This is a genomic window from Pseudomonas sp. p1(2021b) (genome assembly GCF_020151015.1).
Taxonomy (GTDB): Bacteria; Pseudomonadota; Gammaproteobacteria; order Pseudomonadales; family Pseudomonadaceae; genus Aquipseudomonas; species Aquipseudomonas putida_K.
In genome coordinates, this window is the sequence record NZ_CP083746.1 from 3127931 (window position 1) to 3243273 (window position 115343).

General features: G+C 63.0%; 102 protein-coding genes and 2 pseudogenes (2 of these 104 running past the window's edge). 50 read left to right on the forward strand and 54 right to left on the reverse strand.

Annotation, left to right across the window (positions count from 1 at the left end; translation table 11 throughout):
- On the reverse strand, positions 1-1946 hold the 5' portion of the coding sequence (locus K8374_RS14515) for a fatty acid cis/trans isomerase (RefSeq protein WP_224459331.1). Its footprint begins 355 nt before the window's first position; 1946 of the gene's 2301 nt are visible here — the first part of the coding sequence; its start codon is at positions 1944-1946; its stop codon lies beyond the left edge, outside the window.
- A 175-nt stretch (positions 1947-2121) separates the two neighbouring features.
- Here K8374_RS14515 and metH point away from each other — a divergent pair, with 175 nt between their 5' ends.
- Positions 2122-5829 (forward strand): methionine synthase, encoded by a 3708-nt coding sequence (gene metH, locus K8374_RS14520; protein ID WP_224456142.1) that lies wholly within the window; start codon positions 2122-2124, stop codon positions 5827-5829.
- Between the two features lie 163 nt (positions 5830-5992).
- Entirely contained in the window at positions 5993-6211 is a 219-nt protein-coding gene (locus K8374_RS14525; protein WP_224456143.1) for a DUF2970 domain-containing protein, read from the forward strand.
- Positions 6212-6476: 265 nt separating this feature from the next.
- Here K8374_RS14525 and K8374_RS14530 read toward each other — a convergent pair whose 3' ends face one another.
- Positions 6477-7556 carry an ABC transporter substrate-binding protein gene (locus K8374_RS14530; RefSeq protein ID WP_224456144.1) on the reverse strand — a complete coding sequence of 360 codons (1080 nt, stop codon included), beginning with the start codon at positions 7554-7556 and terminating at the stop codon, positions 6477-6479.
- A gap of 216 nt (positions 7557-7772) precedes the next feature.
- Between K8374_RS14530 and K8374_RS14535 the strand changes: the two genes are divergently transcribed.
- The 6 genes from K8374_RS14535 (at position 7773) to K8374_RS14560 (ending at position 15158) form a co-directional block, all read left to right on the forward strand.
- Complete coding sequence (locus K8374_RS14535) at positions 7773-9425, forward strand: nitrite/sulfite reductase (protein WP_224456145.1); 1653 nt, start codon at positions 7773-7775, stop codon at positions 9423-9425.
- Positions 9409-9903 carry a DUF934 domain-containing protein gene (locus tag K8374_RS14540; RefSeq protein ID WP_224456146.1) on the forward strand — a complete coding sequence of 165 codons (495 nt, stop codon included), beginning with the start codon at positions 9409-9411 and terminating at the stop codon, positions 9901-9903. Before K8374_RS14535 ends, K8374_RS14540 begins: the two co-directional genes overlap by 17 nt.
- Before the next feature lie 381 nt (positions 9904-10284).
- Positions 10285-11088, forward strand: a complete 804-nt coding sequence (dkgB, locus tag K8374_RS14545) for a 2,5-didehydrogluconate reductase DkgB (RefSeq protein ID WP_224456147.1) — start codon at positions 10285-10287, stop codon at positions 11086-11088.
- Between the two features lie 432 nt (positions 11089-11520).
- Positions 11521-12519, forward strand: a complete 999-nt coding sequence (locus K8374_RS14550; protein ID WP_224456148.1) for a hypothetical protein — start codon at positions 11521-11523, stop codon at positions 12517-12519.
- 26 nt (positions 12520-12545) lie between these two features.
- Positions 12546-13250, forward strand: a complete 705-nt coding sequence (locus K8374_RS14555) for a hypothetical protein (protein ID WP_224456149.1) — start codon at positions 12546-12548, stop codon at positions 13248-13250.
- Positions 13251-13295: 45 nt separating this feature from the next.
- Positions 13296-15158 carry a type VI secretion system tip protein VgrG gene (locus K8374_RS14560; protein ID WP_224456150.1) on the forward strand — a complete coding sequence of 621 codons (1863 nt, stop codon included), beginning with the start codon at positions 13296-13298 and terminating at the stop codon, positions 15156-15158.
- 23 nt (positions 15159-15181) lie between these two features.
- Here K8374_RS14560 and K8374_RS14565 read toward each other — a convergent pair whose 3' ends face one another.
- Both K8374_RS14565 and K8374_RS14570 read right to left on the reverse strand, forming a co-directional pair.
- The gene (locus tag K8374_RS14565; RefSeq protein ID WP_224456151.1) at positions 15182-15850 is read right to left on the reverse strand and encodes a DUF3313 domain-containing protein; all 669 of its coding nucleotides are present in this window, start codon (positions 15848-15850) and stop codon (positions 15182-15184) included.
- A complete protein-coding gene (locus K8374_RS14570; protein WP_224456152.1) occupies positions 15850-16197 on the reverse strand; it encodes a hypothetical protein in 348 nt (115 codons plus the stop codon). Before K8374_RS14570 ends, K8374_RS14565 begins: the two co-directional genes overlap by 1 nt.
- Before the next feature lie 120 nt (positions 16198-16317).
- Between K8374_RS14570 and K8374_RS14575 the strand changes: the two genes are divergently transcribed.
- Positions 16318-17070: a response regulator gene (locus K8374_RS14575; RefSeq protein ID WP_224456153.1), complete on the forward strand. Its 753-nt coding sequence runs from the start codon at positions 16318-16320 to the stop codon at positions 17068-17070.
- Complete coding sequence (locus tag K8374_RS14580; RefSeq protein WP_224456154.1) at positions 17067-18401, forward strand: ATP-binding protein; 1335 nt, start codon at positions 17067-17069, stop codon at positions 18399-18401. The genes K8374_RS14575 and K8374_RS14580 overlap by 4 nt, the downstream gene beginning before the upstream one ends.
- Before the next feature lie 12 nt (positions 18402-18413).
- Here K8374_RS14580 and K8374_RS14585 read toward each other — a convergent pair whose 3' ends face one another.
- From K8374_RS14585 to K8374_RS14615, 7 genes are all read right to left on the reverse strand, one after another.
- On the reverse strand, positions 18414-19034 hold the full coding sequence (locus K8374_RS14585; protein ID WP_224456155.1) for a LysE family translocator: 621 nt from the start codon (positions 19032-19034) through the stop codon (positions 18414-18416).
- Positions 19035-19155: 121 nt separating this feature from the next.
- Positions 19156-19722 carry an NTP transferase domain-containing protein gene (locus K8374_RS14590; RefSeq protein WP_224456156.1) on the reverse strand — a complete coding sequence of 189 codons (567 nt, stop codon included), beginning with the start codon at positions 19720-19722 and terminating at the stop codon, positions 19156-19158.
- Positions 19719-20690 (reverse strand): XdhC family protein, encoded by a 972-nt coding sequence (locus K8374_RS14595; protein WP_224456157.1) that lies wholly within the window; start codon positions 20688-20690, stop codon positions 19719-19721. The genes K8374_RS14590 and K8374_RS14595 overlap by 4 nt, the downstream gene beginning before the upstream one ends.
- Before the next feature lie 3 nt (positions 20691-20693).
- Positions 20694-21905: a cytochrome c gene (locus tag K8374_RS14600; protein ID WP_224456158.1), complete on the reverse strand. Its 1212-nt coding sequence runs from the start codon at positions 21903-21905 to the stop codon at positions 20694-20696.
- A gap of 2 nt (positions 21906-21907) precedes the next feature.
- Positions 21908-22447, reverse strand: a complete 540-nt coding sequence (locus K8374_RS14605; RefSeq protein WP_084858839.1) for a (2Fe-2S)-binding protein — start codon at positions 22445-22447, stop codon at positions 21908-21910.
- Entirely contained in the window at positions 22440-25271 is a 2832-nt protein-coding gene (locus K8374_RS14610) for a xanthine dehydrogenase family protein molybdopterin-binding subunit (protein ID WP_224456159.1), read from the reverse strand. Before K8374_RS14610 ends, K8374_RS14605 begins: the two co-directional genes overlap by 8 nt.
- 219 nt (positions 25272-25490) lie before the next feature.
- Entirely contained in the window at positions 25491-25790 is a 300-nt protein-coding gene (locus K8374_RS14615; protein ID WP_084858841.1) for a hypothetical protein, read from the reverse strand.
- A 323-nt stretch (positions 25791-26113) separates the two neighbouring features.
- Between K8374_RS14615 and K8374_RS14620 the strand changes: the two genes are divergently transcribed.
- Entirely contained in the window at positions 26114-28087 is a 1974-nt protein-coding gene (locus tag K8374_RS14620; protein WP_224456160.1) for a BCCT family transporter, read from the forward strand.
- A gap of 41 nt (positions 28088-28128) precedes the next feature.
- Here K8374_RS14620 and K8374_RS14625 read toward each other — a convergent pair whose 3' ends face one another.
- Complete coding sequence (locus K8374_RS14625) at positions 28129-28896, reverse strand: AraC family transcriptional regulator (protein WP_224456161.1); 768 nt, start codon at positions 28894-28896, stop codon at positions 28129-28131.
- A 168-nt stretch (positions 28897-29064) separates the two neighbouring features.
- Between K8374_RS14625 and K8374_RS14630 the strand changes: the two genes are divergently transcribed.
- Both K8374_RS14630 and K8374_RS14635 read left to right on the forward strand, forming a co-directional pair.
- Positions 29065-29976 carry an ATP-binding protein gene (locus tag K8374_RS14630; protein ID WP_224456162.1) on the forward strand — a complete coding sequence of 304 codons (912 nt, stop codon included), beginning with the start codon at positions 29065-29067 and terminating at the stop codon, positions 29974-29976.
- Between the two features lie 33 nt (positions 29977-30009).
- Positions 30010-30546 (forward strand): AAA family ATPase, encoded by a 537-nt coding sequence (locus K8374_RS14635; protein WP_224456163.1) that lies wholly within the window; start codon positions 30010-30012, stop codon positions 30544-30546.
- Between the two features lie 24 nt (positions 30547-30570).
- On the opposite strand, the gene K8374_RS14640 is transcribed toward K8374_RS14635, so the two are convergent.
- On the reverse strand, positions 30571-32472 hold the full coding sequence (locus K8374_RS14640; RefSeq protein ID WP_224456164.1) for a potassium transporter Kup: 1902 nt from the start codon (positions 32470-32472) through the stop codon (positions 30571-30573).
- Between the two features lie 89 nt (positions 32473-32561).
- A complete protein-coding gene (locus tag K8374_RS26330) occupies positions 32562-33425 on the reverse strand; it encodes a sensor domain-containing diguanylate cyclase (RefSeq protein WP_318010851.1) in 864 nt (287 codons plus the stop codon).
- 244 nt (positions 33426-33669) lie between these two features.
- On the opposite strand from K8374_RS26330, the gene K8374_RS14655 reads away from it, so the two are divergent.
- Positions 33670-35049: a DUF1329 domain-containing protein gene (locus K8374_RS14655; RefSeq protein ID WP_224456165.1), complete on the forward strand. Its 1380-nt coding sequence runs from the start codon at positions 33670-33672 to the stop codon at positions 35047-35049.
- Positions 35050-35126: 77 nt separating this feature from the next.
- Here the strand turns inward: K8374_RS14655 and K8374_RS14660 are convergent, their stop codons facing one another.
- The 3 genes from K8374_RS14660 to K8374_RS14670 all read right to left on the reverse strand — a co-directional run bounded on the left by K8374_RS14660 (position 35127) and on the right by K8374_RS14670 (position 37200).
- Entirely contained in the window at positions 35127-36107 is a 981-nt protein-coding gene (locus K8374_RS14660) for a zinc-binding alcohol dehydrogenase family protein (protein WP_224456166.1), read from the reverse strand.
- Between the two features lie 114 nt (positions 36108-36221).
- Entirely contained in the window at positions 36222-36866 is a 645-nt protein-coding gene (locus tag K8374_RS14665; RefSeq protein WP_224456167.1) for a Dabb family protein, read from the reverse strand.
- Entirely contained in the window at positions 36856-37200 is a 345-nt protein-coding gene (locus K8374_RS14670) for a hypothetical protein (protein ID WP_224456168.1), read from the reverse strand. The genes K8374_RS14665 and K8374_RS14670 overlap by 11 nt, the downstream gene beginning before the upstream one ends.
- Positions 37201-37408: 208 nt before the next feature.
- Between K8374_RS14670 and K8374_RS14675 the strand changes: the two genes are divergently transcribed.
- Both K8374_RS14675 and K8374_RS14680 read left to right on the forward strand, forming a co-directional pair.
- On the forward strand, positions 37409-38413 hold the full coding sequence (locus K8374_RS14675) for an AraC family transcriptional regulator (protein WP_224456169.1): 1005 nt from the start codon (positions 37409-37411) through the stop codon (positions 38411-38413).
- 156 nt (positions 38414-38569) lie between these two features.
- The gene (locus tag K8374_RS14680) at positions 38570-39691 is read left to right on the forward strand and encodes a sensor histidine kinase (protein WP_224456170.1); all 1122 of its coding nucleotides are present in this window, start codon (positions 38570-38572) and stop codon (positions 39689-39691) included.
- A gap of 219 nt (positions 39692-39910) precedes the next feature.
- Here the strand turns inward: K8374_RS14680 and K8374_RS14685 are convergent, their stop codons facing one another.
- The 5 genes from K8374_RS14685 to K8374_RS14705 all read right to left on the reverse strand — a co-directional run bounded on the left by K8374_RS14685 (position 39911) and on the right by K8374_RS14705 (position 46616).
- The gene (locus K8374_RS14685; RefSeq protein ID WP_224456171.1) at positions 39911-42115 is read right to left on the reverse strand and encodes an OsmC domain/YcaO domain-containing protein; all 2205 of its coding nucleotides are present in this window, start codon (positions 42113-42115) and stop codon (positions 39911-39913) included.
- Between the two features lie 114 nt (positions 42116-42229).
- Positions 42230-43579, reverse strand: a complete 1350-nt coding sequence (locus tag K8374_RS14690; RefSeq protein WP_224456172.1) for a hypothetical protein — start codon at positions 43577-43579, stop codon at positions 42230-42232.
- A 348-nt stretch (positions 43580-43927) separates the two neighbouring features.
- The gene (locus tag K8374_RS14695) at positions 43928-44647 is read right to left on the reverse strand and encodes a TorF family putative porin (protein WP_224456173.1); all 720 of its coding nucleotides are present in this window, start codon (positions 44645-44647) and stop codon (positions 43928-43930) included.
- A gap of 136 nt (positions 44648-44783) precedes the next feature.
- Positions 44784-46010, reverse strand: coding sequence for an NADH:flavin oxidoreductase/NADH oxidase family protein (locus tag K8374_RS14700; RefSeq protein WP_224456174.1), 1227 nt, complete (start codon positions 46008-46010; stop codon positions 44784-44786).
- 138 nt (positions 46011-46148) lie between these two features.
- Positions 46149-46616 carry a MerR family transcriptional regulator gene (locus tag K8374_RS14705; protein WP_224459333.1) on the reverse strand — a complete coding sequence of 156 codons (468 nt, stop codon included), beginning with the start codon at positions 46614-46616 and terminating at the stop codon, positions 46149-46151.
- A gap of 117 nt (positions 46617-46733) precedes the next feature.
- Here K8374_RS14705 and K8374_RS14710 point away from each other — a divergent pair, with 117 nt between their 5' ends.
- Positions 46734-47564, forward strand: coding sequence for an alpha/beta fold hydrolase (locus K8374_RS14710; protein WP_224456175.1), 831 nt, complete (start codon positions 46734-46736; stop codon positions 47562-47564).
- A gap of 209 nt (positions 47565-47773) precedes the next feature.
- Here K8374_RS14710 and K8374_RS14715 read toward each other — a convergent pair whose 3' ends face one another.
- Entirely contained in the window at positions 47774-49153 is a 1380-nt protein-coding gene (locus K8374_RS14715) for a purine-cytosine permease family protein (protein WP_224456176.1), read from the reverse strand.
- Between the two features lie 268 nt (positions 49154-49421).
- Between K8374_RS14715 and K8374_RS14720 the strand changes: the two genes are divergently transcribed.
- Complete coding sequence (locus tag K8374_RS14720; RefSeq protein WP_224456177.1) at positions 49422-50123, forward strand: EthD domain-containing protein; 702 nt, start codon at positions 49422-49424, stop codon at positions 50121-50123.
- Between the two features lie 42 nt (positions 50124-50165).
- On the opposite strand, the gene K8374_RS14725 is transcribed toward K8374_RS14720, so the two are convergent.
- Positions 50166-51011 (reverse strand): EamA family transporter, encoded by an 846-nt coding sequence (locus K8374_RS14725; RefSeq protein WP_224456178.1) that lies wholly within the window; start codon positions 51009-51011, stop codon positions 50166-50168.
- 107 nt (positions 51012-51118) lie between these two features.
- Here K8374_RS14725 and K8374_RS14730 point away from each other — a divergent pair, with 107 nt between their 5' ends.
- From K8374_RS14730 to K8374_RS14750, 5 genes are all read left to right on the forward strand, one after another.
- Complete coding sequence (locus tag K8374_RS14730) at positions 51119-51595, forward strand: Lrp/AsnC family transcriptional regulator (protein WP_224456179.1); 477 nt, start codon at positions 51119-51121, stop codon at positions 51593-51595.
- A 20-nt stretch (positions 51596-51615) separates the two neighbouring features.
- Positions 51616-52122: a GNAT family N-acetyltransferase gene (locus K8374_RS14735; protein ID WP_084858912.1), complete on the forward strand. Its 507-nt coding sequence runs from the start codon at positions 51616-51618 to the stop codon at positions 52120-52122.
- Positions 52123-52174: 52 nt separating this feature from the next.
- A complete protein-coding gene (locus tag K8374_RS14740) occupies positions 52175-52735 on the forward strand; it encodes a dihydrofolate reductase family protein (protein WP_224456180.1) in 561 nt (186 codons plus the stop codon).
- Between the two features lie 103 nt (positions 52736-52838).
- Positions 52839-53393: a GNAT family N-acetyltransferase gene (locus tag K8374_RS14745; RefSeq protein ID WP_224456181.1), complete on the forward strand. Its 555-nt coding sequence runs from the start codon at positions 52839-52841 to the stop codon at positions 53391-53393.
- Positions 53394-53613: 220 nt separating this feature from the next.
- Positions 53614-54414 (forward strand): aminoglycoside phosphotransferase family protein, encoded by an 801-nt coding sequence (locus tag K8374_RS14750; protein ID WP_411969644.1) that lies wholly within the window; start codon positions 53614-53616, stop codon positions 54412-54414.
- Positions 54415-54671: 257 nt separating this feature from the next.
- On the opposite strand, the gene K8374_RS14755 is transcribed toward K8374_RS14750, so the two are convergent.
- Complete coding sequence (locus tag K8374_RS14755) at positions 54672-55367, reverse strand: tetratricopeptide repeat protein (RefSeq protein WP_224456183.1); 696 nt, start codon at positions 55365-55367, stop codon at positions 54672-54674.
- Between the two features lie 5 nt (positions 55368-55372).
- Positions 55373-56044: a hypothetical protein gene (locus tag K8374_RS14760; RefSeq protein ID WP_224456184.1), complete on the reverse strand. Its 672-nt coding sequence runs from the start codon at positions 56042-56044 to the stop codon at positions 55373-55375.
- Positions 56045-56411: 367 nt separating this feature from the next.
- Between K8374_RS14760 and gstA the strand changes: the two genes are divergently transcribed.
- The gene (gene gstA, locus K8374_RS14765) at positions 56412-57017 is read left to right on the forward strand and encodes a glutathione transferase GstA (RefSeq protein ID WP_224456185.1); all 606 of its coding nucleotides are present in this window, start codon (positions 56412-56414) and stop codon (positions 57015-57017) included.
- A gap of 163 nt (positions 57018-57180) precedes the next feature.
- Here gstA and K8374_RS14770 read toward each other — a convergent pair whose 3' ends face one another.
- The 4 genes from K8374_RS14770 to K8374_RS14785 form a co-directional block, all read right to left on the reverse strand.
- On the reverse strand, positions 57181-58434 hold the full coding sequence (locus K8374_RS14770; protein WP_224456186.1) for an OprD family porin: 1254 nt from the start codon (positions 58432-58434) through the stop codon (positions 57181-57183).
- 59 nt (positions 58435-58493) lie between these two features.
- Positions 58494-59798 (reverse strand): CitMHS family transporter, encoded by a 1305-nt coding sequence (locus tag K8374_RS14775; protein ID WP_224456187.1) that lies wholly within the window; start codon positions 59796-59798, stop codon positions 58494-58496.
- Between the two features lie 122 nt (positions 59799-59920).
- Complete coding sequence (locus K8374_RS14780) at positions 59921-61234, reverse strand: dicarboxylate/amino acid:cation symporter (protein ID WP_224456188.1); 1314 nt, start codon at positions 61232-61234, stop codon at positions 59921-59923.
- A 63-nt stretch (positions 61235-61297) separates the two neighbouring features.
- Positions 61298-62377 (reverse strand): 4-oxalomesaconate tautomerase, encoded by a 1080-nt coding sequence (locus K8374_RS14785; RefSeq protein ID WP_084858876.1) that lies wholly within the window; start codon positions 62375-62377, stop codon positions 61298-61300.
- A gap of 147 nt (positions 62378-62524) precedes the next feature.
- On the opposite strand from K8374_RS14785, the gene K8374_RS14790 reads away from it, so the two are divergent.
- Positions 62525-63418 (forward strand): LysR family transcriptional regulator, encoded by an 894-nt coding sequence (locus tag K8374_RS14790; protein WP_084858877.1) that lies wholly within the window; start codon positions 62525-62527, stop codon positions 63416-63418.
- A gap of 48 nt (positions 63419-63466) precedes the next feature.
- On the opposite strand, the gene tcuB is transcribed toward K8374_RS14790, so the two are convergent.
- The 4 genes from tcuB to K8374_RS14810 form a co-directional block, all read right to left on the reverse strand.
- A complete protein-coding gene (tcuB, locus tag K8374_RS14795) occupies positions 63467-64648 on the reverse strand; it encodes a tricarballylate utilization 4Fe-4S protein TcuB (protein ID WP_224456189.1) in 1182 nt (393 codons plus the stop codon).
- Complete coding sequence (gene tcuA / locus K8374_RS14800) at positions 64629-66083, reverse strand: FAD-dependent tricarballylate dehydrogenase TcuA (RefSeq protein ID WP_224456190.1); 1455 nt, start codon at positions 66081-66083, stop codon at positions 64629-64631. The genes tcuB and tcuA overlap by 20 nt, the downstream gene beginning before the upstream one ends.
- Positions 66084-66231: 148 nt before the next feature.
- The gene (locus tag K8374_RS14805) at positions 66232-67152 is read right to left on the reverse strand and encodes a LysR substrate-binding domain-containing protein (RefSeq protein ID WP_224456191.1); all 921 of its coding nucleotides are present in this window, start codon (positions 67150-67152) and stop codon (positions 66232-66234) included.
- A 79-nt stretch (positions 67153-67231) separates the two neighbouring features.
- Entirely contained in the window at positions 67232-68287 is a 1056-nt protein-coding gene (locus tag K8374_RS14810) for an SDR family oxidoreductase (RefSeq protein ID WP_224456192.1), read from the reverse strand.
- Between the two features lie 73 nt (positions 68288-68360).
- On the opposite strand from K8374_RS14810, the gene K8374_RS14815 reads away from it, so the two are divergent.
- Positions 68361-68732 carry a MerR family transcriptional regulator gene (locus tag K8374_RS14815; RefSeq protein WP_224456193.1) on the forward strand — a complete coding sequence of 124 codons (372 nt, stop codon included), beginning with the start codon at positions 68361-68363 and terminating at the stop codon, positions 68730-68732.
- Positions 68733-68832: 100 nt separating this feature from the next.
- Here the strand turns inward: K8374_RS14815 and K8374_RS14820 are convergent, their stop codons facing one another.
- Positions 68833-69729, reverse strand: a complete 897-nt coding sequence (locus tag K8374_RS14820) for a LysR family transcriptional regulator (RefSeq protein ID WP_224456194.1) — start codon at positions 69727-69729, stop codon at positions 68833-68835.
- Between the two features lie 114 nt (positions 69730-69843).
- Here K8374_RS14820 and K8374_RS14825 point away from each other — a divergent pair, with 114 nt between their 5' ends.
- Positions 69844-70590 carry a sulfite exporter TauE/SafE family protein gene (locus K8374_RS14825; RefSeq protein ID WP_224456195.1) on the forward strand — a complete coding sequence of 249 codons (747 nt, stop codon included), beginning with the start codon at positions 69844-69846 and terminating at the stop codon, positions 70588-70590.
- On the opposite strand, the gene K8374_RS14830 is transcribed toward K8374_RS14825, so the two are convergent.
- Complete coding sequence (locus K8374_RS14830; RefSeq protein ID WP_224456196.1) at positions 70535-71449, reverse strand: AraC family transcriptional regulator; 915 nt, start codon at positions 71447-71449, stop codon at positions 70535-70537. The genes K8374_RS14825 and K8374_RS14830 overlap by 56 nt on opposite strands.
- Positions 71450-71633: 184 nt before the next feature.
- Here K8374_RS14830 and K8374_RS14835 point away from each other — a divergent pair, with 184 nt between their 5' ends.
- Positions 71634-72140 (forward strand): YkgB family protein, encoded by a 507-nt coding sequence (locus K8374_RS14835; RefSeq protein ID WP_224456197.1) that lies wholly within the window; start codon positions 71634-71636, stop codon positions 72138-72140.
- A 61-nt stretch (positions 72141-72201) separates the two neighbouring features.
- On the opposite strand, the gene K8374_RS14840 is transcribed toward K8374_RS14835, so the two are convergent.
- Positions 72202-72933, reverse strand: coding sequence for a FadR/GntR family transcriptional regulator (locus K8374_RS14840; protein ID WP_224456198.1), 732 nt, complete (start codon positions 72931-72933; stop codon positions 72202-72204).
- Positions 72934-73238: 305 nt separating this feature from the next.
- On the opposite strand from K8374_RS14840, the gene kdgD reads away from it, so the two are divergent.
- From kdgD to K8374_RS14860, 4 genes are all read left to right on the forward strand, one after another.
- Complete coding sequence (gene kdgD / locus K8374_RS14845) at positions 73239-74150, forward strand: 5-dehydro-4-deoxyglucarate dehydratase (RefSeq protein WP_224456199.1); 912 nt, start codon at positions 73239-73241, stop codon at positions 74148-74150.
- Positions 74151-74262: 112 nt separating this feature from the next.
- A complete protein-coding gene (locus K8374_RS14850) occupies positions 74263-75609 on the forward strand; it encodes an MFS transporter (RefSeq protein WP_224456200.1) in 1347 nt (448 codons plus the stop codon).
- A gap of 18 nt (positions 75610-75627) precedes the next feature.
- Entirely contained in the window at positions 75628-77007 is a 1380-nt protein-coding gene (gene gudD, locus K8374_RS14855) for a glucarate dehydratase (protein ID WP_224456201.1), read from the forward strand.
- Positions 77008-77083: 76 nt separating this feature from the next.
- A complete protein-coding gene (locus K8374_RS14860; protein ID WP_224456202.1) occupies positions 77084-78661 on the forward strand; it encodes an aldehyde dehydrogenase (NADP(+)) in 1578 nt (525 codons plus the stop codon).
- Between the two features lie 91 nt (positions 78662-78752).
- Here K8374_RS14860 and K8374_RS14865 read toward each other — a convergent pair whose 3' ends face one another.
- From K8374_RS14865 to K8374_RS14875, 3 genes are all read right to left on the reverse strand, one after another.
- A complete protein-coding gene (locus tag K8374_RS14865; protein ID WP_224456203.1) occupies positions 78753-79370 on the reverse strand; it encodes a nitroreductase family protein in 618 nt (205 codons plus the stop codon).
- A 142-nt stretch (positions 79371-79512) separates the two neighbouring features.
- Positions 79513-80058, reverse strand: coding sequence for a carboxymuconolactone decarboxylase family protein (locus tag K8374_RS14870; RefSeq protein WP_224456204.1), 546 nt, complete (start codon positions 80056-80058; stop codon positions 79513-79515).
- Between the two features lie 179 nt (positions 80059-80237).
- The gene (locus K8374_RS14875; RefSeq protein WP_224456205.1) at positions 80238-81212 is read right to left on the reverse strand and encodes a cupin domain-containing protein; all 975 of its coding nucleotides are present in this window, start codon (positions 81210-81212) and stop codon (positions 80238-80240) included.
- 292 nt (positions 81213-81504) lie between these two features.
- Between K8374_RS14875 and K8374_RS14880 the strand changes: the two are divergent.
- The 4 genes and pseudogenes from K8374_RS14880 to K8374_RS14895 all read left to right on the forward strand — a co-directional run.
- Positions 81505-81699: pseudogene (locus K8374_RS14880) on the forward strand (TonB-dependent siderophore receptor); the annotation flags it as partial.
- A gap of 242 nt (positions 81700-81941) precedes the next feature.
- Positions 81942-82835 (forward strand): LysR substrate-binding domain-containing protein, encoded by an 894-nt coding sequence (locus K8374_RS14885; protein WP_224456206.1) that lies wholly within the window; start codon positions 81942-81944, stop codon positions 82833-82835.
- Positions 82836-82935: 100 nt separating this feature from the next.
- The gene (locus tag K8374_RS14890; RefSeq protein WP_224456207.1) at positions 82936-83640 is read left to right on the forward strand and encodes an SDR family oxidoreductase; all 705 of its coding nucleotides are present in this window, start codon (positions 82936-82938) and stop codon (positions 83638-83640) included.
- 175 nt (positions 83641-83815) lie between these two features.
- Positions 83816-84124, forward strand: a complete 309-nt coding sequence (locus K8374_RS14895) for a hypothetical protein (RefSeq protein WP_224456208.1) — start codon at positions 83816-83818, stop codon at positions 84122-84124.
- A 225-nt stretch (positions 84125-84349) separates the two neighbouring features.
- On the opposite strand, the gene K8374_RS14900 is transcribed toward K8374_RS14895, so the two are convergent.
- From K8374_RS14900 to K8374_RS14910, 3 genes are all read right to left on the reverse strand, one after another.
- Positions 84350-84775, reverse strand: coding sequence for a DUF2628 domain-containing protein (locus K8374_RS14900; protein WP_224456209.1), 426 nt, complete (start codon positions 84773-84775; stop codon positions 84350-84352).
- A 197-nt stretch (positions 84776-84972) separates the two neighbouring features.
- A complete protein-coding gene (locus tag K8374_RS14905; protein ID WP_263498536.1) occupies positions 84973-85629 on the reverse strand; it encodes a conjugal transfer protein TraX in 657 nt (218 codons plus the stop codon).
- A 207-nt stretch (positions 85630-85836) separates the two neighbouring features.
- A complete protein-coding gene (locus K8374_RS14910; protein WP_224456211.1) occupies positions 85837-87015 on the reverse strand; it encodes a helix-turn-helix transcriptional regulator in 1179 nt (392 codons plus the stop codon).
- A 154-nt stretch (positions 87016-87169) separates the two neighbouring features.
- Here K8374_RS14910 and K8374_RS14915 point away from each other — a divergent pair, with 154 nt between their 5' ends.
- Both K8374_RS14915 and K8374_RS14920 read left to right on the forward strand, forming a co-directional pair.
- Positions 87170-87469 (forward strand): hypothetical protein, encoded by a 300-nt coding sequence (locus K8374_RS14915; RefSeq protein ID WP_224456212.1) that lies wholly within the window; start codon positions 87170-87172, stop codon positions 87467-87469.
- A gap of 101 nt (positions 87470-87570) precedes the next feature.
- Positions 87571-87975 (forward strand): hypothetical protein, encoded by a 405-nt coding sequence (locus K8374_RS14920; RefSeq protein WP_224456213.1) that lies wholly within the window; start codon positions 87571-87573, stop codon positions 87973-87975.
- A 45-nt stretch (positions 87976-88020) separates the two neighbouring features.
- Here the strand turns inward: K8374_RS14920 and K8374_RS14925 are convergent.
- Both K8374_RS14925 and proP read right to left on the reverse strand, forming a co-directional pair.
- Positions 88021-88518, reverse strand: a pseudogene (locus K8374_RS14925) (SDR family oxidoreductase); the annotation flags it as partial.
- Between the two features lie 59 nt (positions 88519-88577).
- Positions 88578-90080 (reverse strand): glycine betaine/L-proline transporter ProP, encoded by a 1503-nt coding sequence (gene proP / locus K8374_RS14930; RefSeq protein WP_224456214.1) that lies wholly within the window; start codon positions 90078-90080, stop codon positions 88578-88580.
- A 174-nt stretch (positions 90081-90254) separates the two neighbouring features.
- Between proP and K8374_RS14935 the strand changes: the two genes are divergently transcribed.
- Positions 90255-90821, forward strand: a complete 567-nt coding sequence (locus K8374_RS14935; protein WP_224456215.1) for a hypothetical protein — start codon at positions 90255-90257, stop codon at positions 90819-90821.
- A 426-nt stretch (positions 90822-91247) separates the two neighbouring features.
- On the opposite strand, the gene K8374_RS14940 is transcribed toward K8374_RS14935, so the two are convergent.
- On the reverse strand, positions 91248-92135 hold the full coding sequence (locus K8374_RS14940) for a LysR family transcriptional regulator (RefSeq protein WP_224456216.1): 888 nt from the start codon (positions 92133-92135) through the stop codon (positions 91248-91250).
- Positions 92136-92230: 95 nt separating this feature from the next.
- Between K8374_RS14940 and K8374_RS14945 the strand changes: the two genes are divergently transcribed.
- The 7 genes from K8374_RS14945 (at position 92231) to K8374_RS14975 (ending at position 101265) form a co-directional block, all read left to right on the forward strand.
- A complete protein-coding gene (locus K8374_RS14945) occupies positions 92231-93673 on the forward strand; it encodes an aldehyde dehydrogenase family protein (RefSeq protein ID WP_224456217.1) in 1443 nt (480 codons plus the stop codon).
- A 14-nt stretch (positions 93674-93687) separates the two neighbouring features.
- Positions 93688-94674, forward strand: a complete 987-nt coding sequence (locus K8374_RS14950; protein WP_224456218.1) for a dipeptidase — start codon at positions 93688-93690, stop codon at positions 94672-94674.
- Positions 94675-94729: 55 nt separating this feature from the next.
- Entirely contained in the window at positions 94730-96280 is a 1551-nt protein-coding gene (locus K8374_RS14955) for a BCCT family transporter (RefSeq protein WP_224456219.1), read from the forward strand.
- A gap of 26 nt (positions 96281-96306) precedes the next feature.
- Positions 96307-98001 (forward strand): hypothetical protein, encoded by a 1695-nt coding sequence (locus K8374_RS14960; RefSeq protein WP_224456220.1) that lies wholly within the window; start codon positions 96307-96309, stop codon positions 97999-98001.
- A 2-nt stretch (positions 98002-98003) separates the two neighbouring features.
- Complete coding sequence (locus K8374_RS14965; protein WP_224456221.1) at positions 98004-98696, forward strand: DUF3726 domain-containing protein; 693 nt, start codon at positions 98004-98006, stop codon at positions 98694-98696.
- Between the two features lie 30 nt (positions 98697-98726).
- Positions 98727-99098: a RidA family protein gene (locus K8374_RS14970; protein WP_224456222.1), complete on the forward strand. Its 372-nt coding sequence runs from the start codon at positions 98727-98729 to the stop codon at positions 99096-99098.
- A gap of 250 nt (positions 99099-99348) precedes the next feature.
- Positions 99349-101265, forward strand: coding sequence for a tyrosine-protein phosphatase (locus tag K8374_RS14975; protein WP_224456223.1), 1917 nt, complete (start codon positions 99349-99351; stop codon positions 101263-101265).
- Between the two features lie 32 nt (positions 101266-101297).
- Here K8374_RS14975 and K8374_RS14980 read toward each other — a convergent pair whose 3' ends face one another.
- Complete coding sequence (locus K8374_RS14980) at positions 101298-102272, reverse strand: AraC family transcriptional regulator (protein ID WP_224456224.1); 975 nt, start codon at positions 102270-102272, stop codon at positions 101298-101300.
- 433 nt (positions 102273-102705) lie between these two features.
- On the opposite strand from K8374_RS14980, the gene nhaA reads away from it, so the two are divergent.
- Both nhaA and K8374_RS14990 read left to right on the forward strand, forming a co-directional pair.
- The gene (nhaA, locus tag K8374_RS14985; RefSeq protein ID WP_224456225.1) at positions 102706-103908 is read left to right on the forward strand and encodes a Na+/H+ antiporter NhaA; all 1203 of its coding nucleotides are present in this window, start codon (positions 102706-102708) and stop codon (positions 103906-103908) included.
- Positions 103909-104161: 253 nt separating this feature from the next.
- Positions 104162-105283 (forward strand): mechanosensitive ion channel family protein, encoded by a 1122-nt coding sequence (locus K8374_RS14990; protein WP_224456226.1) that lies wholly within the window; start codon positions 104162-104164, stop codon positions 105281-105283.
- Here K8374_RS14990 and K8374_RS14995 read toward each other — a convergent pair whose 3' ends face one another.
- Positions 105284-105727: a nuclear transport factor 2 family protein gene (locus K8374_RS14995; protein ID WP_224456227.1), complete on the reverse strand. Its 444-nt coding sequence runs from the start codon at positions 105725-105727 to the stop codon at positions 105284-105286.
- Between the two features lie 245 nt (positions 105728-105972).
- Between K8374_RS14995 and K8374_RS15000 the strand changes: the two genes are divergently transcribed.
- Positions 105973-108093 carry a TonB-dependent receptor gene (locus tag K8374_RS15000; protein WP_224456228.1) on the forward strand — a complete coding sequence of 707 codons (2121 nt, stop codon included), beginning with the start codon at positions 105973-105975 and terminating at the stop codon, positions 108091-108093.
- Between the two features lie 241 nt (positions 108094-108334).
- Positions 108335-108982: a YceH family protein gene (locus K8374_RS15005; protein ID WP_224456229.1), complete on the forward strand. Its 648-nt coding sequence runs from the start codon at positions 108335-108337 to the stop codon at positions 108980-108982.
- A gap of 1 nt (position 108983) precedes the next feature.
- Here K8374_RS15005 and K8374_RS15010 read toward each other — a convergent pair whose 3' ends face one another.
- The 6 genes from K8374_RS15010 to K8374_RS15035 form a co-directional block, all read right to left on the reverse strand.
- Positions 108984-109175: a hypothetical protein gene (locus tag K8374_RS15010; RefSeq protein WP_224456230.1), complete on the reverse strand. Its 192-nt coding sequence runs from the start codon at positions 109173-109175 to the stop codon at positions 108984-108986.
- 136 nt (positions 109176-109311) lie between these two features.
- Entirely contained in the window at positions 109312-110874 is a 1563-nt protein-coding gene (ahpF, locus tag K8374_RS15015) for an alkyl hydroperoxide reductase subunit F (protein ID WP_224456231.1), read from the reverse strand.
- A gap of 124 nt (positions 110875-110998) precedes the next feature.
- Positions 110999-111562 carry an alkyl hydroperoxide reductase subunit C gene (gene ahpC, locus K8374_RS15020; RefSeq protein WP_043211767.1) on the reverse strand — a complete coding sequence of 188 codons (564 nt, stop codon included), beginning with the start codon at positions 111560-111562 and terminating at the stop codon, positions 110999-111001.
- 366 nt (positions 111563-111928) lie between these two features.
- Complete coding sequence (gene gorA, locus K8374_RS15025; RefSeq protein WP_224456232.1) at positions 111929-113284, reverse strand: glutathione-disulfide reductase; 1356 nt, start codon at positions 113282-113284, stop codon at positions 111929-111931.
- Positions 113285-113493: 209 nt separating this feature from the next.
- Complete coding sequence (gene galU / locus K8374_RS15030) at positions 113494-114333, reverse strand: UTP--glucose-1-phosphate uridylyltransferase GalU (RefSeq protein WP_084859143.1); 840 nt, start codon at positions 114331-114333, stop codon at positions 113494-113496.
- A 48-nt stretch (positions 114334-114381) separates the two neighbouring features.
- Positions 114382-115343, reverse strand: the 3' portion of a protein-coding gene (locus tag K8374_RS15035) for a UDP-glucose dehydrogenase family protein (RefSeq protein ID WP_224456233.1). Its footprint extends 400 nt past the window's final position; the window shows 962 of its 1362 coding nt (coding positions 401-1362); the start codon falls outside the window, past its right edge — the gene reads right to left on this strand; its stop codon occupies positions 114382-114384.

Genomic DNA, 115343 nt, shown 5'->3' on the forward strand with positions numbered 1-115343 from the left:
TGGCCGCCCTGCCCTTCGATGCGCAGCATGGTCGCCTCGGGCAACTGGCCGATCACCTTGAGCCCAGCGGCCGGGCGCGATACCAGGCGGCTGAGGCTTTGCTCGGCGTCCTGGAACTCGGTGCTCATCTGCGCGCGCGAGCAATGGGCGCCCTGGCAGCGGTTGATCGGGTCAGGGGCGGCATTGAGGCTGCCGGTGCGCTGCAACAGCTTCAGGCCAAAGTCACGCTTGGGGTTCTTGGTATCGAGCACCAGGCCGCTCGGGGTGCTGGTGTCGATGTCCTCGTAGTCCAGCCACATCTTCACCTTGCCACTGTTCTGGTACCAGTCGCCGAGGATCGCGCCACGTTGGTCGGCCGGCATCAGGCGCAGGAAGTTGACCTCGGCGCCGTTGCGGATCAGGTCGAAGTACAGGCGCGTCTGCAACTGGTGCGAAACGTTACCGAATACGTCGAAGTTCACCGCCAGCTGGTAATAGGTACGCTCGAACAACGGGTAGTCGAACAGCCAGATGGTCAGCGGCACGTCACCGATCAGGCCCTTGCTCACTGCCGCGCTGTCGAAGTGGCGGAAGATGGTCAGCAACGCGTTGTCGTTGCCGGCCCACAAGGTAGACCAGCTCGGTGCCGGCATGTCGGCATAGGCCTTGCGGCGCAGCTTCTCGTACTCGTTGCGCTTGTCGCGGTAGGCGTGCCAGAGGCTCAGTACGCTGCCCACATCGTCGATCTGCCCGGGCATCGCCAGCAATGGCGTGGCCTCGCCGCGGTACTGGGCATCGGTGACATAGCGGTCGTGCGCCGGCTCCTGGAACAGCGCCCAGAAGTTGTCGCGGATCACATCGGTGGCGATCTGCCCACGGCACACCGGGCCGCGGATGAAGGTGCGCACGAAGTACTCGGCGTTATCCAGCATGAACTGGTAGCGCGCCACCGCCGGGATCGCTTCGAAGGTCTCGAACGGGTTGGAGCGGTGGCGCGGGCCGTAACCGGGCAAGGCGGTGGCGTGCCAGTCGCCGCTGTAGAACAGCTGCTTGACCCGCTTTAGCTTCTGCGGGCCCATCGGGTAGGTGATGTGGGTCTTGTGCACGATCACGCCCTGCACCGGAACCAGGCGATAGTAGAAATCGGTGCCCGGCGGGTCGTTGGGGCGGCGCGTGGCGATCAGGTCGACCGGCTGGCCGCTGGGCGTGCGCGAACGCACCCACTGGAAGAAGTGGCCCGGCTCACCGCCAACGAAATGGATGTGCGCCAGGAACAGGTGCTCGTACAGCCAACGGCCGACCAGCGCCTCGGTGGAGCCGGGGCGGTTGAACAGCTCTTCCCATTCGGCGATCTGCCTGGCCTCGGCCGGGCTTGGCTGGATCGGCTGGTATTCGACCGGCGCACCGGCAGCCAGCCAGCGTTGCATCGTGTGGTACTCGGTATCGCTCAGGCCGGTGACTGCCAGCGGCATGCCCTCCTTCGGGTGGGCACCGGCGTAGGCATCGAACTCGTGGGGCAAGGGGCACATGTTGTTGCGGTTCAGGCCCAGCACGATCTCCTCGGGCAGCTTGGCATTGGGCGTGAGCGGTGTACGGTGGCCCAGCTCGAGCATGCGCGCCATCAAGGCCGCCTGGCTGCCCTGGTTGTCGAGTACCGAATAGAAACCCTTCTTGCGCCAGGCCTCCTCGCTGTGGGCATCGTAGAACAGGCGCGTGGTCGGCACGGCCTTGCTGCGCTCGCCTTGGTACACCGGCGTCTTGGACGCACCGCGCACCGCGCCTTCGGGGCTTTCCAGCTTGAGCTGGCAGGCCGCGTCGTTGCAGGCATGGCAGGCCACGCATTTCTCGGTGAAGATCGGTTGGATGTCCCGGGTGTACGAAATCGCCGAGCTCGATTGGGGGGCTTGCCCGGCCGCCACGCCGCTGATGAGCAGGGCGAAGGCGCCAGCAAGTAAACGATGCACCATGTGCCGAATGTCCTGGTTCTTGAAAGCCATCACGATTTGCCTGTCCGGTCCCTGGGTGCTTGCTACGTGCCCGTCAACATGAAGCAAATTCATGCAAATGGCCAACACGTCTAAAATCCGTGCAGCTTTGTTATTATTCAGCACCTTCCGAAATTTGCCCGACCAGGTAGTTCCTATGTCCGACCGCAGCGCTCGTTTCCAAGCACTCCAGCACGCACTCAAGGAGCGCATACTGATCCTCGACGGCGGCATGGGTACTATGATCCAAAGCTACCGTCTGGAGGAACACGACTATCGTGGCACGCGCTTCGCCGATTGGCCAAGCGACGTCAAGGGCAACAACGATTTGCTGTTGCTCACCCGCCCCGATGTCATCGCCTCGATCGAGAAGGCCTACCTCGACGCCGGCGCCGATATCCTCGAGACCAACACCTTCAACGCCACGCAAATTTCCCAGGCCGACTATGGCATGGAAGCGCTGGTGTACGAACTGAACGTCGAAGGTGCGCGCATCGCCCGCCAGGTCGCCGACGCCAAGACCCTGGAAACCCCGGACAAGCCCCGTTTCGTCGCCGGCGTGCTCGGCCCGACCAGCCGCACCTGCTCGATCTCGCCGGACGTCAACGACCCAGGCTACCGCAACGTCACCTTCGACGAGCTGGTGAAGAACTACACCGAGGCCACCCGTGGCCTGATCGAGGGCGGCGCCGACCTGCTGCTGATCGAGACCATTTTCGACACCCTCAACGCCAAGGCAGCGATCTTCGCCGTGCAGCAGGTGTTCGAGGAAGACGGCGTCGAGCTGCCGATCATGATCTCCGGCACCATCACCGACGCCTCCGGTCGCACCCTGTCCGGGCAGACCACCGAAGCGTTCTGGAACTCGGTGCGCCACGCCAAGCCGATCTCGGTGGGCCTGAACTGCGCCCTGGGCGCCAAGGACCTGCGCCCGTACCTGGAAGAGCTGGCCACCAAAGCCGACACCCACGTCTCGGCCCACCCCAACGCTGGCCTGCCCAACGCCTTCGGCGAATACGACGAAACCCCGGCGGAAATGGCCGCGGTGGTCGAGGAGTTCGCCGCCAGCGGCTTCCTCAATATCATCGGCGGCTGCTGCGGCACCACCCCACCGCACATCCAGGCCATCGCCGAGGCCGTGGCCAAGTACAAGCCCCGTCAGATCCCGGACATCCCCAAGGCCTGCCGCCTGTCGGGCCTGGAGCCGTTCACCATCGATCGCCAGTCGCTGTTCGTCAACGTCGGCGAGCGCACCAACATCACCGGCTCCGCCAAGTTCGCCCGGCTGATCCGCGAGGAGAACTACACCGAAGCCCTGGAAGTCGCCCTGCAGCAGGTCGAGGCCGGCGCCCAGGTGATCGACATCAACATGGACGAAGGCATGCTCGATTCGAAGGCTGCCATGGTCCGCTTCCTCAACCTGATCGCCGGCGAGCCGGACATCTCCCGGGTGCCGATCATGATCGACTCCTCCAAGTGGGAGGTGATCGAGGCGGGTCTCAAGTGCATCCAGGGCAAGGGCATCGTCAACTCGATCTCGATGAAGGAAGGCGTCGAGCAGTTCAAGCATCACGCCCGCCTGTGCAAGCGCTATGGCGCCGCGGTGGTGGTGATGGCGTTCGACGAGGTCGGCCAGGCCGATACCGCCGCGCGCAAGAAGGAAATCTGCCAGCGCAGCTACGGCATCCTGGTCAATGAAGTGGGCTTCCCACCGGAAGACATCATCTTCGACCCGAACATCTTCGCCGTGGCCACCGGGATCGAGGAACACAACAACTACGCGGTGGACTTCATCGAGGCCTGCGCCTACATCCGCGATCATCTGCCGTTCGCCCTGTCGAGCGGCGGTGTGTCCAACGTGTCGTTCTCCTTCCGCGGCAACAACCCGGTGCGCGAGGCGATCCACTCGGTATTCCTCTACCACGCCATCAAGAACGGCCTGACCATGGGCATCGTCAACGCCGGCCAGCTGGAGATCTACGACGAGATCCCCGCCGCGCTGCGCGAGAAGGTCGAGGACGTGGTGCTCAACCGCACCCCGCACGGCACCGACGCCCTACTGGCCATCGCCGACGACTACAAGGGCGGCGGCGCGGCCAAGGAAGTGGAAAACGAAGAATGGCGCACGCTGCCGGTGGAAAAGCGTCTTGAGCACGCGTTGGTCAAGGGCATCACCGCCTTCATCGTCGAGGACACCGAGGAGTGCCGCCTGCAATGCGCGCGCCCCATCGAGGTCATCGAGGGCCCGCTGATGAGCGGTATGAACGTGGTCGGCGACCTGTTCGGCGCCGGCAAGATGTTCCTGCCCCAGGTGGTCAAGTCCGCCCGGGTGATGAAGCAGGCCGTGGCCCACCTGATCCCCTTCATCGAAGCCGAGAAAGGCGACACCCCCGAGGCCAAGGGCAAGATCCTCATGGCCACGGTCAAGGGCGATGTGCACGACATCGGCAAGAACATCGTCGGCGTGGTGCTCGGTTGCAACGGCTACGACATCGTCGACCTGGGCGTGATGGTGCCGGCGGAGAAGATCCTGCAGACCGCCCGCGAGCAGAACTGCGACATCATCGGCCTCTCCGGCCTGATCACCCCATCGCTGGACGAGATGGTCCATGTCGCCCGCGAGATGCAGCGCCAAGGCTTCGACCTGCCGCTGATGATCGGCGGCGCCACCACATCCAAGGCACACACTGCCGTCAAGATCGAGCCCAAGTACAGCAATGACGCCGTGGTCTACGTCACCGACGCCTCGCGCGCGGTGGGCGTGGCTACCCAGCTGTTGTCCAAGGAGCTCAAGCCCGCCTTCGTCGAGAAGACCCGCCAGGAATACATCGAGGTGCGCGAGCGCACCGCCAACCGCAGCGCCCGCACCGAGCGCCTGGGCTACGACCAGGCCATCGCCGCCAAGCCGCAATACGACTGGTCCGGCTATACCCCGGCGGTGCCCTCCTTCACCGGCGTCAAGGTGCTGGAAGACATCGACCTGCGCGTGCTGGCCGAATACATCGACTGGACGCCGTTCTTCATCTCCTGGGACCTGGCCGGCAAGTTCCCGCGCATCCTCACCGACGAAGTGGTCGGCGAGGCCGCCACGGCGCTGTACAAGGACGCCCGCGAGATGCTCGACAAGCTGATCGACGAGAAGCTGATCAGCGCCCGTGCGGTGTTCGGCTTCTGGCCGGCCAACCAGGTCGCCCATGACGACATCGAGGTATACGGCGACAACGGCGAGAAACTGGCCACCCTGCACCACCTGCGCCAGCAGACCATCAAGCCGGACGGCAAGCCCAACTTCTCCCTGGCCGACTTCGTCGCGCCCAAGGACAGCGGCCTGACCGACTACGTCGGCGGCTTCATCACCACCGCCGGCATCGGTGCCGAGGAGGTGGCCAAGGCCTACCAGGACAAGGGCGACGACTACAACTCGATCATGGTCAAGGCCCTGGCCGACCGCCTCGCAGAGGCCTGCGCCGAATGGCTGCACGAGCAGGTGCGCAAGCAGTACTGGGGCTATGCCAAGGACGAGCAGTTGGACAACGAGGCGCTGATCAAGGAGCAGTACAGCGGCATCCGCCCTGCCCCGGGGTATCCGGCCTGCCCGGACCATACCGAGAAGGCCACGCTGTTCCGCCTGCTCGATGGCACCGCCATCGGCCAGACCGGCCCGAGCGGCGTGTACCTGACCGAGCACTTCGCCATGTTCCCGGCGGCAGCGGTGAGCGGCTGGTACTTTGCCCATCCTCAGGCCCAGTATTTCGCCGTGGGCAAGGTCGACAAGGACCAGATCGAGCGCTACAGCGCGCGCAAGGGACAGGATGTCAGCGTGAGCGAGCGCTGGCTGGCGCCTAACCTGGGCTACGACAGCTGATCGTGCATGGGGCCGCTTTGCGGCCCTTTCGCGGCACAAGGCCGCTCCTACAGGATGATGCGCCAGCCCTGTAGGAGCGGCCTTGTGCCGCGAAAGGGCTGCAAGGCAGCCCCATACAGCTGTCTACACTGTCCCTGATTGCCTCTGTTTCAAGGAGCCCTTCATGGACGACAACGACCCAGGCAAAGCCCCTACCTTCTGGCAGATGCTGCAAAGCATCCTCGCCGCCGCCTTCGGCGTGCAAAGCGGCAAGAACCGCGCCCGAGACTTCACCCACGGCAAGGCCAGCCACTTCATCGTGCTGGGCACCTTGTTCACCCTGGTTTTCATCCTCGTGCTGGTGGGCCTGGTGCAACTGGCCCTGCACCTGACCGCTCGCTAGAACGCATGCCGCCCGCAGATATCCCTTCCGCGGGCGGTTCTGGTTTTGCTCATGGTCTTAGGTTCGGCGTTACTGGTGGCTGACCCAATACACGGCGGCCACGACGACGAGGATGATCAGGCAGAGGATCGCCCAGGCGTCGACACTGCTGTCAGCTTTGCGCAACTTGGTCGAATTTCCCATTGCATTGCCTCTTGTAGTGGTTATGGGAATGCACTTCAACCAGCAGTTAAGACCAGCAATGCCCTTCCCTCAAGCAGGGTTTTCAATACTCGACGGGCGACGTCAGGAAAGGGTAATGAAAGTCGAGCGAACGGCCCTGGGCGCTGTAACGGCGAAAATCGACACCCAGGTCGTCCCGCTGTAGCAGGTCGAGCCAACGCCGCGCCTTGGCCTGGTCGATCAACTGCAGCACCGGAATGTGGTGCTCGGCCAGCCCGTCACGGTTGATCGCCAGCCCCTGAGCGTCATCGTGAAGCATCACCATGGCCCAGCCGCCCAAGGTGAAATGCCCGCCCATCAGCACCCCCAGGCGCCCTTCGATACGCGCACGCAGGGCCTCGGGCGAGCTGTTGATTGCACTGAAGATCACGTCCCGGCCAGGCTTGCGCCCCGCCTCCTCGAAGGCCTGCATGGCCCCGAAGGCCATCTCGTCGTTGGCCGACCACACCAGTTGCGTGTGCGGGTAACGCGCTTGCAACACCTGGGCCTGCTCGTAGGCACGCTGGCGGCTCCAACCGCCGTAGACCACCTGGCGCAGGCGCACCTGGGGAAGGTCGGCCAGGGCGCGGCGCATGCCTTGCTCGCGCAGCTGCGACGCCGGCGTGGTCTTGACCCCAGCGAATGCCACCAGGTCCACCGGGCCGGCGCCTGGCGGCAACAGCGCGACCATTTCACGCAGCATCTGGTACCCGGCCTGTTCATCATTGCCGGTCAGGGTGCCGAGCAAGGGCGCATACTTGCCCGGCTGGGCCTGGACGCTCTGCGCCTGGGCCTCGGTCAACCCGTTGTTGACCAGGAACAGCTTGACCCCAAGGCCTCGGGACAGACGGATGATTTCAGGGGCCAGGTACTGTTCGTTGACCAGCACCAAGTAATCCGGCCGCCGGGGACCGGCCAGCACGGCCTTGGCCTGGGTCAGGGCGAGGTCCGTACGCCGCTCGCTGTATTCGATCTGAAGGTCCATGCCCAACTCATCGGCCGCCGCCTGCATGAAGCGTGAATAACCCACCCAGAACGTATCGTTGGAATAGCCCGGGTTGAGGAACACTACGGAGGCGGCCTGTGCGCTCGCCGCTGCCAGGGGCAGGCTCAGGCACAGGCCCCGGCACAAGGCCTTGAGCATGCGAATACATCCCTGCGAAGCAAACCCGGGATTATAAACAGACCCAGCGATTGCGCGAGCAAATGGCAGTCAGTCTCACTTAGTCCAATTGGTTCTTTTCATATGCAAAAACATCACTTTAGCGCATAAACACAACCTGATATCGTGCCTCGGCTCCGATGCGGAGTGCGCGGCCGTGCGCGCGAATTGCTGCCTGCAGCCTGAGACAGGACTTATATGTACGTATACGACGAGTACGACCAGCGGATCATCGAGGACCGCGTCAAGCAGTTCCGGGATCAGACCCGCCGCTACCTGGCCGGTGAGCTGAGCGAAGAAGAATTCCGCCCTCTGCGCCTGCAGAACGGCCTTTATATCCAGCGTTTCGCCCCGATGCTGCGGGTCGCCGTGCCGTATGGCCAGCTCAACGCCCGTCAGGTCCGCGTGCTGGCCAAGATCGCCCGCGACTACGACAAGGGCTACGCCCACATCAGTACCCGCCAGAACGTGCAGTACAACTGGCCGGCGCTGGAAGACATCCCGGATATCCTGGCCGAGCTGGCCACTGTGCAGATGCACGCGATCCAGACCAGCGGCAACTGCCTGCGCAACACCACCACCGACCAGTTCGCCGGTGTCGCCGCCGACGAGGTGATCGACCCGCGCCCGTGGTGCGAGATCGTCCGCCAGTGGACCACCTTCCACCCGGAATTCGCCTACCTGCCGCGCAAGTTCAAGATCGCCATCAACGGCTCGAAGGAAGACCGCGCGGCCATCGAAGTACACGACATCGGCCTGGAGCCTGTGTACAACGAGGCCGGCGAACTGGGCTTCCGCGTCCTGGTCGGCGGCGGCCTGGGCCGTACCCCGGTGGTGGGCTCGTTCATCAATGAGTTCCTGCCCTGGCAGGACCTGATCAGCTACCTGGATGCCATCCTGCGCGTGTACAACCGTTACGGTCGCCGTGACAACAAGTACAAGGCGCGGATCAAGATCCTGGTCAAGGCCCTGACGCCTGAAGTGTTCGCCGAGAAGGTCGAAGCCGAGATGGTCCACCTGCGCGGCGGCCCGACCACCCTGACCGAAGCGGAACTGCAGCGTGTCTCACGCCACTTCGTCGACCCGGCCTACCTGGCCCTGGACAACGTTGATTACTCCTCGCTGGACCAGGACTACCCAGGCTTCGCCCGCTGGCGTGCGCGCAACACCCGCGCCCACAAGAAACCTGGCTATGTGGCCGTCACCCTGTCGCTCAAGCCCACCGGCGTCGCCCCGGGCGACATCAGCGACAAGCAGCTCGACGCCGTGGCCGACCTCGCCGAGCGCTACAGCTTCGGCTTCCTGCGTACGTCCCACGAGCAGAACATCATCCTCGCCGATGTCGAGCAGCGCCAGCTGCACGCCCTGTGGCTGGAACTGCGCGAGCTGGGCTTCGCCACGCCGAACGTTGGCCTGTTGACCGACATCATCTGCTGCCCGGGCGGCGACTACTGCTCCCTGGCCAATGCCAAATCGATCCCGATCGCCGAGTCCATCCAGCGCCGCTTCGACGACCTGGACTACCTGTTCGACATCGGCGAGATCGACCTGAACATCTCCGGTTGCATGAACGCCTGCGGCCACCACCACGTCGGCCACATCGGCATCCTCGGCGTGGACAAGAAGGGCGAGGAGTTCTACCAGGTTTCCCTGGGCGGCAATGCCGCGCGCGATGCCAGCCTGGGCAAGATCCTCGGTCCGTCCTTCGCCCAGGACGAAATGGCCGACGTGATCGAGAAGCTGATCGACGTGTACGTGGAACAACGTACCGAGGAAGAACGCTTCATCGACACCTACCAGCGCATCGGTATCGACCCTTTCAAGGAACGCGTCTATGCAGCGAATCATTAAGAACAACCAACTGGTCGACGAAACCTGGCACCTGTTGCCCAAGGAAACCTCGTTCGACGAGTTGACCAACTGCGACGACTACATCGTCCCTCTGCAGATGTGGCGCGACCATGCCCATGCCCTCAAGGCCCGCGACGGCGGCCTGGGCGTGTGGCTGGACAGCGACGAGGAAGCCGAGGAAATCGGTGACGACGTGCAGCACTTCCAGGTCATCGCCCTGAACTTCCCGGCGTTCACAGACGGGCGCAACTATTCCAATGCGCGCCTGCTGCGTGACCGCTACAAGTTCAAGGGCGAGTTACGCGCCATCGGCGACGTGCTGCGCGACCAGCTGTTCTACATGGCCCGCTGCGGCTTCGACGCCTTCGCCATCCGCGCCGACAAGGACCCGGAAGACGCGCTGCAAGGTCTGAAGGACTTCTCGGTGACCTACCAGGGCGCCACCGACGAGCCGCTGCCGCTGTTCCGTCGTCGCTGATCGTCGCCTGCGATGCCAGACGGCCCGCCTCCATGGCGGGCCGTTTCGTTTTCTGTGTCGGTCCTTTCGCGGGTAAACCCGCTTCCACAGGTACAGCGTCGTCGGTCCTTTTGCGGTAACAGCTACTGTATTGTTCTTGGGCGTAACGCGATCCTTGTGGGAGCGGGTTTACCCGCGAAGAGGCCGGCACTGGATAAGCCGATTTCCCCGCAACAAAATCACGACTTGATTGTTGATTCTTGATCGTGAATCAAATGACCTTGGCCCTGCCCTGCCTTAATCTATCCCCCCGAAACCCGCACACTGCATCCCACACGAAGCGCGATCGAACCCCAGCGACCACGCTCGGTTCGGTTCCCCTCACTCACCAGGAGCAGATCCATGAGCATTCCATCCTTCGGCCTCGGCACCTTCCGCCTTACCGGCCAGGCCGTCATCGACTCGGTCAAGTCCGCACTGGAGCTGGGCTACCGCGTCATCGACACCGCGCAGATCTATGGCAACGAAGCCGACGTCGGCCAGGCCATCGCCGAAAGCGGCGTGCCCCGTAGCGAGCTGTTCATCACCACCAAGATCTGGGTCGACAACTACGCGGCCGACAAGCTGATCCCCAGCCTGCGCGAAAGCCTGGCCAAGCTCCGCACCGACTATGTCGACCTGCTGCTGATCCACTGGCCGGCCCCGGGTAATGGCGTCGAACTGGTCGAATACATGACCGCCCTGGCCGAAGCCAAGAAACAAGGCCTGACCCGCCAGATCGGCGTCTCCAACTTCAATATCGAGCTGACCCGTCAGGCCATCGACGTGGTTGGCGAAGGCGAGATCGCGACCAACCAGATCGAGCTCAGCCCGTACCTGCAGAATGCCAAGCTGACCGCCTTCCTGAAGGCGCAAGGCATTGCGGTGACTTCCTACATGACCCTGGCCTACGGCAAGGTGCTCAAGGACCCGCTGCTGGCCGAGATCGCCGCCAAGCACAAGGCCACCGTGGCACAAGTTGCTCTGGCCTGGGCCCTGCAATTGGGTTACGCGGTCATCCCATCCTCCACCAAGCCGGAGAACCTGGCCAGCAACCTGCTCGCCCGCGACCTGCGCCTGGACGACGAAGACATGGCACGTATCGCTACGCTCGAGCGCAATGGCCGTGAAGTCAGCCCCGACGGCCTGGCGCCGACCTGGGACTGACCACCACACAGCGTGGGGTCGCTTCGCGACCCATCGCGGCACAAGGCCGCTCCCACAACGGCCACGTCGTCCTGCACGCGCAGCGTAGCGTCACGATGGCCTTGCAGGAGCAGCCTTGTGCCGCGATGGGTCTGTGGAGCGGCCTTGCGCCGCGATGGGCTGCAAAGCAGCCCCTTATACCCCATCACCCCAACACTTCCCTTTTAAAAACGGCAAGCAACACGCGCAATAAAACCAACAACAAAGACCATTCCTACAACAAACCAATTAACTTCCTACATTTCGAAACACGCAATTAAAATTTACCCAGTCAAAAAACCTTGTAGTTCATTGACTGAAGTTCCTCGCTATTTTCTACTTCCCTGCACACCACTTACCCATTCCTGCAGGACGCAGGGCATGAATCAACATGCACAGTAAGGAATGCAGACCATGTACTACATCCCCCCGCTTTGCACACGCACCAATCCCTGGGGCGAAAACCCCCGCGGGCTGCTCGGCAAAGGTGAATTGCCCTGGCCTGAACTGGTCGCCGCTCGAGCCTTCCCGTCATTGATCGACATCGAAGGCTGGTATAACACCGACGACTACAGTGCAGCGATGTTCCTGGCCAATGAGCTAGCGATGCCCGACGCCGAGATGTCGGCAGACGAGGCCCAGGAGTCGCTTACCCTCCTGCTCAGCCTGTTCGCCAGGCTCGAAAACGTCGGCCGGAATACTGTCCAAGAGCTCGAAGCCTTGCGCGAACGCGCCGAGTCGATCCCGACCATAGGGCCGCTCTGGTTCTCCCCCGCCAGCCTCCCCAGCACGCTGGGCACTGTCATCCACCTGGTGTATGCGGCGTCGAACACCAAGCGCTTGATCGACCTGCTGGACCTGCCCGAACCTCTGAAGAAAGACCTCAAGGCCTGGGCCGCGGAGCGCGGGCATGCAGGCAGCCGCTCGGCCCGCAAGTCGTTTCGGCGCCGGATTAAATTGGTGCACGTGGGCGGTGCACTCAAGTTCCAGGTGCCGGTGATGAAGGGAGCGGCCCATTACAATTTTGGTGCGTTGCGGGTGGGGAACAATATCCATATGCCAGCTCATCAGGCTCAGCGATTGCTGAACAGTCGCGTGGGGCTTGATCCACGGACGTATGGTTCGAGGGGATTCGCGAAGATTATTTCGAGCAATGCGGTGGGGGCCCTATTGTCGTTCGGCCCACAAGCCGTTATCGATGCCAGGGCTTCCCAGTCATTAGGTGAGTTCTGGGAGCGGTCTGCGTATAGCCAACCCGCCAATTTAGCTGCCTTTGCGGGGGGGCGTATTGGCTACGGTTTTTCTTGCCTCATTGGGTGTCCCGTTAGTAATTGTAATCGGCATGTCTTTTATAGCCGGAACAATAGCGCAAAAAGAATTCATCGAGCGTGGACTAGACAAAAAATATGGTGATTGGCTAACAAGAGGCAGGATGTGAAATGCCATTCTCAGATGCCTATGCACTGTTCAAGGCAACTCGCTACGGCATGATATTTACGCTCATCTGTTTACTTATTGCCAGCCTAGAATCCGAGTGGATGTCTGCACCCGCATTAGTACTCTCCATCTTTATAGCCTGGGAAAGAAGTCAGTGCGCTTATGTCAGCAATAGCTATAGTCGCTTCTGCATACAGCTTATAACCTACCTGTTTTCCATGGATGTTTTCATATTTGGCGCACACACATACACCCTTGCCTCCGCAAAGTGGGGATGGATCCTAGGCACTTTAGTATTTTTCTCTGCACAGCTTCTGACCGGGATGACTTACGTCCTAGCCTCCCGTTTAAAATTGAAAACCTTGCCTTACGAGATACGCGATGGAAGAGTTCATGTCACTTCTCGCCGAAGCCGCTATGTTTCTCCAGTTTGGGTTGGCTTTTGTACTCTTGGCAGTGGCGCTGTTGGCCAATTGTTGACCGAATACCCCACCGCGACGCTTGTGATGTGCATAGTCCTACCTTCGATTGTGATCATAAGCATCTGGCGCACAGTCGCCGGCCTCGCTCACCTGCGCGCGGAAGAACGTCGCAAGGGCGTGCGCTACACCTTCTCCAACCTCGAAGAAATCCAAGCCATACGCGCCCGCTCTTGGGCCGCACGCCTGTTCATCGCCTTCAACAACCTCGTCAGCAGGCAACGATAGGTCAGTGCCTTCAATCGGCCCGCGCCGCTACTCAGGAGAAACGACATGCTAATGGAAGACATCGCCGCCCTCTTCGCCCCGCAGAACCGAAGGCTGATCAAACTGACCACGCCGCTCTCTGCCGACCAGGAACTGCTGGTCGATACCTTCGCCGGCAATGAAGGCCTTTCCACACTGTTCCACTACGACCTGTCGCTGATCAGCCAGGACGCGCATATCGAACTCAAGTCACTGATCGGCAAGCCGGCCCTGCTGGAGATCGAGCTGGCCGAGGGCGGCGCGCGGTTGATTCATGGCTATGTCAACGATTTCGCCAGCGGCGGCAGCGACGGGGGCCTGGCCTATTACTCGGCGACCCTCGTGCCCTGGCTCTGGATGCTCAGCCGGCGCTTCGATTCACGTATCTTCCAGGACCAGACCGTCGAGCAGGTGCTTACCCAGGTGTTCGCCGGCTACGGCTCCCTGCCCAGCGTCCAGTTCAACCTCACCCGGCCGCTCAAGACCCACAGCTACATCACCCAGTACCGCGAGAGCGACTTCAACTTCGTCCAGCGCCTGCTGGACCAGGAAGGCCTGTTCTACTATTTCGAGCACAGCCATGAACAGCACACGCTGGTGATAGGCGACAACTCCACCTTGCTCACCGCCTTGCCCGAACAGCCCAGGATTCGTTTCCACAGCACGTCGGTCACCGAGACCGCCGACGCCATCACCCACTGGAGCGGGTCACGCCAATTGCTGCCCAGTCGCATGGCCGTACAAACCTTCGACTACAAGCAACCGCGTAACGCGCTGCCCGTAGTCATGGACAGCCTCAACCAGCAAGGCGACGTGGGGCCTTTCGAGATCTTCGACTTCCCAGGCCAATACACCCATGGCGACTACGACACAGGCGAACGCCTGGTGCGCAACCGCCTGGAGGCCCTCGAAGTGCAGGCCAAGGTCTTCGCAGGCAGCAGCAACTGCCGCGCCATGCGCACAGGCCATACCTTCGAGCTGCAACACCATTACGAACACGACCAGGACAGCCCCGATGACCGGCGTTTCCTGCTCCTGGCGCTGCAACACGAAGGCGCCAACAACTACCGCCATGCCAAGAATGCCGGGGCCTACTACCTCAACCACTTCACCTGCGTCCGCAGCAAAATTCTCTACCGCCCCCAGCCCAGTACCGAGCGCCCATTACTGCATGGCCCACAGACCGCCATCGTGGTCGGCCCTCCCGGCGAGGAAATCTTCACCGACAGCCTCGGCCGGGTGAAGCTGCAGTTCCACTGGGACCGCTACGGCCAGCACGACGACAACAGCTCGTGCTGGGTGCGTGTCGCCCAGGCCTGGGCCAGTGGAGGCTTCGGCAGCATCCAGATCCCCAGGGTCGGTGACGAAGTCGTGGTCTCCTTTCTCGAAGGCAATCCCGACCGCCCCCTGGTCACAGGCAGCCTCTACAACAGCCAGAACATGCCACCGTGGTCGCTGCCTCAGAACAAGACCCAAAGCGGGTTCCTCACCCGCTCCACCAAGAGCGGCTCCGACGCGGCCAACTTCATCCGTTTCGACGACAAACAAGGCGCCGAGCAACTGCTCGTGCACGCCGAACGCAGCCTGGACACCGAGGTGGAAGTGGACGAGACCCATAGCGTCGGCAACAACCGCAGCATCGCCGTCGGAGGTAACCAGTACCAGACCGTCCAGCAGGATGCGCAGGTGACCATCATGCAAGGCGCCTATTCCCTGGCGGTCACGCAAAAGCATGTCGAGATCCAGGCCAACACCCATATCACCCTGCGCGTCGGCAACAGCAGCCTGACCCTTACACCCCAGGCCATCACGCTCAAGGCCGACGCCATCCATAGCCAGAGCACAGGGGAAACCCGCATCGAAGGGGAACCCATCAAGCTGAACCAATGACGCGCAGAACCGCCTTGCGTACGCTATCGACGATACGCCATGTAGGCCGTACGCAAATCACCGGCCCAGCCATCGAGCACAGCTTTGACGTTGTAGGCGGTCATTACCTGCTTGTCGTCCTCCAGCGGCACACCGGTGCCCATGCGCACCAGTTCGGCGACCACCGCGCCCGTCTCGCCGTCCTCGAACGACACCTCAGTGGCGATCTCGCTGTCTTGGTCGCGGATCCCCGTCGCCGTGCTCACGCCCGCAGCGACCAGGGTGACGGGCAGCCATTCATAGAAACGCAGCCCCTGGGTACGGGTGGCCACCCGGGTGATGGCAGGTCGTACCACCAGCGTGCCCGGGCCGGGCTTGGCCGCCAGGGGCACGACCTTTCCCAACTCCAGCCGCAGGGCAGCGTCGTAGTAGCCGGTCATGTTGATCAAGGTGCTGGGCGGAATGCGCTCGCTCGGCTCAGGCCACGGGTAGACCTGGCTGGGCTCCAGGTATACCTGCTTGTAGCCGCCCGCTTTCAACCCCGGGCTGACCCAGCCCAACACCGTCTGCCCGGACGGGGTCTTGCGCTCGGTCAGGATGCTGTAGTCCTGCAGGAACCCGGTGTACATCTGCGGCGAGACCTGCTTGCTGCTGCAACCAGGCAGGCTCAAGCCGGCCACCAGCAGCCAGGCCCATGAACGGTGACGGCCCATCAATGGGCTTCCTTCTTTTGCCAACCGTCCACGGCTTCGACCTTGGATGCGATATCCGGCGTATCGTCCGAGCAGGCCACCTGCAGCTGCCCGTGGGTCATGATCCACTGGATGAAATCGGCCGTCGGAATCGAATGCACATACTCGACCCAATGCCCACCCTCTGGGCTATAGCACTCGAAGTACCGCCGAAGAACGACCCGAGCCTGGTCCTGGGCCAAGCCCAGGCAGGACTGCTGGAAAAGAATCGGTGTGTCTGGCCCTTGCGCGCTGGTGCGTTGGGCCAGGATCAACGGGCACGCGCCGTCGCGTGTATCGTCGCTATACCGACTGTCCAGATAGCTCATGCAACCCCCTATGGAAATGAATGCGCGCAGGGTGCCGCAGGTTCTTTGCCAGAGGATGTCCGGCATATGTCACGCCCGATGAAATATTGCTCGGCTGAAATATATGACCTGGGCGCCGGAATGGTTTTAGATAGCGCTTTTCTACACCCGGACCCTGTGCACGTGAGCAGACTGCTGATCGTCGACGATGACATGGAAATCCTCGCGCTGTTGAAGAAGTTCTTCGTTCAGCACGCCTACGACGTGGACGTGGCGCCCGATGGCGAAGCCATGTGGGCGGCCATCGCGAGAAATCGGCCGGACACCATCATTCTCGACCTGATGCTACCCGGTGAAGGCGGCTTGAGCCTGTGCCAGAAGGTGCGCGCCCAGGGCGCGATCCCGATCATCATGCTCACCGCCATGGCCGAGCTGAGCGATCGCATCGTCGGCCTGGAACTGGGGGCCGATGACTACCTGACCAAGCCCTTCGCGCCCCGGGAACTGCTCGCCCGCGTGCGTGCCCTGCAGCGCCGCGCCGGCGAACAAGGCAGTCCGGCCAGAGAACCCTCCCGCCCGATCATCACGTTCGCCGGCTGGCACCTGGATATCACTTGCCGCGAACTACGTTCTCCCGAAGGCGTGATGATTCCGCTGTCCGGCGGCGAATTCGACCTGCTGGTGGTGTTTCTCGAGCACCCTCAGCGCATCCTCACCCGCGAGCAGTTGATTGACCTCGCCCATGGCCAGGGCCATGACGCGTATGATCGCAGCATCGATGTCCAGGTCAGCCGCCTGCGACGCAAGATCGAACCGGACAGCAAGCGCCCGGACCTGATCCGTACCGTGCGCAACGGCGGCTACATGTTCACCGCCAAGGTCACGCGCGCATGATCCATCGACTTTTGCGCCGCGACACCCTCAGGCGCCGGATTGCCCTGACCATCCTTGCGGCGATGCTCGCCTCGCTGGCCCTCAACGCCTTGTTCATCCAGGTGGCCGGCACCTGGGCACGCCCGCCCATCGAACGTACCGGCCTACTTGAGCAGATCGCCGCGACTGCGCGGGTGATCGAAGCCGCGCCTGCCGATCTGCGCCCACGGTTGGCGAGCGCGGCGAGCAACCCGACCCTGGGGGTGGCCTGGCAAGCCGAGCGCAGCCAGTTCAACCTGCCTACCCTGGGCATGCATATCGATACCGGCGAGGTTCCGGTGCTGCGCCGACTGCTGGGACCGGACAGGATCATGTATGCGTTCAACCCCGACGACTGGCCGGGCGCAAGTGCCCAGGGGCACTACATGGCGCTGGTGCAACTCGCCGATGGCAGCTGGTTGTCATTCACGCCCCCTGAGCGCAGCTGGGGCTTGGACGCAGGCGCGCGTATCGCCGTGATCATCGCCTTGGGGCTGGTCGCCACCTTGCTGGTCGCCTGGCTCGCCACCCGCCAGCTGGCCAACCCACTGCAGCGCTTCACCACTGCCGCGCGGCGCTTCGGCGACGATCTGCAGGCGCCGCCCATCGATGTCGAAGGCCCCGAGGAGATCCGCCAGGCCATTAGCGCCTTCAACACCATGCAGGCGCAGATCCAGCATTTCGTCGGCGAGCGCACACACATGCTCGCCGCGATTTCCCACGACCTGCGCGCCCCGTTGACGCGCATGCGGTTGCGCAGCGAGTTCATGGAGGACGAAGACCATCAGCGCAAGCTGGTTCGCGACGTGGATGAAATGCAATCGATGATCAACGCCGCCCTCGCCTTCTTCCGCGAGGACACGCACCGAGAGCAACCCACCGCGTTCGACCTTTCCGAGTTGCTGCAGACCATCGTCGACGATTACCGCGACCAGGACACCGCCATCGGCTTCGATGGGCCTGCGCACCTGGTCTACGATGGTCGCCCGCTGGGCATCAAGCGTGTGGTGGTGAACCTTCTGGAAAATGCAGTCAAGTACGGGCAGCATCCCAGCATCTCGCTCAGGCAAAACGGACACGGGGTACGTATCGACGTCAGCGACCAGGGGCCAGGTATCCCGCAGGAGGCCTTGCAGCGGGTATTCGACCCGTTCTTCCGCCTCGAGACCTCGCGCAACCGCGATACCGGTGGCGTCGGGTTGGGGCTGTCGGCGGCGAGAGCGATCGTGCGTGAACAGGGTGGCGAGCTGACGTTGAGCAATCGCGACGGCGGAGGGTTACTGGCGCGTGTCGAGCTGCCCCTGCGCAGCTGAAGTGGGCGCCGGTTAACGCCGACTCAGGGCCAGGCGGGCGGCAAATGCCACGAACACCACGCCGGTGGCACGGTCCATCCACTTGATCACCGGCCCACGACGCAGTGCAGCAGCCAGCGGCTGGGTCGCGGCGATCAGGACGACCGCCCAGAGCAGGCCGAGCAGGACATGAATGCCGACCAGGCCGAAGGTCCAGGCAACCAATGGCTGCCCGTGGGGAATGAACTGCGGCAGGAACGATACGTAGAAGATCCCGACCTTGGGATTGAGCAGGTTGCCCAGCATGCCCTTGAGGAACCAATTGGTACCGGGCCCTCCCTGCGCTCTGCCTGGTGACAACGCCTGACGCGGGCGCAGCAGCATGTTCAGGCCCAGGAATGCCAGGTAGGCGGCGCCGCAATACTTGAGCAGGTTGTAGGCCAGCTCCGAGACAGCAATCAGTGCCCCCAGGCCGAAAGCGACAGCCGCACCCCAGAGCAGGCAGCCGGCATTGATGCCCAATGCTGCGCGCAACGCCTGGGCTCTGTTCTCTACCGTGGCCGTTCTCAGGATAAGCGCGGTGTCCAGGCCTGGGGTCACGGTCAGCAGCGTGGCAGCGAACGTGAAGGCGATCAGGTTGTCTGCGATGGACATAGAAACGGGCCTCGACGGGGTCCTGCGCACGTTAGCAGGTCCACAGGTTGCTGTGAAAGTGCCTGTGCGCGCTGGATACACTTGGCGGCCCCCCGCGCCTACAAGGTCCTTGCCCTCGAAGTCAGTCCAGCAGCCCCTGCGGCGTGTCCACGTCGCGCAGCACGCCCGCATCCTCCACATCCACCCAAGCGCAATGTGCCCGGTGCGCCCGGACTACCGCCCGTGCGCCTTCGTCGCCCGTCAGCTGCATCAGCTGTGGCCAGAAGGCACGGCCAAACAATACCGGGTGCCCTGGCTGGCCCTGGTAACGGGGCAACAGGATGCTGTCCGCCGAGGCGGCATCGGCCAACTGGCGCAACGTCGAAGGGGCGATCCAAGGCATATCACCCAGCAGGATGGCAACCGCCTCTGCCGGGCTGTCGCCGAGCGAGGCAACCCCAGCCGCCAGGCTATGACCCATACCAAGGCTGGCATCAGGGCTGTGCACCACCTGGCAGGCAGCTGGCAGCCCCAGGTCTTGCGCCACCTCACCTGGCCGCAGCACCACCCTGACCTCACCGAACACCGCCAAAGCATGTTCGACGCTCTGCACCAGCACGCTGCTACCCTGCGCCAGGACAGCACGACGCTTGTCACCGCCAAAGCGCGCGCTACGCCCGGCCGCCAGGACCAACGCAACGACCGTCACAGCGCCTCGCGGGCGATGCCGCTACGGGTCCGCAGAATGTCGGCGAGCACCGCCAAGGCGATTTCCGCTGGTGTCTTGCTGCCCAGGTTCAACCCGATGGGCGCATGGATGCGGGCCAACTGCCCCTCGTCCAGGCCTCCGATGCGCTGCAGACGCTCACGGCGTTTGTCCGAGGTGGTGCGCGAGCCCATCACGCCGATATAGAACGCCTCGGTGCGCACGGCCTCGAGCATCGCCAGGTCATCGATCTTCGGGTCATGGGTCAGCGCCACCACCGCCGTGTCGCCATGGCAACCGCCATTGGCGATGAACACCGACGGCAGCTCGCGACGAACCTCGATGCCCTCGAGCACCACGCCTTCGAGCACCTCGTCACGGGGGTCGCAGAGGATGACCTCGAACCCCAACCCCTTACCAAATTCGGCACAGAAATGCGCAACACTGGAATACCCCGCCAACAGCAGGCGCTGGGCCGCACCTACCCGCAGGCGGACGGTATCGGTGTCGTAGGCCACCCTTGGCCCCTGGCTGTGGTCGTCGCTCAGGCGACGCTGGCCATCGTGCAGGTCCACTTCGCGGAGCAGCCGGCGCTGTCCAAGCAGCGCCGACTCCAACTCACGTAAATGCGCCTGTACCTGGCAATCGGCTGGCAGGTTCTCCACCAGTACATCCAACACGCCACCGCAGGGCAGGCGGATATTGGAACGTGTGTCACTGCCATCGCCATAGCGCACCACCGTGGCAGGCTCTGCGAACTCGCCTTCGGCGACCCGTGCGAGGAAATCCTCCTCGACACAGCCACCGGACAACGACCCCACCCATTGCCCTTGGTCGTTGACCGCCAGCAACGAGCCCGGCGCACGAGGCGCCGAGCCGTAGGTGAAGAGCACGCTGCACAGCCATACACGCTGGCCGGCGCCAGACCATTGCAAGGCCTGGCGCACCACTTGCAGGTCAAGATGCTGCACGGCTCACTCCGCGCTCAAGTGCGCAAGCTGCTGCGCACTGAGGTCGCCCGGCAAGCCACCCCAGGCCTCGCGCAGGTAGTTGACCAGGTCGGCGACCTGCTGGTCGTCGAGCTTGTCGGCAAAGCCCGGCATCGGCTGCATGCGCTCGAACCCGGTGAACTGCTGCTCACGGATGCCTTCGAGGATGACCTTGGCCAGGTTGCGCGAGTCGGCCTGGCGCAGCACGGTATTGCCCTGCATGGCCACCGCGATGTGTGGCTTGCCCTCGCCTTCGACGCCATGGCAGCCGGCGCAGACGTTGAGGTACTGCTGACGACCGCGCAGGGCGCTTTCGCCGAGCTTGTCCACCGGCACGGCCTGCACCACCTTGGCCGCGGGCGGCTGGTCACCCAGCAGGTAGGTGGCCATCGCGGCCAGGTCGGCATCCTCCAGGTGCTGGGTGCTGTGGTGCACCACCGGGAACATCTCGTTGAACATGCTGCCCTGGGCACTGATGCCGTGCTTGAGGAAGGTGGTCAGGTCCGGCTGGGTCCAGCCACGCTCGGCCAGGTCCTGGGCCAGCAGGCTGGGCGCCAGGTAGCCACCGAGCAGGCCACCGGTCAGGCGCTTGTCCTGCTCCAGGGCCCCGATGCTGTTGCGCGGAGTATGGCACTCGCCGCAGTGGCCAAGCACTTCCACCATGTACTGCCCGCGCTGCCAGGCCTCACTCTTGCCCTCGGCAGGCTGCAGCTGGACGCTCTTGCCATACAGCATGTTCCATCCGGCAAGGCCCATGCGCACGTTGAACGGGAAGCTCAGGCTGGTTTCGGGCGCCGGCCGGTTGATCGGCGGCACCGTCATCAGGTAGGCATGGATGGCATCGGCGTCTTCACGCTTGATCAGGTGGTAGGAGGTATAGGGCATGGCCGGGTACAGGTTGGCGCCGTCCTTGCGCTTGCCCTCGGTGAGGGCGGCGAAGAATTCGTCGCTGCTGTAGTCACCGATGCCGTACTGCTTGTCCGAGGTGATGTTGGTGCCGTAGATGGTGCCGAACGGCGAATGGATCGGCAGGCCACCGGCGAACGGCGCCCCACCTTCGGCAGTGTGGCAGGCCATGCAGTCGGCGGCGCGGGCCAGGTATTCGCCACGCTTGACCTGGGCCTGGTCGGCCGCCTGGGCCCCGAGCGACAACACCGCGCCCACGGCCAGGGCGAGGCCGGAAAGAACTCGCAGCATGCTCAACCCTCCTTGACCAGGCCGAGGTCGCTGAGCACCTCGCGGGTGGCGTCGTAGTAACGCACGTACCCGGTGCAGCGGCAGATGTGATGGCCGAGGCTGGCTTCGATGGCTCCCTCCAGCTCGCTTTTCTTCAGCGGTTGACGCTGGGCCTTCTCCACCAGCACGGTGGCGGCGTTGACGAAGCCCGGCGCGCAATAGCTGCACTGGAAGGCGAAGCGGTCGACGAACTTCTGCTGGATCGGGTTCAGTTCGCTGAGGTTGCCGGCCTCGTCATGCTTGGCATGGCCTTCGATGGTGCGCACTTTCTTGCCTTCGAAGTAGTGCGCGCCGGTGATGCAGGTGCGCACTTCCTCGCTGGTGCCGTCGGGGTTGTCGACGATCACCACGCAAGCGTGGCAGATGCCCTGGCCGCAGCCCAGGCGCGAGCCGGTGAGGTTCTGGTATTCGTGCAGGTAGTCGATCATCGCCAGGTCCTCGGGGACCTCGGCCGGACCGACGGGTTGACCGTTGAGGGTCATCTGGAGCGGACGGTTAGCCATTGAGGGCCTCCTTGACACGGGCTGGAGTGATGGGCAGGTCGCGAACACGCTTGCCGATGGCATGGGCCACGGCATTGCCGATGGCACCGACCACCGGGATCATCACCACTTCGGCGATACCCTTGGAGGGGTCGGTGGGTGACAACGGCGGCAGGATTTCGCTGGTCTGCTTCCACACCGCCACGTCCTTGGCCATCGGCAGGCGATAGCGGTTGAAGTTCCAGTTCCCCTCGCCCGGGCCGCCCTCGTACAGCGGCATCTCTTCGGTCAAGGCATGGCCGATGCCCATGGCGATACCGCCTTCGAGCTGGCCCTTGACCAGTTCCGGCACCAGCACCCGGCCGCACTCCACCCAACTGTGGTGGTTGAGCACCTGGACTTCGCCGCTGCCTTTGTTCACCTTCACTTCCACCAACGTCGCCACCGGGCTGTAGTAGGTCACCATGGCATTGTTCAGCTGAGTGGCCGGGTAGGCCGCGTTCTGCCGGTCCAGCAGGTGGTAGTTGGCGCTGTTCATCTGCGCCTTCTTCGCGTTCGGGGCACCGTCGCCGTACTTGACCGCCAGCGCATCGAGCGGCAGGCGCTCGCGCACGCCGTCGATGACGAAGTCGGCTTCAGCCCAGCTCCAGCGGTTGAATGCGTGCACACTGACGCCTGTGACCAGGCCCATCTCATGGGCCTTTTTCGCCAGTTCCGCAAATGGAATGGGCGACAGGCCGTTGCCGGTGAGCTCGCCGTTGACCCACACCGCATTCTCGCGACGCACCACCAGCGGGTTGGCCTGGCCGCCATACGGGCCCTGACGCCACAGCGAAAGCGCCGCTGGCCACAGACCATGGTTGAACAGCACACGCGCCGCTTCACGGGTGGCGTGGCTGAAATAGAAGGCCGAGTTGGTCGCCGAGGATGGCGAGGCCAGCTTGCCGACCCAGCGCGGATCGCGCAGCGCGGCATCCTGCTCGGCCTGGCTCATCAGGTAAGGGTTGCCGCTGGTGGCCAGTTTCAGCTCCGGCCATTCGGTTTCGGCAGTGGTCACCTCATCGGCCGGGCGCCCCAGGAAGTCGCTGACCACGAAGGCCTGGGAGGTCGACATGCCGGTGCCCAGCTCAGTGCCGATGTGGCGCAGGCTGATACGGCCATCGGCGGTGAACTCGATGCTGGCCATGGGCGCTTCGGCACCGGTGCCGAAATCCTTCTGGCAGATGGCGAAGCCGACGCCGTACCAATTGTGCGGGTCCTTGGCTTCCATCGCTTTCTTGTGCGCGTCGCGGTTCTTCCACACCTCGTGGGCGCTGGCCTTGTCGAGGATCTCGTGCAGGCGCAGGGCACCGGCAGGCACGGCGCCCTGGGTGTTCTTCATACCCGACTTGAGCGCATTCTTGCGGCGCAGCTCGATGGCGTCGACGCCGAGGCGGTTGGCGACCTCATCGACCATCATCTCGGTAGCCGCCATGCTCTGCAGCGTCCCGTAGCCACGCATGGAGCCGGCTTCGACACCTCGGGAGTGGTAGACGGTCACCGCCAGGTCGCTCTGTGGCATGTAGTAGATCGACTGCGCAGCAGTGGCCCCCACTGCAGCCACCGACGGGCTGTAGTTGATGCGCCCGCCGCCGTCGACACTCATGTCGGCGCGGAAGATCTTGAAACTCATGTCGTTCTTGTCCACGGCCAGCTGGTAGCGGATGTCGAACGGGTGGCGCTTGATGCCGCTCTGGAACTGCTCGTAGCGGTCGTTGGCCAGACGGATCGGCACACCGGCCCCATACAAGGCGGCGACGGCGGCATAGAACACGAAGATGTTGTTGTCCTTGGAGCCGTAGCCGACGGTGTAGCCGGGGTGCATGTTCAAGTTGTTCAGCGCGAAGCGCGACGGCTTGATCATGTGCACGCATTCCTGCGCCACTTCGAACGGGCATTGGGTGGCCACGACGAAATGCAGGGTGCCGGTGGCCGGGTCGTACCAGCCGTTGCCGTTGTCCGGCTCCAGCGCTGCGGGCTCGATCGATGGGGTCTTGTAGCGCTCGTCGAACAGCAACCAATCTTGCGGCGGCTGCTTGAGCTGTTCGTCCATGCGCTGGGCGTAGAACATCCCCTGCTCGGTCAAGGTGCCGTGTTGCTTGGGCTCAGCGGTCCACACCGGTTTGCGCGCAAGGATGGTGGGGAACAGCATGGAGTTCTTCAGGCTGGAGAACGTGTCCTCGTCGAACGGCGTCTGGCCGCCAACCCGCACGAAACGGAAGCTGCCATAGGGGTCACGCTGGTACAGCGGCGCCTGGGCGCCATAGCGGATCGCCTTGTCGTTGAACTGAAGCTTGAGCTTGGCCTGGCGGAAACGCTCGAAGTCGTGCCAGATCAGGATCGCCACGGGGTGGCCGATGAACATCGGCACCTTGCCAGGTGGCAGCAATGGGTCCGGCGAGTGGGCCTCGGGCCAGGCGATGCCGTCCTTTTCCAGGTCGGCCGCGGTGACGACACGGTCCGGCTGCAGGTCGGCGCCCAGCCACGCCAGGTCATGGCCTGCATAGATGCGGTCGGCCTTGGTGGTCTTGAGCAACAAAGCGTGGCCCTGCTGCTGGGGCCAGCCGGGCATGTCCTTGGCGCGGATGTCGCGGGCAAACACCTTGTTGCCGCACACCTTGGACAGCGCATCGTTGCGAAAGCGTGCCTTGCCATCATGGCTCATCCACTTCTGCGGCGAAGTGGTGACACTGTTTTCCATCAGGGCGGCGAACGCCTGGCTGCCGAGCGGCGCGAGGGTCACCCCCACGCCAGCGATCACGCCGCCTTGCAGGAAGGCGCGCCGGGAAATATCACGGTTGGTCATGCTTCATCCTCTGGGCAGAGCGCGCCTGCCCATGACGTATTCTGGTACTTGATAGCTCGGAGGGCGGAATCATTGACGTTCCGAAAGCAAGGTCGGAGTGGGGGACCACAAAAACTGACCTCGGCGTCAAGTTTAACGCACTCACCGCTCGCCTGGCAAAGTCAAGCGGGCAACTTGTCGCGCCTTTGCTGTCGCGCCGAGGCGCGGCGGGGCTAGCGGCTAGCGCTTGCACCGCGCCAATACCACTTGGCAGGTGTTGGGCGTACCGCCGGAACGGCCGGCGTAGCGGATGCAGTTGTTGAGGGATTTCTGCCGGGCGATGCCAAGGCTCGCGCCCCAGGCCAGGCCGCCCTCGCCTGCCGTCGGCAACGCCTTGGCGAAGCAGTTCGAACCTTGGGTGGCGGTGACGTAACGCGCAGTGCTCGCTTTTCGGGTGCAGCCGGCGGTGCTGACCAGGCTGATGACGAGCAAGGCACACAGGCCCCACGAGGCGACTTCAGAAGGTGTCTTGGCCCACATGCTGCTACTCCAGCGTTCAGAAACAGGGCGAGGCCGGGGCCCCCGGACAAGGCTTTCCGGCAGCCTCGATCACAAGCGAAGCCCGTTTGAAGTAAAGCAGGCACAGCCATCCCTGCAACGCCAAAATGGCCCCAGGGCAGCGGCGTCTTTCATCCTCCGAAGGGGAAAGGCATTTGAGAAATTTCGCCATGGAAGGTACGGTTTCTGCTTCCTTCGAGCTCGCCAGCCTCGGCAACGGCGTTCATTCAAGGTGCTAACCTTGGAAAATGCCTACGTGCCCAGGTGCGCGATGCTCACTGTTTTAAAAGGAGAAAACTGCCGCAATGACTGCAGCCGCCAAACCCAGGAGCACCCTCAACCCTCCCGTCTTCTACAGCAGCGCCATCCTCATCTTTCTGCTCGTCCTGTATGCCACGGCATTCCAGGAACATGCCCAAACACTGTTCGAACACGTCCAGGCCTGGATCGTCACCAATGCCAGCTGGTTCTACATCCTCACCGTGGCGCTGGTATTGATCAGCGTGGTGTTCCTCGCCGTCAGCCGCTATGGCGACATCAAGCTGGGCCCCGACCACAGCGAACCGGACTACCGCAAGAGCACCTGGTTCGCCATGCTCTTTTCCGCCGGCATGGGCATCGGCCTCATGTTCTTCGGCGTGGCCGAACCGGTCATGCATTTCACCAGCCCCCCGGTAGGTGACGCCGGTACCGTGGCCGCCGCGCGCGAAGCCATGAAGATCACCTTCTTCCACTGGGGGCTTCACGCCTGGGCGATCTATGCCATCGTCGCCCTGATCCTGGCCTACTTCAGCTTTCGCAACGGCCTGCCCCTGACCTTGCGCTCGGCCCTCTACCCGATGATCGGCGAGCGGATCCACGGGCCGATCGGCCATGCCGTGGATGTATTCGCCATCCTCGGCACTGTGTTCGGCGTAGCGACTTCGCTGGGCTATGGTGTGCTGCAGATCAACAGCGGTTTTCACCATGTGTTCGGCCTGCCGGTGAACCCGACGGTCCAGGTGATCCTGATCACCGCCACCTGCGCCCTGGCCACGCTGTCGGTGGCCAGCGGGCTGGACAAGGGCATCCGCATCCTCTCCGAGCTCAACTTGGGCCTGGCCGTGGTGCTGATGCTGTTCGTGCTGCTGCTCGGGCCTACCGTGTTCCTGCTGCAGACCTACGTCCAGAACACGGGGGCCTACCTCTCGGATATCGTCAACAAGACGTTCAACCTCTACGCCTACGAGCCCACCGACTGGATCGGCGGCTGGACCTTGCTGTATTGGGGCTGGTGGCTATCCTGGTCGCCCTTCGTCGGCCTGTTCATCGCACGCATTTCCCGCGGCCGGACCATCCGTGAGTTCGTCTGCGGCGTGTTGTTCGTGCCGGCCGGTTTCACCCTGCTGTGGATGACCGTATTTGGCGACTCGGCGATCCACATGATCCTCAACGACGGCGTGACGGCGCTGGCGACGGTGGTCGGCCAGGACAGCTCCCTGGCACTGTTCGTGTTCCTCGAGCGATTCCCGTTTTCCAGCATCGTTTCACTGATCGCCGTGCTGATGGTCGTGGTGTTCTTCGTCACATCGGCCGACTCCGGCGCGCTGGTCGTGGACATGCTGGCCTCCTCCGGGCAAGGCCATTCGCCGCTGTGGCAACGCATCTTCTGGTCGGTAAGCATCGGTGCGGTCGCCATCGCGCTGCTGCTGGCCAATGGGCTCAAGGCGCTGCAGACCGCGACCATCGCCAGTGCGCTGCCCTTCGCGGTCATCCTGCTGACCGCGATCTGGGGCTTGTTCAAAGCCTTGAACCTGGACGCCACACGCCGCGGCCTGCGCAACCAGGCGCTGCCTGCACCTCGACACACCCGTCAGCCTCACGGAGGTTGGCAACGACGCCTGCGCAACATCGCCATGATGCCGCGCCGGGCCCATGTCACCCGTTTCATCGCCGAGGTGGTCAAGCCCGCCTGCGAAGAGGTGGCCGTCGAGCTGCGCAAGCAAGGTTACGAAGTCACGGTGAACGAACGCGAAGACGGACGCGTGACCCTGGAGCTCTCCCATGCCGGCGAGGGGCGGTTCCTGTATGAAGTACGCCCGCGTGCCTTCAACACACCCAGCTTCGTCATGCGTGACACCGAGGACGCAACCGATGCGCGCAAGTACTTCCGCGCCGAAGTGCACCTGCGCGAAGGCGGCCAGGACTACGACATCATGGGTTGGGGCCGTGACGATGTGATCGGCGATATTCTCGACCAGTACGAGCGTCATCTGCATTACTTGCACGTGGTCAGGTGACACCCGCTTGCCGGGCCTGCGCCGCTGCCGCAGGTCCAGGCCTACCGACGCGGCGGCTGGAAGGCGCGCGGTGGCAGGCCGAACTCGCGCTTGAACATGGCGGTGAAGGCGCTGGGCGTCGAGTACCCGGCATCGAGCGAGACCTCGAGGATGTTATGGCCCTGGGCCAACCGGTCCAGGGCGATGAGCAGGCGTGCCTGCTTGCGCCAGGTACCGAAGCTCATCCCGACATCCTCATGGAACCAGCGCTGCACGGTCTTGATATTGATGCCAAGGAACTCGGCACACTCGGCCAGTCCCCAGTCGAGCATCCGGTTCTGCACCAGGTCCCGGCACAAGGCGTGCAGTCGCTGCCCCCTCGGGCGCGGCAGATAGATGGCCGAGACCCTCGCACCTGCCAGCTCTTCGAGCAGGAACTCGATCAAGCGGGCATTGCGACTTCCCTGCGCAATCTCCTCGTCGATGGCCGACGCCTCTATGATCAGCTCCCTCACCAGGTTGGAGATTCCGTATACCGTGCATTCGCCTGGCATGTCCGGGGTGCGCCATGGCGCGAAGTAGAGCGTGCGGATGCGGGTGGCGCCGAGGGTACGGGTCCAATGGGCGACCTCGGCCGGGATCCACAGGCCATGGTTGCACGGCACGACCCAGCAGCCCTGGTTGGTGTTGACCATCAGGGTGCCCTGGGTCGTGTAGAGTAGCTGCCCATGGGCGTGGCGATGGGTGTCGATGTGGGTGCCGTCGGCCAGGTCCAACGCCAGCGTGGCGATCTCCTGGTCAGGTGGCAGCAGATGTTGGGCAGCGATCATTGCCATGGGCCTGTAGGCATGGGGTCTGTTCGGACCGAAGGCGCGCGGCGATGGGCTGCGTGCAGCGATGTCCATGAATCGACGATCGGCGTCCATCAGTCGTTAGACGGGAATGGCCCAGCTTAGCATCATGGTTGTTCCACTTCTCGACCCGATGTGCCGCCCACCATGAACAGCTCGTTAGCCACCCCCACCGAACTCACCTTCGAAGCCGTTGCACAGCTCAAGCGTATCGCCGACTCGCTGGAGCGCGCGTTTCCACCGGCAACGGGGCCAGCCTTCGACGCCGAAGCGATCGCCTATCAATGGCAGTACCGAGCCAGCCAGGGCGGAATGCGTGCCCAACTGGTGCCGATCAAGCGCCCGATGCTCATCGCCTTCGAACAACTGCAGAATGTCGACCGCCAGAAGGCGCTGATTCGCCAGAATACCCAGCAGTTCCTGGAGGGCAAGCCGGCCAACAACGTGTTGCTGACCGGTGCCAGGGGTACGGGCAAGTCCTCCTTGGTCAAGGCATGCCTCAATGAGTTCCACCCCCAGGGCCTCAAGTTGGTCGAGATCGACAAGGAGCATATCGGCGACCTGCCCGAAGTCATCGAGCTGGTCAGCCAGCAGCCGGGGTATTTCATCCTGTTCTGCGACGACCTCTCGTTCGAAGAAGGCGACATCGGCTACAAGCGCCTGAAGACAGCCCTGGACGGCTCGGTGGCGGAGCACTCGTCGAACGTGCTGATCTATGCCACCTCCAACCGCCGGCACCTGATCGCCGAACGGGCCTCGGACAATCTGTCCATGACCCGCGGTGAAAACGGCGCCCTGCACCCCGGCGAGGAAGTGGAAGAAAAGGTGTCGTTGTCGGAACGATTCGGGCTGTGGATTTCGTTCTACGGCTTCTCGCCGGACGAGTACCTGAACGCGGTCAATCAATGGCTGGGCGTCTATGGCGTTCCGGAGCATGCACTGGAACAGGCCCACGTGCAGGCGACCCGCTGGGCTACCCAGCGCGGCTCGAGATCGGGGCGCATCGCCGCACAGTTCGCGCGGGACTACGCCGGCCGCTGGTGCCAGGACAAGGTGTAAGGTACGGTTCAGAGCCCCTGGAGTCTGTGGTCCATGGACAACTTCGTGATTATTTCCGGCTGCTCTGGCGGTGGTAAGTCCACGCTGCTGGCGCAGCTCAAGCGACGCGGCCATGCTGTGATCGAAGAGCCCGGACGGCGCGTGGTGCAGCAGCAAGTTCGCGACCAGGGCCAGGCGCTGCCCTGGCTCGACTTGGTCGGCTTCCTGCGCAGTGTCATGGACATGGCCCTGGCCGACTACAGGTCGGCTGTGCAGAACACTACGCAGTGGGTGTTCTTCGACCGTGGCGTGATCGATGCCGCCGCGGCCCTGGAGCGCCTTACGGGCGAGCCCGTGCTGGCGGCCGTGGCCGAGTCCTGCCGTTATCACCGGCAGGTATTCCTCACGCCGCCTTGGCCCGAGATCTATGTGCAGGATGCAGAGCGGCGCCACGGCATGCAGGCTGCGCTGGAGGAATACGAGCAGTTGCAGGGCGTCTATCCGGCCCTCGGCTACCAGGTATCGCTGCTGCCCAGAACCGCGGTCGACGAACGCGCCGACTTCCTACTGGAGCGCTTGGCAGAGAATTGATTCACCGCCCTGGCCAGCCGAACGTCACATTTCGACCTGGGTGCCCAATTCGATTACCCGGTTCAGCGGCAGTTGGAAATACTTCAGGTTGCTGTTGGCATTCTTCAGCAGGAACGCGAACAATTGCTCGCGCCACCGCGCCATGCCCATGCGCCGGGTGGCGATCACCGTCTCGCGGCTGAGGAAATAGGTCGTGCGCATCGGGCTGAAATCCAGGCCTTCGCGTTGGCACAAGCTCAAGGCCCGCGGTACGTCCGGCTCCTCGATGAAGCCGAAATGCAGCGTGACGCGGAAAAAGCCCTCGCCGAACGCCTCGATCTCGCAACGTTTGTCGACATTGACCCGAGGCTCATCCTCCGACACCACGGTAAGCACCACCACCTGCTCGTGAAGCACCTGGTTATGCAACAGGTTGTGCAGCAACGCATGGGGTACGGCATCGGTACGGGCACACAGGAACACGGCCGTGCCCTGCACACGATGGGGCGGTTGGGCCTGCAGGCTGGCGATGAACAAATCCAGCGGCAACGCCGCTTCGTCCAGACGCTCGACGATGATCTTGCGCCCGCGCTTCCAGGTGGTCATCAGGATGAACAGCGCTACCCCAGCGATTACAGGGAATGCACCGCCCTGCAGGATCTTCGGCGCATTGGCGGCAAAATACAGGCTGTCGACCAGCAGGAAGCCCAGCAGCATAGGGATGGCCAACCAGCGCGGGGTTTTCCAGGCCAGCAGCACCACCGCGGACGACAGCAGCGTGGTGATCAGCATGGTGCCCGTTACTGCCACACCGTAGGCCGCCGCCAGTGCGCCCGAGGACTCGAAGCCGATCACCAGCAGTACTACGCCGACCATCAACGCCCAGTTCACCGTACCGATGTAAATCTGCCCCTGCTCCTCGCTGGAGGTGTGCTGGATGAACATACGCGGCACATAGCCCAGCTGGATGGCCTGGCGCGTCAGCGAAAAGGCGCCGGAAATCACCGCCTGGGAGGCAATGATGGTGGCCAGCGTGGCCAGGGCGACCATCGGCAGCAACGCCCAGCCGGGGGCCAGCAGGTAGAACGGGTTGCGTACGGCCTCGGGGTTACCGAGAATCAGCGCGCCCTGCCCGAAATAGTTCAGCACCAACCCCGGCAGCACCAGCATGAACCACGCTCGGGCGATGGGCTTGCGGCCGAAATGTCCCATGTCTGCATACAGAGCCTCGGCGCCGGTCAGGGCCAGCACCACCGCCCCCAGGATGGCCACGCCCACGCCTGGGTGCAGGACGAAGAAACGCACCGCCCAGGCCGGGTTGAGCGCCTGCAGCACCTCGGGGCGTTGCACGATCCCATGCACCCCCAACGCCCCCAGCACGACGAACCACAGCACCATCACCGGCCCGAACAGGATGCCGATGCGCGCGGTCCCATGCTTCTGGATCAGGAACAGTGCCACCAGCACGATCAGCGAAAGCGGCACGACCCAATGCCCGATCCCGTCGAAGGCAAGCTCCAGCCCCTCCACAGCCGAAAGCACGGAGATGGCCGGGGTGATCATGCTGTCGCCATAGAACAGCGCCGCACCGAACAGGCCCAGCAGCACCAGCACTCGGCTCAGCTGCGGATAGGGCGCCGCGGCCCGCCGCGCCAGCGCGGTGAGGGCCATGATGCCGCCCTCGCCCTGGTTGCTGGCACGCAGGATGAACAGGACGTACTTGATCGACACAACCCAGATCAGCGACCAGAACACCAGCGACAAGACCCCGAGCACGCCTTCCGGGGTGGGCTGCACGCCGTAATGCCCGGCGAACACTTCCTTGAGCGTGTACAACGGGCTGGTGCCGATGTCGCCATAGACCACACCGACAGCGGCGACGAGCAGGCCAAGGCCTGTGGTTTTCGAAGAGGGGGAATGATTCGCAGCAGTCGCGGCTTCGCTCACGGATGACTTCTCTGGGCAGACGGTAAACCGCGCTCAGTATCGCTTCCCGCCATGAGCCTAGGCGTAAAAAGAGCGTAAAAAACGCGTGTTCATCCCGCTGCTGAACGGTACCGCTTCACCCGGTACATCTCGCCATCGGCATGGCTGAGCAAGGTATCGGCGTCCTCGCCATCGCCCGGGTAGCAGGCCACACCGATGCTGCAAGACGGCATCTTCAACCCGCCAAGCTCGCCGCCCGGCGGCTCGGCCATGGCGGCGAGGATCTGCTCGACCTTCTCGTAGACGGCGCCTGGGGCATCAAGGTCCGTCAACAACACGGTGAACTCGTCGCCGCCCATCCGCGCCACGGTATCGGTCTCGCGCACGCAGCCCTCCAGGCGCCGGGCGACCTCGCACAGCACCCGATCACCGGTGGCATGGCCGTGAACATCGTTGATGCCCTTGAAGTCGTCGATATCGAGGAACAGCAACGCCAGGGTGCTGCCGTGGCGGCGCGCCGCGCGCAGGGCTGCGTCCAGGCGCACATTGAACACCGAGCGGTTGGTCAGCTTCGTCAGTGGATCGTGGTGGGCCAGGAACCGCAGCTCCTCCTCGGCGTGGGTCAGGGCCGTCACGTTGCGCGCAACGCCGATCCGCGCCCCCACCTCCTCCGACCAGGAAGCCGCCCACAGGATGTGCACGATAGCGCCATCCTTGCGAATGTAACGGTTACGAAAATCGATGTGGGGGTGGCCGTTCATGATGCGGATGATCGACGCGCGGGTCGCCGCCAGGTCGTCCGGGTGCATGTATTGGGTGATGGGTGTACCGACCAGCTCCTCGGGCCGGTAGCCCAGCAGCGCCTGGCAGGCATCGCTGACGAACACGATCTGGTTGTCCCGATCGACCACGAAGACCGTATCCAGCATCAGGTGGATCAGCCGTGGGTACAGCGCTTGCAGGTCAACGGGCATAAGTCGGCGGAGTCCGGTTATACGGGCTTGAGCATAGCCCGACGGCGAGGGTGTTGTGTTTCTAGTGCATGTGCCAAGGCGACGTCAAGCCGATGCCAACGCCTGCAATCGGATGCCATGAGCGTTTCGGTGATGATGGCTGAGCGAAGCGGTGGCGGTGCCCCCTGAGGCCCTATGGCTCAATGGCGGCGAGCCTGCGCCCGGTGCAGGCCTTCGTGCCCCCAAAACAGACGAGAACAACAAAATGACTTGCACACCCCGCCTGCTGCCCCTTTTGCTCTCCATAGGCCTTGCCAGCGCAAGTGCCCCGGGCCTGGCCCAGGTCAGCGCCGACGAAGCCGCCCGCCTGGGTAACGACCTGACCCCGATGGGGGCCGAGAAAACAGGAAATGCCGACGGCAGCATCCCGGCCTGGACCGGCAAATGGCGCGGTACGCCGCCCCATGTCAGCTTCGCCGGCACCGGGCACAAGCGCCCCGACCCCTATGCCGGGGAAAAACCGCTGTTCACCATCACCGCGCAGAACATGGCCGAGCATGCCAGCCGCCTGTCCGACGGGCAGAAGGCCTTGTTCAAGCGCTACCCGCAAACCTATCGGATCGTCGTCTACCCTAGCCACCGGGATTTTCGCTATGCGCCGGAGGTGGAGCGCAACATCCGCTACAACGCCCTCAATGCGCAGCTGGTCAATGATGGTTACGGCGTGACCAACGCCTATGGCGCCTCGCCGTTCCCGATTCCGAAAAACGGCTATGAGCTGATCTGGAACCACAACCTGCCCAGCCGCGCCTGGAAAGAGGAAGCCACCTACCTGATGGCGCTGACCCTCTCCAACCAGAACCAGGTGTTCGAGAAGGTCCGCTACCAGATCCTCTCGCCCTGGGACAACCCCAGCGGCAAAGCCGAGACCTACGACGGCATACAGGCCTACGCGATGATCAGTACCCTGGAGCCGACCCGCAAGAAGGGCGAGATCATCCTCACCAACGAATTCAGCAACCCGGTCGCCCAGCCCCGCCAGAGCTGGCAGTACATCCCAGGTACCCGGCGCGTGCGCCGTGCGCCCACGGTCGGCTATGACACACCCTATGGCGTGGGAGGCTTCCGGGTGATGGACGAGGACCGCCTGTTCAACGGCGCCCCGGACCGCTACCAATGGAAGCTGGTAGGCAAGCAGGAGATGTACATCCCCTACAACAACTACACGCTCGACGACCCCGACCAGCCCCTGGACACGCTGCTCACCGAGCACGGCCACCTCAACCCCGATGCCGTGCGCTATGAGCTGCATCGTGTCTGGGTGCTGGAGGCCGAGCTGCGCCCCGGAAGCCGGCACACGTATGCCAAGCGCCGTCTGTACCTGGACGAGGACAGCTGGACCGCCGCCCTCGCCGACAACTACGACGCCAAGGGCCAGCTCTGGCGCACCAACGTACAGACGTCGGTCTACGCCTATGAAGTCCAGGCCTTCCACGCCCGGGTCGCGGTATTCCACGACCTGATCGCCGGGTCCTACCTGGTGGACCGCCTGGTCAACGGCATGGGCGCCACCGCCCGGCTCAACGATGCGCGCTTCGATGCGGGCTATTTCTCCGCCGGCAACCTGCGCAAGCTCGGTCAGTGAAACCGTGCGGCCCCGGCCAGGCGATGGAAGATCGCCTGGCCGGGGCCGCTTTTTCATGCAACAGGCCTGGTGGCGAGTCAGTCGCCGTCCACCACCCGCAACACCAACTTGGCCTTCGCGCCGCCATCCTGCAGCAGGTCGTGGGCGTGGGCCACCTGCTCCAGCGCCAGGGTCTGGATACGTGGCGTGCGTACCTGCCCAGTGGTCAGCAAGGCAGCGATGCGGGCAAGGTTGGCGCCGCTGGGCATCTTGCTGTAGGTAACAGCCGTGCGCAGCCCGCGCTGGGCCGCCGCACCATGGTCAGGGCCGGCATCGCCTGCGGCCAGGGTCAGGATCGCCACCAACAGCCCGCCAGGGCACAGCATGTCCAGGGCGCCCGGCAGGCTGGCGCAGCCCACGCAGTCGAGGATCAGGTCCACGCCTGCGGGCGACCACTGCTTCACGACGGCCAGGATGTCCTGGGTGCGGTAGTCGATCGCCTGGTCGCAGCCCAGCGACTCGACATAGTCCAGGTTCTGCCCACTGCAGGTTGCCACGACGTGCGCCCCGGCGGCTTTGGCGAGTTGGATGGCGAAGGTCCCGACAGCCCCTGCCCCGCCATGCACGAGCACCTTCTGCCCGGCCTGCAACCCACCATCGTCGAACAGCCCGGCCCAGGCCGCCAAGGCCGGGGTCGGTACCGACGCCGCCTGGGCGAAGCCCAGGCCCTCAGGGATGGGCACGACAGAGTCCTGCCTCACGCAGCAATACTCGGCATAGCTACCCCAGTTACCGGCTCCCACATCACTCTGCGCGAACACCCGCATCCCGGGGGTGAAACCTGTAACGCCCTCACCCACTGCCGCTACGGTCCCAGCCAGGTCGAAGCCCAGGACGAACGGGAACCGATAGGTCAGAAAGCCTCCCAGGTAGCCTTCGCGGCACTTCCAGTCGGCCGGGTTAACCCCGGCGCAATGCACCCGCACCAATACCTCACCGGGCCCCGGCAACGGCTGCTCGAGTGTCGCGAGCCGCAACACCTGCGAGCTTCCCAGTTGATCGATCACTACAGCACGCATAGCAACACCTCTTTCAGAACAACTCATAACTGATTGTTTTTGCGGGCCCATTGTGGGAGCGGTGCTCACCAATGGTTCGCTGCGTGACGGCGCAGCCCGTTTTCAGAAAATTTGTCATGCGTTGTGGTCCAGAAGTTGGGGACGCGTCAGTAGGCTGCTGGGCAAGGGGCAGAACGCGTGGGATATGGCCTCGACGGCCCACTCCGGGAATTCCGGGTCGAACCAGCGGTCCACCCAGCCCCAGTGGAAGGGGTGAGTCAGGTATTCCCCCTGGAGGTCTTCCAGGCGGGCGAACTCCTGCTGCCAGACATGGGTCCAGCGGCCTGGAGAGCGGACTCGGCTCAATTGCCAGTTGCCGATGCCCTGCATGTAGGCCGGCATGCGCAGCAGGTCTTGCTCCAGGGCTTCGACGATGGCTGGGCTGCGGCCCTCACGCAGACGAAACAGCAAGGTGCGCCAGGTGCCATCGCGCAATCCAGGCGCTCGCTGGCCGCCGGCCAGGCGCTGGTAGGCCACTCGGTCCACATGGGCCAAGCCGGGCAGCTGTGACAAGCAAGCCTCGGCCTGCTCTTGGAACGCGTTGCTGGCAAAGCACAGGTCCAGGGTGAAATCCCCACTCCCCCAGCTGCCGGGCAGGTTTTGCCCCAAATTGAAGAAGACCAGTCCCGGCAGCGCCTGCAATTGACGCCGCAGTTGCACCTCCAGGATGCTCGTCGCAAAGCCCGGCGCCAGGTACAGCTGCGCGGTTTCATGCCACATCGTCATGCTCCTGTGCGGTGGCCAAAGGCTGGCCTGCATCTCCCAACACATGCCGGGCGCGTTGCCGGCACAGGCCATCCACGACGTTCCAGAACGCCAGCACTTCAGCACCGGCGCCCAGGCGCATGCCGTAATAGCCCCACACATCGGGCACCTGCCATAACAACCAGAGGCGGTTGGCCTCGCCAGCCACAGCCACCGGCGGTGACACCCAGCGCTGCAGCAGGGTCAGCCCACGGGCGATGCTGTGCGGCAGGTAGAGCTCGTCCAACGCCTCAAGCACCGTTGGAAGCTGCTGGGGCTCGAGCAGGATTTCATCGAGGATCTGGATCATGACTTGCCGATCCTCCGTTCAGGTGACAGGCTGGTGCGATTCGACAAGCGAGTGAGAGCAAGGCCCATGTTCCGGGTACTCCGCGAAAGTTGCAGGGTTCGCCGCGGTTTCAGCGCTGGCTTGCCCGCCATTGAGCCATAGCGGCCGGGGGCAGACCGCCACAGGTTCGATCACCCACCACCACCAAAACGATCAGCAGGCGAGGTTGATGATGGCGTTGCGTTCCACAGCACCGGTTCGCGTTCCCCAGGGCCTGGATACCCGACTGTTGGCGGAGCTGCAGCGCCACAAAATCGCCCTGGAGCCGCCGCCATCGGCCTTGCTGTCCTCGGCGCAGCGCTTCGTCGCCCTGTATCGCCAAGCCATCGAGCAGTTGGAGGCGAAAGTCGCCCAGGGCGAAGGGCAACCGCCGATGCGCAAGACTGAGGTCGACCTGATGTGCCGTTGCTTGCTCAGTTGCGGGCACCTGGACGAAGCCATTGCCTGCGCCGCGCAGTTCTGCGCCATGCTCGACCCGCGCGCAGGCTGCCTGAGCCTGGAGATACAAGGCGCCACGGCCACCTTCCACATGGACTCGTTGCGCCACAAGCGCAGCAGTGCGGCATGCCTGGTGGACCTGACTGGGCTGTTCTGTTACCTGCAGTTGTTTGGTTGGCTCATCGGGCAGCCGCTACGGCCCGACCAGGTCTTTCTCGCCCACCCCCTGCGCGAGGATGCTGCCCCCTTCCTCGGCCTGTTCGATGCGCCGGTCACTGTCGGCAAGCGCACCTATGGTTTCAGCTTCGATGCCGCACTGCTGTCCCGCCAGGTGATACGCACGCCAGCAGAGCTTGCGCTGTTTCTGGTGGACTTTCCGTTCCGCCTGATCGGTGCGCCCCCCAGCGCAGTGGCGATCACCCAGCAAGTGCGCGGCTTCCTCGACGCGGCCCTGAGCCATGAACAAGAGGTGCCGGCGCTAAGCGCAATCGCCGCCGCGCTGGGCACCACCGAACCGACCTTGCGTCGACGCCTGGCCGCCGAAGGTTCCAGCTACCAGGCACTGCGCCGGCTCAGCCTGTGCGAGTCGGCGCAGCGCTGCCTGCGCGACACCGACTGGACGATAGGTCGTATCGCCGGCCACTTGGGGTTCGCCAGTGAAGCGGCGTTTCGCCGGGCCTTCCTCAGCTGGACCGGGATGGCGCCCAGCCGTTATCGCGCCCGACAGGGCGGCTAGCGTGATATCACTTTGACAATATGGCTCGGCACATAAACTCGTTCTAGCATTAACAACCTGTCTCCAGCACGCGTGTGCCCATGAGCGGTAGCGCGCACTGTTCATGCACCGAGCAAGACACACGATCACCTGACGCATTGATGCATAAGGTCTGCCATGCGACTTTCAACGTTTATCCTGGACAACATGGAAAGCATCCTGCAAACGTGGGAAGCGTTCGCCAGGTCTGTAGAGACACCGAACCGAAACCTGAGCGCCAATGGCCTGCGCGACCATGCCGTGTACATCCTGCGCACGGTTGCCCAGGACATGCGCACGCCGCAGACAGCGCAACAGCAGATCGCCAAGTCCCAAGGCCAGGGGCCTTCTTCGTCTGAGGAAACCGCCGCCCAGACCCACGCGGTGCTTCGCCTCATGGATGGCTTCACCCTCGACCAGATGGTCTCGGAGTATCGCGCGCTGAGGTCGAGCGTGCTGCGCCTGTGGCTGGCACAGGACCCTACGAAGCATGACTACCAGCTCGACGACATGATCCGCTTCAACGAGGCGATCGACCAGGCGCTGGTCGAATCGATCGGTGCCTATGGGCAAGAGGTCGAGTCGACGCGCCAGACCGTGCTTGGCGTGCTCGGCCATGACCTGCGCTCACCGTTGACCGCTGTGCTGATGGGGGCGGCCCTGTTGAACAAGAGCCCCCGATTGAGTAGCCGCGACAAAGACATCGCGGCGCAAATCGCCACCAGCGCGCAACGGGCGAACCAGATGGTCAAGGACTTGCTCGACCTTGCGCATTGCAACCTGGGAAGCGGCATACCGATCGTCCGCACCTATACGGAACTGAACCAGGTCTGCAAGGCCGTCATCGAGGAAATCAAGGCTGGCAACCCCGGGCTCGACATCATGCAGATCGATGAGCGCACCATTACCGGAGCGTTCGATGGAGCGCGGATGTCCCAGGTATTTGCCAACCTGATCGGCAATGCGGCCCGTCATGGTGAAGCGCACAGCCCCGTCGAGGTCCTGCTCAGCGGCGACGGCGACAGCGTGATCCTCGAAGTGCATAACTTCGGCGAACCTATTCCCGCCACCGCCCTGCCCTTGCTGTTCAGTCCCAAGGCGCGTTACACGCGCTATACAGACAAGCAGAGCAAGCCCTGCGGGCTGGGCTTGGGCCTGTTCATCGTATCGGAGATCGTCCAAGGCCACGGTGGGCGCATCGAAGTGGAGTCCAGCCATGCCCATGGCACCCGCTTCCGGGTGATCCTGCCGGCAGGCTGAGCCAGACGCTTTCCTGTGCCCAATCGCCGGCAAGCCGGCTCCCACCTGTCCTGCGCTGTTTTCAGAGACACCGCCGTACCTGTGGGAGATCACCCAGCCCTTTGGGCTGCGCTGTCGCGCAGAGAACAAGTGGCTAGCGCCGCTCCTACAGGTCTTGTCAAATCAATGAGTTATGCGTTGTTCTATGAGAGCCGGCTTGCCGGCGCCTGGGCTATCGCGTCAGCGAGCCTGCACCACTGCATTGGCCCGGGCGCGGTGCAGCTTCTTGTAGCTTTCGACCAGACGCAGATGCCGGTCGAGGCCTTCGAGCTTGAGGCTGGTCGGTGTCAGGCCATGGAAGCGCACGCTGCCCTGCACCGAACCCAGCACCGCATCCATCCGCGCATCGCCGAACATCCGGCGGAAGTTCACCTCGTAATCGGCCAGCTCCAGCTCATCGTCCAGGGTCACTTCCAGCACCACGTTCAAGGCTTGGTAGAACAATCCGCGCTCGACGGTGTTGTCGTTGAACTGCAAGAACGCCTCGACCAGCTCCTTGGCCGCTTCGAACTCCTGCAAGGCCAGGTAGATCAGCAGCTTGAGCTCAAGGATGGTCAACTGCCCCCAGGCGGTGTTGTCATCGAACTCGATGCCGATCAGGGTCTTGATGTCGGTGTAGTCGTCCAGCTCGCTGTCCTCCAGCCGCTCGACCAGGGCTTGCAGGGCCTCGTCGTCGAGGCGGTGCAGGTTGAGGATGTCGGCACGAAACGCCAGGGCCTTGTTGGTGTTGTCCCAGATCAGGTCTTCCACCGGGTAGATTTCCGAGTATCCCGGTACCAGGATGCGGCAGGCGGTTGCCCCGAGGTGCTCGTACACCGCCATGTACACTTCCTTGCCCATCGACTCGAGAATGCCGAAGAGGGTCGCGGCTTCCTCGGCGTTGGAGTCCTCGCCCTGACTGGAGAAGTCCCATTCGACGAACTCGAAATCCGCCTTGGCGCTGAAGAAGCGCCACGACACCACGCCGCTGGAATCGATGAAGTGTTCGACGAAGTTGTTCGGCTCGGTCAGCGCATGGCTTTCGAAGGTAGGCTGCGGCAGGTCGTTCAGGCCTTCGAAGCTGCGCCCCTGCAGCAGCTCGGTCAGGCTGCGCTCGAGCGCCACCTCGAAGCTTGGGTGGGCACCGAACGAGGCGAACACGCCACCGGTGCGCGGGTTCATCAGGGTGACGCACATCACCGGGAATTCGCCGCCCAGCGAGGCATCCTTGACCAGCACCGGGAAGCCCTGCTCTTCCAGGCCCTGGATACCGGCCAGGATGCCGGGGTACTTGGCCAGGACCTCCTGCGGCACATCCGGCAGGGCCAGTTCACCCTCGAGGATCTCACGCTTGACCGCCCGTTCGAAAATCTCCGACAGGCACTGCACCTGCGCCTCGGCCAAGGTATTGCCGGCGCTCATGCCATTGCTCAGGAACAGGTTCTCGACCAGGTTGGACGGGAAGTACACCACCTCGCCATCGGACTGGCGCACGTAAGGCAGCGAGCAGATGCCCCGCTCGACGTTGCCTGAATTGGTGTCGTACAGGTGCGAGCCACGCAGCTCACCCTCGGGGTCGTAGATTTCCCGGCAGTACGGGTCGAGGATCTCTGCCGGCAACGCATCCTTGCGGCCCGGCTTGAACCAGCGCTCGTCCGGGTAGTGGACGAAATCAGCGTTGGCGATCTCCTCGCCCCAGAACTGGTCGTTATAGAAGAAGTTGCAGTTCAGGCGCTCGATGAATTCACCCAAGGCCGACGCCAGGGCGCTTTCCTTGGTGGCGCCCTTGCCGTTGGTGAAGCACAGCGGCGACTGCGCGTCACGGATATGCAGCGACCACACATTGGGCACGATATTGCGCCACGAGGCGATCTCGATCTTCATGCCCAGGTCGGCAAGGATCTGCGACATGTTGGCGATGGTCTGCTCCAGCGGCAGGTCCTTGCCGGGGATGAAGGTGCGGGTGTCGTCGCCAGGGTTCACCATCAGCAGCGCCTGGGCGTCGGCATCGAGGTTCTCGACTTCCTCGATGATGAACTGCGGCCCGGTCTGCACCACTTTCTTGACCGTGCAGCGGTCGATGGAGCGCAGGATGCCCTGACGGTCTTTCTCGCTGATGTCGGCCGGCAGCTCGACCTGGATCTTGAAGATCTGGTTGTAGCGGTTCTCCGGGTCGACGATGTTGTTCTGCGACAGGCGGATGTTATCGGTGGGGATGTTGCGCGTGTTGCAGTACACCTTCACGAAGTACGCCGCACACAAGGCCGACGACGCCAGGAAGTAGTCGAACGGGCCAGGGGCCGAACCATCGCCCTTGTAGCGGATGGGCTGGTCGGCCACGACCGTGAAGTCATCGAACTTGGCTTCAAGACGAAGGTTGTCGAGAAAGTTGACCTTGATTTCCATGCGGGAATACCGTGATAAAAAGCAGAACAAAATGGCTGCCATTATCCGGGTTTTGCGGCGAAACGGCTAACCTTTCATGCCTCCGGGCAACCCGTGCCCGGAGGCATGCCGGGGTCATTCCAGCAACTGTTCCAGGCTCGGGTCGCGGATCACCCGCTGCATCGGCTGCGGCGCGGCATGGCCGGGCTTGGCCATCTTCAGCTTCATGCTCGCCACCTTGGCGCAGGCGTTGGAGCCGTCGGCATAGATGCCGCTCATGTCGCATTTCCATTGGTAGAAGTTCACCAGGCCGCCCGACATCTGCAGGCTATAGTCCGTGCTCTGGGTGCCCGCCGTGAACGGTACTCCGGCCGGGATGTTCTGGAACCACTTCATCCAGTCATCCGAGCCCACCGCCGGCGGATTCGCCTGGAACAGCGGGTTCATGATCGCCACCTGGGGCGCCTCGGCGGTCATGTGACAGCTCAGGCAGGAGCTGTTGGGGTTGTCCACCGGCCCGTTGAGCCGGCCGTTCCAGCCCAGGTGGGTCGGCGGCAACTCCTGGGTGTCGGCGTTGATTGCGGTCTGCTGCAGCGCGGGGTTGATCTTGGTGACGGTCGGCTCCGGGTTGGTGTGGTCATTGCTGGTGACCTGCGGGTCGTTGCCCCACATGATGCCCACCGGCACCAGGTTGTCCCAGCCGGCCTTGCCAGTCTTGGCGCCGTTGTACTGGAAGGTGCCGAACAGCCAGCCGGTGTCGCTCATGCGGGTATCGCGCACGGCGATGTCCATCTGGATCAGCGCCACCTCCTTCACCTGGCGGTTGGCGGACTGGAACGTCTCGGTGATATAGCCCTGCCACAGCACCGGGTTGGCCAGGAACGGCACCGTGCTGCGGTCGATGTCAGCGAACAGCGCCTTGCACACCACGGTGCCGTCGGCGAAGCTGTTGGGCTTGGAGGTGAAGCTCGGGTCAGGGTTCTGCGGGTCCTTCCAGACCTGGCCGAGGGTGTAGGCGCCGATGTCGTTGTAGATACCCACCGCGTAGGTCTGCCCGGTCGCGGTCTGCCCCGCCGCCAGTTGCCTGGCCTGGATCTGCGCTTCCTTGGTCAGGCCGTGGATGCCTTCGCGCCCCAGCGGCCCGTAGTGTTGCCAGGGCATGTGGTACCAGTTGCGCACCTTGTTGTTCTGCACGTACCAGTCGGCCTCGACGTTGCCTTCCAGGCAATAGACCTTCGCTGCATCCAAGTAGGCGCGCCAGGTCTCGAAGTTGTTGTCCGGTTTGGCCGGTAGCAGCTTGAAGAATGCTGGCAAGGTGCCCTGGGGTGGCGTGCTGGGGTAGCTCTGGCTGAGGGTGAAGGTCGGCCCCTTGTAGCTCTCGGGCGGTGCATAGCCATAGTCCGGGTAGGTGCCGGCCTGGGCCGCGACGTTGAACAGGGCGGCCGTCATGGCCAAGGCTGCAGGCTTTCCTTGGAACGGGTTCATCACGGATCTCCTTGATCGCACAAGCCGGGCATCGCTCGGGCCCTTGCCCACCAATGCGGGGCTTCCATCATTGTTGTTGGTGGGCCCTGGCGTAGGCCAAGGCCGGCTTCACGGCTGAGCTGGGTCGTGGGCCTCCTTGGCAGTGCCGCCGGGACGAACGCGACCGCCCCCCGCGACGAGAACGGGGGCGACCAGAAGGGAAAGGCCATGAAGAGACGAGAAATGGCGCATGTCGACTCCTGTCGATCATTGACCGTCTTCCTTGCTAACAGGTGTAGGCCATCCTGGGAAAAGTGCCATCCTTTTCACATCAAACTGTGAGCAGGATCGCAACCGACCGTGGCTACCTCAGAAGAAGCTGCGCTGCGCCTTGAGTGTCACCATACCTTCGCAATAGCTGTTGATGCCCGCATAGGCGTCGCAGCCGCCGCCGCGCAGGTCGGAGCTGCTGTAGATCAGGTTGAGGTCGATGCCCAGCCAGGGGCGCGAGAGCTCCAAGGACCAATCGTTGAACGTGTCGACATGGCTGCCGTCGCCAATGGTGAAAGGCGTGCCGAGGCGGTGATGGGCAAGCTTGACGGAGAGGTCGACATCGAACAGCGGCAACCGGCCGAAATCGGCGAACAACGTGCCGGTGCGGTTGCCGGGGTTGTCGCGCAGGGCGCCGCCGAAACGGCTGCCGAATACCGAAATGCCGCCGTACAGCGCATAGCTGTCGCTGTCGGCGAGGTTCGGCTGGCTGTAGTGGATCAACCCGGCCTCCAGGCCCAGGCTGTCATCGAAGCGCCGCTTGTAGCCCAGGTAGCTGTCCAGGCGCAGGGTCGAGGTGGGAGTCAGGCCCACGCTGGGGGCGTACTGGCCGAAGTACCAGCCGCTGGGGTGGCTGAGGTCCAGGCCACCGTGGAAAGCACCGACGGCGCCGGGGGAGATCAGCCCCTGGGCCATGCTGCGTGAAGCGGTCGTGCCCAGCTTGAAGTCGAAGTCGCCCAGTTCGCGCTGGATCTGCTGGGCCAACAGCATGGGGCAGAAAAGCAGCGCCATGCTCGGCACCAGCCAGTGCCTGGTCATGGTCACCGTCCTGGAGTGCCTGCTTTGAAGTGCAAGAGGATAACGGGGTTGGTTGCCTGGGGGAACCGTGGCCTTTTGGTCATGCCACGGTGTGTGTCATTCCCAGGGTTACAGATGCCTTACCCATCTGCCTTGTTCAATGGCCAGCCATCCGCCGCCGGTATTGGCGGGTGCGCAGGGCGTTGCCCCATTGCTGCACCAACAACGCCCACCAGGGCCAAACCCGGGGATGGCTTGCCTTGCCCCGGCTCAGCCGGCTCAGCTGGAACTTGACGACCGCCATGTTGGCGAGGGAGGCCAGTGCCTTGTTCTTCCAGGTGATCGGCGCAAGCTCGGGCGCGCTGGGCTTGCCTGCCAGCCAGTCACGGGGCAATGCGGGGTCGATCGACAGTGCCGTGCCGATGCCCACCATGTCCACCCCGCTGGCGATCACCTGCTCGGCCACCGGCCGCCGCCGAATGCCACCAGTCACCATCACCGGCAGGGTCGCCACCGCACGAATGTCGCGGGCGAACTCCAGGAAATACGCCTCGCGGGCCAGCGTGCGACCGTCCCGGGCTTGCCCCTGCATGGCAGGCGCTTCGTAGCTGCCGCCGGACAACTCCACCAGGTCCACCGCGAGCCCATTGAGCATGCGCACCACCTGCCGGGCGTCGTCGTCGGTGAATCCGCCACGCTGGAAGTCGGCCGAGTTGAGCTTGACCGCTACGGCAAAGCCGGGGGATACCACGGCACGCACGGCCTTGACGATATCCAGCAGCAGCCGGGCACGGTTTTCCAGGGGCCCGCCCCACTGGTCGTTGCGCCGGTTGGTCAGGGGCGAGAGAAACTGGCTGAGCAGGTAGCCGTGAGCGGCATGGATCTGCACGCCATTGAACCCGGCCAGTTCCGCCAGCCGCGCCGTGTTGGCGAAACGGCCGATGACGGCTTCGATGACCTGCGGGGTCATGGCCTGGGGCGTATTGAAAAGCCTGGACATCGAGCCCAGCGTCAACGGTACCGCCGAAGGCGCCCAGGTCGGTTGTCCGAGGTTGGCCTGCATCTGCCGGCCCGGATGGTTGATCTGCAACCAGAACTGCGCGCCCCGGGACTGCCCGGCTTGGGCCCATTGTCGGAATGCGTCGATGTGCTGGTCATCTTCCAGAACCACGCCACCCGGGCCGGTCATGGCGCGATTGTCCACCATCACGTTGCCGGAAATCAGCAAACCCGCCCCGCCTTCGGCCCATGCCTGGTACAGGCGGATCAGCTGGGGGGATGGAGCATGGGCTGCATCGGCCATGTTTTCTTCCATGGCCGCCTTGGCGATGCGGTTGGCGAGAGTGGAGCCGTTGGGGAGCGTCAGGGGGGCGAACAGGTTCATGGCAAGCACCTCGGAGGAATGGTGCTGCGAACCTTATCCTTAAAGTCAACTTCAAGGTCAACAGGTGCTTTTCGAACCCAGCCCAAGCCCCTGTGAACACGAGCCTGACCTGCGATTGCAGGGGTAACGGGATTGCCGCTAACGCGGCACAGGGCCGCGCCTACGGTGGTCGGCGCTGGTGTCGGCTGTCTTGCCCGCCGCGATGTCCTGACGCAACCGACCCAGCACCCGTTGCGAGTTGTCTGCGCAGGCCATGCCGTCAGGCTTGCTTTCTATACCGTCGATCACCAGCAACAGTTGCTCTTTGTTACGGGCCAGGCGCTGTTGCAGTGCCTCGATTTCCTCGACCTTGCGCCTGAGACCGGCGAGCAGCTCGTCGTGCGGCCAACCGTTGCCATCATCAGGCAGCAGATGGCGAATTTCCTCCAGCGAGAACCCCGCCGCCTGTGCGCAGGTGATCATTTCCAGCACCCAGACGGCGTCTGCCGCGTAATCACGGTAACCATTGGCCTTGCGTGCGACCGACTGAATCAGGCCGCTAGCTTCGTAGAAGCGGATGCGAGAAGGTGCAAGACCGGTGATTTTGGCAAGCTCTCCTATTCTCATGAGGCACCTTGAAAGTGGGTTGACCTTGAAGTGCACTTTAATCCTACAGTCACTCGGCGGCCAAGCCTCTTCACCGGCGGGGCGGTAGCCTGCACACCTCATCACAGGAGACGCGAAATGGGATACGTCACAACGCAAGACGGTGTAGAGATCTTCTACAAGGACTGGGGCCCGCGCGATGCCCAGGTCATCCATTTCCATCACGGCTGGCCACTGAGTGCCGATGACTGGGACGCCCAGATGCTGTTCTTCCTCGCCCACGGCTACCGGGTGGTCGCCCATGACCGGCGCGGCCATGGGCGCTCCAGCCAGGTCTGGGACGGGCACGACATGGACCATTACGCCGATGACGTGGCGGCCGTGGTCCAGCACCTGGGCGTGCAGGGCGCGGTGCATGTGGGGCACTCCACGGGAGGCGGAGAAGTCATCCACTACCTGGCCCGGCATGCCGAGGACCCGGTGGCCAAGGCGGTCATCATCGCAGCCGTCCCCCCCTTGATGGTGAAGACCACCAGCAACCCCGGCGGGCTGCCCAAGTCGGTGTTCGATGACTTCCAGGCTCAGGTTCAGGCCAACCGGGCGCAGTTCTACCATGACATCCCGTCAGGCCCGTTCTACGGCTACAACCGTCCGGGCGCGAAACCGTCCCAGGGCGTGATCCTGAACTGGTGGCGCCAGGGCATGATGGGCAGCGCCAAGGCGCATTACGACGGCATTGTCGCCTTCTCCCAGACCGACTTCACCGAAGCCCTGAAAAGCGTGACCGCCCAGGTGCTGGTGATGCACGGTGACGACGACCAGATCGTGCCCTATGAGAACTCGGGGCCGCTATCGGCCAAGCTGCTGCGCAATGGCACATTGAAAACCTACGCGGGGTTCCCCCACGGCATGCCGACAACCCATGCCGAGGTGATAAACGCCGACCTGCTGGCGTTCATCCGTAGCTAAGCGCTCGCAGCCATTGCGGGCCAAGCCCACAGCGATTTCGCAAGCCTTGAGAGCGGCGCAATCTCGGTGGGAGCTGGCGACAGCCTGCGATGGGCTGCAAAGCAGCCCCAAGCCCTCAAACGGTAGAGCCTTAGACTCAAGGGGCCGCTTTGCGGCCCATCGCAGGCTCCGCCAGCTCCCACAGAGGGGCAGCGGCGCCAGGTTGGCCCTCAGTCCGGAACGGACGCCTGCAGCGCTGCAGACTTGGCCGCAGGCTGGCTGTTGACCATGCAATACAGCGCCCCTGCCAGGACCAGCCCCACCGCCCAGCTGATGTCCGCCCCCAGCCAGTTGGCGACGAAGCCGGTGTAGAACGACAGCTTCATGAACGGGATGGTGCCGATGATCGACACGGCGTACACCGCCAGCGTGCGGCGATTGAAGCGTCCGTAGCGCCCCTTGGCGTTGTACAGCTCACCGACTTCATACTGGCCGCGGCAGACCCAGTAGTAATCGGCCAGGTTGATCGCACTCCATGGAATCAGCAGGTAGAGCTGGCCGATCAGGATGTCGGCGAAGAAGGTGTCGAACCGGTACTGGGTGGCGACGGCGATCAACGTCGCCGCGACGGTCAGCACGGCCATGATCAGCGCCTTTGCCGACGACGTGACACGGCGCAGCTCGCCGAAGGCACCGAAGATCGTCACCGTCGACATGTAGGCGCTGTACAGGCAGAGCACGTTGTACTGGATGACGCCCAGCGCAATCACGCCCAGCGCCAGCGGTGCCCAGGGCCCGAACAAGGTGGCGATGGCAGTGGCAGGGTCGTGGCCGAGCGCGGACGGGATGGCGACGGCCAGCAAGGCGCCCAGGGCCATCATGGCGAACGAGCCCAGCGCGCAGCCGCAATAGGTTGTCCAGAACGTGGTGCGGGTGTTCACGTTGGCCGGCAGGTAGCGCGAGTAGTCGGCTACGTAGGGGCCATACCCGAGCGTCCAGGAGGCCGCCTGTGCCACCACCAGGTTGAAGGCCGTCCAGGAGAAGCCGCTGCTGAGCGAGGTATTCACCGCGGCCTCGTCGGGGTGCAGCAGGATCAGCACCAGGGCACCACCGAACACCAGGGTGGACAACAGGCTCATCCACGCGCCCAGGCGGTGGATCAACTCGTAGCCGATGAAGCCAATGACGAAGGTCAATACACCGACCAGGATGATCGCCTGGTCGTCGCTGATCGGCAGCAGCGCCTTCAGGGCGTCGCGCATGAGCACGCCGCTGGCGGCCAGGAACAGCACCGCCGCCGTGACCATCACCAACAATGGAATCGCCGCGCCATGCACGCCGAACTGCGCCCGGCTCTGAATCATCTGCGGCACACCCAGGTGAGGCCCCTGGGCGGAGTGCGCGGCCATGAAGATGGTGCCCACCAGGTTGCCGACCAGCAGGCCGAGCAACGTCCAGGCGAAGCTCAAGCCAGAGGCGATGCCCAAGGTGCCGACCATCAGGGCCGTCACCTGGAAATTGGAGCTGAACCAGATCGTGAACAGCCGCTTGGGTGAACCATAGCGTTCGGCGTGGGGGACGAACTCGATACTTCGCGTTTCCAGCTTCACGGGCGTTTCCTAATTGTTGTTATTCGGCGGATTATCAGCCGGGCAACCGAACGACAGTCGGCCTGACGACGAACACCTCATAGCTATCAACGACTTACCGGAGCAGTTCGTCGGCTTTACCGCCATGCGGCGGATCGTGCCGGCCCCGTTACTGATCCGAACGCAGCTTCACCGTCTAGTCCGTTCAGAGGATTCCCACGCCACATCGAAGGCCGACCATGGCCCGCTCAAGGTCATTCCCGACCACCCCGTGTGTAAGGAGAACGTCGTGCAGAAAGTCATCTACCTGCTTTGGCAACCTGAGCAAGACACCTTCGAGTCGTTCGCCACCGCCCTGGCCGGCCCCCTCGCCGACCGCCTGCAGACCCTCGGCGCCCGACACCTGCAACTGAACCTCGCCGATGCCGACGTCAGCCCCGCCCAGGGCCTGCGCCAGGAACAGGCTGGCCCCCTGCCCCAGGCCGTGCTGAGCTTCTGGCTCGACACCGCCATCGCCGAATTCCGTCGCCCGTTCGACGACATCCTGCAAGCCCGCTGTGCACGCATCGCCGGGTACCTGGTCTGCGAATCGGTGCCTATCCGCAACACCCGCTTCCCTGCCCACGCCGGCCAGCGCACCCATGGATTCTCGCAACTGGCCTTCCTTCAGCGGCCAGCACGCCTGAGCCACGAGGCCTGGCTCGAGGTGTGGCAGAACCACCACACCCGGGTGGCCATCGATACCCAGGACAACTTCGAATACGTGCAGAACCTGGTGGTGCAGGTGCTCACCCCCGGTGCCGCGCCGCTGGCGGCCATCGTCGAGGAATGCTTCCCGCCCGCCGCCATGAGCGACCCGCAGGCATTCTTCGATGCACCGGGCGATGCGGCGAAGTTCCAGCACAATCTCGCGGTGATGATGGACAGCTGCCAACGGTTCATCGACTTCGACCAGTTGGGCGTGCTGCCTACCAGCCAGTACCCACTGTAAGAAGGAGGCCAAGGCAGTGCCCTGAGCAGCCGCTTCGGTGCGCTACCGTTTACGCCCGATCAGGGCCGCACCGGCGCATGCCAGGGCAATGGCGACGATACCCGACCATTGCACCAAGGTGAGAACCTCATCGAGGATCAACCAACCCGCGAGGGCCCCCGCCGCGGGCGAGGCGCTGAGCAACACGCCGAAGATGCTCGCCGGCAAATGCCGCATCGCGTACATGTCGAGCAAGAACGGCACGGTGCTCGACAGCAAGGCAACGCACAGGCCGATCAACAACACCCACGGCTCGAACAACTGGCTGCCGGCCTGGCTCACGCCAAGCGGCACCCCCAGCAACGCCCCAAACAGCATGCCGGAGGCAACGGCCTGGCGGCCATGGACAGCAACCTTGCTGCCCAGTACCACATACAACCCCCACGCCAAGGCTGCCGCCAGGGCATATAGCAAGCCACGCGGGTCCAACCCATGGCTGTCCAGCCCCCACGGCAGCAACGTCAGGCCGACTGCCGACAGGCCGATCCAGAGCAAATCGATCTTGCGCCGGGAAGACAACAAGGCAGCTCCCAGCGGGCCGATGACTTCGATCGACACCGCGATCCCGACCGGAATGTAGAGGAAGGCCCGATAGATCAGGATGTTCATCAGGCCCATCATCAGCCCATAGGCCACAAGCCGCGGCATGCTCGCCTGCCGCCAGATGCGCCATGGCCGCAACACCGCCAGCAGGATGACGGCCGACAACCCCAGCCGAAGTGCCGCCACACCATCGGGGCCCACCATGGGGAACAGGGTCTTGGCCACGGCAGCGCCTGTCTGTACGGACACGAGCGCGGCCAGGGCGGCGCCGATGGGCGCGAAAGCGCGAGCGTCAGGTGAGTCCACGCAAATCTCCAGCACGTTTCGATGGGCCATTTTAGTGCTCGGCCTTTGATCGAATTGCTGTGAAAATAGCCGCTTGACGAGCCAATTGCTTTTTTTGGGCAGGACACATGAGCGACCTCACCAAGCGTCCGCTGGATGCTTTCGACCACGCAATACTCAAGATGCTCCAGCAGGACAACAAGACCTCGCAACGCGTCATCGCAGAGGCCATCGGCCTGTCCACCCCGGCCGTTCAACGCCGCGTCGCCCAGATGGAAGCCAGCGGGGTCATCCTCGCCAACACCGCCGTGCTCGGCCCGGAGGCGGTGGGCCAGCACCTGACCGCCATCGTCGAATCACGCCTGCGCGAAGACCGCTCGATCGTAATGGACCGAGCCAAGCGTTACTTCGCAGGGGTGGACGAGGTGCAGCAGTGCTATTTCGTCAACGGCGGCGTGTCGTTCATCATCGTCATGGTCGCCCGCGACGTGGCGCACTTCGAAAAGCTGGTCAGGAAGCACTTCGCGGACAACGAAGATATCCTGACCTACCGGACACTCATCGTGCTCGACAAGGTGAAAGTGGGGTTGTCCGTTCCGATATGAATACCAGGGAGAACATCAGCATGACCATGACGATCCGTAGCGAGCGCATCCAGGACATCGATGCCATCGCCCGGCTGACCCAAGCGGCGTTCGAGCAGGCGCCCCACACCAGCCATACCGAACAGTTCATTGTCGATGCCCTGCGCCGGGCAGGTCAGCTGACCGTTTCCCTGGTCGCGGTCGAGAACGACGCCATCGTCGGTCATATCGCCGCCTCCCCCGTCACGGTTTCGTCCGGCGCAACCGGGTGGTATGGCATCGGCCCGGTGTCCGTGCGGCCGGACCGCCAAGGCCAAGGTATCGGCGCGGCGTTGACGAAAGCTGCACTCACCCAGCTCCAGCACCTGGGCGGCGCGGGCTGCGTGGTCTTGGGCGACCCTGGCTACTATGGGCGTTTCGGCTTCCAGGCCAGCGCCGGGCTGACCTTGCCCGGCGTTGCGCCTGAGTACTTCCAGGCGCTGGCTTTTTCGGGTGTGGTGCCTGAAGGGGTCGTGGCGTATCACGAGGCCTTTGGTGCAACCGAGTAGGACAGGTGGTTTCAGGTCGGTTTCCAGATCTGCTCTCAAGGAGGATGCTACGTTGAAGACGCAGTACTACACCTCAGCCAGCCTCGATGGCTTTCTTGCCACTGAAGATGATTCACTGGAATGGCTGTTTCCGCTTGGCGACATCAACCAGACCAGCTACCCATCCTTCATCGAGGCTGTAGGCGCGATCGCGATGGGGTCGTCGACCTACGAATGGATCCTGCGCAATGCAGGTACCGTCTCCGAACAAACAGGCACGGCGTGGCCATACACCCAACCGACCTGGGTCTTTACCAGCCGCAAGTTGCCCACGATGGAAGGTGCCAATGTCACGTTTGCCAACGGCGACGTGGGCGCGGCTCACGCTCAAATGATCGCAGCGGCCAATGGCAGGAATGTATGGATCATGGGCGGCGGCGACCTTGCCGCGCAGTTCCATGACGCCGGATTGTTGGACGAGATCATCGTGCAAATCGGCTCCGTAACGCTTGGCGCCGGGAAACCGCTGTTTCCGCGACGGCTCCTGAGCCCCGGCCTTACCCTGCTTTCGGCAACGATGGTTGGTAGTGGGTTCGCGGAGCTGACCTACCGGGTACTGAAGGATTGCCACTGACTTGTTTCGCGTCCCCTAAAGCCCGCTTCGGTTGAAAGCTGTCATTTCACGTCCGTCAGCTGTCGACCCATTGCAGCCGGCTAGCACGGACGGCCTTTCAGGCATGCTTGATTTCGGTTTGCGCGTCAGCCATGCAGGTGGTGTGGCAAACTCTCTCTTTTTGAGGACGCCTTGCGAGGAACACATGGTAATTCGACGATTCAGAATCGGGGATGAGATTGCGCTGTTCCGTGTCTTTTACTCTGCCATTCATGACATCGCGTCACACGATTACACTCGAGATCAAGTCGATGCCTGGGCTCCTGCCGATCTTGATCAGAAGATGTGGGCGGAACACCTCCGAGATCTTCGCCCGTTCGTGGCTGAGATCGACGGGAAAATAGTGGGCTACGCTGACATTCAACCGAACGGGTATATCGACCACTTTTTTGTGTCGAGTACTCATCCTCGGCAAGGAATAGGTTCTTTGCTCATGAAGCGAATCCATGAAGAAGCCAAGTTGCTTGATATTGTCGAGCTTACTTCAGATGTCAGCAAAACGGCTGAGGCGTTCTTTGTATCGCATGGGTTTCATGTCGTGCAGCGCGGGTTTCCGATCTGTCGGGGTGTAACGCTTCAGAATGCATTTATGCAGAAAAACCTGAAATGCGGAGCATGAATGCCCCAGTTCAATCGCGAGTAACTGCATTCGCCCCGTTCAGACCTTCGTGACAGGAAACAACCGGCAAGAATTACTATTCCAGTAGGTTGGCGAAGCTTTGGTCATGCATACTTATTACTGGCAATGTCCTTTTGACGGATGACCTCGAGGGACTTATCCTGCGCTTATAGAGCTCGAATGAGAACTAATTATGGACAGCGTTAAATTTGAGCAACCTATGTTTGATCAGTATCTGAAACGATGGGGGCTGACAATCGACGGTGATGCTTTCGTCTCGCTGAACGGCAATCTACTACCCGTTCGCCAAGGCAATGTACCCGCCATGCTTAAAATCTCACAAGAGCCGGAGGAACAAGCAGGCAGCCAGCTCATGGCTTGGTGGGACGGCGACGGTGCGGCGCCCGTGCTGGCCCACGAGGGTGAAGCTTTACTGATGAAGCGCGCGCAAGGCTCGGCCACGCTCATCCAGATGGTCAATAGTGGCCGGGATGACGAAGCCATTCGCATCCTCTGTGCGGTAGTAGCCCGTCTTCACACACCGCGCCCCAAGCCCATCCCTGAATTGGTTCCGCTCGTGCAATGGTTCGAATCGCTATTGAGTGCGGCAGCTACTCACTGCGGCATTCTTGAACACTGTGCGGGGGCGGCACGCGAGCTTTTGGCTGCTCCACGCGATGTTGCAGTACTTCACGGCGATATCCATCACGGTAATGTGCTTGATTTCGGCCAAGCTGGATGGCTTGCCATTGATCCCAAGGGGTTATACGGCGAGCGCGGCTTTGATTATGCCAATATTCTCTGCAATCCCGACGAAGCAAGTGCGCTTGCACCGGAATGCTTCGCACGACGTATAGCACTCATCGCAGATGCTTGCGGTATTGATCGCCGAAGGTTGTTGCAATGGGTGCTCGCATGGACAGGATTGTCGGCAACCTGGATGCTCGAAGACGGTGCCGAGCCAAGAAGCAGGCTTGAGTTGGCGAAGTTGGCAGCTTCGGCACTCAATATCAGCTTCTAGGGTCTGTATGAAAAGTCTTGAGACGAAGGTCAGGCAAGGCGAAAACAGCCGAGGAACGGTCGGAGTCGTGCTCGACTTTACGTGTTGTAAATGAGCATTCCGAGGCTGTTTGCCGCGTATCGTCAGCGCATCAAAGCAGTTTTATGCCTGAGTTCTGGTGAGCTGAAAATCCGACTTTTTCAACTGCATCGACCCATTGCTAACCTTATGAGGGGCACCAATGGGTCGATAACAGTCCCTCGCGACTCACTGACCTATCAGGGCAGCGAAATCCCGTACTCTGCGAGCTTGGCCTTGTGCTTATTTTTCACGTAACTCTTGTTGACCATCTGCGAGAACTTCATGAAGTCGGCTTTGGCATCATCTTGACTCTCCAAATGGTCGTACGCTATTCCACGCGCATAATAGGCCCATGCGTAATCTGGCTGGCGCTGAAGGCCCGTGCTGAAGGCTTCGGCGGCCTCCCGGTATTTCCCAAGATCTGTCAACGCGAGGCCCAAATGATAATAGGTCGGCATGTGAAAGCCGGTGCCTTTGCCTGCCTCTCCGATTCCGTTATCAAGGTTGTACTGGACGAGTTCGAGCGCCTTTTTCGGATTGCCAGCGTCACGATACATGGCGCTCAAATCCAGGTTGTCGCGTGGGCTAGGCTTACCGTCGAGCTGCATGGATTTTTCCTTGGCGACCACGGCTTCGGGGAAGCGCTTGAGGTTGCTATACGCATCCGCCTGCACCGCGTAAACCAAACTTTGCAGCGAAGCGGACAGCGTATTCTTTTGCAGGCATAGATCACCCTCCTGCAACGCCAGAGAGTAGTTTGCGACTTTGTGCGCTTTGAACTGATTAGTGCAGTGGATCAGGTTGGGGTTTTTCGGGTTTTGCATCCCAGCACAACCTGTGAGGATGACGGTGCAGGCGATGATAATGGGCCAGCGAGCATTCACGTTAGGCATCCTTGTCAGTCGAGCAGATGTGCATTGAGGTCAGGGCGATAGACCTGCAGGAGCGGCGCGGTCACAGTGCCTTGAAGCGAGCAGAGCACGGTGGTGTGCCCCGCCAGCGGCGGTACCGTGTCGCCATTGTCGACGATCAGCACGCGGTCTACGAAACCAAACGGCGTGGCGACGCCAGGACCGGTTAGTCCTTCGGTTCGCCATTGGCCGATCGGGTCTCCGACGCGGCGGATTTCAGCGCGAACAATGGCTTTGCCTTGCCCGACAAAGCGTGCGTTGTCAACGATCAGCGGCTTGAGTTTCACTGCCACCTCTTTAGGCGAACCGTCGGCTACGAAACCCCAGAACAGGAAATTGCCGACGTTCTTTATAGTTTCGGCGTGGTTGTAATAGCCAATAAGAGCCACGCCGTTGACCATTAGAGGCGTTTCGAAGTGTTGGTAAGTGCCCCCTTCCTGTAACGGATTCAAAATGGTCGGAGCCTTGACCGAGCCGTAATCACTCAGACGCAAGGTTCCTGCTGGCAGACGCGCATCGCGCAGCCGCTCGAAGAAATGCGCATCGCAACGAGAGAATTCAGTCAACAGTTGATCGGGCGTGGTGACGGCCTGTACGGGAGTAGCGCAGGCTGCGCCGGAGGCGAGCAAAGCAACGCCGGCGAAAAGAGAGCGGAACATTCAAATCATCCGTGAAGTGGGATAAACAACTGTCGGCAGGTGAGCCGGAAGCTTTAGCAGTCAGGCCTGCGGAGAGATCCAGCTTTTCTTTTTGGCTGAAAACGGGTATGGATCGAGCGTCCACTTCTGGCCGGAATGAATAGCTCTATCTCGAATGGCTGCAATGGGTCGAAAGCGGTCATCCATGACCGTTATTTGTCGCCCCGAAACGGACTCTGCACCCAACCCTGCCCAACGACCAACAGCTGCCGCTCCCCATCCAAAGCCAACTTGCATGAAATCCCGCTTTGGTGTCATAACCAGCGAGCTGCACAGTGCCTCACCTCGCCAGCCGTCCCACGGCTGACCCACACAATGGGAGAAGGAAATGAAGCTCTTTTACTCGCCAGGTGCCTGTTCACTCTCGCCGCACATCGTACTCAACGAACTGGGCCTGCCCTACTCCGTCGAAAAAGTCGACCTCAAGCGCCACACGACCGCCGACGGTGCGGACTACTACACGATCAATGCCAAGGGTTATGTTCCAGCCTTGCAACTGGACAACGGTGAAGTCCTCACTGAAGGCCCGGCCATCGTCCAATACCTGGCCGACCAGAAACCCCAGGCCAACCTGCTGCCCCCTGCGGGCTCGCTGGAGCGCGCGCGGGTGCAGGAATGGCTGAACTTCATCGGCACCGAGGTGCACAAGACCCTCGCCGCCTTGTTCAACCCGAGCATCACCCCGGAGGCCAGGAACAAAACCATCGATACCTTCGGCAAACGCCTGGGCTTCGTGGAGCAGGCATTGCAAGGCCGAGACTACCTGACCGGCCAAACCTTCAGCGTGGCCGATGCCTACTTGTTCACCATCGTGAACTGGGCGCCGATGTTGGGCATTGACCTCTCACCCTGGCCAACGGTGGTGCAGTTCCAGAAACGGGTCGCCAACCGCCCGGCCGTACAGAAGACGCTGCAGGCCGAAGGCTTGACCTGACCTGCGCCGGGCTCAAGCCGGCAGCCCTTTGCGGGCTTGAGCCCCCGCCTCCATCGCGCGGTTCAGCGTCTTCCGTCGACAGCCATGCGCATGGCTTTCATAGGGAACCGGAGGGAACAGCGCAAGCAGGCATACCGAGGTGCGCCTGCTCGCTTCGGTGCATCTACCACAAAGCAATGTCGTAGGTCAGGTAGATCCGGTTGCTGTCACGCCCTCGGGAGAAATCAGAACGGTAGACGTAGTTGCGCAGTTTCACGCCCAAGCCCTTCATCGGCCCGGATTGCACAACGTAGGCAAGCTCCATGTCACGCTCCCATTCGCTGAGCCCGGCGTCAGCAGAGCGGCCGTTGTCGCCGCTCAGGTAGCGGGTCATGAAGGTGAGCCCAGGGATACCGGCCGCGGCGAAGTTGTAGGCGTAGCTCGCCATCCAGGTCTTCTCTTCTTCCTCGATGAACTTGCCGATGCCGACGTTACTGAACGAATAGACCGTCGCCCCACTGATGTACGGCAGCCCCGCCTCGCCGTCGAGCACCTGGTAACCAGCGCCTACGGTGTGCCCCGAGTGGCTGTACGCGACCTGACCACTGATCATGTCGTTGTCGATCCGGCCGCCATAGGCGGCTCCGCTGTCGCGACTCTTGAAGTAGCGCAGGTCGGTGGTGAACACCCCGCCGGCCAACGGCAGTTCGTGTACCAGGCCCGCATAGTCCTGGCGGTAGAAGTGTTCGAGCTGGCCATGGAAATAGCTCAGGCGCAGCTGCTTGCTGACGGCATAGTCGGCACCGGCAAAACTGAAGTCGCCAGACTCGCTGCCGCCATAGCCATCCAGGTAGAGGCCGGTGCTATCGGAGGAATCGCGCTGCTTGAAGCGCTCCAGGTGGCCGGCGGTCAGGGTCAGGCCCTCGATATCGGTGCTGGTCAGTTGTGTGCCTTGGTAGGTCTGTGGCAGCAACCGCGCATCGTTGTAGACCAGCACCGGTGTCTTGGGCAGCAAGGTGCCATGCTTGACCACGGTCTGCCCCAGGCGCGCCTTGGCCGTCACGCCGGCACTGGCGAACTCATCCGCGGCGCGGCCATCATCGTGAACCGGCAGCAGGCCGGTACCGCTGCGGCCTCGGCCCGAGTCGAGCCGGACGCCCACCAGTCCCAGGGCATCGAGCCCCAAGCCCAGCGGCCCCTGGGTGAAGCCTGACTGATAGTCGAGCAGAAAACCCTGCGCCCACTCCACCCGCTCGCTCTTGGCATTCGCGGCAGCGCGGGCGCTCATGCCCTGCTCGTCGCGAAAGTTTTCGTTGAAATAGACATTGCGCAGCTGCAGCTTGAGCTTGCTGTCGTCGATGAATCCGACAGCGCCGGCCACAGGCAGCCAGCCGCAGAGCAGGCCACAAGTGGCCCCACGGAAAACAGCTCGGGACATGTTCGGTACTCTGTTGTTGTTCTTGGATAGAGGTGGGCGCCAGGAGCACCCCATGCAGCTCAGACGAAGAAGGACAGCGCCCCCGTGAGCAACGCCAGCGCCGTGATCACCAGCGAGGTGAGTACCGCCCATTTGACGGTGGCCTTCTGGAAGTCGCCGATATCGCGATCGACCATGCCGACCAGCAACAAGGTCGAGGCCACCAACGGGCTCATCAGGTGCACCGGCTGCCCCAGCACCGACGCGCGGGCGATTTCCACCGGGTCGATGCCATAGGCCGCGGCGGCATTGGCAAGGATCGGCACCACGCCGAAGTAGTAGGCATCGTTGGACAGCACGAAGGTCAGCGGCATGCTGGTCAGCGCCACCACCAGCGGGAACCAGTGGCTCCAGGCCTCGGGGATCCAGTCGACCAGGGTCTGCGCCAGGGCATCGACCATCTTGGTGCCGGAGAAGATCCCGGCGAAGATGCCTGCGGCGAACACCAGCAGCACCACGGTCATGGCGTTGCCCGAATGGGCGAGGATGCGCTCCTTCTGCAGGTCCAGCTGCGGGTAGTTGATCATCAGTGCCGCGACGAAACCGATCATGAACAGCAGCGCGGAATGCATCACGCCCATCACCAAGGCCGTCATGACAGCGATCACCAGCACCAGGTTCACGTACGCCAGCCGTGGGCGCTTGTTCGGGTTGTCGCCGAGGATTTCCTTGATGTAGCAATTGCCACCACCGGACTCCAGGGCGATGTTGCCGATGCGCCGACGCTCGGCGCGGCCCAGCAGGTAGGCGGTGAACACCACCCACGCCGCACCGCCGATCACCGTAGGCAGCATCGGGATGAAGTACTCGGTCGCGTCCAGCCCGAGCGCGGCAATGGCCCGGGTAGCCGGCCCGCCCCAGGGGCTCATGCCGCTCATGATGCTCAGCGACAGCATCGACACCGTGGCCAGGATCATCGGGTTCATGCCAATGCGCTTGTACAGCGGCAGCATCGCCGCGCAGGTGATCATGTAGGTGGTGGTACCGTCACCGTCGAGCGCCACCAGCAGCGACAGCAGCGCTGTGCCGATGGCGATCTTGATCGGGTCGCCATTGACGCGCTTGAGGATCTTGCGGATCAGCGGGTCGAACAGCCCGGCATCGATCATCAGGCCGAAGAACAGGATGGCGAACAGCAACAGGGCCGCCGAAGGCGCCACCATCTTCAAGCCATCGAGCATCATCTTGCCCAACTCGGGGGCAAAACCACCGATCACCGCGAAGACGATGGGTACCACGGTGAGCGCAACGATCGGCGACAGGCGTTTACTCATGATCAGGTAGGTGAAGGTCACCACCATGATCAGGCCCAGGAGTGCAAGCATGGTCTTCTCTCTTGTTTTTATGCTTTGCGGCCATCGGCAAGGCAGACGGCCCCCTACCCCACTCGACATCGCCGGGATGTCGAGTGGGATTCTAAGTCAACGATGGGAAGTGGAAGAGGTTCTCAGCTGTGATGCCGAGGCTCGGCAGACCAATCGGCCTGCACAGTGCCCACCTCGGCCGGTGCAGCCGGGGTGCGGTTCAGGCGGCGCAGCAAGGTTTCCCGCTCACAGGCGTTCTCCGACAGTGAAATGACCACGGTGGCCACGGCGTTGCTGGCCAGGCTGGTCAGGGCACGTGCTTCGGACATGAAGCGATCGATGCCGATCAACAAGGCAAGCCCCGCCAACGGGATGTCGTGGATGACCGTCAAGGTCGAGGCCAATGCCACGAAACCGCTGCCGGTCACGCCCGCGGCGCCTTTGGACGACAGCAGCATGATCGCCAGCATCGTCACCGTCTGGCCGAGGCTCAGGTCGATGTTGCAGGCCTGGGCGATGAACACCGCCGCCAACGACAGGTAGATGGCGGTACCGTCGAGGTTGAACGAATAGCCGGTTGGCAGCACCAGCCCGACCACACCTTTCCTGCAGCCAAGCTTTTCCAGTTTTTCCAGCATGCGCGGCAGCACGGGCTCGGTGGACGAGGTGCCGAGCACCACCAGAAACTCCTCGCGGAAATAGCGCAGCAGCTTCCACAGGCTGAAGCCATGGGCACGGCAGATGCCGCCGAGCACCACCAGCACGAAGAACGCGCAGGCGATGTACAGCGTCCCCACCAGCTTGGCCAATGCCCCGAGGGAGGTCACGCCGTACTGCCCGACGGTAAAGGCCAGCGCACCGAAGGCACCGACCGGGGCGAAGCGCATCAGGTAGCCGAAGATGCGGAACACCATGGTCGAGGCCGACTCGAGTACGTCGAGTACCGGCTTGCCTTTCTCGCCCATCGACGACAGGGCAAAACCGCTGAGCACCGCAATGAACAGCACCGGCAACACTTCACCCTTGTTGAACGCACCGATGAACGTGTCGGGGATGATGTGCATGAAGAAGTCGACCACGCTGAGCTTGGCCGCGGAGGCAGCGTACTGGCCGAGCCCCTCGGTGCTGAGGGTGGCCGGATCGATGTTCATGCCAACGCCCGGACGGAACAGGTACACCGCTGCCAGGCCGATGACCAGGCTGACGATCGTCAACCCCAGGAACAACAGCAAGGTCTTGCTCATCAACCGACCCAGCGTGCGCTTGTCGGTCATGCCGGCGATGCCGGTCACGATGGTGCAGAAGACGACCGGGGCGATCATCATCTTGATCAGCTTGATGAACGCGTCACCCAGCGGCTTGAGCGCAACGGCCTGTTGCGCCCAGAAGTGACCGACCACCACGCCCAGCAGGACGGCGCAGAGGATCTGGAAATACAGTGACTTCGCGAGTTTCATGAGGCATCACCCATTGTTGAAATTGTGCGGATGTGCGAGTTGCCGGTGTGCTGCAGGCCCTGCCTACCCCGCCCGCCTGCGCATGGTCGGGGCGTAGACGAAGCCTGAAAACAGCCGGCGGGCGGTTCGTACCACAGAGGCCTGGAGCGTCTTGCCATCGGCACCACTGCGCGAAAGCGCCACGTCGATGCCACCGCTCGGGTGCTCCAGGCGGACTTCCTCCAGGTGCTGCGCTTGTTCTCCCAGCATGTCCATGATCACCGTGCCTGGGCTGACGCAGGCCGTTGCCAGGCCGATCGCACCGGTGATGGCCAAGGCGCGGTGGCAATTGTGCGGCATGAAGTAGCGCACCTGCAGCGTGCCGTCATGACGAGCTGGAGAAACCAGTACGGGCTTGGGGATCACCATGCCGCTGACATCACCCAGCCCCATGGCTTTGCCGGCCTTCAGGCGCAAGGCCTCCAGGCGCTTCAGCAAGCGCGTGTCGGCATCCAGCTGTGCCGGGGTCTCGGAACCGGTCACGCCCAGCTGGCTGGCCTCGACGATCATCATCGGCATGGCCATGTCGATGCAGGTCACCGGCACACCGTCGATGACATCCTGGGCCCGGCCCGTGGGGAACAGCTTGCCGGTCTTGCTGCCCACCGCGTCGAGGAAGGTCAGGTGCACCGGGGCGGCGGTGCCTGGAACACCGTCGATTGCAGTACGGCCTTCGTAGCGCACGATGCCGCCGGGTGTTTCCACCAGCGAGTTGACGAAGGTGTTGGTGTTGAGGTTGCGGATGCGTACCAAGGTCTTGCCATCCTGGGCCTTGACCAACCCTTGCTCGATAGCGAAGGGGCCGACGGCGCACAGCATGTTGCCGCAGTTGGGCGCGGTATCGACACGGCGTTGGGCGACCATGACCTGCACGAACAGGTAGTCGACGTCGGCATCGGCATGCAGCGAGGGGCTGATGATCGCCACCTTGCTGGTCTGCGGGCTACCGCCGCCGATGCCGTCGATTTCCAGTTCATGCCCGGACCCCATCAGGTTGATCAGCAATTCGTCGCGTTCGACCACATTGGAAGGCAGATCCCAGGCGTGGAAAAAAGGCCCTTTTGAGGTGCCACCGCGCATGAGTACGCAAGGAATTCGTTGCATGATTTCGCACTCTTGTTGATCAATAACGATCATTGATGTTGTAGACACAAGACTGACAGGGATGGATAAATCAATCCAATGCAAATATCGTAGGCATTATTGCGATTGGTTAATCAATCGACGAACAGAGTCAAAGAGTGATTCGAGATGGAATATGAGCTGCAAGACATACGATCTTTCGTGAAAATCGCCGAACTCGGCAGCTTTCATGAGGCTGCCGAAGCGCTGCACCTGTCCCAGCCGGCCTTGAGTCGGCGGATCAAGAAGCTCGAGGAGGGGTTGGGTACGTCGCTGCTGGAGCGCACGACCCGTCGCGTCAGCCTGACCAGCGTCGGTCGTGACTTCTTGCCCAAGGCCAGGCGCCTGCTGGATGACTTCGAAGACTCGATCCTGAGCATTCGCGAGCTCGCCGAACGGCAGACCGGCCAGGTCACCCTGGCCTGCATCCCGACTGCAGCGTTCTATTTCCTGCCGTCGGTGATCCGCGACTACAACGAGCAATACCCCAAGATCCGCATCCGCCTCCTGGATCTCAGTGCCAACGACGGGCTCGAGGCCGTGCTGCGGGGCGAGGCCGATTTCGGCATCAACATGATGAGCGGCCAGCACCCGGACATCGAGTTCGTCTCGCTGGTGCAGGAGCATTTTGTCCTGGCCTGCCGCCGTGACCACAAGCTGGCGAACCGCGAGGCCGTCACTTGGACCGAGCTGGCCGACTACCGCCTGATCGGCGTAGGTCGCCTGAGCGGTAACCGGATGCTGCTGGACCATGCCCTGGCCGGGCTCAACCTGCGGCCCAAGTGGTTCTATGAGGTCCAGCATCTGTCCACCTCGCTGGGCATGGTCGAGGCTGGGCTGGGCGTATCGGCCATGCCCAGCCTGGCCATGCCCAGCGCCGACCACCCGACGCTGGTCAGCGTGCCGTTGATCGAACCCCAGGTCACCCGCACCCTGGGCTTGGTCTATCGACGGGGGGCATCGCTGTCGCCGGCGGCGGAGAAGTTCGTGTCGATCCTGTTGGACAAATGGCCCAACCGGTGAACAAAACGCGCAGGACGGTACAGGGGAGAAACCAGCTGCATTCATAGCTCACTCCCCTCCCAGACCCAGGTCGTTGGGCCGGCGCTTCTCGATCGCGAACTTGAGCAGTGCCGCGCTGCGGAACAGGCCATGGGCGAACTTGCCGTAGGGCAGCGTGATGAACAGCGCCATGACCGTGCCCAGGTGTATCGCCAGCAGGATCGCCATCGCGGCGGTATCGCGCAGGCCCAGCAGCGCAAGGCCCGTGGCACTGACCAACAGCAGAAGCAGGATGAACGCGCGGTCCATGGGCCGCTGGGCAATATCGCCCTGCTCCGGCGCCCTACGCAGGTTCAGCAGCAACAGCCCGGCCGGCCCGACGATCAGGCCAACACCGCCCAAGGTTCCGAGCAGCACCGGTGCGCTCAGCAGCGGGTACGGTGCCGGGTAGCCCAGCAAGTAGTGATACCCGGTAGCGACCACCGTAGCGGCGAAGCACAACAGAAAGCCATAGAAGGTGAAGTGATGGAAGCGTCGACGCCAGAGGGTGTAGCGATCGTCTGCGTTGTTGCAGCCCTGGCCATGCCCGCCGTCCAGGTACTTGAGCGTCAGAGCGGCATGTGACGCCTCGAACACTGCCCCCTTGGCCAGTTGCGCCTGCAGGGTGGCGGGCGACACCGAGCGCCAGAAGCGACGCACCGCCACGCTCAACGCCAGCGCTGCTGCGGCGAAGACGCTGCCGAACATCAGCGCCAGGGTGTTGTGCGGGAAGACCGCATAGAAATTCCCCGCCAACCGCCCAGGCAGCAGCGTGCCGTTGACGAACAAGGCCAGCAGCAGGAACAGCGACAAGGCCACTGTCAGTGCACTGGCGACATAGATGCCGTTGCGCCGATACAAGCGCCCGAACGGGCTCGGCCAGGCATACTCGGCATAGGTCTGCCCGCGCACCTTGGCCATCGCCTGGGGCACGTTGACGGCGAACGCGTGAGGTTGGGCATACTGGCAGGCATGCAGGCAGGCGCCGCAGTTGTGGCACAGGTTGGCCAGGTAATGGATGTCGGCCTTGCCGAACGCCAGCCTGCGGGTCATCGCCGGGAACACGGCGCAGAAGCCCTCGCAATAACGGCAGGCATTGCAGATGCGCATTTGCCGGTCCACTTCCTGTTCCTCCAGGTTCAGCACCGGAATCAGGTCGAGGGCCGGCTGGGCGGGATCAGGCTGGCGAGGATCAGGCAGTTGCGCGGTCATGGCGATTCTCTTCTTTTGGATATTGGTGCCCTGCAGCCGCTGCGGCGCGGGTGCCGGCGATGCGGCCGAAGGCGGTGCCGATGGACATGCCGACACCTGCGGTGTAGCCCTTGCCCAGTACATTGCCCGCCATCATCTCGCCGGCGACGAACAGGTTCGGGCTGGGCTGGCCACCGAAATGCACAGCGGCGGTTTCATCGGTACGCAGCCCCAGGTAGGTGAAGGTCACGCCAGGGCGCAGTGGGTAGCCGTAGTAAGGCGGCGTATCGATCGGCTGCGCCCAATGGCTTTTCACAGGCTCCAGGCCCACGGTATGGCAGTCGTCCAGGCGGGTGTGGTCGAAAGTGCCGACCTGGCAGGCCCGGTTGTAGGCATGCACGGTCTCGACGAAGGCCTGCACGGGCAGGCCGAGCAGGCCCGCCAGCGCGTCCAGGGAGTCGGCGGTGGCGCCAGGGAAGACCGGGGGCATGAAGCGCCCGAGAGCTTTCTGGTCGATGATCGAGAACCCCACCTGCCCGGGCTGATGGGCCACAAGACGCCCCCAGATGGCATAGCGCTTGGGCCAGAAATCCTCGCCTTCGTCGTAGAAGCGCTGCCCTTCGCGGTTGACCACCACGCCCAGCGACACACAATCGATGCGCGTGCAGATACCGCCGTCGTACAAGGGCGCACGGGCGTCGATCGCCACCATGTGCGCCTGGGTCGGGTCGCCGATCGTGTCGGCGCCCTGTTCGATCATGCGGCGCAACAGGACTCCGTCGTTGAACCGCGTACCGCGGATCAGGAAATTGTCCGAAGGCCACTCCCCTCGCGCGTTCTGCCCCCAGGCCTCGCGCAGCCACTGGCGGTTGGACTCGAAACCACCGGCGGCGAGCACGCAGCTGCGCGCCTCGATGCGTTCGGCGGGCAATGGCTGCCCACGAACCTCCCGCGCCGGCACATGTGCGGCAACGAAGCGCCCGCCCTGCAGCTCGATATCGGCAACCGGCGTGTCGTAGCGTATCTGTACACCCAGGCTCTCGGCGCTGCGAAAGTAGGCATTGACCAGCGCCTTGCCACCGCCCATGAAGAATGCATTGGTCCGTGCAGTGTGCAGCGCACCGGACAACGATGGCTGGAAGTGCACGCCATGGCGGCGCATCCACCCGCGACAGGACGAAGACGCGCGTATCACCAGGCGTGCGAGCGTTTCGTCGGTCTGGCCACCGGTGACCTTGAGCAGGTCCTGCCAGAACTCTTCTTCCGGGTAGGACCCGACCAGCACGTCCTGCGGCGCGTCATGCATGCAGCGCAGGTTGCGGGTGTGTTGGGAGTTTCCGCCTCGCCAAGCGCGAGGGGCCGCTTCGAGCAGCATCACGCTGGCTCCAGCCTCCCGCGCCATCAGCGCGGCACAGAGAGCGGCATTGCCTCCTCCGATGACTAGCACGTCGATCATTTCGCCTCCAGGTCATGAGGAGTCGAATGTTCGGGTGCTCCTCGTGACCACGGACTCTAATGAGCGGGCAAAGGGGGCGAAACGCGATTGCCGGGGGGAGGCATTCAGTTTTTCTAAAGCGCGACCCCGGAGCTACCACAGGCCAGCTTCAAAGCAACCGGGCTCCCGGCCATCGGCCTTGCTCCACCAGGTCGCGAGCGACATCCTGCAGCACAATCCGGGTCGCCAACGCCGCCGGCGAAAGTTCGTCCTCGGTCAGGCTGACGATCACATTGCGGCGTTGCGCCTGGGCCTGCTCGATGGCAAACACGCGCAAGCCCGCCTGGTGCGCCCTGGCCACCGTCGCACCGGGCTGGATGGTGGCGGCATGGCCTGCACAGACGCAATCCATCAACAGCGACAAGCCATCGACCTCCATCACGATGCGGGCCTCCAGCCCCGCCCGCTCGAAGATCGAGCGCAATGTCGAGCGCAAGCCATGCTGTGTGCTGGGCATCACCAGCGGCAGCGTCGCGATCTGCCTCAGGGTAAGGGCCTCGCCCCAATCGTCCTGGACCAGCGGGGCCGGAACCAGCACGAACAGCCGCTCGTTCAGAAGCGGACGAACATCCAGCCGAGGCCCCGTCTCCACCTGGAACAGCACCGCCAGGTCAAGGTGCCTGGCATTGAGTTGGTTCATCAGGTAACCCGACAGCATTTCCACCAGGTGCAGACGGATGTCGGGGTAGCGTTCACGCATCCTGTCGATCAACGCCAGGCCAAGGATCGATGCGGTGGTAGGCGCCAGCCCAACGCTGGCATACCCGCTCATGCGACCGCTTTGCGCCGCCAGGACCGCATGCTCCGCCTGGCGAAGAGCCAGGCGCGCGTGGTACTCGAAAGCCAGGCCCGCCGCCGTCGGCGATACGCCGGTACTGGAACGGGTCAGCAGCCGAGTGCTCACTTCGCTCTCCAGCTTCGACAGTTGCTGGCTCAATGCGGAGGCGCCGACCCCAAGCTCAAGCGCAGCCCTGCCAAGGCTGCCATGCTCCAATACACTCAGGAAATAGCGAAGTTGACGTAGCTCCATACAAGTCTCTTTCGGCGTTGGGGGCCAATCTGCCCCCTTTCAGGGAATCATCGAAGATCGCCTGGGTTGCCTCGATGGATCAAGTGCCCATGACGTAGCGCACCGTCTTTTCCAACGCTCGGGCCATATCGGGGTGTGCCAACCGATATTGTCGTTCCAGTTGCTCGCTATGACGCATGTCGAAGCGCTGCGTCTGGATGAAGTTCAACGACTCGGCATTGACTGCCAGTCGCGCCGCCAGCCCGGGAATCGCCAACAGCCACTTGAGCAGCCCCATCGGCACATGGCGCCGAGGCGCCTTGACCCCCAGCGTGCCTGCCATCTGCTCGAGCATCTCCTTCAGGTTCGGCGTGTGCTCATGGAGCGCCAGGACCTGCCGGTTGGCCATCGAAGGGTCGAACGCCACGCAGGTGATCATCGCCACCAGGTAATCGACGCTGACCAATGGCAACCAGTGCCTGGCGGAACCGGGAACCGCCTTGAACCGGCCTTGTGCCAGGTTCCGGATGAGTTCGGCCAGTGGTTGCCCTTCCACGATGTGCCCACTCTCGCTGTGGCCGCATACCGTGGCGGGATGCACGATCGTGTAATCCGCACCCTCGGCCTGCATATAACGGATGACCTCGAAATGGGACTCGAACTTGCTGCCTTCGTAGCCACCCACACGGCCGTAGACTACAGGCCAATCGGTGTTTTCAGGGTGCTCGCTATCAATTCCGATACGGGCAAGGTAAGGCAGGTTCTGCAGCATGAAGCCGCCGACCATCAGCAACCGCATGCGCTGGCTCGCCGCAAGCCTGGCGACCCTCAACGCCCCTTGCACATTGATTGCGCGGGCGCGCTCCAGGGTCAGGCCCCAGGAGAACTCCGCCGCGAGATGGAAGGCCACAGAGGCTGAAGACACGCGCTGCTTGTCCGCCTCGCTGAGCCCCAACCCTTCCCTGCCGATATCGCCCTCAACGGCCTGGAGATGCGCAGGGTTGCCGCCCAATCGGCCTACCTGCTCCCTGAGGCGCTCGATGTTCCCAGGGTTGCGCATCAGCACCCAGGCCTTGTGCCCTGTCGCAGTAAGACGGGCCAGCAGATGTTGCCCCACGAACCCACTGCCGCCTGTGACGAAGCGTTCCACGCTCATGCTCGGTTCCTTGTTTGGATGATGGGCGCAGGCTAAGGTATAGAGCCTACTCTACAGTCAAGGCGTTTTTTCCGTGAACATAGGAGAGCTGGAGCGCCGCAGTGGTCTCGGCCGCCACGCATTGCGCTACTACGAGCAGCTCGGGCTGATCGTGGCCCATCGGCAGGCCAACAACTACCGCAGCTACAGCGAGCAGACCGTTGTCGACCTGGTGTTCATCCAGCGTGCCCAGGCCGCGGGGTTTTCACTCGCCGAAATTGGCGAGATCCTCACCGCCAAGCGGGGCAACACGATCAATTGCGCGCAAGGCGCGGCCCTGGTCGCCAGCAAGATGGCTGACATTCAAACGAAGATAGCCACCCTGCAGGCCACGTATGTTTTTCTGGAAGCGGAGCGCGCGAAGCTCGAGGCCAGTGCCATTGCCAATGGGCAGACGATTCCCTAGCCTTCTGTCCCTGGGCATGCTTCGCCGCCCTAGGCTTCGTCATTCCTGTCGCACGTTCACCCTGACGGCCGGGTTTTGAAACCGGGGATCCGCTTTTCTATCATACCGTCCCAGGGCTCCCGCCCAAGTGGGCAAGCAAGCTTTGCATGGGCCCACTCAGTTCGCCCCACGCCTTGAAGCACAAGCACAGCTGACGCTGCGCCCAACTGTCTTGCAATGCAACCACGTGAAGGGAATAGCGCCGCCGATAGCGCTTGGCAATGCTCTGCGGCACGATCCCGATGCCAACGCCATGCGCGACCATTTCGCATAACCCTTCGAATGTCTTCATGCGGATTCGAAGGTCGAGCGGCCTACCCGCTGCACGGGCATGTTCGTCAATGTGGTCTTGCAATGCACTTCCTTGGGACAGGCCCACGAAGGGCAGCCCCAGCATGTCCGCGAACGTCACCCGCTTGCCGAGGGCGAAGGTATTCTGCGCAGCCGTGATCACGACCAAGTGGTCCCGTGCCACGGCCTGCACTTGAAGCCCATCCGCCGCAATGGCATCCGAAATCACACCCGCCTCGATCAACCCCGCGGCAACGGCGCGAACGATCTCGGTGCTGGTGCGCTCCTTGAGTTCGATACGCAAACGAGGCCGGGCGGCCAGCCATGGCGCAAGACGGCTGGGCAGGAACTCGATGAGCGCGGCGGTATTGGCATAGAGGTGCAGCGTTCCCCGGGCGCCTGCGGCGAAGTCTTGGAGCTCGCCCTTGAGCATCTCTTGCTGCCTGAGTATCAAGCGGGCGTGATGGGCCAGCGCCTCGCCGGCTTCCGTGGTGACGACGCCTCTGGGGCGTCGCTCGAGCAACGCCACCCCGGCTGCGCTTTCGATGTTGCGCAGGCGCTCGCTTGCCGAGGCCAGGGCGAGATTCGCGCTCGCGGCCCCGGCGGTGATGCTGCCGGCATCCACGATGCACAGGAACAGCTGCAGATCTGCCAAGTCGAGGCGCATGTGAACCCTACTCCTGCCTTCGGAATGTCCGAAGCATCAACTGATGTTTCCGCATTGTGCCCAGCCTCGCACGTGGCTTCAATTGGCTCAAACACATTGCTATAGAGGCCTGCGATGCACGACGCTGCTTTGAACATCCTGCTGCTGATCGGCACCTTCCTGGTCGCAGGGATGGTGAAAGGCGTGACAGGCATGGGGCTTCCTACCGTAGCCATGGGGCTGCTGGGAATGATGATGCCCCCAGCCAGTGCCGCCGCGATCCTGGTCATTCCGTCCTTGGTGACCAATGTGTGGCAGCTGTTTTGCGGCCCATCAGTGGCGCGGCTGATACGCCGCCTATGGCCCATGATGCTGTGCATCACGCTCGCAACGGTTGCCGGTTCAGCATGGCTGGTCAAGGTGAATCCTGCCTGGTCTGGGTTCTCCCTTGGCGTAGCGCTCATCGTGTACGCCATGTATGCGCTCATCGCGCCTGCCTTTTCCGTTCCCGAGCGGCTCGAGCGATGGCTGTCGCCGATGATCGGTTTGGCCACGGGTATGGTCACCGGCGCTACGGGCGTGTTCGTGATGCCGGCGGTTCCCTATCTTGGGTCGTTGCACATGAGCCGCGAGGAGTTGGTGCAGGCACTTGGCTTGTCGTTCACCGTTTCCACCCTCGCGCTCGCGACAGGGCTGCTCGCCCACGACGCGTTCCAGGTGGCGCAATTGGGCACGTCCACGCTGGCCATCGTTCCGGCCTTGGTCGGGATGTGGGCCGGTCAGGTTGTACGCAGGCGGATCAGCCCCAAGCGCTTTCGGCAGTGCTTCATGCTGTTCCTGATCGTGCTGGGGGTTGAGCTTTTTTGTCGTCCATTCTTTTGATACGCGTTGCCGACGATCGAACAGGATGCGCATCAACTGCATCGATCGATTTCACCCAATCACGAGGGTTGAGCCCCGTCTTGCGCCGGAAGGCCCGAGCCAGCGCAGAGGGGCTTTCATACCCCACCTGGTCGGAGACCAGCGCCATGGCGGTTCCTTCCCGCAACAGTTTCTGGGCCAAACTGATTCGCCAGCTCAGCAGATAATCGGCAGGCGTCTGCCCGATTACAGCCTTGAAGCGCGCCGCATAGCTCGCGCGCGACATGTTCGATTCGCTGGCCAATTCCGATATCGACCAGGGATGTTGAGGCGTCTCGTGCATCTTGACCAATGAGCGAGACAGGCGAGCATCGGCAAGGCCGGCCATCATTCCGGACTCGAGTTGATGATGGTCGAGCAGATGCCGCAACAGCTGGATGACGGTCAGCTCGAAGAGCCGATCCAGCGTAGCGCGACGACCGCAATGGTCGCCGTCGGCCTCGGCGAACAACCATTTGACCGTGTCCGAGAGCATTGGAAGCTCGGCCAGCGGCAACACCATCACGTCAGGCAATGCTGCCGCCAGCGGGTTGTCCACACCGCCTGCAAACTCCAGGGATGCGCATTGCAAACGGGCTTCACCCGCCGGCGTGCTGGATAACTGGTGCCAGTTGGGACGAGGAATGAAAATCAGGCTCGGCTCGGTCAGCCGTACATTCGAGCGCCCCGCGACCGACAATTCCAATACCCCGCCCTGCAGTAGATGCATATGCCCCTTGCGATCTGCGCCGGTGTATTGCCTGGCGCCACAAAACCCACCGCTGTAGTACAGCTCGGCACGCACACCGTATAGCGCCAGTAGCTTGGATAAACGATCCATGGATTTGCGCACCTCTAGCCTGGACGATCTGCAGCAAATTCTAGACTATTTAAGCCCAAAAGAACGACGCTCCGTTGCATCATGACCCCGTACTCAAACGGCGTTGCTTGCTTCGAAAGGAAGTGCGCCGTACGCCCCCCCCTGATAAGCAGGCCCGTGCAACACACTTTCTTGGAGATCGCTCATGAACACCTCTCTCGCTGACCGTTCCATCGCCACCCGCCTTCTGAACAGAGGGCTGGGCCAGCACGTCACCCGCACCGGCGTTGCAGGCATCTACGTGGCCATGGCCATCATCTACTTCTGGTTTGGAGGCATGAAGTTCACAGGCTACGAAGCAAACGGCATTCATGGCTTCGTCAGCAACAGCCCGTTGCTTTACTGGGTATACAACCTCATGAGCGTCCAAGGTTTCTCCAACTTTCTGGGGGTTCTGGAGGTATCCATTGGCCTACTCATTGCCGGCCGGGTGTTTTCTGCCAAGTTCTCGGCGTTGGGCGGATTGCTCTCCGCAGGCCTGTTCATCACGACGCTTTCATTCATGCTGACCACCCCAGGCGTGTTCGAACCGAGCCTCGGTTTCCCTGCGATTTCCGTGGTGCCAGGCCAGTTCTTGCTCAAGGACTTGGGTTTGCTCGCCGCTTCGATTTTCATTGCCGGCACATCGATGACTGCACTCGAGCAGAAATAAAAAATCGCGTGTTTTGACAAGGGTCTTCTGCACCAGCAGAAGGCCCTCTTTCGCTCATCCCCTACCCCCTTGGCCGCGAATCGTTGATCAGGCGATTCTGGCTGTTGGTCAAATGCAGACGAATTGCCGCTCTGGCTGCATCCGGGTCCTGGGTGCGTATCGCGTTGAAGATGGCCTCGTGTTCAAGATTGGCGAGGTAGGCCTGGCGCGCCAGATTGGCCTCGGGGCGCTCGTTCGATTCGATCCGGTTTCGAGGAATCAGGGCGCTCCCCAGATGGACCAGCAGTTCGGTGAAATAGACGTTGCCGGTCGCTTCGGCGATCAGCAGATGGAACCGGCGATCAGGTTCGACGCAACTGTCCCCTATTGCAGCCAAGTCCTGATAGTCATCCAACGCTTCACGCATTCTGCGCAGGTGCTCATCAGTGCGCCTGAGCGCAGCCAGGGCGGCAGCCTGCCCTTCCAGGCCAATGCGCACCTCCAGGACCTGACGAACGCTCGCGGCGGTTTCCATACCGAGGTGAAAGCCGGTTTGGGGCTGACGCATGATGACAAACGTGCCAATCCCATGCCGGGTCTCGACCAAACCCGAAGCCTGCAGCTTCGAAAGCGCTTCGCGCACCACCGTTCGGCTCACGCCATGCTCACGCACGATAGCCGCTTCCGAAGGTAGCTTGTCCCCTGGTTTGAAGGCTCCCATCAAAATGCGACGCGTCAGGTCCGATACGAGGTCATGAGCGCGCGTATGGCCCTTCTTCCGGGTAGCGGGGGCCGGGGAATCGTGGAGCTCCATGCATTCCTCTTTATGGATGTATGACAACCGAAGCGGTTTTAGGCGAGTCTAACATCGTCAACTTGTATGACAACATAGTATTTTCGATAAAATTTATCTGCTCGATCACCCACCATCCTCAACAAAAAAACCTGAAATATAGGCCTAAATTGCGATTAATTTACGCATAAAATCGGTTGTATGCTGATTTTCCCATACAAAAAATCGCTTGTAGGACAACTTTTTCGCTCCTATGATCGACTCCGACATGTCAGACAAGCCAGACCGAACTCACCACAACAACGCTAACCAGGCTGTGACCCGCCATGAATCCTCAAGAGCTGAAATCGATCCTGTCTTCCGGGCTTTTGTCCTTCCCCGTCACTGACTTTACCGCCAGCGGCGATTTCAACGCTGCAAGCTACGCAAAGCGGCTAGAGTGGCTGGCCCCCTATGGCGCAAGTGCGCTCTTCGCCGCTGGCGGCACCGGCGAGTTCTTCTCGCTCGAGCCCAACGAATATTCCTCGATAATCAAGACTGCGGTAGAGACCTGCCATGGCCAGGTACCGATCCTCGCCGGCGCTGGCGGCCCGACTCGCCAGGCAATCGCATACGCCCAGGAAGCACAGCGTCAAGGTGCCGCTGGCATCCTGTTGCTGCCGCATTACTTGACCGAAGCCAGCCAACAAGGCCTGGTAGCCCACGTCGAGCAGGTCTGCCGCTCCGTGGACTTCGGCGTGGTGGTCTACAACCGCAACGTTTGCCGGCTGACCGCTGATAGCCTGGAAAAGCTCGCCGATCGCTGTCCGAACCTGATCGGTTTCAAAGACGGCATCGGTGAAATCGAGCCGATGGTCGCCATCCGCCGCCGTCTCGGCGAGCGCCTTACCTATCTCGGCGGCCTGCCGACCGCCGAAGTCTATGCCGCTGCCTACAAGGCCCTGGGTGTGCCGGTGTATTCCTCCGCTGTCTTCAATTTCATCCCCAAGACCGCCATCGAGTTCTACAACGCCGTCGCCAGCGACGACCACACTACGGTCAACCGTCTGATCGACGAGTTCTTCCTACCCTATCTGGACATCCGCAATCGTTGCGAGGGCTACGGCGTGAGCATCATCAAGGCCGGCGCGAAGCTGGCGGGCCATGACGCAGGTCCGGTGCGTGCGCCCTTGACCGATCTGAACGGTGAAGAAATGGAAATGCTCGACGCCCTGATCAAAAAGCTCGGCCCGCAATAAGACAGAGCGCCAGGCGCCTAACGCTGATCGCCTGTCGCTTCAAAGAACCACCGGCCCGGTGTAAGCCTGGTCGGTGAAGCCCACACAAAAACAATTAATGGGAGATCCGGTCATGAACCAGATCGCAGATTCAGCCACCGATGGCGACGCGCTCAGCCGGGCGGTACGCAAGGTAAAGCGTCATGTGCTGCCGCTGTTCGTCGTCATGTTCATCGTCAACTACATCGACCGGGTGAATATCGGCTTTGTGCGCCCTCACATCGAGAGCGATCTCGGTATCGGAGCGGCCGCCTATGGATTGGGGGCAGGCCTTTTCTTCATCGGCTACGCACTTTTCGAAGTCCCCTCCAACATTCTTCTGCAGCGAGTCGGCGCCCGTCTCTGGCTTACTCGCATCATGTTGACTTGGGGGCTGGTTGCCAGTGCCACGGCCTTCATGCAGAACGAAACCCACTTCTATATCCTGCGCTTCCTCCTGGGCGTAGCGGAGGCCGGGTTCTTCCCTGGCGTCATCTATTACTTCACGCGCTGGCTGCCGAAAGAAGAGCGCGGCAAAGCGATCGCCATCTTCCTGAGTGGGTCTGCGGCAGCATCTCTCATCTCCGGCCCGCTTGCAGGTGCACTGATGCAAATCCAGGGGCTCGGAATGCATGGATGGCAATGGATGCTGTTCATTGAAGGCATGGTCTCCGTCACCCTGTGCTTCGCCGTTTGGTTCTGGCTTGATTCCACGCCCAACGATGCCAAATGGCTGTCTGCAGACGAGAAGGATGCACTTAACGGTGCGATCGAGCGCGAGCAACGTGAGCGCGAGTCGATGACGGGCCCCAAGCCAACCCTTTGGACGCTGCTGCGTGATTCCCAGATAGTGTTGTTCTGCGTGCTGTATTTCTGCATCCAGTTGACCATCTATGCCGCAACGTTCTGGCTGCCGAGCATCATCAAAAGCATGGGTGGTCTCAGCGACCTCCAGGTTGGTTTCTTCAACTCGATCCCCTGGCTGATTTCCATCCTAGCAATGTACGCATTTGCCGCCTGTGCGGGCCGTTGGAAGTATCAGCAGGCATGGGTCGCTACCGCGCTGCTCATCGCCGGCTTGGGTATGTTCCTGTCGACCACGGGTGGCCCTGTCTTCGCCTTCATAGCCGTGTGCTTCGCTGCGATCGGTTTCAAATCGGCCTCCTCGCTCTTCTGGCCGATTCCCCAGGGGTACCTCGATGCACGTATCGCAGCCGCGGTGATCGCGCTGATCAACTCCCTGGGCAACCTCGGCGGCTTCGTAGCCCCAACGACCTTCGGCATTCTCGAGCAGCAAACCGGTTCTATCCAGGGCGGCCTTTACGGTCTCGCCTGCACCTCGCTCCTTGCCGCCGTTCTCGTCTTCTTCGTTCGTACGACGCCAAAGAGTGCGAACGACAAAAGCGCCAAACACCCCACGGCACTGAGCCAGCCCCACTGATACTGCAGGAAAGCCTTTATGAACCTTCACACTGCTACCCAGCCTATCTCCAACCAGCCCGTGCAGGCACCCAGTGGGACGCCTGTCGTCACGCACCTGAAGGTGGTTCCTGTCGCGGGCCACGATGGAATGCTGTTGAACCTGAGCGGCGCCCATGGCCCCTACTTCACCCGCAACGTGGTTGTTCTGCGCGATAGCGCTGGCAACACAGGCGTCGGTGAAGTCCCTGGTGGCGAGCGCATCCGCCAGACGCTGGAAGATGCGCGTAGCCTGGTCGTTGGACAACCGATCGGCCATTACCAGCGCGTACTGAATGCCATGCGCCAGAGCTTCGCCAGCCGCGATGCAGCGGGGCGCGGTCTGCAGACCTTCGATCTGCGTATCACTGTCCATGCCGTGACCGCCATGGAGTCGGCATTGCTGGACCTGCTGGGCCAACACTTGGGTGTCCCGATGGCAGCCCTGCTGGGCGAAGGCCAGCAACGCGACAAGGTAAAGATGCTGGGCTACCTCTTCTACGTTGGCGACCGCAACGATACCAATCTGGAGTACCGCAGCGAGCCGGATGCCGACAACGACTGGTTCCGTATACGCCACGAAAAAGCGATGACACCCGAAGCCGTCGTTCGCCTCGCTGAAGCCGCCAAGGCCCGATATGGCTTCACCGATTTCAAGCTCAAGGGCGGCGTTCTACGCGGCGAACAAGAGATCGAGGCCGTGACCGCGCTCGCCGAGCGCTTCCCTGAAGCCCGAATCACCCTTGACCCCAACGGCGCCTGGTCACTGAAGGACGCCATCAGGCTCTGCCGCGACCAGCATCATGTCCTGGCCTATGCCGAGGACCCCTGTGGCGCTGAGCATGGCTATTCTGGCCGAGAGGTGATGGCCGAGTTCCGGCGCGCTACCGGGCTGCCCACTGCAACCAACATGATCGCCACCGACTGGCGCGAAATGAGCCATGCCATTCAACTGCAGTCCGTCGACATTCCCCTCGCCGACCCTCACTTCTGGACGCTGCAAGGGTCGGTACGCGTTGCCCAGATGTGCCATGACTGGGGATTGACCTGGGGCTCGCACTCCAACAACCACTTCGATATTTCGTTGGCGATGTTCACCCAGGTGGCAGCTGCTGCGCCGGGCCAGATCACGGCCATCGATACCCATTGGATCTGGCAGGATGGGCAGCGCCTGACTCGTGACCCGTTGCAGATCGTCGATGGTTTCGTGACGGTACCTCAACGCCCTGGCCTTGGCGTCGAGGTCGATGAGGATCAACTGGCAAAAGCCAACGAACTCTACCTACGTAAAGGCCTGGGCGCGCGTGATGACGCCGTCGCCATGCAGTTCCTGATCCCTGGCTGGACATTCGACAACAAGCGCCCTTGTCTGGTGCGTTGACATCCTTTTGTGCCTTTCGCAGCGGTGAGCCACAAGCAAGCCGCCCCTTCGACATCCACGATCACAGGACCTCGCCATGCCTCTTATCGGACACAACTTCATCGCGGGCGCTCGAAGCGCAGCCGGCCCCATCACGCTCCAGAGCCTGGATGCAACCACTGGCCAAGCACTCCCGACGACCTTTTTCCAGGCCACTGCAGAAGAAGTCGATGCCGCAGCACTGGCTGCCGAGGCTGCCTACCCGACCTATCGCAGCATGCCGCCGAGCCGCCGAGCTGACTTCCTGGAGGCGATCGCAACCGAGTTGGACGCACTGGACGAGGCATTCATCGCCACTGTGAGCAGGGAAACCGCCCTGCCTGCTGGCCGGATCCAAGGGGAGCGTGCGCGCACCAGCAACCAAATGCGCCTTTTCGCCCAAGTGCTGCGTCGCGGAGACTTTCTGGGCGCACGCATCGATCGGGCCCTGCCTGATCGTCAACCACTGCCCCGGCCCGATCTTCGGCAATGCAAACTGGGTGTCGGCCCGGTCGCTGTCTTTGGCGCCAGCAATTTCCCGCTCGCCTTCTCCACCGCCGGCGGAGATACAGCGGCAGCTTTGGCTGCCGGCTGCCCCGTTGTGGTCAAGGCGCATAGCGGCCATATGGCCACCGCAGAGTTCGTTGCCTGCGCGATCACCCGTGCGGCTGCCGATACCGGCATGCCTGCAGGTGTCTTCAACATGATCTACGGGGCGGGTGTCGGCGAGCGGTTGGTAAAGCACCCGGCCATTCAGGCTGTCGGCTTCACGGGCTCTTTGAAAGGTGGACGCGCGCTGTGCGACCTGGCCGCTTCGCGACCTCGCCCGATCCCGGTCTTTGCCGAGATGAGCAGCATCAATCCGGTCGTGGTGCTGACCACTGCACTGGAAAAACGCGGTGAGCAAATAGCTACCGAGCTGGCAGCCTCGGTGGTGCTGGGCTGCGGCCAGTTCTGTACCAACCCAGGCCTGGTACTTGGCGTCCGCTCGGCCGCGTTCGATAACTTCCTGGAGCACCTGTCCGCTCGCATGGCGGATCAGGCCGCTCAGACCATGCTCAACGCCGGGACCCTGAGCAGCTACGAGCGCGGTATCGCAGCGCTGCATGCTCACCCCCGGATCCATCATCTGGCAGGGACGCCTCAAGAAGGTCGACACGCTCATCCGCAACTGTTCCAGGCAGACCCTGAGTTGTTGATCGGGGGAGACACACTGCTGCAAGAAGAGGTCTTCGGGCCCGTGTCCATTGTTGTCGAAGTCGCCGACGCAAGCGAGCTCGAGCGAGCATTGCAAGGGCTCCACGGCCAACTGACCGCAACGCTCATCGCCGAGCCGCAGGACCTGGATTCGTTCGCGAACCTAGTTCCGCTGTTGGAACAAAAGGCCGGACGCCTTCTGCTCAACGGGTATCCTACTGGCGTGGAGGTCTGCGACGCGATGGTACATGGCGGGCCATATCCGGCGACTTCCGACGCTCGAGGAACATCGGTTGGCACGCTCGCGATCGATCGTTTCCTACGCCCAATCTGCTACCAGAACTATCCGGACGCGCTGCTGCCGGACGCGCTGAAAAATGCGAACCCCCTGGGCCTGCTGCGCCTGATCGATGGCGTGCCCAGCCGCGACGCGGTGTAACGACAAAGCCCCGGGCAGCGCAAGGTGGCCGGGGCTTTATCACAGAAAGATCGGGCATTCTTGATGCCCGGGCAATCGATTGGATCGAGGATCAAGCGAAGCTCAGTACCTCGATGACTGGCATACGCGGCTTCTGCGGCCAATTGCCGGCGCGTTCCGGTCCAACGCTCAGCAGCATCACCGGAATCTCATCGCCCGCCAGGCCGAACTGGCGGTGAACAGCCTCGGCATCGAAACCGATCATCGGCGTCGTACCCCAGCCCAGGGAGCGGGCGGCATAGATCATTGCTGCAGTGCCGAACGTCGCGGTACGCACCGCCTCGTCGCGCTGGCGTTGGGGTTGATCGTCATACAGGCTACGAGCGGGCGTTTCCCATTCGGGCACAAGATGCGCCGGCATGATGCCCGCCTCTACCACCGGCGCCAGACGGTCAGGAATGGTGCTGGCATCTGCCAACTGACCGATGACAACGAAGGTAACCGCAGCTTCGGTGACCGCGGGCTGGTCCCATGCGATCGCGCGCAACCGGGCCTTGGCCTCGGGTGTGCGTACGGCAATGAAGCGCCAGTTCTGCAGATGGAAGGAGGTTGGCGCACACGTACCGATACGCACCAGGTCACGGATCTGATCGTCGCTCAGCGTAGCGGCAGGGTCGTAGTATTTGGCGGCACTGCGGCTCAGGATGTTTTCGATGACAGTATTGGTCATGGTTGGTCCTCGTCGATGAAGATTCAAGCGAGCAGGCAAAAACGGGGCTCCAACGCCAGGCGTCCAGGACGTTCGCAAAAAGCGAACAGCCTCCCCCTATCTATGGAGAACGGCCGCGTCACCAGCGGCGCGGCCGTAGCGTTCAGATCGAGCCTGCCGGCATGACGGCTGGGAAATCCTTTTCCGGATCGAATACGTTGTTGAAGAAGTTCGTCAGCGAGTACATCGCCACCAGCGCTACGATTTCCATGATGTTCGCATCCGTATAGCCGGCCTCGCGAACCTTCTGCAGGTCGCCATCGTTGACCTGACCACGGGTCTCGATGACTTTGCGGGCGAACTGCACCGCGGCATCACGCTTGGGATCGTTGGCATGGCCTTGGCGCGCCAGGATGATTTCATCGGCCGGCATCTTTGCCAGATGCTCGGCCGTGAAGCTGTGAACACCCAGGCAATAATTGCAGCCATTCACCTCCGACACGGTCAGGCCGATGCTGTCTCGGGTCTTCACATCAAGTGCCTTGCTCAAGGCGCCAAGCAAGGTTGCCCAGGCGTTGAACGCAATCGGGCTTTGCGCAAAGCTCGCCATCATGTTCGGGGTGAAGCCCAGCCCCTTGCTGAACGAGTCGAGCGTGGCTTGGGATGCGGCCGGCACGTGTTCGGGCTTGAGGACGGTGGTTCTGGTCATGGTATGTCTCCGTAGGGGTACATCGATTGGGAGACGCCACTCTAGGCCTGCGCGACATACCTTTCGAGACTGCATTCGCTCAAGAAAATGCTCAAAAGGATCAATCAAGAATCCGCCAGCCCCTATTGCGGCTAGCGCTGAATTGGCGCGAACGGGGCAATACTCCCGCCACGCTTCGGCTACCGAGATGTTGAAGCTCTGCTTTCCTCGAATGCCTGCCGACGCCATTGTCCAGGTGTCATCCCCAGCCTGTCCGTGAATGCACGCCGGAACGCAGCCACTGATCGATAGCCGACCGAATCGGCTACGGCCTCGGTCGTCGCTGCAGGTTTCTTAAGCTCATTTGCTGCCAGGCTCATGCGGATATCGAGCAACAGTTCATTAGCCGACCGTCCCAGTTTGCCTTGGAAATGCCGCATGAAAGTGGCGCGGGACATGCTGCACAGCCCTGCCAGCTCAGGCAGGCTCCAGGGGTGCGCTGGGTTGGAGAACATGGCGGAAATAGCCGGGGCCAGTCGAGGGTGTCCCGCAAGCGCCAACAAGCCCACGGGAGCGTGTTCAGCTTCACTGCCAGCGCGAAGCGCCAAGGCAAACAATGCAGAAGTCAGTGCGTCGAGAATGGCGCCTGCGCCAGGCTTGTCCTCGATGGTTTCCATGCGCATCAGGGTCAGTAAGCCAGCCAGATGATTCGACGCCGAAAGGCCGTTGCCTGCACACGGCCCATCCAGGGCACGAACGACCAGGTCTACCGGCAGGTAGTCTCGAATCAATCGGTGATGAGGTGGCGCGATGAAGAAATGACCGCACAACATGTCCAGGCGTTCTCCCTGGCCTCGATTCTCACTCACCATCCATCCCGCGGCGCTATGCCGGATGGAGGCCGTCGCGGTTTCATCGCCACTGCCATCATGCAGCACATGTGCTGCGCCATGGGGGAGAAGCACGATATCCCCACCCACGAGCTCTTTGCAGGTTCCCTTCTCCAGGTCCTCGACAATCGCTCGGCCCTTGAGCACGACGTGATAGGGAATCTCGTGCGCCGCAGATCTTTCCCAGCTGACACGCCACGGCGCACCAAAGGAACAACGCACCTCCAGCTGGCCGGTGACGGTAATCACTTTCAGAAGTTGGCTCAGCCAATCGATCTGGGACATACGACCTCCGAACCTGGCTGTCGCCTAAGCGTGATCGGCAAGAACATCAAAAGGTGCTCGGCAAACATTGAGTGTCCTTGATCGGGAGCGGCTTGGGAATGTCCATCATGGCATCGTCAGAGCCTCGAGATCGAGCGGCGTTCACATAGGCGCTGGACCATCGCGGCGAACCCTGCCTGCATTCCACCCTCCGCGACGATAGCCCACGTCCAACCTCTCCATTCGAATGCATTGTCAGCAAGAGACACATTCTGACAAACACGACATCCCGACCGAGGGCGGTGAGTACTGACTGATCCAGGGCAGCTATGCGGTCACCGACCTGATGGCCGGCTACCAGGTGAACCGGCATCTCGATCTGCAGCTCAACGCCAATAATGTATTCGACAAGAAATACTTCTCGTCCCTTTCCGAATCGGTGGACTACGGCGGCGATACCTTCGGTGATCCACGCAACCTGATGTTGACCGCCAAATACACCTTCTGACACCACGGGGTGCCGCAGACGCTGCGGTGCCATATGGGAAATCGTTGCCTGGGCTGGCCCTATCGCGGGGCAAGCCCGCAGGCACCGTGCAATATGCCCGGACAGCTCCCACCGAGATTGCGCTGCTCTCAAGACTTGCAAATCCCCTGTGGACGGGCTTGTCCCGCGATTGGCCCGGCTTCCCTTGGCAGACAGGCACGTGCCACACTCAGCCCTCGTTACCCAATAGAATTCCCATTGCCATGCCCGCAGGTTTTCCTGGTTTGCCTTCGCTCAACGCACTGCGCGTGTTCGAAGTGGCGGCGCGTCACCTGAACTTTCGTCTTGCCGCCGAGGAGCTCGGCGTGACCCAGGCTGCAGTAGCTCAACAGGTCCGCGGGCTGGAAGCGAGCCTGCAGGTTCGCCTGTTCGACCGCCTGCCCCGCGGCCTTGGCCTGACCGATGCCGGGCGTGCCTACAGTGCGAACGTTCGCAGTGCGCTGACGATGCTCGAGGAGGCCACCCGTCTATTGCGCCCAGAACCGTCCCACCTCACCGTCAGCGTAACACCGACCTTCGCCGCTAAATGGCTGATCCCGAAGCTGGGGCACTTCGCCCAGGCGCATCCGGACATCGACCTGCGGGTACTGGCCACCGAGCGGCTTTCGCATTTCCATACCGATGGCGTCGATATCGCCGTGCGCTACGGCCACCCACCCTTCGGGCCCGGCCTGAACACGGAGTTGTTGATGGAACAACGGATCGTTGCGGTGGCAAGCCCCGCCCTGCTGGCTGAACGCGGCCACCCTGATCGCTGCGAAGCCCTTCAAGGGTACGTCGCGCTTCACGATGCCCATGACTACTGGCCGCAGTTCATCGCCACCGTATTTCCCGGCCACCGCGCAACGACAGCCAGGCACGTCCGTTTCAACCAGACGTCGCTGGCGATCGAGGCTGCCGTTGGCAGGCAAGGCATTGCGCTGGCCAGCCATGCCTTCGTCAAGGACGATATCGCCGCAGGCAGGCTAGTGCAGGTTTTCCCCCAGTACTTGCGTCTGGACAAGGCGTTCTACCTTGTATGGCCACGCAAGGCGCAACAGCCTGCAACCCTGGATATTGTCCGGCACTGGTTCAAAGCCCAGGAAGACGAAAGTTAATCTACTGGCTTGGCTACGCTGAGCTGCCTCCTTGGATACGCATGCAGCTGCTAGTGTGAAACCCACTGCAACAGCGTGTTTTCAATTCCCAGGAGGTAGCATGTCTGTAGAAAAAGTAGCAATCATCACCGCCGGCGGCAGTGGCATGGGTGCAGCCGCGGCGCGCCGTCTCGCGGCCGATGGCTTCAAGGTCGGCATCCTTTCGTCTTCGGGCAAGGGTGAAGCGCTGGCCGCCGAGCTCGGTGGTATCGGCGTCACCGGCAGCAACCAGTCGGTGCAAGACCTGCAGCGGCTGGTCGATGCCGTCGTCGAGAAGTGGGGCCGCGTCGACGTGCTGGTCAACAGCGCCGGCCACGGCCCTCGTGCGCCCATCCTCGAGATCAGTGACGAGGACTGGCACAAAGGCATGGAGACCTACTTGCTCAATGTCATCCGCCCTACGCGCCTGGTGACGCCGATCATGCAGCGGCAAAAAGGCGGCGTGATCATCAACATCTCCACGGCCTGGGCCTTCGAGCCGAGTGAACTGTTCCCCACCTCGGCGGTGTTCCGCTCTGGCCTGGCAGCGTTCAGCAAGATCTTCGCGGACAACTTCGCTGCCGATAACGTGCGCATCAACAACGTACTCCCCGGCTGGATCGACAGCCTGCCCGCCACCGAACAGCGTCGCGACAGCGTCCCGCTCAAGCGATACGGTACCAGCGAGGAAATCGCCGCGACCATTGCCTTCCTCGCTAGCGATGGCGCGGCCTATATCACCGGGCAGAACATCAGGGTCGATGGTGGGGTGACGCGTAGCGTCTGATGAAGGTGAAGCGTTCGTCTTGCCGGTTCGAACCTGTGCTTGGCGCTTTAAATGCCGGCCTACTGGTTGTTAACGCGCTTGGTCCGAAAAGGTTGCGATAAATGCATACCGAGACGGAGCCGGTCACTCCAAATTGGACACAGATCTTCCTGTGTTTGACTTGAGGTAAGCGATCATGGCTAACAATCAAGACAAGGGTAACCAAGGCGACACCAACACCGGCATGGGCAACAACACCGGCGCAGGCCAGCAAGGTGGCCAGGGCCCGGGAAGCGGCATGCCTAATCAGCAAAAAGGTGGGCAGCAATCGGACCGCAAGCCTGAGGACAAGATGAACAAGGACTGGGATCGGTCTCGGGAATCCGGAAGCCAGGGCGGCCAGGCAGGCCAGGACATGACCGACAAGCAGAACCCCACCGACAGGGATCGCATGGGTGGGCAGCAATCGCAAAACGACACTCAGCAGTGGGACAAGAATCGCTGATTGCCATTGAGCGGCGCCGGGGTAGGTGACTGCCCTGGCGTCTGCCGGACCTTTGGGGACAAGCCCCCTGGCAAGGTTACGAGCGTCGCCCTGCGCGCTTGCCGGGGCCTCACCCGTGCACGCTCCGTTGCCCAGGAGCGCCCGCACGTTGGAACATCACGCTACTTCACAAGTAGGCCGGGCTGCCCGTCGGTGCCAAGGCCCGCGGCCAGCCGGCCCGATGACTTACCAGCGCATCCCTTTGAACGGGTTCCACCCCTGCTCGCCCTTACGCTCCTTCAGGTAATAGGCATAGTTGGTGGCCAGGGCGTACAGCAAGTTGAAGGCGAAACCGAAGCCGAAATCGACGGCTTTGGGCGTCTCCATGCCAGCCAGGCCGAAGAGCAGGTCGATCACGATGGAGGCGACCACCATGATCCCGAGCAAGGCCAGGTTCTTTTTCCAGAGCCCGAGGATGAAGAGGTAGATGGGGCCGAAGAAGAAGGCAATGATGTTGGCGTTGACCAGGATCTTCTTCTTGAAGGGCAATTGCTTGAGTGCAGGCTTGTAGGCCGGCGAGTTAGGCGCGCCGTGGGCATCGAAGAACGCAAATCGCTCCTGCCATTTTGCGTTGTAGCCCGCGGTTTCCTGGGTTCCTTCGGTGACGCTCATTCACAACTCCTTGTAGTCCTTGAATAGTCGGGGCGGGTCGATCGACCGCTGCCCCGAGAGCGAAAGACGGACCTGTGCCATTGTTCAGGCCCAGCATCCGTGCATGTCCTCTCCGGCGCTAGTGTGGCAGCTCCCGGCAAGTGGAACAATGCCCTGTGGCAGCTGGCCAATGGCAGCAACGCCATGTGGAAAAAGCGCTAGAGCACAGCGCGTATACCGAGCAGCACAGCGAGGTGGCCTGGGTAGAACCAATAGCTCCATCGCGTGACCGGCATGATCCGCAAGGGCAGCCTGCACCCGTACAACGCCAGCCCAAGCACAGGCGCAAGCGCAGCGACCAGCAACGCCAGCATGGCGTAGGGTTCCAGCTGCAGGGCACGCGTGAACAGCCCGGTGCGCGTGTTGATGATGACGCACAGCGCAACGGGCACGAGTGCACAGCACATCGGGCGCTTGATCGCCAACAACAACGCCGAAGGAAGAAGCACGCCAAAGAAACCATACATGAGCGGCTCGTTCAGCAGACAGGCGACTGCCACCGCCGCGGCCGCCATAGCCAGGCTTTCGACGCTTCGGTGGTGCGTCCCCCAGGCAACCAGCAGGCCCAGGGCCAGGGTCACCAGCACATTGAATGTGTCCGAGGTGCCCATCAGGCGATACGGCACCTCTGAAAGCGCAGCGAACAGCACCAACAGCGCAAGGTACCGGCCGTTGCTCCGGGTGAACAGCTCGCCTGGCCGGGTGCGCGAAACATTGATCGCAATGGCCAGGCAGAACAAGGGGAACGAAAGCCGGCCAAGCACGAACAGGCCACTGAGCGCCGGCCAGGCCAGGCGCATGTGGTCGAGCACCATGGTCACCAGGGCGATCCACTTGATCAGGTCCTGGCCCGCATGGCGCCCGTTGCTGGCGTTGCGTTCTCCAGGGTTCACGGCATGCTCCACAGCCTACGTGTGTCAACGTCTGTAACGAAGCGCCTCGTCTAACGCGGCGAACGCCGTTGAGGTCTGTCGTCGGTTCGGATAATACAGAGGGTAGCCACGGTCAGGCAGTCGTGCGCATCAACCCAAGGTCGCGACACTGCGCAGGATCAGCCGTACCAGCATCGTCTGGCGCGTCACACCGGTCTTGGAGAAGATCGATCGCAGGTGGGCACGTGCCGTGTTGGTGCTGATGCCCAGCTCTTTCGAGGCCTCGTCCTTGGTCAAGCCGTTGGCCAGCAACATGGCCAGGCTGGTTTCTGCCGGCGTGAGGTTGAACAGCGCGCTGACGATTTCCTTCGGCGCGCTGGAATGCCGCTCCGGATCGCTGATGAAAATCACGACCGCCGGGCACTGCTTGCCTTCGCTCCACTCCAGCGGCGGTACCGAGCGCACGATGATGCCCAGGTCCGCGCGCCCGGACGCACGCTTGACCCGCAGCGCCTCGACCACCGACGGGGTATTGCTCTTGTGCGAGAGCAAGGAGCGCTTGACCAGGCGGCGGAACTCCTGGGTCTCGCGGCTGCTGCCGACCACCAGCGAGTCCTGGACCAACCTGATGCAATCCTTGGCCTGGATCAGGTCATTGGCGACCTCGTTGGTCTGCAGGACACGGCCGGCCTCATCGAGCAGGACCGTGCCGACCTCGAGCTGGTCCACCGCCTCGGCATACAGGTTGCGTTCGATGGCGATGCGGTTGAGCTGGGTGTGGATCTCGACCGAGCGTTCGAGGTGTGGGATGAACTGCGCCAACAACGCCTTTTCTTCGTCGCCAAAGGCAGGCGCGCTACGGCTGCGGCTGATGCGGATCCGGCAGTTGACACCGTCACAGGTGGTGATGTCGGCACCCAGGATATGGAACACGTCCAACGGCTCGAGGAAGCTCTTGTAGAACTCCGAATTCAGCCAGTTGTTGTCGGTGATGAACTCCGAGTTGGTGACCACCTGGCGGTTAGGTAAATCGACGAAGGGGTCGAGGGCGAAGAAATACTGGTTGTACGAGCTGGTGATCTCCGCCGTGGAGCCGGTGGTATTGATCATCAGGCCGACGTCCAGATGGCTTGGCGGGCGCAGCATGAACGTGACGTACTTGCTGCGCATCTGCACATTGAGCTGGTTGAGGAATGTCGCCCAGGGAATGGTCTCCCGTGGCCCCTGATAGAGTTTGCCGACTAGGTCACTGAACAACTCGACGCTGAGGTTGTGCATTGAAAAACCGCTTTTCTTGTTGACGTTGGCACGGTGTTGGAAGCACTCCATCAGGCCCTCTGGCCGATTGCATGAGGCTTGCCAGGCAGTGTACCTGCCTTGGCGACGTTCAACGCAGCCCGACAGCCAATGCCCGTTGCGGCGCCAGTCACGATTATCACGTTCGCGCCCAGATCGATCATCACCCTTTCCTCGCTACGTCTGGTTGGACGAGTGCGAACCCATTCTCGGCAGCGATCACCGAGCAGGCATCGGCCATTGGGACTATGGGGCTTTCGATGCCTATTGCCCGCACATGGGCGCGATCCTCGGTGCCGAGCGCATTCCGCCCAAGGCAAAGGAAGGCGCCTTGAAGTGGCATCCGGTGTGCGAGCTGAACCAGATGATCCGGGGCCACTATCGCCTGACACCGAACGCCACCAGAACGCCACCCGAACGGGTGGCGTTTCTGTTCATGGCTGCATTCACAGAATGCCCCGGCAGCTATTTGTACGCGCCTGGCTAGAACTTTTTCCTATTTATCGGTCTATGTGGATAGGCACGAAGCTCGGCAGATCATTTGCCAGCCGGCTACACCCCATTGTCCACCAGAGGTTGTCTTCGCTCATGAAATTCCATGTCCCACGGATAGTGCTGCTCGGCCTGTTCGCGTTCGCGGCAATGGGCTCGGCATCAGCAACGCAAATGAAGGCGTCCACCCCTGCTGCGGCCACGCACGTCGCAGCCATCCAGGCACCGCGCCAGGCCGCCGACAACCCCTGGGCCAACCTGGCCAGCACCGCCGACCTGCAATCGGCACCGTTGCTCGCCCACGACGACCGTTACTGGCGCGACCACGATGGCCGCTGGCACGACCGCCGAGGTGATTGGCGTCGCGACCAATGGCGCCGCGAGCAGGCCCGCCGAGCTGCAGAGCGCCGCCGCGACTGGGAGCGCCACCACTATCGCGCCATGCACCATCGCTACGACCGCGACTACCGCCATTACGACCACCGTTACTATCGTCGTTGATACCCCTCTCATTTCGGCTTCGGGCATCTTGATGCCCGAAGCCTGTCAGAACGTCCCTGGATACGCCCCGCCGTCGATCAGCAGGTTCTGCCCGGTGATATAGCCACCGTGGGCGCTGCACAGGAACGCGCAATACGCCCCGAACTCTTCGGCCTTGCCGAAACGCGCCGCCGGAATCGCCTGACGACGGGCCTGAGTGGTCGCCTGCAGGTCACCGCTGGCCTGGCTCGCAGCCTGCAGGGTCTTTTGCAGGCGAGCGGTGTCGAAGGCGCCTGGCAGGAGATTGTTCAGCGTGACGTTGCGCCCGGCCAGACGTTGCTGGCGAGCAAGCCCGGCGATGAAACCGGTCAAGCCGCTGCGCGCGCCATTGGACAGGCCAAGGATATCGATCGGTGCCTTGACCGCACCGGAGGTGATGTTCACCACCCGCCCGAAACCACGCTCGGCCATGCCATCGACCACCGCCTTGATCAGTTCGATGGGCGTGACCATGTTGGCATCCAGCGCCTTGAGCCAGTCGTCCCGGCCCCAGTCGCGAAAATCATCCACCAATCGATCGATCCTGAGCGGGTTGGCGTTCTTCGGCCTGGCGTAGCCAGCCATTATTCGATGCGAGGGTGTTGCTGCACCAGCAGCTTGCGCTTGGCTTCGAGTTCGGCGATCTGCGCGTCGATATCCTCGATCTTCTGCTCGATGGTGTCGTGGTGCTCCTGCAGCAGCTCGCGCGCCTCCTCGATGTCCGAGGCCGCCGGCGCCGCACCACGCAAGGGCTTGTTGGCGGTCTCCTTCATCGACAGACCCGTGGCCAGGCCGACCACGGCGATCACCATCAGGTAGTAGGCCGGCATGTACAGGTTGTGGGTTCCCTCCACCAGCCAGGCGGCGATGGTCGGGGTCAGGCCGGCGATCAGCACCGAGATGTTGAAGGCACTGGCCAAGGCGCTGTAGCGGATGTGGGTGGGGAACATCGCCGGCAGCGTCGAGGCCATGACACCAATGAAGAAATTGAGCAGCACCGCCAGGATCAGCAAGCCTGCGAAGATCACCCCCAGCACGCCGCTGTTGATCAGCATGAAGGCAGGGATGGCGAGGACGAACAGCCCCACGCTGCCGGCGATGATGAAGGGCCGGCGGCCGAACTTGTCGCTGAGCAGGCCGATCATGGGCTGTACGAACAGCATACCGACCATGATCGCGATGATGATCAGCACACCGTGGTCTTCACTGTAGTGCAGGTTGTGGGACAGGTAGCTGGGCATGTAGGTCAGCAGCATGTAGTAGGTGACGTTGGTCGCGATCACCACTCCGATGCAGGTCAGCAGGCTGCGCCAGTGCTGGGTGGCGACTTCCTTGAACGAGACCTTCGGGCCCGAGGCCAGGCCTTCGCGGTCGCCCTGCTCGAGCTTGTCGACATGCTGCTGGAAGGCCGGGGTTTCTTCGAGCGCGTGACGCAGGTACAGGCCGATGAGCCCTAATGGCAAGGCCAGGAAGAACGGCAGGCGCCAGCCCCAGTCGAGGAATCGCGCTTCACCGAGGATGGTGGAGATCAGCACCACCAGGCCTGCACCGAGCACGAAACCGGCGATCGAGCCGAAGTCCAGCCAACTGCCCAGGAAGCCCCGCTTGCGGTCGGGCGCGTATTCGGCGACGAAGATCGACGCCCCGGTGTATTCCCCGCCCACCGAGAAGCCCTGGGCCATCTTGGCCAGCAACAGCAGGATCGGCGCCCAGATGCCGATCGAGGCATAGGACGGAATCAGGCCGATGGCGAAGGTGCTCAGGGACATGATCACGATGGTCGCGGCCAGGATCTTCTGCCGACCGTAGCGATCGCCCAGGGCGCCGAAGAACAGCCCGCCCAGCGGGCGTATCAGGAACGGCACCGAGAAGGTCGCCAGGGCGGCAATCATTTGTACGCCTGGGCTGGCATTGGGAAAGAACACCTTGCCCAAGGCATAGGCGACGAACCCGTAAACGCCGAAGTCGAACCACTCCATGGCGTTGCCCAGCGCGGCGGCGGTGATCGCCTTGCGCATCTTGGCATCGTCGACGATGGTGATGTCTTTCAAGCCGATCGGCTTGACGGTTTTTTTCCGTGGTTTCATGGCCAGTCCCTGTAGCTGAGCGAGTTCTATGGCATCAGATACAACGGGGCGCTAAATAATTCCTCGTTAAAATCTCAGGTGCACCCCTGCAGGCATATCGCCATTGGCTGGCTACGCTTGGTGGGCGTGCGCAACGCACGCCTAACTGGAACCGATCACATGGAAAGAAGCCCAATGAACGCTATTCGCTCCGTCGCCCTCGCCTCACTGATGTCCGTGGCCTGCGCCACAGCCTTCGCCGCCAACCTGCCGCTGGGCAGCGAGGCCCTGGAAAGCCATGTTTCCACCCAGGTGCTGGCGGTGGATGCACCGAACTACCTGGTGACGGTCGAAGGGGCCAACAAGAACCCGGTGACGTTCCAGCTCACCGAAAAGGCCAAGGCCTTGCCCAACCTCAAGGTCGGCGACAAGGTGGACATCTACGTGACCCGCGCGGTGGCCTACCAGCTCAATACCGACGTCGGTGGCGCACCGAAGATGAGCGAGGAAGCCGGCACCATCCGCGCCACCAAGGACAACCCCAACCCGGGCGGCGAGGCGTTCCGCCAGGTCAAGGTGACGTCCAAGATCAGCAAGATCGACCTGGACAAGCACGAGGTGACCTTGCTGCCGCCTGAGGGCAAGGTGCAGGTGGTCAAGGTCGAGGACCCGGACCTGCAGGCCCGCATGAAGAACCTGCAGATCGGCCAGACGGTCGATGCGATCTATACCGAGGTACTGCGCATCGAGACCTCGCGTTGACCCATCCAGATCAGGATTTGTAGCCCCCTCTGTAGGAGCTGGCGACAGCCTGCGATGGGCTGCAAAGCAGCCCCAAGCTTTCAAACGGTGGAGCCCTTCCAGACCCAAGGGGCCGCTTTGCGGCCCATCGCAGGCTCCGCCAGCTCTCATAGAACAACGCATGACCATTTGATTTGCGGCATCCTGTGGGAGCGGGCTTGTCCCGCGATTAGGCCGGGCCCGATATTACCGTCGCCTGGCAAGGGCTTCGCCCTTGATCGCGGGACAAGCCCGCTCCCACAGGGGGCAGCAATGGCCGCTTGTTCTCTGCACGACAGCGCAGCCCAAAGGGCTGGGTGATTTCCCACGAAGCAAGCGGAGCCTGGGCCGTATATGCACGGCTGAAGTGCTAGCCACTGGCTCGCTGACGGCAGCGTAGCCCTGGCTTCATTCGGCGCCAGGCAGGTGCGCCCGCAAGAACGCCATCAACGCCCCCGCCGCCGGCGACAGGCTGCGCCCCTTACGGGTCAGCATGCCGATCTGGCGCTCGACCTTCGGCTCAGCCAAGGGCAGGAACGCGAGTTTTTCGTTCTCCAATGGGAACGCCAAGTAGGGCAAGGTGCTGATGCCCGCGCCCTCCTCCAGCATCGCGATCAACGAAATCATGTTCGAGACGAACAACCGGCTGTGTTCCAGCAAGCACTCGGCCTCGGTGCCTTCGAGCAGGCGCGAGGTACCGTTGCCGATCATCGCCACGCCGCGCAGCTGTGACCAGTGCAGCGCCTGTTCCACCTGCACCAACGGGTGGTCGGCCCGGCAGACCACGCCCACCTGGTCGTGCAGGATCGGCGCGAAGTCGATCTGTTCGTCGGTCACCCACAGGCTGCTGATCGCAAAATCCACCCGCCCCTGGGCCAGGAGCTGCTGGACGTTCTCGGCGGTGCCGTCCTGGATGCTCACCTGAACGTTCGGGTGCTCGGCAACGAAACGCGCCAATGGCCCAGGCAACAGCCGGCTGGCCACCGACGGCACAGTGGCGATGCTGACCTGGCCGATTTCGTGCCGGGCCAGCAACGTGGCCTCACGGGCGATTCGGTCGTGGTGTTCGAGCAAGCCGCGAAACAGCGGCAGGCAATGCTCGCCGAAGGGCGTCAGCTCGACCCGGCCGCCACCCTTCTCCACCAAGGGCTGGCCCAGTTTCTGTTCGAGTTCGCGCACCGCCAGCGATATCGCGGGCTGGGTGCGGTAGGCCTGGCGTGCAGCGGCGTGGAAGCTTTTGAACTCGGCCACCAGCACGAAATAGCGCAGCTGGGCGATCTTCAGCTCGGGCAACATGGTTAGCGATCCTTATCAAAGCATTTTTTTTATTAATTTTTATTTGCACCATATTGCTCGCATGATGGAAGCCAGGCAAACGGAGGCTTTCATCCATGTCACTCAACACCTACAAGAACTACATCGATGGCCAGTGGTGCGAAGGCCACGCCACCATCGACAACCACAGCCCTTCGGACACTGGCGACCTGATCGGCCGCTACCACCAGGCCAGCGCCGAACAGACCCGGCAGGCCATCCAGGCCGCCCGCGCCGCGCAGCCACGCTGGGCCGCTACCGGCCTGGAGGCTCGCCAGCAGGTGCTGATGGCCATCGGCGACGAGCTGATCGCCCGCAAGGCAGAGCTTGGTGAACTGCTCTCACGGGAAGAAGGCAAGCCGCTGGCCGAAGGCATCGGCGAGGTTCACCGCAGCGGCCAGTTCTTCCACTACTACGCCGCCGAGGTGCTGCGCCAGATGGGCGAGACCGCCGCATCCGTGCGCCCGGGCATCGACATCGAAGTGCACCGCGAGCCGGTGGGCGTGGTGGGCGTCATCACCCCGTGGAACTTCCCCATGGCCACCGCCGCCTGGAAGATCGCCCCGGCCCTGGCCTTCGGCAATACCGTGGTGTTCAAGCCGGCCAACCTGGTGCCGGCCAGCGCCTGGGCGCTGACCGAGATCATCAGCCGCCAGGGCCTGCCGGAGGGCACCTTCAACCTGGTCATGGGCAGCGGTGCCAGCGTCGGCGAAACCCTCGTGCAGTCGGCCGACATCGACGCCCTGACCTTCACAGGCTCGCTGGAGACCGGTCGCCACGTGGCGATGGCCACTGCCGGCAACCTAGTGCGCTGCCAGCTGGAGATGGGCAGCAAGAACGCGCTGGTGGTGATGGACGACGCCGACCTCGACCTGGCGGTGGAATGCGCGCTCAACGGCGCCTTCTTCGGCACCGGGCAGAAGTGCACGGCGTCTTCGCGGCTGATCGTCTGCGACGCGATCCATGACCGCTTCGTCGAAGCCCTGCGCCTGCGCATGCGCCAGCTCAAGGTCGGCCATGCCCTGCACGCCGGCGTGCAGATCGGCCCGGTGGCCGAAGCCCGCCAACTGGAACAGAACCTGGAATACCTGCGCCTGGCCCAGGCCGAAGGCGCCACCCTGGTCGAGGGCGGCGAGCGCCTGCAACTGGAGACCGACGGCTACTACATGCGCCCGGCGCTGTTCATCGACAGCCGCAACGACATGCGCATCAACCGCGAGGAAGTCTTCGGCCCCATCGCCTGCGTAATCCGCGTGCAGGACTTCGAAGAGGCCCTGGCCACGCTCAACGACACCCGCTACGGCCTCACCGCCGGCATCATCACCCAGTCGCTGCGCCACGCCAGTGAGTTCAAGCGCCGCGCCCAGACCGGCTGCGTGATGGTCAACCTGCCCACCGCCGGCACCGATTACCACGTGCCGTTCGGCGGCCGCAAGGCCTCGAGCTTCGGCCCACGGGAACAGGGGCAGTACGCCCGCGATTTCTACACCGTGGTCAAGACCACCTACCTGCGCCCCTGAAAGGAATACCCGCCATGCACGACCTCTTGATGATCGACGGCCTGCAGTATTCCAACTGGAGCCCGGAGATATTCCAGCAGATGCAGGCCGGTGGCCTGAGCGCGGTACACGCCACCATCGCCTACCACGAGAACGCCCGCGAGACCCTGTCGCGCCTGGGCGAGTGGAACCGCCGTTTCGAAACCTGGCCCGAGCTGATCCGCCCGGTGCGCACGGCCAGCGACATCCGCCTGGCCCACGAGGAAGGCCGGGTGGGGATCTTCTTCGGTTTCCAGAACTGCTCGCCCATCGAGGACGACATCGCCCTGGTGGAGGTCTTCCGCCAGCTGGGCGTGTTCATCATGCAGCTCACCTACAACAACCAGAGCCTGCTGGCCAGCGGCTGCTACGAGCGTGAAGACAACGGCATCAGCCGCTTCGGCCGCCAGGTGATCGCCGAGATGAACCGGGTCGGCATGCTGATCGACATGTCCCACAGTGCCGAGCGCAGCACCCTGGAGGCCATCGAACTGTCCAGCCGGCCGGTGATCATCTCCCACGCCAACCCGTCGAGCTTCCATGCCGCCAAGCGCAACAAGTCCGACGCGGTACTGCGTGCCATCGCCGAGTCCGGCGGGTTGCTGGGCTTCAGCACCTACCCGTTCCATCTCAAGGGCGCTTCGGAGTGCTCCCTGGAGAGCTTCTGCGACATGGTCGCGCGTACCGCCGACCTGATGGGCGTCGAGCACATCGGCATCGGCACCGACCTGTGCCAGGCGCAACCGCTGGCCGTACTGGAGTGGATGCGCAACGGCCGCTGGAGCAAGGAGAAGGACTACGGCGAAGGCTCCAAGGACAACGCCAACTGGCCCGCACCGCTGCCCTGGTTCCGCGACAGCCGCGACTTCCCCAACATCGCCCAGGGCTTGCGCGCCCGAGGCTTCGCCGAGGAAGACGTGCGCAGCATCATGGGCCTGAACTGGTTGCGCCTGCTGGAGACCGCCACCACGGCGCAGGCCTGAGCCCACCGCACGGACAGCATCAACAATAACAACAATCGCAGGTTCCGGAGGCTTCATGAAAAACCCAACCACCCTGCAGGCTGAAGGCCAGGCCATGCGTCTGCCGCTGGCACGCGACATCGACTGGCCGCTGTTCTTGATCAGCGGCGGTTTCCTCGGCGCCTTCCTGCTCGCCGCGCTGATCGACATCGACGCCGTCTCGGCGTTGGTCAACACCCTGTTCGCCTGGTCGACCAAGGCCTTCGGCCTGTACTGGCAAGTCCTGATGCTGGCGACCTTCGTGGTCAGCCTGGCGATCGGCTTCTCCAAATGCGGACGCGTGCGCCTGGGTGGCATCACCCAGCGCCCGGACATCAGCACCTTCAACTGGATCGCGGTGATCATGTGCGCCCTGCTGGCCGGTGGCGGCGCCTTCTGGGCCGCCGCCGAACCGCTGATGCATTTCGCCAGTCCGCCACCGCTGTTCGCAGGCCTGCAGCCGAACAGCGAAGCAGCGGCTACCGCGGCCCTGGCACAGTCGTTCGTGCACTGGGGCTTTCTGGCCTGGGCGGTGCTCGGCAGCCTGCTGGCGATCGTGCTGATGCATCTTCATTACGACAAGGGCCTGCCACTGGCACCGCGCACCCTGCTCTACCCGTTGTTCGGCGAGCGGGCACTCAAGGGCCCTATCGGCACCTTGGCCGACGCCGCCTCGATCGTCGCCGTGGTGGCCGGCACCATCGGCCCTATCGGCTTCCTCGGTCTGCAGATCAGCAGCGCACTGCATACCGTCTGGGGCGTGCCCAACGGCATCGTCACCCAATCGATCACCATCATCCTGGTCACGCTGATGTACACCGTCTCGTGCCTGGTGGGGCTCAAGGGCATCCGCTTCGTCAGCGAGATCAACGTGTGGCTGATGCTTGGCCTTGCCGTGTTCATGGTGGTGTTCGGCCCGACGCTGTTCATCCTCGGCGGTTTCCCGGCAGCCTTCGCCCTGCACGTGGAGCACTTCATCCCGATGACGATGTTCCGCGCCGACCCCAAGTGGCTGGACTGGTGGACGGTGTTCTACTGGGGCTGGTTCATCGGCTACGCGCCCATGGTGGCGCTGTACGTCGCGCGCATCTCGCGGGGCCGCACCATTCGCGAGATCATCATGACGTTGTCGATCATCGCCCCGCTGGTGACCATGTTCTGGTTCACCGTGGTCGGTGGCGCGGGCATCGGCCTGGAACTACAGACCCCAGGTATCGTCACTGCCCACGGTTCACAGCCTGAAGACCTGCTGCTGGGCGTGACCCAGAACCTGCCGCTCGGTGGCCTGGTCAGCGCGCTGTTCCTGTTCCTGAGCTTCATCTCGGTGGCCACCAATGGCGATGCCATGGCGTTCACCGTGGCGCTGGCGATGTCCAGCACCGACAAACCGAAGAAGTGGCTGTGCGGCTTCTGGGCCATCGGCATGGGCCTGGCAGCGGTGGTGCTGATCACCATCGGCGCGGGCGGTGTGACGGCCCTGCAGTCCTTCATTGTCATCACTGCGGTGCCGGTGTCGCTGGTGATCCTGCCAGCGCTGTGGGATGCGGTACGCATCGCCCGGCACATGGCCCGCGAACAAGGCATCTGAACATGAGGCATCCAGGTACAACGACAATGTCCAACACCGTGCTTGCAACGCCCACGCTGCGCCCCGCCAGCCAGGTCATGGACCTGGCCCGGCTGGGCAGCCACTTCCAGAGCCCGCTGAGCTTCGTGCGCAGCAGCATGCGGCGGATGATGAACCAGCGCTGGCAGGTCCAACGCAGCCGCTTCGACCTCGACGGTGAGGGCTTCGGCACCGCCATCTATCGTATCGACACACCGAACGCCCACTACCATTGCGTGCTGTTCTCGGCCTACTTGCCGCCGGAGAAACGCAGCGACCGGGTGATCGCCGACCAGTGGGACGTGACCTTCGTGCTGGTGGCCGGGGATGTGGACGAGGCGCAACTGGCCGACCTTGCACGCAACGTACCGCTGCAGGAGGCCGGGCGCTTCGATGCCCGGGTGCTGGTGCTGTCGCGGGCCAACCGCAGCCTGCGCAACTTCGACCGATTCCTGACGGCGCTGGCCGAAGGCAGCCAGCCGGACCCGCGCCAGCTGGCCGAGGTCGGCTACCTCTACCGCACCACCGCCGTCTACGGCAACGGCAAGTTCGGCATCGCCGACTTTGCCTGCCTGCAAGGCAACCCGGACTTCGACCAGCCATTCGCGGCGCAGATGTTCACTGTGTACCTGCTGCGCCATTTCAGCATCGAGCAGATCGAGCACATGGCCCGGGCGCTCGACCCGCAACGGGCGGTGAAGCTGGCCCCGGCGCTGCAACGCTACCTGGGCGTCGGCAACGCCACAGGGCTGGGCATGGCGCCTTTTCTGGTCAACCACCCGCAACTGGTGGAACGTTGGGTCAGCGTGCGCGAAACCGCACTGGCCCAGGTGCTGTCGCAAGCGGCCGAGCCCGCCCACCTGACGCGCCTGCATACGCTGCTGCAGCGCGCCCGCCAGCACCTTGCCCAGACCTTGACCGAAGACCCGCGCCAGCATGGGCAAAACCAGTGCACCCTGGCCGAGCTTGACGCCCTGGCCGAATGGCTCGAACGCCAACCGGCGAGCGCCGACCTCTGGCCTCGTCTGCTGGCATGGAGCGAGGCCCACGGGGGCCTGGGTTGCCAGGAGCTGTTGGTCAGCCTGCTGCTGGAGCTGTACCCCGAACAGGTCACCCCCCTTGCCGACCAGATGGGCGTGGTCGAAGGCTGGCGCCTGGATGCGCAGATGCCCCTGGTGCAGTTGCGGGCGCTGATCGAGCAGCAGTACGACTGGGCCCTGGCCTATGACTTCAGCGACGAGGACGCCGAACACTTCTTCTGGTATCGCTCGGCTGAAAAAGAAGAGCCTCGCCTCGGCATGCGCGCCGAGGAGCCGGGAGCCGAGAAGGAGATGCAACTGGGCATCGCGCGCAATCTCCAGCGCTGCCACGCCGCCGTGCTCGAGCACCTGCGTACCCAGCCCCAGGCGCTGACCGCGCACTTCCTGATCGCCCAGCCGGCGTTCAAGGGCACGGTGCGCCGCCTGCAAGGCATGGCGCAGTCCCGTTATGGCGAGATACGCGCCAACCTGCTGGCCCATGACATGCTGCCGATCCACCTGCTGCGCTGCAAGCTGGCGTTCTTCGGTGCCGGCAAGTTCGACCCCAAGTCCAGCCGTTGGGTCCGCATCACGCTGTTCCAGGGCGCGCCGCTGGTCAGCGAGATCGGCCAACCGTTCGCGGACGACTGGAACTTCGCAGTCATGCCGCAAGGAGGCCTGTGACCATGCGTGTATCGCTCAATGAAATCCAGGTGATGTGCCGCAAGGCCTTCGAAGGCATGGGCTTTGCCGCCGGCGATTGCGAGGATGCCGCCGACCTGGTCGGCTGGCTGCACCTGCAAGGCCTCGATGGCCTCGGCACCGTGGCCAAAGCCCTGGACTACCTGCAACGGGAAGCCGACCGCCCCTACGCCTTGCGCTACGAGGACAGCGCCGTGCTGGTGATCGACGCCCAGGGCCAGAGCGTGCTGCGCTGTGCCGCGACCGCGGTGGAGCTGGCGCTGGGCAAGGCCTTGCGCACTGGCCAGGCGCTGTTGCGCATCCACCAGTGCCACAACCGCCTGTTGCTGCTGGGCTACCTGAGCCGGGCCGCGGAGCTGGGGCTCGAGGTGCAGGCCCGCTGGGGCGATGCCCGCCAGCAACACGTGGCGACTTTCGCCGCCGGTGCCGTCCGCCCTGCGCTGCACAGCGATGAACAGGTCGCCTCCACCACGCCCGAACAGTGCATCACGGTGCTGTTCAACCGGCCTGCCCGGCACACCGGACCCGTAGCCGTTCCCCTAGCCCTGCCCACCGACGGCTTCACCGTCGGCGAGCAGACCTGGCAGCGGCTCAAGCAGCTGGCCGAGCACATCCTGGTCGAAAGCACCGAAGCCTCGCGCCGACATGGCGCTGGCGGCGGCAGCGATGCCGACTGACCCGCGTGTCCACCTTTCAGGAACCGACCCATGAAATACGCCATCAAAACCGACCTGTTCGCCTCAAAGGCCCCGCTGGAATGGGCTGTCGTCGGCAACGGCACGCTCTATACCGCGCAGATCCCCATCGACGCCCAGGGCCAGGTGGTCGCCGGCGGCATCGAAGCCCAGACCCGCCAGACCCTGGACAACCTGCGCCACACCCTGGAAGCCGCAGGCAGCTCGCTGGACGCCGTGACACAGGTGCTGATCTACGTCACCGACCGCAGCTACCTGGCCACGGTCAACAGCCTGTACGGCCAGTATTTCCAGGCGCCCTACCCCAACCGCGCCGCCGTCGTGGTGGCCGGTTTGGCGCGCGAGGAAATGCTGGTGGAGCTGGTGGTGTACGCCTGCCTGTAATTGCGCGCTCCCTATCGCGGGGCAAGCCCGCTCCCACAGGTGGGCAGCGCTAGCCGCTAGCCTGTGGGAGCGGGCTTGTCCCGCGATAGGGTCCGAAAAAACAACCCACGAATCCGCTCTGACGAGACAAATCACGCACCTCATGGACCGATCGCGCACTCATCGTTACCACTCGGGATCAATGCACTAACACCGGTCGACGATCACGCTAATAGTTGCTGGCCTATCACACAACAACGAGGCTAGCTCCGTGTACCCACGTGTCCTTTGCTCCCTGTCCCTGTTGACCCTCGCCATTTCCACCGCCCATGGTGCCGAGCCGCTCGATACCCCGCGTCTGGTGGGCATGGACAACTTCCGCGACGTCGCCGGCACCACCACCGCCTACAGCACCGCCCATGACGGCACCCTGCGCGCAGGGGTGTTCTACCGCTCCAATGCCGTGACCCCGACCGCCTCGGACCTGGCTGCCCTGGCCCCCCTGGGCATCGGCACGGTGTTCGACCTGCGGACCCCCAGCGAGATCGCCGCCACCCCCGACACCCTGCCGGCCGGTACGGCCTACCGGAACATCGACATCATCGGCAACAATACCTCCGGGGCCAACATCACCGACATGGTGTTCCACAGCGCCGCCGAAGCCGAAGCGATGATGAAGGAGACCAACCGTGCCTTCGTCTACGATGTCGGCATGCGCAGCCAGTACACCGTCCTGTTCAACGAGCTGGCCCGCACCGAGGACGCGGCGCTGTTCCATTGCACCGCCGGCAAGGACCGCACCGGCTGGACCGCTGCGCTGCTGCAGAGCATCGCCGGTGTCGACGACGCCACCATCATGCAGGACTACCTGGCCACCAACGCCTACACCGCCGAGCGCATGGCGGCGATCCTCGATTCGCTGCCGCCGAACCTGGCCGAGATCTATGGGCCGTTGATCGGCGTGGAGGCCAGCTACCTGCAGGCAGGGCTGGACGAGGTGAAAGCACGCTACGGCAGCATGGACAACTACCTCAAGCAAGGCCTGGGGCTGTCCCAGGAAACCCTCTATGTGCTGCGTGGCAAGATGGTCCGCTTCAACAGCCTGCCCGGCCAGGCTGGCCTGCAAGGCAACGCCGCGGCAGGCGCGCGGCTATTGCTGGGCCTACAGGACAGTCGCCTGTCGGGCACCTACAGCGCCTACAACTACTACCTGCAATCGGCCATCGATGCCGGCAGCCTGGGCGGCGTCGAGGCCACCGTCGGTGGTCAGGTGCATGCCGACGCTGCCAGCTACCTGCTGCGCCAGGGCACGATGATCGAACAGGCCAGCGCGCCCTTCGCCAGCGGCACGGACCTCAAGGTCGGCCAGACGCGGTTGTGGAGCACAGCCCTGGCCAGCTACTTGGGCACCGACGGCTCGTCCCACGCACGTAGCAGCAACGAGCACAGCCAAGGCCTGATGATCGGCGTGACCCAGCGCTTTTCCGAACAGCTCAGCGCCCATGCAGGCTTCGGCTACAGCCGCGGCAACATCGGCGGCGCCGGCGGCGAGGCGGACACCGACCTGACCTTCCTCAGCGCAGGCGCACGCTTCGCGCCAGGCAGCCTTGAGCAAGGCCTGTTCATCGAGGCCGATGTCCATGCCGGCTGGTTCGACTACCAGAGCAAACGCGACCTGGGTAACGGCCTGGGCCAGGCCAAGGGCGACAGCCATGGCAACCTGGCCGGGGCCGGCTTGGCGCTGGGCTATCGGATGCAGGCGGGCACCCTGACGCTGGAGCCGAGCCTAGGCGTGCGCGTCAGCCACGTGGACCGTTCGGGCTTCACGGAAAAAGGCAGCGAGCTGGCGCTGGAGGTGGACAGCCTCCAGGAAACCCGGCGCAGCGCGGTAGCCAACCTCCAGGCCAGCCTGGCGCCGGTAGAGCTGAGCGGTGGCTGGCAGCTGGTGCCGGGGTTCACGCTGGGGTACGAGCATGTGCTGGGCGACCATCAGGTCGACAGCGAAGGCCACCTGCTGGGGCTGGATATCGAACAGCGCGCGGCGTACGACAACCGCGACCTGTTCACTGCCGGGGTCAATGCGATGGCCTCCCTTGGAGCGTTCAGCGTGGGGGCTGAAGTGGCGGCTGGCGGTGGCGGTGACAGCCATGGGGTGAGCGGTAGCCTGAAGGCCAGCTACGCGTTTTGACGGTTCGGGGCTGCGTAGCAGCCCCCAACAGCCTACCCTCTGCGCCGAACCTGCGCCGGGCTCACGCCATAGGCCTGCTGGAAATACTGCGCGAACCGCCCCGCATTGCTGAAGCCATGGCGCAACGCCACCTGAGACACCGAAACAGGCTCCCCATGCACCAATGACTCGTAGGCCTGCTCCAAGCGCACCTGCCGCTGGTAATCCACGATCGAACACCCCAGGAACCTGCGAAACCCCTGCTGCAACGCACGCAAGCTGACGTTGGCGAGGGCCGCCAAGTCCGTGCCGCTGGTCGCGCTCGATGGGTGGGCACGGATCCAGTCCATGGCCAGCTTCACGTGCCGTGGCGCGATCTGCGGCACGGGCCGGCGCAAGGCTTGGCTATGGTTGTGCGGCCAAGCCTCGAGCACCGCGTCGACCAGCATTTCCTGCAAACGCACCGGCATCAGCGCACCGGCATGGATCAGCTGGTCGAACTCGTTGCCGGTGGCCAGCTCGAGCAAGGCGCGAATGCCATGGCATGCAGCGACCTCCAGCGACACCACCGGCTCGAAGCGAATCGGCTGCAACACCGGTTTGCCCAGTAATGTCGCCAAGCGCTCAGTGATCAGGCTTCGGCGGATCGACATGCCGCATTGGGCATGGCCGTCGCTCACGCGCAAGGTGCGCAACGCCCTTTTCTCGATGGCCAGGCCCATGCCAGGCAGCCCGACGGTTTCGCCCTGATGGCCGAAGACCACCTTGCCCGCGCTGGGCAACACGAAAGTGATCTCGTCCTGCGGGTCGGTGAAGGTTACGCAACAATCGCCCTGGTAGTGCATACGGCGAAAGCTGACGCCCTCATGACGACCGTAGACGCCACCGATGAGCAGGTCGTCCGACAGCACCAGCGAATCAGCGTAGAGGTTGTCGAACATGCGTGAGAACAGTGCACCGAACGCCTCGCTGTGCATGTCCCGGGAGCGGAGAATGATCGGTTTGCGGAGCGTGCCGGTACTCACCATCAAGGCCACCTTCTTGTTGTTGGACGCAAAAGCGCCAGGACCTTACCAAGGGCGCATGACAGCGGCATGACCCCTGCAGCGCCCCACCCGCATAGCAATGGCAACATTTTGATGCAAACTTCGCAGGCGAATCGCCACCTACCTCCGTAGAATTGCTGCCTGGCGTGTGCTGCGTGCGCCCGGGAGCCTTCCCGAATACGGAGAACATTCATTTGTTTTCCGAGAGTCAGTCCATGTTGCATGCAGCCTCCACACATTCCTGGCATTTGCCGTTCCGCTTTTTTGCGGTCGGCACGGCCATGCGCCACACCCTTCCCTTCTTCTCGCCTTTCGCTGCAGTGGTCCGGACCATCCGGCGCCATCGTTTCGCTGTGCCCACGTTCCGACGCACCGCTGCTTTTGCACAGGCGACGCCATGAACGAGGACTCCTTGATGAATGCACCCCTTCCCACCCTCACCTCGCAATCGGTGCTGCGCCGCTTGCTGGCCAGCGAAGCCGCAGGCGGCGTGTTGTTGATGTTCACTGCAGCCCTGGCCATCGTGATCGCCAACAGCCCCTGGGCCGAGGCCTACCAACACCTGCTGCACCTGCCCGTGGGGCCGACGCTCAGCGACAAGCTCGGGCCGATGACCGTGCACCTGTGGATCAACGACGGTCTGATGGCGGTGTTCTTCCTGCTGGTGGGCCTGGAGATCAAGCGCGAGCTGGTCGATGGCCGGCTCGCCACCTGGGAACAACGGCGCCTGCCGGCCTTGCCGGCACTGATGGGTATGGCCCTGCCGGCGCTGATCTACCTGGCGTTTTCGCGCAGCGAACCGGGGCTTGCCGGTGGCTGGGCGATCCCCGCCGCCACCGACATCGCCTTCGCCGTCGGCGCCCTGGCACTGCTGGGGCGGCATGCGCCGCTGTCGTTGAAGGTGATGCTGGTCTCGGTGGCGATCATCGACGACATGGGCGCCGTGGCGATCATCGCGTTGTTCTACACCTCGTCGATCAACCTGGTGGCCCTGGCGGCGGCAGCCGGGATCGTCGTTGTCCTGCTGGCGTTCAACCGCTTGCGCGTGGTGTCGCTGTGGCCCTACCTGCTGGGCATCGCCGCGCTGTGGTACGTGACCCTGCTCTCCGGCGTGCATGCCACCATCGCCGGCGTGGTCGGCGCGCTGCTGATTCCCTACAGCGCCGGGGCCGGCAAAGGTGACGACGCCAGCCCGTTGCTCAAGCTCGAGCATGGCCTGGCACCTTGGGTCGGTTTCCTGATCGTGCCGGCCTTCGGCTTCGCCAATGCCGGTGTGTCCTTCAGCCACCTGAGCTGGAGCGACGTACTCGCCCCGCTGCCGCTGAGCATCGCCCTGGGCCTGCTGCTGGGCAAGCAACTGGGGGTGTTCGCCGGGGTGCTGCTGGCGGTCAAGACGGGCCTGGCGGCCAAACCGCGCGGCGCCAGCTGGCTGCAGATCTATGGCGTGGCCATGCTCTGCGGCATTGGCTTCACCATGAGCCTGTTCATTGGCGAACTGGCCTTCCCGGGGCAGCCGGAGCGTATCGACGAAGCGAAAATCGGCATCCTCCTCGGCTCGCTGCTGTCGGCACTGATCGCCTGCGCCATCCTGCGCTTTGCGCCCAAGCGCGAAGCCTAGCGGGCCCCGTTCCCCCATCGCCGGCAAGCCGGCTCCCACTTGTATTGCGCTGCGGTCGTAGACAGCGCCGAACCTGTGGGAGCCGGCTTGCCGGCGATCGAGGCGGCACGAACAGCGCCAGGTTGTCGGCGCGCATAGCCCATGATCGACGCTCGACCATTCGTCGAGCTTCCCACCAGCCCAGCCCAACCCCCGCAGCCCACGCCCTTCTAACGACCATGTGTGCATCACCGCCTTGGAGGGGCAATCGACAATGAACGAACGCTTGCTGGACCCGCTGACGAACTCGACCATCTTTGGCATCTCTGTCCTTAACTGGTTGCTGGCCCTGGGAGTCAGCCTGGTCACCTTCCTGGTCGCCCGCTGGGCCATCAGCTTCGTCAAGCGCAGGGTGCAGGGCTGGTCCGCCCATGATGGCCACTTCGCCCAGGTGCTGGCCAAGGTGCTCGAAGGCACCAGCAATGTCCTGTTGTTCCTCGCCGCCCTGCTCATCGGTCTGAGCGTGCTGGACCTGCCGGAGCGCTGGCTGGACCGGGTCGGCAGCCTATGGTTCGTGGTGGCTGCGTTGCAGATCGGCCTGTGGGCCAACCGCGCCATCGCCCTTGGCCTGTCCCGCTATTTCGCCCGGCACAGCAGCGCCGGCCTCTACCAGGGCAGTGCCCTGGCCACGCTGTCCGCCTGGGGCGCCAGGGTGCTGCTCTGGTCGATGGTGCTGCTGGCCATGCTCTCCAACCTCGGGGTGAACATCACCGCCTTCGTCGCGAGCCTGGGCGTGGGCGGCATCGCCGTGGCGCTGGCGGTGCAGAACATTCTCGGCGACCTGTTCGCCTCGCTTTCCATCGCCGTAGACAAGCCGTTCGAAGTGGGCGATTTCATCGTCATCGGCCCGCTGGCCGGGACGGTGGAGCACATCGGGCTGAAGACCACACGCATCCGCAGCCTCGGCGGCGAGCAGATCGTCATGGCCAACGCTGGCATGATCAGCAGCACCATCCAGAACTACAAACGCCTGCAAGAGCGGCGCATTGTCTTCGAGTTCGGCCTTTCCTACGACACCCCCACCGAAGCGGTGAAGAAGGCCCCGGGTATCGTCGCGCAAGTGATCCAGAAGCAGGACAAGGTACGCTTCGACCGTGCCCACCTGCGCGGTTTCGGCAAGGAGTCGCTGGAGTTCGAATGCGTCTACATCGTGCTCGATCCGGGGTACAACCTGTACATGGACATCCAGCAGGCGATCAACTTCCAGCTGCTGGAACAGTTCGCCGGCATCGGCGCGAAATTCGCCGTGCCGGCGCGGGCGATCAAGGTGACCTCGCTGCCGGAAGCCTCTAACCAGATGGGCCGCGACCACGGTGGCCTCAAGGCCAGGGAGTGATCAGCCGCCCCCTGGACGCGCCACGTCGAAGTGACCGCGGAACACCGTTTCGACGATCCGCCATTGCCCTTCGAGTCGTTGGTAGCGGTCCTGGTAGAACCCGCCCAACTGGCGGGTCGCGCCGGTCTCGCCGTCGCGGTTCTGGTAATGCAGGGCCCAACGGGCCCTGGCGTTGTCGGTGTCCTGGAAGTCGATCTCCGGGTTGGCAGCGTGGTGCAGGTCGATCACCCTGGGCACGCAGGCCAACTCGCGGAACAACGCCAGGAACGATTCCCGGTCGCGGAAGAGGCCCAGCGGCCCATAGTCGATCAGCACCTCGCCCGTGGCGAAGCAGTCACGGATGGCCGCCACGTCCTTCAGGTCGCAGGCGTTCAGGTAGCGATGCTTGAGCTCGCGGATAGCCTCCAGGGCTTCCAGGCGGTCGATGCGTTGTTCCAGGTCCACTGCGTTCACCTTCCTTGACGGGTGATTGTAGGCCCGACCCTACTCCCTCCAAAAACCACCCCGCACCCTCCATTTGGACTAGGCCGTCAGCATGCCTGCCCGGCACGGACTTGACTGTTCAAGACACCGCTTTGCTTGTGCCCGCCATTGCCCAGGTATTCGTTCGAATGCTCATCTTTACACTTGATTTACATTTGTGAATCGATACTATTCGCACCCAATAAAAACAACGCGAGTGATTCTCAATGGCAAAAAAGTACGTTGCCCCAGCATCCCTGTCGATGCTGGGCCTGCTGGCAGTGCCTGCTGTTCACGCTGAAACCCAGGACACGCTGGCCCTGCCGGCGACTTCGGTGACCGGTGCCTACGAGCAGCAGAGCTACAAGGCCACCGAAAGCAAGAGCGCGCTGAAGATCGACGCGCCCCTGCGCGACATCCCCCAGACCGTCAATGTCGTCCCTGAAAGCGTGATCAAGGACCAGGGCGCCCAGTCCATGGAGGACGTACTCAAGAACGTACCTGGCGTCGGCCTGTCCAACGGCGATGGCCAGCGCGACCAAGTCACCATCCGTGGCTTCAACGCCATTGGCGACATGTACATCGATGGCGTGCGCGACGACGCCCTGTATTTCCGCGACCTGTCCAATATCGAGCGCGTCGAGGTCATCAAGGGCCCGGCAGCCGTGCTCTATGGCCGTGGCTCGTCCGGCGGCCTGATCAACAGCGTCAGCAAGAAGCCAGGCTTCGCGCCCAAGCACGAAGTGGGCATGACCCTGGACACCGAGGGCAAGCGCCGCACCCAGTTCGACACCGGCTGGGCCGACCCGCAAGGCAACCAGGCCTACCGCCTGACCGGCGCTTTCGAAGACAGCGACACCTTCCGCGACGATGGCTACATCGACCGCAAGGCCATCGCCCCGTCGGCCTACTTCCGCCTCTCCGACGACCTGGAGCTGAACCTCGGCGCCACCTACTTGTACGACAAGCGCCTGATCGACTTCGGCATCCCGGCCCTGGGCAACCGCCCGGTGGACGTCGACCGTGACAAGCGCTTCGGCTCCGGCGATGCGGACCAGGACTATGCCCGCAGCGAAGTGTTCTCGTTCACCGCGAGCCTGGACTACCGCATCAACGACGACTTCACGCTGACCAATACCAGCCGCTACTACCACTACGACCTGGACCGTAACAACACCCTGGCCGACAGCAGCCCTACCCGCTTCGTCACCGCGCCGAACGGCGAACTGCTGGTCAAGCTCAACCGCGGCAACGTGGCCCGCGACGAGTACGGCGTGTTCAACCAGACCGAACTCAAGCAGCAAGCGCAACTGGCCGGCATGCAGCACAACCTGCTCTATGGTGTGGAAGTGGGCTACCAGGACAAGTACCAGCGGGTGTTCAACCAGAACAATGTGGCCCAGGTTCCGGTCTATCGCGATGCTTTGGTACCGGTGCCGGAGCATGCGGCCAACCTGTCGTCCAAAGGCACCAACTATCAGCAGACAGCGGGCTTCTATGTGCAGGACCTGATCGAGCTGAACGACCAATGGAAAGCCCTGCTCGGCGTGCGCTACGACATCTTCGGCCAGGAATACGACGACATCCGCGCAGCCGACGTCGATCTGGATCGCACCGACAAAACCTGGAGCCCACGTGTCGGCCTGGTGTACCAGCCGGACCAGATCCAGTCGTACTACGTCTCCGTCAGCCGCAGCTACCAGCCTTCGGGCGAAATGTTCGCGGTCAACGCAGGCAACGCCGACCTGGAACCTGAAAAAACCACCAACTACGAGCTGGGCGCCAAGTGGGACCTGCTCGACAGCAAGCTGTCGGTGACCGCGGCGATCTTCCGCCTTGAACGCACCAACATGCGCACCCCGGACCCGGTGAATCCTGGCCTGACCATTCTGGCCGGCGAGCAGCGCACCGATGGTTTCGAAGCCACCATCAGCGGCCAGCTCTCGGACAAGTGGCAGGTCTATGCCGGCTACGCCTTCCTGGACGCCGAGATCGTCAAGTCCAACGCCAAGACCAACGGCATCTCCAACGAAGGCCAGACCCCGACGCTGACGCCGCGCAACAGCGCGAACGTCTGGCTGGTGCGCACCCTCACCCCGCAATGGCGCGTCGCCGCTGGCGCAAACTATGTGGACGAGCGCTACACCGCACTGGACAACCAGGTTGTCATGCCCGGCTACACCACCTTCGACGCCGCGCTGCTGTACAGCGAACAGCACTGGGACATGGCGCTGCGCCTGAAGAATGCCTTCGACCGCGACTACTACGCCTCCGCCCACGGTTCGGTGGACCTGATCACCCCGGGTGCGCCGCGGACCCTGGAAGCGAGCGTGGCCTATCGCTTCTGATCGCCTTTCCCGCGCCGGCTAGTGCCGAGCGCGGGTCTCTTCCGCAGCCCGGTGCGCCGTGATCGTTCGGCTCTGCCAACGCGGCGCCAAGCGAGGGCAAGCCCTCGATCGCGGGGCAAGCCCGCTCCTACAGGGTGCCGGTAGATCGTGCACCGCAACCTGCTGCCGAGACGGCAAGCTGATTGCCTAACGCAGCTGCATTACCTAGGCTAGGGGCCTTTCCTCGCCATGAGACAGGGCCATGTCAGAACACGAAACCGCAAGCGCAGGCCGCTTCAACAGCATCGAAATCCGTGTACTCGGCTCACTGATCGAAAAACAGGCCACCAACCCGGAAACCTACCCGCTGACCCTCAACGCTTTGGTCCTGGCCTGCAACCAGAAAACCAGCCGGGAACCGGTGATGAACCTTTCTCCAGGCCAAGTCGGCCAGGCCTTGCGTGCGCTGGAAGGTCAAGAGATGACCCGCCTGCAGATGGGCAGCCGTGCCGATCGCTGGGAGCATCGGGTGGACAAGGCCCTGGAACTGGTGCCGGCGCAACTGGTGCTGATGGGGCTGATGTTCCTGCGCGGGCCACAGACCCTGAGCGAGCTGCTGACCCGCAGCAACCGCCTGCACGACTTCGACGATGTGGAGCAGATCCAGCACCAGCTCGAGCGCCTGGTCTCCCGCGGCCTGGCCTTGCACCTGCCACGCCAGGCCGGCCAGCGTGAAGACCGCTACACCCATGCCCTGGGCGACCCCGGTGAAATCGAGGCGATCCTGGCCGCACGCCAGCAAGGTGGCGGCGAGCGCAGTGGCGCTAGCAGTGTGTCACAGGAACGAATCGAAGCCCTGGAGGCGCGGGTCGCCGCGCTGGAGGCACGCCTGGCCGAACTCGAAGGTTGAGTCAGGGTTGTTCGGGCTCGGGGAAGTTACGGCAGCTCTTGCGCTCGGCCAGCTCCCGGTCGCTGGGGCGCTGGTCGACGAACACGGTGCGGCCATCGGAGTAGATCTCCAGATAGCCCCAGTGCAGGTCCTGCTCCTGCTGCCCGGGCTTGGGCGGCACTAGCCACCAGGGTTCGCGGCTGATGAGGGTCATGGGCGTGGTCCGTCAGCGGATCTGTCTATCACTATAGACAGGTACGCCTTGAAACCATCGCGGGGCAAGCCCGCTCCTACAGGGGGGTAGGAGCGGGCTTGCCCCGCGAAAGGGCCGCAAAGCGGCCCCAGGTTCCTCAAGCCGGCGCCGAGGTACGGATCAGGTGGTCGAAGGCGGCCAGGGAGGCCTTGGCGCCCTCGCCCACGGCGATGACGATCTGCTTGTACGGCACCGTGGTCACATCACCGGCGGCGAACACACCCGGGATATTGGTCTGGCCTTTGGCATCGACGATGATCTCGCCACGCGGCGACAGCTCGACGGTGCCCTTGAGCCAATCGGTGTTCGGCAGCAAGCCGATCTGCACGAAGATCCCCTCGAGCGCCACATCATGCACCTGGTCGTTGCTGCGGTCCTTGTAGCGCAGGCCGGTGACCTTCTCGCCATCGCCCAGCACTTCGGTGGTCAAGGCGCTGGTGATGACCTTGACGTTCGGCAGGCTGTGCAGCTTGCGTTGCAGCACGGCATCGGCACGCAGCTGGCTGTCGAACTCGATCAGGGTCACCTGGGCGACGATGCCCGCCAGGTCGATGGCCGCTTCCACACCGGAGTTGCCACCGCCGATCACCGCCACGCGCTTGCCCTTGAACAGCGGGCCGTCACAGTGCGGGCAGTAGGCCACGCCGCGGGCGCGGTATTGCTGCTCGCCGGGCACGTTCATCTCGCGCCAGCGGGCGCCGGTGGCCAGGATCACGGTCTTGGCCTTGAGCGACGCCCCACTGGCCAGGCGCACTTCGTGCAGGCCGCCGTCGGTGGCCGGGACCAGCGCTTCACCGCGCTGCAGGTTCATGATGTCCACGTCGTACTGCTTGACGTGCTCTTCCAGCGCCGTGGCCAGTTTCGGGCCTTCGGTTTCCTGCACCGAGATGAAGTTCTCGATCGCCAGGGTGTCGAGCACCTGGCCGCCGAAACGCTCGGCCGCGACACCGGTACGGATGCCTTTGCGCGCCGCGTAGATGGCTGCCGAGGCGCCCGCCGGGCCACCACCGACCACCAGCACGTCGAAGGCGTCCTTGGCGTTGATCTTCTCGGCCTGGCGGCTGCCGGCGTTGGTGTCGATCTTGCCGAGGATCTCCTCCAGGCCCATGCGGCCCTGGCCGAAGACCTCACCGTTCAGGTAGATGCTCGGTACCGCCATGACCTTGCGCGCCTCGACTTCATCCTGGAACAGCGCACCGTCGATGGCCACGTGGCGAACGTTGGGGTTGAGCACCGCCATCAGGTTCAGCGCCTGGACCACGTCCGGGCAGTTCTGGCACGACAGCGAGAAATAGGTTTCGAAGGTGAACTCGCCTTCCAGGGCCTGGATCTGCTCGATCACTTCGGCACTGGCCTTGGACGGGTGGCCGCCGACCTGCAGCAGCGCCAGCACCAGGGAGGTGAATTCATGGCCCATGGGGATGCCGGCGAAGCGCAGGCTGATGTCGGCACCCGGGCGGTTGAGCGAGAACGAAGGGCGACGGGCGTCGCTGCCGTCCTCGCGCAGGGTGATGAGGTTCGACAGGCCGGCGATCTCCACCAGCAGGTCGTGCAATTCGCGGGACTTCGCGCCGTCGTCGAGGGAAGCAACGATCTCGATCGGCTGGGTGACCCGCTCCAGGTAGGTTTTCAGTTGCGATTTAAGCGTGGCGTCCAACATACGGGCGATTCCTTTTTCAAAACTCGGATACAAAAACGCCCAGGCGAGGTCGCCCGGGCGTTTGACGGGGCGGCAGCTACTTCAGCTTTGGCGGCTGGCTACCGCCCGCGATTGACGCATGGACTCAGATCTTGCCGACCAGGTCCAGGGACGGCGCCAGGGTGGCCTCGCCTTCTTTCCACTTGGCTGGGCAGACTTCACCCGGGTGGGCGGCAACGTACTGGGCAGCCTTGACCTTGCGCAGCAGCTCGCTGGCATCGCGGCCTACGCCACCGTCGTTGATTTCGACGATCTTGATCTGGCCTTCAGGGTTGATCACGAAGGTGCCGCGATCAGCCAGGCCGGCTTCTTCGATCAGCACGTCGAAGTTGCGGGCGATGACGTGGGTCGGGTCACCGATCAGCGGGTACTGGATCTTGCCGATGGTTTCCGAGGTGTCGTGCCAGGCCTTGTGGGTGAAGTGGGTGTCGGTGGACACACCGTAGATTTCCACGCCCAGCTTCTGGAACTCGGCGTAGTTGTCGGCCAGGTCACCCAGTTCGGTCGGGCAGACGAAGGTGAAGTCGGCTGGGTAGAAGAACACGACGGACCACTTGCCCTTCAGGTCGGCTTCGCTGACCTGGACGAACTCGCCCTTGTGGTAGGCGGTAGCGTTGAACGGTTTGACCTGGCTGTTGATGATTGGCATGAGAGACACTCCTTCATGGGGTTGAAATCAGTTGACGGAGAGAATCCTAACCAACGAGATCGATAAACGCTCATTGGCAAACCTCATGCTCGTGATTGGTTTTGGCTATAACCGAGGATAATTAATAGAAGGGATTGGGCTGAGCAAAGGATTGCGGGTATTCACGACGGGATGCGTCCTTGTGGGAGCGGGCTTGTCCCGCGATTAGGCCGGGCCCGATATCACCGTCGCCTGGCAAGGGCTTCGCCCTTGATCGCGGGACAAGCCCGCTCCTACAGGGCTGCGCTAATCAATGGTTCTTCGCGTGACTGCGCAGCCCGAAGGGCTGGGTAATCTCCCTCAGGATCTGCTGGGAGCGGCCTTGCGTCAGCGCGTGGCCGTGCGCATGGTGACGAACTCTTCGGCCGCCGTCGGGTGCACGCCGATGGTCTCGTCGAACTGCTGCTTGGTGGCGCCGGCCTTGAGAGCGATACCCAGGCCCTGGATGATCTCCCCGGCATCCGGCCCGACCATGTGGCAACCCAGGACCTTGTCGGTGTCGGCATCGACCACCAGCTTCATCAGGGTCTTCTCTTGGATATCGGTCAGGGTGAGCTTCATCGCACGGAAGCGGCTCTCGAAAATCTGCACCTTGTGCCCGGCCTCCAGCGCCTGCTCCTCGGTCAGGCCCACGGTGCCGATCGGCGGCTGGCTGAACACCGCGGTGGGGATGTTCTGGTAGTCGACCGGCCGGTAGTGTTCGGGCTTGAACAGTCGGCGCGCCACGGCCATGCCTTCGGCCAGGGCTACCGGGGTGAGCTGGACGCGGCCGATCACGTCGCCGATGGCGATGATCGAAGGCTCGGTGGTCTGGTACTGCTCATCGACACGGATGAAACCGCGGGCATCGAGTTCGACACCGGTATTCTCCAGGCCCAGGTTGTCCAGCATCGGACGGCGCCCGGTGGCGTAGAACACGCAGTCGGCGACCAGCTCACGGCCATCCTTGAGGGTGGCCTTGAGGCTGCCGTCGTCCAGCTGCTCGATGCGCTGGATGTCGCTGTTGAACTGCAGGTTCAGGCCGCGCTTTTCCAGCTCTTCCTTGAGGTGGGTACGCACCGAGCCATCGAAGCCGCGCAGGAACAGGTCGCCGCGGTACAGCAGCGTGGTATCGGCGCCCAGGCCCTGGAAGATCCCGGCGAACTCCACGGCGATGTAGCCGCCACCGACCACCAGCACGCGTCGCGGCAATGCCTTGAGGTAGAACGCTTCGTTGGAGGTGATGGCCAGCTCCTTGCCCGGGATGTCCGGTATTTGCGGCCAGCCGCCAGTGGCGATGAGGATATGCCGGGCGCTGTAGCGCTGGCCTTCGACTTCCACCTCATGGGCGCCGGTGATGCGCGCATGGCCCTGGAGCAGGGTCACACCGCTGTTGACCAGCAGGTTGCGGTAGATACCGTTGAGGCGCTCGATTTCACGGTTCTTGTTGGCGATCAACGTGGCCCAGTCGAAGTGCCCCTCCTCGAGGGTCCAGCCGAAGCCTGCCGCCTGCTCGAGCTCATCGGCCACATGGGCCCCATACACCAGCAGCTTCTTGGGCACGCAACCGACGTTGACGCAGGTGCCTCCCAGGTAGCGGCTCTCGGCCACCGCCACCTTGGCGCCGAACCCCGCGGCGAAGCGCGCCGCACGCACACCGCCGGAACCGGCGCCAATCACGAACAGATCAAAATCGTAGGCCATGCATTCAGTCTCCTTGGCTGGCGCCCAGCATACCGCCGTTGCGCGCCGGGAACAAAAAAGCCAGCCGAGGCATAAGCAATTGGGGCCGCCCTACCGCCCATCACACGACAGGCCTGCCCCTGTAGGAGCGGGCTTGCCCCGCGATGGGCCGCAAGGCGGCCCCAATATGTAGCTAACCCAGAGGGCAGCTTCGCACCAGACGCGGCGTATCAGTACGCCTTGCCGGTCTTGTAGTAGTTCTCGAAGCAGAAGTTGGTCGCCTCGATGTAGCCTTCGGCGCCGCCGCAGTCGAAACGCTTGCCCTTGAACTTGTACGCCAGCACGCAACCGTCCTGGGCCTGTTTCATCAGCGCGTCGGTGATCTGGATCTCGCCGCCCTTGCCTGGCTCGGTGTTCTGAATGATGTCGAAGATATCCGGGGTCAGGATATAACGGCCGATGATCGCCAGGTTCGACGGGGCATCTTCGGGCTTGGGCTTCTCGACCATGTTGGTCACCCGGTAGATGTCATCGCGGATCATGTCGCCGGCGATCACGCCGTACTTGTTGGTTTCCTGCGGGTCGACTTCCTGGATGGCGACGATCGAGCAACGGAACTGGTTGTACAGCTTGACCATCTGGGTGAGGATGCCGTCGCCTTCGGGGTTGACGCACAGGTCGTCCGCCAGCACCACGGCGAACGGCTCGTCGCCGATCAGCGGACGGCCGGTGAGGATGGCGTGGCCCAGGCCTTTCATCTCGGTCTGGCGGGTGTAGGAGAAGGAACACTCGTCCAGCAGACGGCGGATACCGACCAGGTATTTTTCCTTGTCGGTGCCCTTGATCTGGGTTTCCAGCTCATAGCTGATGTCGAAGTGGTCTTCCAGGGCGCGCTTGCCGCGGCCGGTCACGATGGAGATCTCGCTCAGGCCGGCATCCAGGGCCTCCTCGACGCCATACTGGATCAGTGGCTTGTTGACCACCGGCAGCATTTCCTTGGGCATGGCTTTGGTAGCAGGCAGGAAGCGGGTGCCGTAGCCGGCTGCCGGGAACAAGCATTTCTTGATCATATACATCCTTAAACAAAGGCTGGGCCTGTGGAGTTCGGCGCAGTCTAATCAGGCGGCACTCACCTTACAATGCCCTACCCCTGGCCGACCGATGCCATGATAGAGATAACCCAGTGCCGATAGTTCCGATGGGTCATAAATATTGCGACCATCGAACAGCGCCGGCATGCGCATAAGGCCCCGTACGCGTACGAAATCCGGTTGGCGGAACTGCTTCCATTCGGTCACCAACACCAGCGCATCGGCGCCTTCGACACAGGCATAGGGGTCCTGGGTCAGGCGCAACTGGGCGCTGGCCACCGCCTGCGGATAACGCGCGGCGACGCCGGCCAGGGCGGCCGGGTCGCAGGCCTGCACCCGCGCCCCGGCTGCCAGCAGGGCATCGAGCAACACCAGGCTGGGCGCCTCGCGCAGGTCGTCGGTGCCGGGCTTGAAGGCCAGCCCCCAGATCGCCACGTTGCGCCCGCGCAGGAAACCGCCGAAGTGCTGGCGCAGGGCTTCGAACAGCAAGGTCTTCTGCGTTTCGTTGCGCGTCTGTACGGCCTGGAGAATGGCCGGTTGGTAGCCCTGCTGCTCGGCGCAATGGATCAACGCACGCACGTCCTTAGGGAAGCAGGAGCCGCCGTAGCCACAGCCGGCATAGATGAAATGGCTGCCGATACGCCGGTCGCTGCCGATACCCCGGCGCACCTGCTCGATATCCACACCCAGGCGCGCACAGAGCCCGGCCAGTTCATTGACGAAGGAGATGCGCGTGGCGAGGAAGGCGTTGGCCGCGTACTTGGTGAACTCGGCGGCGCGCGTGGACATCAGCAGCACCCGCTCGCGGTTGCGCACGAACGGCGCGTAGAGGCGCTGCAGGCACTGGCTGGCCGGCTCACTGTCGCTGCCGATGATGACCCGGTCGGGTCGCATGAAGTCGTCCACAGCGCTGCCTTCCTTGAGAAACTCAGGGTTGCTCGCCACGTCCACAGCAAAGCGCGCGCCCCGTTCGCGCAGGCCATTGGCGA

Bases quoted from the DNA above. Each gene is read 5' to 3' on its own strand.
- metH (WP_224456142.1), top strand. From the start codon at position 2,122: ATGTCCGACCGCAGCGCTCGTTTCCAAGCACTCCAGCACGCACTCAAG.
- K8374_RS14525 (WP_224456143.1), top strand. From the start codon at position 5,993: ATGGACGACAACGACCCAGGCAAAGCCCCTACCTTCTGGCAGATGCTG.
- K8374_RS14530 (WP_224456144.1), bottom strand. From the start codon at position 7,556: ATGCTCAAGGCCTTGTGCCGGGGCCTGTGCCTGAGCCTGCCCCTGGCA.
- K8374_RS14535 (WP_224456145.1), top strand. From the start codon at position 7,773: ATGTACGTATACGACGAGTACGACCAGCGGATCATCGAGGACCGCGTC.
- K8374_RS14540 (WP_224456146.1), top strand. From the start codon at position 9,409: ATGCAGCGAATCATTAAGAACAACCAACTGGTCGACGAAACCTGGCAC.
- dkgB (WP_224456147.1), top strand. From the start codon at position 10,285: ATGAGCATTCCATCCTTCGGCCTCGGCACCTTCCGCCTTACCGGCCAG.
- K8374_RS14550 (WP_224456148.1), top strand. From the start codon at position 11,521: ATGTACTACATCCCCCCGCTTTGCACACGCACCAATCCCTGGGGCGAA.
- K8374_RS14555 (WP_224456149.1), top strand. From the start codon at position 12,546: ATGCCATTCTCAGATGCCTATGCACTGTTCAAGGCAACTCGCTACGGC.
- K8374_RS14560 (WP_224456150.1), top strand. From the start codon at position 13,296: ATGCTAATGGAAGACATCGCCGCCCTCTTCGCCCCGCAGAACCGAAGG.
- K8374_RS14565 (WP_224456151.1), bottom strand. From the start codon at position 15,850: ATGGGCCGTCACCGTTCATGGGCCTGGCTGCTGGTGGCCGGCTTGAGC.
- K8374_RS14570 (WP_224456152.1), bottom strand. From the start codon at position 16,197: ATGAGCTATCTGGACAGTCGGTATAGCGACGATACACGCGACGGCGCG.
- K8374_RS14575 (WP_224456153.1), top strand. From the start codon at position 16,318: ATGGTTTTAGATAGCGCTTTTCTACACCCGGACCCTGTGCACGTGAGC.
- K8374_RS14580 (WP_224456154.1), top strand. From the start codon at position 17,067: ATGATCCATCGACTTTTGCGCCGCGACACCCTCAGGCGCCGGATTGCC.
- K8374_RS14585 (WP_224456155.1), bottom strand. From the start codon at position 19,034: ATGTCCATCGCAGACAACCTGATCGCCTTCACGTTCGCTGCCACGCTG.
- K8374_RS14600 (WP_224456158.1), bottom strand. From the start codon at position 21,905: ATGCTGCGAGTTCTTTCCGGCCTCGCCCTGGCCGTGGGCGCGGTGTTG.
- K8374_RS14605 (WP_084858839.1), bottom strand. From the start codon at position 22,447: ATGGCTAACCGTCCGCTCCAGATGACCCTCAACGGTCAACCCGTCGGT.
- K8374_RS14610 (WP_224456159.1), bottom strand. From the start codon at position 25,271: ATGACCAACCGTGATATTTCCCGGCGCGCCTTCCTGCAAGGCGGCGTG.
- K8374_RS14615 (WP_084858841.1), bottom strand. From the start codon at position 25,790: ATGTGGGCCAAGACACCTTCTGAAGTCGCCTCGTGGGGCCTGTGTGCC.
- K8374_RS14620 (WP_224456160.1), top strand. From the start codon at position 26,114: ATGACTGCAGCCGCCAAACCCAGGAGCACCCTCAACCCTCCCGTCTTC.
- K8374_RS14625 (WP_224456161.1), bottom strand. From the start codon at position 28,896: ATGATCGCTGCCCAACATCTGCTGCCACCTGACCAGGAGATCGCCACG.
- K8374_RS14630 (WP_224456162.1), top strand. From the start codon at position 29,065: ATGAACAGCTCGTTAGCCACCCCCACCGAACTCACCTTCGAAGCCGTT.
- K8374_RS14635 (WP_224456163.1), top strand. From the start codon at position 30,010: ATGGACAACTTCGTGATTATTTCCGGCTGCTCTGGCGGTGGTAAGTCC.
- K8374_RS26330 (WP_318010851.1), bottom strand. From the start codon at position 33,425: ATGCCCGTTGACCTGCAAGCGCTGTACCCACGGCTGATCCACCTGATG.
- K8374_RS14655 (WP_224456165.1), top strand. From the start codon at position 33,670: ATGACTTGCACACCCCGCCTGCTGCCCCTTTTGCTCTCCATAGGCCTT.
- K8374_RS14660 (WP_224456166.1), bottom strand. From the start codon at position 36,107: ATGCGTGCTGTAGTGATCGATCAACTGGGAAGCTCGCAGGTGTTGCGG.
- K8374_RS14665 (WP_224456167.1), bottom strand. From the start codon at position 36,866: ATGTGGCATGAAACCGCGCAGCTGTACCTGGCGCCGGGCTTTGCGACG.
- K8374_RS14670 (WP_224456168.1), bottom strand. From the start codon at position 37,200: ATGATCCAGATCCTCGATGAAATCCTGCTCGAGCCCCAGCAGCTTCCA.
- K8374_RS14675 (WP_224456169.1), top strand. From the start codon at position 37,409: ATGATGGCGTTGCGTTCCACAGCACCGGTTCGCGTTCCCCAGGGCCTG.
- K8374_RS14680 (WP_224456170.1), top strand. From the start codon at position 38,570: ATGCGACTTTCAACGTTTATCCTGGACAACATGGAAAGCATCCTGCAA.
- K8374_RS14685 (WP_224456171.1), bottom strand. From the start codon at position 42,115: ATGGAAATCAAGGTCAACTTTCTCGACAACCTTCGTCTTGAAGCCAAG.
- K8374_RS14690 (WP_224456172.1), bottom strand. From the start codon at position 43,579: ATGAACCCGTTCCAAGGAAAGCCTGCAGCCTTGGCCATGACGGCCGCC.
- K8374_RS14695 (WP_224456173.1), bottom strand. From the start codon at position 44,647: ATGACCAGGCACTGGCTGGTGCCGAGCATGGCGCTGCTTTTCTGCCCC.
- K8374_RS14700 (WP_224456174.1), bottom strand. From the start codon at position 46,010: ATGAACCTGTTCGCCCCCCTGACGCTCCCCAACGGCTCCACTCTCGCC.
- K8374_RS14705 (WP_224459333.1), bottom strand. From the start codon at position 46,616: ATGAGAATAGGAGAGCTTGCCAAAATCACCGGTCTTGCACCTTCTCGC.
- K8374_RS14710 (WP_224456175.1), top strand. From the start codon at position 46,734: ATGGGATACGTCACAACGCAAGACGGTGTAGAGATCTTCTACAAGGAC.
- K8374_RS14730 (WP_224456179.1), top strand. From the start codon at position 51,119: ATGAGCGACCTCACCAAGCGTCCGCTGGATGCTTTCGACCACGCAATA.
- K8374_RS14735 (WP_084858912.1), top strand. From the start codon at position 51,616: ATGACCATGACGATCCGTAGCGAGCGCATCCAGGACATCGATGCCATC.
- K8374_RS14745 (WP_224456181.1), top strand. From the start codon at position 52,839: ATGCTTGATTTCGGTTTGCGCGTCAGCCATGCAGGTGGTGTGGCAAAC.
- K8374_RS14750 (WP_411969644.1), top strand. From the start codon at position 53,614: ATGTTTGATCAGTATCTGAAACGATGGGGGCTGACAATCGACGGTGAT.
- K8374_RS14755 (WP_224456183.1), bottom strand. From the start codon at position 55,367: ATGCCTAACGTGAATGCTCGCTGGCCCATTATCATCGCCTGCACCGTC.
- K8374_RS14760 (WP_224456184.1), bottom strand. From the start codon at position 56,044: ATGTTCCGCTCTCTTTTCGCCGGCGTTGCTTTGCTCGCCTCCGGCGCA.
- gstA (WP_224456185.1), top strand. From the start codon at position 56,412: ATGAAGCTCTTTTACTCGCCAGGTGCCTGTTCACTCTCGCCGCACATC.
- K8374_RS14770 (WP_224456186.1), bottom strand. From the start codon at position 58,434: ATGTCCCGAGCTGTTTTCCGTGGGGCCACTTGTGGCCTGCTCTGCGGC.
- K8374_RS14775 (WP_224456187.1), bottom strand. From the start codon at position 59,798: ATGCTTGCACTCCTGGGCCTGATCATGGTGGTGACCTTCACCTACCTG.
- K8374_RS14780 (WP_224456188.1), bottom strand. From the start codon at position 61,234: ATGAAACTCGCGAAGTCACTGTATTTCCAGATCCTCTGCGCCGTCCTG.
- K8374_RS14785 (WP_084858876.1), bottom strand. From the start codon at position 62,377: ATGCAACGAATTCCTTGCGTACTCATGCGCGGTGGCACCTCAAAAGGG.
- K8374_RS14790 (WP_084858877.1), top strand. From the start codon at position 62,525: ATGGAATATGAGCTGCAAGACATACGATCTTTCGTGAAAATCGCCGAA.
- tcuB (WP_224456189.1), bottom strand. From the start codon at position 64,648: ATGACCGCGCAACTGCCTGATCCTCGCCAGCCTGATCCCGCCCAGCCG.
- tcuA (WP_224456190.1), bottom strand. From the start codon at position 66,083: ATGATCGACGTGCTAGTCATCGGAGGAGGCAATGCCGCTCTCTGTGCC.
- K8374_RS14805 (WP_224456191.1), bottom strand. From the start codon at position 67,152: ATGGAGCTACGTCAACTTCGCTATTTCCTGAGTGTATTGGAGCATGGC.
- K8374_RS14810 (WP_224456192.1), bottom strand. From the start codon at position 68,287: ATGAGCGTGGAACGCTTCGTCACAGGCGGCAGTGGGTTCGTGGGGCAA.
- K8374_RS14820 (WP_224456194.1), bottom strand. From the start codon at position 69,729: ATGCGCCTCGACTTGGCAGATCTGCAGCTGTTCCTGTGCATCGTGGAT.
- K8374_RS14825 (WP_224456195.1), top strand. From the start codon at position 69,844: ATGCACGACGCTGCTTTGAACATCCTGCTGCTGATCGGCACCTTCCTG.
- K8374_RS14830 (WP_224456196.1), bottom strand. From the start codon at position 71,449: ATGGATCGTTTATCCAAGCTACTGGCGCTATACGGTGTGCGTGCCGAG.
- K8374_RS14835 (WP_224456197.1), top strand. From the start codon at position 71,634: ATGAACACCTCTCTCGCTGACCGTTCCATCGCCACCCGCCTTCTGAAC.
- K8374_RS14840 (WP_224456198.1), bottom strand. From the start codon at position 72,933: ATGGAGCTCCACGATTCCCCGGCCCCCGCTACCCGGAAGAAGGGCCAT.
- kdgD (WP_224456199.1), top strand. From the start codon at position 73,239: ATGAATCCTCAAGAGCTGAAATCGATCCTGTCTTCCGGGCTTTTGTCC.
- K8374_RS14850 (WP_224456200.1), top strand. From the start codon at position 74,263: ATGAACCAGATCGCAGATTCAGCCACCGATGGCGACGCGCTCAGCCGG.
- gudD (WP_224456201.1), top strand. From the start codon at position 75,628: ATGAACCTTCACACTGCTACCCAGCCTATCTCCAACCAGCCCGTGCAG.
- K8374_RS14860 (WP_224456202.1), top strand. From the start codon at position 77,084: ATGCCTCTTATCGGACACAACTTCATCGCGGGCGCTCGAAGCGCAGCC.
- K8374_RS14865 (WP_224456203.1), bottom strand. From the start codon at position 79,370: ATGACCAATACTGTCATCGAAAACATCCTGAGCCGCAGTGCCGCCAAA.
- K8374_RS14870 (WP_224456204.1), bottom strand. From the start codon at position 80,058: ATGACCAGAACCACCGTCCTCAAGCCCGAACACGTGCCGGCCGCATCC.
- K8374_RS14875 (WP_224456205.1), bottom strand. From the start codon at position 81,212: ATGTCCCAGATCGATTGGCTGAGCCAACTTCTGAAAGTGATTACCGTC.
- K8374_RS14885 (WP_224456206.1), top strand. From the start codon at position 81,942: ATGCCCGCAGGTTTTCCTGGTTTGCCTTCGCTCAACGCACTGCGCGTG.
- K8374_RS14890 (WP_224456207.1), top strand. From the start codon at position 82,936: ATGTCTGTAGAAAAAGTAGCAATCATCACCGCCGGCGGCAGTGGCATG.
- K8374_RS14895 (WP_224456208.1), top strand. From the start codon at position 83,816: ATGGCTAACAATCAAGACAAGGGTAACCAAGGCGACACCAACACCGGC.
- K8374_RS14900 (WP_224456209.1), bottom strand. From the start codon at position 84,775: ATGAGCGTCACCGAAGGAACCCAGGAAACCGCGGGCTACAACGCAAAA.
- K8374_RS14905 (WP_263498536.1), bottom strand. From the start codon at position 85,629: ATGGTGCTCGACCACATGCGCCTGGCCTGGCCGGCGCTCAGTGGCCTG.
- K8374_RS14910 (WP_224456211.1), bottom strand. From the start codon at position 87,015: ATGGAGTGCTTCCAACACCGTGCCAACGTCAACAAGAAAAGCGGTTTT.
- K8374_RS14920 (WP_224456213.1), top strand. From the start codon at position 87,571: ATGAAATTCCATGTCCCACGGATAGTGCTGCTCGGCCTGTTCGCGTTC.
- proP (WP_224456214.1), bottom strand. From the start codon at position 90,080: ATGAAACCACGGAAAAAAACCGTCAAGCCGATCGGCTTGAAAGACATC.
- K8374_RS14935 (WP_224456215.1), top strand. From the start codon at position 90,255: ATGAACGCTATTCGCTCCGTCGCCCTCGCCTCACTGATGTCCGTGGCC.
- K8374_RS14940 (WP_224456216.1), bottom strand. From the start codon at position 92,135: ATGTTGCCCGAGCTGAAGATCGCCCAGCTGCGCTATTTCGTGCTGGTG.
- K8374_RS14945 (WP_224456217.1), top strand. From the start codon at position 92,231: ATGTCACTCAACACCTACAAGAACTACATCGATGGCCAGTGGTGCGAA.
- K8374_RS14950 (WP_224456218.1), top strand. From the start codon at position 93,688: ATGCACGACCTCTTGATGATCGACGGCCTGCAGTATTCCAACTGGAGC.
- K8374_RS14955 (WP_224456219.1), top strand. From the start codon at position 94,730: ATGAAAAACCCAACCACCCTGCAGGCTGAAGGCCAGGCCATGCGTCTG.
- K8374_RS14960 (WP_224456220.1), top strand. From the start codon at position 96,307: ATGTCCAACACCGTGCTTGCAACGCCCACGCTGCGCCCCGCCAGCCAG.
- K8374_RS14965 (WP_224456221.1), top strand. From the start codon at position 98,004: ATGCGTGTATCGCTCAATGAAATCCAGGTGATGTGCCGCAAGGCCTTC.
- K8374_RS14970 (WP_224456222.1), top strand. From the start codon at position 98,727: ATGAAATACGCCATCAAAACCGACCTGTTCGCCTCAAAGGCCCCGCTG.
- K8374_RS14980 (WP_224456224.1), bottom strand. From the start codon at position 102,272: ATGGTGAGTACCGGCACGCTCCGCAAACCGATCATTCTCCGCTCCCGG.
- nhaA (WP_224456225.1), top strand. From the start codon at position 102,706: ATGAATGCACCCCTTCCCACCCTCACCTCGCAATCGGTGCTGCGCCGC.
- K8374_RS14990 (WP_224456226.1), top strand. From the start codon at position 104,162: ATGAACGAACGCTTGCTGGACCCGCTGACGAACTCGACCATCTTTGGC.
- K8374_RS15000 (WP_224456228.1), top strand. From the start codon at position 105,973: ATGGCAAAAAAGTACGTTGCCCCAGCATCCCTGTCGATGCTGGGCCTG.
- K8374_RS15005 (WP_224456229.1), top strand. From the start codon at position 108,335: ATGTCAGAACACGAAACCGCAAGCGCAGGCCGCTTCAACAGCATCGAA.
- K8374_RS15010 (WP_224456230.1), bottom strand. From the start codon at position 109,175: ATGACCCTCATCAGCCGCGAACCCTGGTGGCTAGTGCCGCCCAAGCCC.
- ahpF (WP_224456231.1), bottom strand. From the start codon at position 110,874: ATGTTGGACGCCACGCTTAAATCGCAACTGAAAACCTACCTGGAGCGG.
- ahpC (WP_043211767.1), bottom strand. From the start codon at position 111,562: ATGCCAATCATCAACAGCCAGGTCAAACCGTTCAACGCTACCGCCTAC.
- gorA (WP_224456232.1), bottom strand. From the start codon at position 113,284: ATGGCCTACGATTTTGATCTGTTCGTGATTGGCGCCGGTTCCGGCGGT.
- galU (WP_084859143.1), bottom strand. From the start codon at position 114,333: ATGATCAAGAAATGCTTGTTCCCGGCAGCCGGCTACGGCACCCGCTTC.